Origin of the sequence: Arthrobacter sp. GAS37 (assembly GCF_044908325.1) — a bacterium.
GTDB lineage: Bacteria > Actinomycetota > Actinomycetes > Actinomycetales > Micrococcaceae > Arthrobacter > Arthrobacter ramosus.
The window spans coordinates 1-112588 of record NZ_JBIYDB010000009.1; the positions used below are offsets into that span (position 1 = coordinate 1).

A 112588-nucleotide genomic window follows, 5' to 3' on the forward strand; every position below is an offset into this window, starting at 1 on the left:
GTCAGCGACACCACCGTGTTCGCCGCTGCATGCGCCGGTGCGGCCAACCCCACCCCGGCCAGCAGGCCGGCAACAATCAGCGCCGTGCTGCCAAAAGCGGTCCAGCGTTTGCGAAAGTGTTTGCCGAATCGAATTCCAGTGACGTTGGGCCGTGTGCGGCCCTCGCGTGGTGGTACCAAAGTCCCTTGTTGCTCATCCGTGGTCCTCATGGTCAACTCCTCCCCAGCCTGGGTAATGCACCAGAAGCCGAGTGATCCTTCGTTGATTTCCAAGAAGGTGCCGCTCGAAAAGGGAGTCCGATCTGGGTTCCGGCGGGTGGCACCCGGTTGTGATTAGTTCACACACGCGTACTTTAGAGGCTACGACTAACAGGTAGCCGCAAAAACGAGTGGTCAACACTCGTTCCTTCTGACGCTCCGTTAGGTAGACGTCCCGATGTAGCTAGTTAGTTGCCGCTGGATCGTTTCCAAGGAACGTTCCGGGCGGCATCCAGGCGCCGAACACGGGGCCCGGATCCGGCCGCTTTGCGTGCCGCCCGTCGTCGGAGATTCGTTGCTTGAGACGTTGCAGGACCCATGGGAACAAGTGCTCGCGCGCCCAGAAAATGTCATCGGTCCTTGCTTCGCGCCAGCTGCGCCCGGGTAGGTCTTTCGGTGTCATCGCTTCCAAGGTGTGGGTGACGTTGAGAGTATCTAGCACCATGATGGCGATGGTGTGCTGGCCCAGGGGAGAGAAGTGCAGCCGGTCCGGATCCCACATTCGAGGGTGGGTGAGTTGGCGCAGGGCCCAGAGGTCGGCGATTACTGCATCGTGGCGCGCAGCGATGGTGCGCAGATTCTCGTTGAAGATGGCCACCCTGGCGCGGGTGTGTCCCAGCACGGGAGTAGCGCCCCAGTCCGGTCCGGCAAACAGCACAACTGTTGCGCCGGCAGCGGCCAGGAGTTGCACGCCGGCGTCCATCCGGACGGCGAGTTTGTCGGGATCGCTCCTGCGGAAGATCAGGTCATTACCCCCGGCATTGAGAGTGATCAGATCCGGTTGCAGGGCCAGTGCGGGGCCCACCTGCTCATCCAGGATCTGATGGAGCAACCGTCCACGGACCGCCAGATTTGCGTAAGCAAAGTCTTCGTGTCCGGCGCTCAGTTCTTCCGCGACCCGGTCCGCCCAACCCCGCAGGCCACCCGGGCTGCGGGGCTCCGGATCTCCTACCCCTTCGGTAAACGAATCACCCAGGGCCACATAACGGCCCCACGGGTGCAGGCGGGCGCCGGAAACAACGGGGCCACCCTGCGCCGGACTATCGGCGCTGGGAGCGTTCATCCATCCATACTGCTCCTAGCAGGCCGAACGCGCCACGGCGGCCTCTTCCTCGCTCGCCCGATGCGCATCCTAGAGTTATCCTGTGAGCTTCGAATTGCCCTCGCTGATCGATCCTGAACTGTGGTCACTCGTCGATGAATCCCGCGCTCTCTACGCCGAGCGCCCGGCTGGCCGTGGTCCGGGCAGTCGGGAAGAGCTGCTCGCATTCCGAGCGAGAGCGGTGGCACCTGCGGAGTGCGATCCACGGCCAATCGCAGAACTGGCAAGCGCACTTGGCCGAAGCGTTCCGGTGCGGATCCACGTGCCGGTTAGCATGCCGGTGGCGGGCGTCTTCCTGGAAATCCACGGCGGCGGCTTCTACATGGGCTCGGCCGCCGGAAGCGATGTTCGCAACAGGCGGCTTGCGGATGCGCTGGGTGTTGCAGTGGTCAGCGTGGATTATCGACTCGCTCCGGAGCACCCGTGGCCTTCCGCGCCCGACGACTGCGAGGCAGCAGCGCTGTGGCTGGTGGAGCATGCCGAACGCCGTTTTGGCACAGCCAAACTCGCTATCGGTGGCTTCTCTGCCGGTGCGACGCTGGCGGTGTCTACGCTTGTGCGGTTGCGCGACCGCGGGGTCACGGCATTCAGCGGCGGCGTGCTGCAGTTCGGCACCTATGACCTCGCCGCGAAGACGCAGGCCGGACGCCTGATCGCCGACGAGTATTTTCTCGACGCCTATGCGGGGACCACCCCGGATCGCGCCCACCCCGACCTCTCACCGCTCTTCGCCGACCTCGCTGGCCTACCGCCGATCCTGATCGTGATCGGCGGCGACGACATCCTCCTGGAAGACAATCTCGCCATGGCCACACGGCTGTCGGCCGCCGGTGTCGAGGTCGATCTGCGAATCTATCCCGCCTCCCCTCACGGGTTCACCGGGCACGCGACGCCGATGGCACGAGCCGCTCTCGAACACATCGACGCATGGCTTCGGGTTCAGCTAGCCCTACACAAAAGAAGCCCCTGACGCGCGGAAGCGCAGTCAGGGGCTCTTTCGAAGGTGACGTTTACTCGGAGCGCTGGCCGTCGTTCGAGTAGTCCCCGGCGCTGCCGCTGAACATCAGGCCCTTGGGCTGGATGGAGGTAAGTTCCTTGATCGGGGCGAGAGCTCCCGTGCCCAGGTCGAGGTTTGCCAGGTAGGCGGGGCCGGCGTCGGGTACCACGGTGGAGACGGCTTCGCCGGCCTTGAACGGGCCAGTGATGGAGAAGACCTTGTTGTCCTTCGGGTCCGTGACCAGGAGGGTCTGGTTGGAGTCGGCCGCGAACACGGTGTCATCCAAGGGCTGGGCAACCGAAAGCACCTGGAGAGCTTGCTTGCCGGTGCCCGGGTTGGAAGCGAAGATCAACTGCCGGTCCGCCTGCGCGTCAAGCATGAAGGAGTTCTTGAACCGCGGAGCGGCCGCCGGAACCTGGGTGTTGGAGTCCGGGTCGGTGAGGCCAAGCGTGGTTGCCTTTCCAGCCTGGGGACCATTGGCTGCGGTAGCCGTAGCACTGTCGCCGAAGAGAGGCGTCAGTTTGGCGGTGGTGCCTTCCAATGCGACGGAATAGGCGGCGGGACCCGAAGTATCAACCGGCGCTGAGGCGCTGACGAGGATCTTGCGGTTCACGACAGATACCGCGTCGGTTCCACCACCGTGGGTGAGGCCCGAATATGTGTACGTGGTCAGCGGCTTCGCCTGGTCAGGGCTGAGGGTTGAGAAGCTCGAGTTGCCGTCCTCGTTGGCGGTGAGGAGGAGACGGTGGTGTTCCGGATCGGCCGTAAGCCCATCGACCTTGCCTGTGACTTGCCAGGACTTGCCCGGCTTTCCGTCGAGGCTGAACTGCTGAACGGTGCTGGCGGTGGCGCCGTTTGCAGAGGCCTCGCCCAAGGGCCCAACGCCATTCTGGAACGAGACGTACACGGAGTCGCCCATCCGCGTGATGTCGTCAGGTGCTGACTCGGTGCCGACCGGGGAGAAGGTCTTCACGGAGAATCCGGCGGCGGGGGCGTGTGCTTCGCCCTCGTCAGCGGCAGATGCCGGCAGGGCAACGGAGGCAAGAGTGGAGGCAGCGACTGCGGCGCCCACCAATACCATCGAGGTCCGCTTGAGCTTGTTGGGTGTAACAGGCATTGAAAATCGTCCTTAGATTGGGGAAACGATGTCCCTGACAAGCTATGGGGGCGGGCTGGGAGTGAACCGTGCAAAGGGCAAACACCGGGGGACCCGGAGGTTAACGGCAACTGTTTCCGCTTGTGCGGAGGACTGTCATTCCTGTAAGTTACTCACCAGTAACTTACCCGAAGGAGTGCCATGTCCAAGGCAGCAATCGACCTCGAGAATCTCCCGTACGCCGACGGCGACTTCTATGGCTTTGAGCAATTGCTCACGGGCAAGGAACAGGACCGGATTGCTGAAATCCGGGCTTTCCTTTCCCGTGAGGTCAAGCCGATTGCCGTCGATTGCTGGAACCGTGGCGAGTTCCCCATGGACCTGATCCCCAAACTGGCCGAGATTGACCTGGTCAGCCCGGTAAGGCGGCAAGGCTATTCCAACCTTTTCGCTGGCCTCGTCCACGCAGAGGCAACCCGCGCCGATGCCTCGATTGCCACATTCATGGGCGTTCACGATGGCCTGTTCACTGGCTCCATCGAGGCGCTGGCATCTCAAGAGCAACAGGACGCCTGGCTGCCGGACATTTACTCCCTCAGGAAAATCGGCGCCTTCGGACTGACCGAGCCATTAGGCGGTTCGGACGTCGCCGGCGGCACCCGTACCACTGCGCGGCGCGACGGCGGCAACTGGATCCTCAACGGGGCCAAGCGCTGGATCGGCAACGCCACCTTCTCGGACTGGGTTGTGGTCTTCGCCCGCGACCTCGGCGACAATCAGGTCAAGGGTTTCCTGGTGGACACGAGCCTCCCCGGATTCAAGGCCAGCAAGATCGAGAACAAGATCTCGCTGCGGACCGTCCAGAATGCCGATATCACCCTCGAGAACGTGGTGGTCCCGGACTTCTTCAAACTGGCCAATGCCAACAGCTTCAGGGACACCAACAAGGTCCTCAAAGTCACCCGGCTTTCGGTCGCGTGGCAGGCTGTGGGCCAGCAGCTTGCGGCGTTCGACGTCGCCCGCCGCTACGCGGTTGAAAGGATGCAGTTCGGGAGGCCCCTGGCATCTTTCCAATTGGTCCAGCAACAACTCGTGCAGATCCTGGGCAACACCGTCAGCTCCATGGGCATGATGGTCCGACTCGCGCAGCTTGAGGATGCCGGTGCGGCCAAGGACGAGCAATCCGCGCTGGCGAAAGCCTTCACCACGGCCCGCATGCGCGAAAGCGTTGCCCTGGGCCGGGGCATCCTGGGCGGCAACGGCATTGTCACGGACTACGAGATGGCCAAGATCTTCGCCGACGCCGAGGCGATCTACTCCTACGAAGGCACCCACGAAATCAACACCCTTGTCACGGGGCGGGCCATCACGGGGATTTCCGCCATCGTCTAGCGCCAGCAAATCGTCCAGAGGCAGCAACACGGACGGCCGGAGATCCGTGACGAAGGCAAGCGGGTTGACGTAGTCCTCCCCATGCCGCACTCCCCAGTGAAGGCACGGTGATTCCGCGCAGTGGCCGATTCTGACCACTCCGATGGCTTGGCCCTTATTCACAGTGGCCCCCTCTGCGAGTTCGCTGTCCACGGGCTCAAAGCTGCTCCGTAGCCCGCCCCCGTGGTCGATGGTGATCACGGGACGGTCCACCACGACGCCCACGAAGCTCACGATGCCGTCTGCGGGGGCGGCGACCGTCACGCCGTCGTCGGCTGCTTGTAAATCCACGCCACGGTGCCCGCTCAACCACGGCTTGTCCGGAGGGTCGAAGCCGCGCACGACGGCGGGCTTGGGGGAGAGTGGCCACGCCCAGCCCGGGCGGGTGCCGGGCGGTGTGCTCGCGCCCGGCGGTGGCGATGCAACGGCAGGCGCCGCGCCCAAGGTAACCAGCAAAAGAACGTAGGCCGGAAGATGTGCGGTTCTCATGGAACAAGCCTTCGTTGGCGCCGCAGGGTCCGAAAGCCGCCAGTTCGGCTATGTGGAAAACAGTGCGGGAATCCTGCCGAAGGATGGAGGCTGAATCCGGGGCTTTTGCGGTCATAAGGCTGGAGGCGCTGTAGTACACTTGGTGGAGCAGTTTGCTGTGCCCTCAAGCTTGTTCAGAAGCGCTTCTCATTCAGTTGCGCGGGGGTCCCAGGCTGACTACGCGTATCCAACCCTCCAATCGCGAATCCTCGCGGATTCAGTGCTGCGGAGGATTGTGCCTCTTGCGGTCCGGCGAGTCATTGGCCGGATGAGAAGTGCAATGGATGCCAGGAGCCAAGGCCCGTTCGGGTCCGGCTAATTAACCGTCAACTATTGGCAGGGTAAGAGCGGCCCGTGTGGCTCTCTCATGAATGACCTGCCGGAAGGAGCGTCGGCATGCCCGTCGTAACTATGCGCCAGCTGCTTGACAGCGGCGTCCACTTTGGACACCAGACCCGTCGTTGGAACCCGAAGATGAAGCGATTCATCTTCACGGAGCGCAACGGCATCTACATCATTGACCTTCAGCAGTCGCTGTCCTACATCGACCGCGCTTTCGAGTTCGTCAAGGCTACTGTCGCCCACGGCGGCACCGTCCTGTTCGTCGGCACCAAGAAGCAGGCTCAGGAAGCAATTTCCGAGCAGGCTACCCGTGTTGGCCAGCCGTACGTCAACCAGCGTTGGTTGGGCGGTATGCTCACCAACTTCCAGACCGTTGCCAAGCGCATCCAGCGTATGAAGGAACTCGAAGAGATCAACTTCGAGGACGTCGCAGGCTCGGGTTACACCAAGAAGGAGCTCCTGCTCCTCAAGCGTGAACTCACCAAGCTGGAAACCAACCTCGGTGGTATCCGCAACCTGACCAAGGCTCCTTCCGTTCTGTGGGTTGTTGACACGAAGAAGGAACACCTGGCTGTTGACGAAGCCAAGAAGCTGAACATCCCGGTTGTTGCCATCCTGGACACCAACTGCGACCCCGACGAAGTTGACTTCCCGATCCCGGGCAACGACGACGCCATCCGCTCCGTAAACCTGCTGACCCGAGTGGTTGCCGACGCCGTTGCTGAGGGCCTCATCGCCCGTAACCAGCGCGCAACCGGTGCTGCAGAGGCCCCGGAAGAACCGCTGGCTGAGTGGGAGCGCGAGCTCCTCGAAGGCAGCAAGGCCGAAGCTGCTGAAGCTCCGGCCGCCGAGGCTGTCGAAGCTCCGGCGGCGGAAGCTGTCGAAGCCCCGGCCGCCGAGGCCACCGAAGCTGCTGCTGGCGAAGCCGAAGCAGACAAGTAAATCCGGACCTTTCCTGCACCAATTTCGGTGCGGGGAGCTACTGACAGGATGGCGGCCCACCAGGTGGGCTGCCGTCCTGTCAGTCCGTAAACACATAAATTTCTAGACAGAGGGGTTCACATGGCGAACTACACTGCTGCTGACATCAAGGCCCTGCGCGAGCGCACCGGCGCCGGCATGATGGACGTCAAGAAGGCTCTTGACGAGGCCAACGGCGACGCCGAGAAGGCCATCGAGATCATCCGCATCAAGGGCCTCAAGGGCGCTACCAAGCGTGAAGGCCGCTCCACCGCTGAAGGCCTGGTTGCAGCCAAGGTCACCGGCGGCGTTGGCGTAATGATCGAGGTCAACTGCGAGACCGACTTCGTCGCCAAGGCTGACAAGTTCATCCAGCTGGCCGACAAGGTCCTGGCCGTCGCCGTCGAGTCCGGCGCTGTCGACCTCGAGACCCTGCTGGCCATCGACGTCGACGGCAAGCCCCTTTCCGAGGTTGTCGTCGAAGAAGGCGCCGTTCTCGGCGAAAAGGTTGTTGTCCGCCGTATTGCCCGCATTGAAGGCGGCACGGTTGACGCTTACCTTCACAAGACCTCCAAGGACCTCCCGGCCCAGGTCGGCGTCCTGTTCGCCGTTGAGGGCGAGGGCGACGCCGCTGCTACCGCAGCCCACGACGTTGCCGTCCACGTTGCAGCAATGGCCCCGAACTACCTGAGCCGCGAAGACGTCCCGGCCGAACTGGTCGAGTCCGAGCGCCGCATCGCCGAAGAGACCGCCAAGGCCGAAGGCAAGCCGGAAGCCGCTCTCACCAAGATCGTTGAAGGCCGCGTGACGGGCTTCTACAAGGGCGAAGTTCTCTTGGACCAGGCATTCGCCAAGGACTCCAAGAAGACCGTTGCACAGGTCCTCGAAGAGGCCGGCGTCAAGGCAACTGCCGTTGCCCGTTTCCGCGTCGGAAACTAGTTAGACATACAAAAGGGGTGGTCACTTCGGTGGCCGCCCCTTTTGCATGCAACGGCAGGCCCGCACCGAGTGCATCCACAGCCGGCAGCTTTCTGCCCGGCCCCCAGCAAGATAATCTAGCCAGAGTCCACAAACGGGAAGGCACCATGGAAACCGAGAACACTGCACTCCATCCGGAGAAGACCCGTCGTCGTGTACTGCTGAAGCTGTCCGGCGAGGTCATCGGCGGCGGAAAGCTTGGAGTGGACCCGGAAACCGTCCGCGCCATCGCCAAGCAAATCGCCGCCGCCGTTTCCGAGGTCGAGGTGGCAATCGTCGTCGGCGGCGGTAACTTCTTCCGCGGCGCCGAACTTTCGCAGAGCGGCATGGACCGCTCCCGCGCCGACTACATGGGAATGCTCGGCACTGTCATGAACTGCCTGGCCCTGCAGGATTTCCTGGAGCAGGCGGGCGTCGAGACCCGCGTTCAGAGCGCCATCACCATGGGACAGGTAGCCGAGGCCTACATTCCGCGCCGTGCCATCCGCCACATGGAGAAGGGCCGCGTCGTCATCTTCGGTGCGGGCGCAGGCCTTCCGTACTTCTCCACAGACACCGTGGCCGCCCAGCGTGCACTCGAAGTGCATGCCGACGTCGTCCTCATGGCAAAGAGCGGTGTGGACGGTGTGTACACCGCGGATCCCAAGAAGGACCCCACGGCTGAGAAGCTCGAAAAGCTCAGCTACGACGAGGCCCTGCGCCGTGACATCCGCGTCATGGACCAGACCGCCATGACCATGTGCAAGGACAACAATTTGTCCATGGTTGTCTTCGGCATGGAAGGCGAAGGGAACGTCACCCGGGCCATCCTCGGCGAAAAGCTTGGCACCTTGGTCACCCCCTAGCAAGGGCTAGGATATTTCTAGGACTCTTCCGCCCGCAGGGGCGGAAATTTATTGTGCATTGCGGCCCGTGGACCGGGGCGCGACTATTTCTGAGGAGAAACCGTGATCGAAGAAACCTTGCTCGAAGCCGTGGAAAAGATGGACAAGGCGGTCGAGGTAGCCAAGGAGGATTTCGCGTCGATCCGTACCGGTCGGGCGAACCCCGGACTCTACAACAAGGTGATCGTGGAATACTACGGCACCCCCACACCGCTGCAGCAGCTGGCTTCCTTCGCTATTCCGGACGCCAGGACCATCCTGATCACGCCCTTTGACAAGACCTCAATGCGCGATATCGAAAGGGCCTTGAGCGACTCCGAGGTCGGCGCCAATCCGTCCAACGACGGCAACGTCATCCGCATCACCATCCCGGAGCTCACCCAGGAACGCCGCAAGGAATACGTCAAGATCGTCAAGGGCAAGGGTGAGGACGCAAAGGTTTCCATCCGAAGCATCCGGCGCAAGGCCAAGGACGCCCTGGACAAGCTCGTCAAGGACGGCGAAGCCGGCGAAGACGAGGGTGCCCGTGGCGAAAAGGAACTCGACGCTATCACCAAGGCACACGTCGACGGTATCGACGAGCTCCTCAAGCGCAAGGAAGCCGAGCTGCTCGAGGTCTGATGAGCGAGGCTGAGCCGGCGCCCGCGCAGGGAATTCCCATACGCGCCAGACGCCAACGAGGCAACCCAACGCCCAAGGCCGGCCGGAATCTTCCGGCCGCCATCGGCGTCGGGCTCGCCATGCTCTTTGCCGTTCTCGGCGGGCTGCTGTTCCTGCCCCTGGGGTTCGTTCTCCTGACCACCGCGTTTGCAGTCCTCGGCGTGTGGGAAATTTTCCGTGCGCTCGAAGCCCAGGGCACCAGGATGCCGATCATCCCCGTGCTGACCGGTACCGTGGCGATGCCGCTGGCGGCTTACTTCGGTGGCACCGAAAGCCTGCTCTTCGCGATGGTGCTGAGCAGCACGGCCGTCCTGCTCTGGCGTTCCCTTGAAAGCGCTGCCGGAGCTCCGCGCAGCGTCTTCTCCGGAATCTTCACGCTTGCCTGGGTGCCTTTCCTGATCAGCTTTGCCATCCTGCCTCTCCATACAGGCGGGGGAGCGACGACGGCGGGTCCCTGGCCCGCCGGGCAGGTTCCGGCGGGTGCCTGGCAGATTGCCGTGATGTTGCTGCTGGTAGTGTCCAACGATACTTTCGGGTACCTCGTCGGGGCGCTGTTCGGCAAGCATCCGATGGCTCCCAAGATCAGCCCCAAAAAGACCTGGGAAGGGTTCGCTGGCTCGGTGGCAGGTGCCATGGTCATCGGGATCCTCGCCAGCATCTTCGTCCTGGGCAGGCCGTGGTGGGTCGGCGTGGTGCTTGCCGTGGGCATGGTGGCCGCGGCTACCGCCGGTGACCTCGCGGAGTCCATGGTCAAACGGGAACTTGGCGTCAAAGACATGAGCAGCATCCTGCCCGGACACGGCGGGGTCATGGACCGCCTCGACTCGATCGTCTTCGCGGCACCGGCAGCATATATTCTTTTCGCGCTGTTGAGCGGCGCCTGACAACCACCCAGAAGGAAAGCAGTGGCAGTGGACATTCGTCGCCAGATCCCCGCAGCATTTGAGCGCGTGGCGCACAGCAAGTACGGCTACAACGCAAAGCAAGTGGACCAGTTTTTCCAGCGCGCCCGGTTGTCGTTTGAAAACAGAGCCGAGGCAGCGGAGAAAATCGGCAGCAGCGATGTGCGCGCGGTTTCGTTTGATCCTGTCAAAGGCGGCTACGACGCCACCGCTGTGGACGCCGCATTGGACCGCCTCGAAGATGCCTTCGCCCGGCGTGAACGCGACGAGCTGATAGCGGCCGAAGGCGAGGAAGCCTGGTTGCTGAAGATCGGCAAACTCTCCGGAGTGTTGCGCGGCCGTTTGCACCGGCCTGATGGCGAACGTTTCCGCCGGCCCGACAAGAAGCATGCGCGCAGCTACAACATCGCCGAGGTCGATGCTTTGTGCGTCTCCCTGATCGGTTACTTGGAGAACGACAAACCGCTGAGCGTCGACAACGTCCGCCGAGCCGCTTTCTCCGAGGCCCGCGGGCGCGACGGCTACGAAGAGGCGCAGGTTGATGCCTTCCTCGACCGGGTTGTCGAGCTCATGGCGGCGATCGACTAGCAAAACCCAGGCGGACGCCCGGCGCCCTCGGCGCCCGCGCGCCTTCAGCGCCCTGAGCTGAGCCTCAGCGGAGCTGGCGCTCCGTGGCCACCGGTCGTTCCGGGACATGAAGCCTGGTCATCAGCCGGGCCACGGTCCCGGGGACCCGGTGTTTCGTAGCCCTCGAGACGAGTACCATCACGGCAAACGCGGCCGGCACCGTCCACGCCGCGGGCTGGGCAATCCATCCGGGTGCGGCTGAACCGATGATCGTGCTTGATACCAGCGCACCCCCGCACAGGACGGCTCCGGTCAGCATGCCGGCAATGGCCCCTGCGTCGCTCAGGCCACGCCACCAAATGCCCAGCACCAGGACCGGACATATGGTGGACGCTGTGAAAGCGAACACCAGCCCTACACTGCCGGCCAAGGCCATCGAATCCGTGGTGAATGCAAAAGCCAGGGGGACTACGGCGGCCAGGAGGGTGGCCACCCGGAATCCGTGCACGCTCCCGCCAAGGAGGTCCTGGCTGATGACGCCGGCCAGCGAGACGACCAATCCCGACGTCGTCGAGAGGAATGCCGCAAACGCACCGGCAACCACCAATGCCGACAGAAGATCGCCGGGCACCCCGCCCAGCAGCTTTCCAGGCAGCAGCAGGACCAGGGCGTCGGGCCGTCCGTTGCGTGCAAGCTCAGGTGCGAAGACCCGACCGAGCAGGCCGGACGCCGTCGGGAACAAATAGAAGACCGATAACAGGCCCAGCACGATAAGGGTGGTCCGGCGTGCAGATTGGCCGTCCGGGTTGGTGTAGAAGCGGACAAGGACGTGGGGGAGTCCCAGTGTTCCGAAAAGCAGCGCCACCAGGAGCGAGACAGTCTGGTAGAGCCCGGCTGCGGGGAGGCCGGTGGGATTGCTGGATGCCTCCGCCAGGACGGGTGATCCGCCGCCCGTCTGGTTTAGCAGCAGGAACACCACAGGCACGGCCAAGGCCGTGAGCTTGAGCCAGTATTGGAAAGCCTGGACGAAGGTGATGGAACGCATGCCACCAGCCACTACCGTCACGCAGACCACGGCGACGACGGCGATGGAACCCACCCAGGAAGGCAATCCCGTGCTGATCCGGATGGTGAGCCCGGCGCCCTGAAGCTGCGGCACGATGTAGAGCCATCCGACAGCAACGACGACAAGGCTCGTGACGCGGCGGACGGCTTTCGACTCGAGCCTGGCCTCCGTGAAATCCGGAATCGTGTAGGCGCCCGATCGGCGCAAGGGGGCGGCCACGAACAGCAACAGCATCAGGTAACCTGCCGTGTAGCCCACCGGGAACCACAGAGCGTCCGTTCCGGTCAGCAGGATCAGCCCCGCGACGCCCAGGAAACTCGCCGCCGACAGGTATTCGCCGCCGATCGCCGAGGCATTCCACCATGGCCGGACAGTGCGGGATGCCACGTAAAAGTCGCCGGTGGTGCGCGAAATGCGCAGGCCGTAGAAGCCGATCGCCGCCGTCGCGAGCGCCACACCCAGAAAAGCGGCGAGCCCGACGGCGGGATTCACTTCTCCTCCACAAGATCGCGATAGCGGGCTTCGTTCCTTGCCGCGGAGCGGTTGTACAGCCAGGCGCTCAGGCCGATCACCGGATAAAGTGCCGCTCCAAGAATGATCCAATTGACCGGGATGCCCAGAATCCGCATTTGCGCGAGCTGGGGGACCAGCGCCACCATGGAGCCGTAGGCGGCCAAGACCAGCAGGAATCCGGAAGCCACAACCACAGCCAGGCGCAACTGCGAACGGATGAGTGACCGGACGAAGACCTGCCCGACGTCCGAGTCCTCGGCAGCTTCGCGCGAATGGTATGGACGCTTGGGGGCTATCCGGGCAGCTGACTGCGGGGCCGTGACCCTGACCCGGGTCATCCTTGTGGCCGGATCCGGGTGGCCTCGAGCTTGTCCCGCACGGCCGGAAGGTGCCTGCGGCTGATCGGCAGTTCGGCTCCGGCCACCGTGACACTTGGCCGTGCCGCAGCGAGTTTCATATGCCCCACGTGATTGAGGGACATCAGATAGGAACGGTGGATGCGGATGAATCCGGCTCCCGCCCACTGCTGTTCGAGGTCGCTCAGGGGTACCCGGATCAAGTAGCTCGCCTCTGCGGTGTGCAGCCGGGCGTAATCTCCCTGGGCCTGGACGTAGCTGACGTCGTCCCTCCGGATCATCCGGGTCGTCCCGCCTTGGTCAACCGTGATCATCTCGGGCATCTTGCTCCCGTCCTTGATGAGCTCGCTGATGCGGCCGATGGACCGCGCCAGGCGCTCGGCACGCACCGGTTTGAGCAGATAGTCGACGGCGGCCAGTTCGAACGCCTCGAGCGCACAGTCCTCGTCGGCGGTAACGAAGACGACGGCGGGAGGGCGGGGGCTGCGCGAGATGGCACGGGCGATGTCCAAGCCGGAAAGCGCGGGCATGTGGATGTCCAGGAAGACAGCGTCCACGGATTCCGTTTCGAGGGCGCTGAGGGCTTCGGCGCCCGAGACTGCGCGGTGGATGGTACCGATGCGCTCGTCCCGGCCCAGCAGGAAGGCGAGCTCTTCAACGGCGGGGAGCTCGTCGTCGGCGACGAGTACGTTGATCATGGTTATAGATTAGCCTCAGGCATCATGGCTCGGCTGGGACTTTGGCACGCGGATGGTGATCAAGGTTCCCTCGCCCGGCGCGGTCTCGATCACGAGGCCGTGTTCGTCCCCGTAGACCTGCCGAAGTCGGGCATCGACGTTTCGCAGTCCAACATGGTCGCCGTCGGCGTGCCCCGCCAGGACCGAGCGCAGGTGTTCCGGATCAATGCCCACGCCGTCGTCCTCGATGGTGACCTCGGCGAACGCCCCGGAGTCGTTGGCGCAGATGGTGATGTGCCCGGGTCCTTCCTTCGCTTCAAGCCCATGGCGAACGGCGTTTTCCACGAGCGGCTGCAGGCTCAGGAAAGGAATCACAGTGCTCAGGACTTCGGGCGCGATCCTGAGGCTCACTTGTACCCGGTCACCGAAGCGCGCCTTCTCCAACAGCAAGTAGCGGTCGATGCTCCGAAGTTCCTCCGCCAAGGTAGTGAAATCGCCGTGGCGGCGGAAGGAATACCGGGTGAAATCCGCGAACTCGACCACCAACTCCCTCGCCCTGGCGGGGTCAGTGTTGATGAACGAGGCAATGGCGTTGAGGGAGTTGTAGATGAAGTGGGGACTGATCTGTGCGCGCAGGGCCCGGACTTCGGCCTCCATGAGCAAGGTGCGGGAAGCGTCAAGTTCGGCCAATTCCACTTGCACGGCCACCCAGTCGGCCAGCTCGTTTGTCGCGCGGACCAACCCGGCACCGGTTTGCGGGGCGAAGGCCGCGACGGCTCCCACCACGCGGTTTCCGGCCCTGATCGGCGCGACGACGGCGTTCAGTACGTGTGAAGCCGGGACAACCACGGTCCGTCCGTCGGAGAGAACTCCCGAGGCGAGCTCCATAAGGACGACTTTGAGTTCTTCCGCTGCGCCGTCCCACGCCAGGACGGACTCGGTGTCCGTGATCGCCAGGGCGTCGCAGCCAAGCAGGGAACGCAATTGCCTGCTCGCCTTGGCCGCTCCCGCCGCGTGGAGCCCGGTCCGCAGGTGCTGTCCCGCGCGCGACGCCGCGTGCAGGGTCTGGTAAGTGGCCCTCTCGGCGTCGGTTCCCAGCTCGCGGAAGGAACGGATCACCTTGAGGCCCACCCCGACGACCACCGCCACGGCGAGGACGATGACCGCAATGGCGGCGGCGGTGACGAGCGGGGAATCCGGCATGGAGCAAGACTAGCGAACCCGCCGTTCGGCGCAGCAACGTGTCCGCTGGGCGACGCCTATGCCGGTGAATCTGGAAGTGGCGCAGCTGCCCGGCGGATAGTGATTCCAGTCACGTCGGCCGGGAGTGTGTGGTCGGTGTAGACATCCACAACCAGGAGGAAGCCATGGGTAACGAGGCCCAGACACCGGACGCAGCGGCGTCCGTTGATTTCCAGGAAGTCCAGCAAACGGGGCAGTTTCAGGAGCTCCGCAAGCGCCACCGCAGTTTTGTCTTTCCAATGGCCATCGCATTCCTGCTTTGGTACTTCGCTTACGTCCTGCTGGCTGACTACGCGGTGGGCTTCATGTCCACCAAGCTGTGGGGCAACATCAACGTCGGCCTGGTCCTGGGCCTGCTGCAGTTCGTCTCAACTTTCGGAATTACGGCCTGGTACGTTCACTACTCCAACCGGAGACTGGACCCGATTGCCACGGAAATCCGGAATGAGATCGAGGGCCATGAGTTCGACAAGGGCAGCGCAATGCGGGGGGCAGCGAAATGAGCGCCATGGTCCCGATGGTCAACGTTGCCGCCCTTAAGGACACCACGCTGTTGAACATGGGCATCTTCGCCCTGTTCGTCCTGGTCACCATGGTGATCGTTTTCCGGGCCAGCCGGAACAACAAAACGGCTGCCGACTACTATGCCGCCGGGCGCTCGTTCACCGGTTCGCAGAACGGCACCGCCATCGCCGGAGACTACCTCTCCGCGGCCTCCTTCCTCGGGATCACCGGGGCGATCGCCGTCAACGGCTACGACGGCTTCCTGTACTCCATCGGGTTCCTCGTGGCGTGGCTTGTCGCGTTGCTGCTTGTCGCCGAACTAATGCGCAACACGGGCAAGTTCACCATGGCCGATGTGCTTTCGTTCCGGCTGCGCCAGCGCCCGGTGCGGATCGCCGCGGCCCTGACCACTTTGGCCGTCTGCTTTTTCTACCTGCTGGCGCAGATGGCCGGCGCCGGAAGCCTCATTTCCTTGCTCCTGGGCATCAGCGACTGGGGCGGACAAGCCCTGGTGATCGTCGTCGTCGGCGCCCTCATGATCATGTACGTGCTGATCGGAGGAATGAAGGGCACCACCTGGGTCCAGATCATCAAAGCCGTGCTGCTCATCTGCGGTGCGGCAGTCATGACGCTCTGGGTGCTGTCCATCTACGGCTTCAACCTGTCGAACCTGTTGGGTGCTGCCGCAGACTCTGCCAAGAACCCCAACGTGCTGAACCCCGGCCTGCAGTACGGCAAGACCGAGACCTCCAAGCTGGACTTCCTGTCCCTCGGCTTGGCACTCGTCCTCGGCACGGCCGCCCTGCCACACGTGCTGATGCGCTTCTACACTGTGCCCACGGCCAAGGAAGCCCGCAAATCGGTGGTCTGGTCCATCTGGCTGATCGGGTTGTTCTACCTGTTTACCCTGGTCCTCGGCTACGGCGCGGCAGCCCTCGTTGGAGCCGACACCATCAAGTCGGCCCCCGGCGGGGTGAACTCCGCTGCGCCGCTCCTGGCGTTCCACCTGGGCGGGCCGTTGCTGCTGGGCTTCATCTCGGCCGTCGCGTTCGCCACCATCCTTGCGGTGGTGGCCGGCTTGACCATCACGGCAGCGGCGTCGTTCGCCCACGATATCTATGCGAACGTCATCTCCAAGGGCAAGGCCGGCGCCGGAACCGAGGTCAAGGTGGCCCGGCGGACTGTGGTGGTCATCGGGGTCCTTGCGATCATTGGCGGTATTTTCGCCAATGGCCAGAACGTAGCGTTCCTCGTCGCCCTCGCCTTCGCCGTGGCGGCGTCAGCGAATTTGCCGACTATCCTCTACTCCCTGTTCTGGAAGAAGTTCACCACCCAGGGCGCCATCTGGAGCATGTACGGCGGACTGTCGGCGGCCATCATCCTCATTGCCTTGTCGCCGGTTGTTTCCGGTGCCAAGACGTCAATGATCCCGGGTGCCAACTTCGCCGTCTTCCCGTTGAGCAACCCGGGAATCGTGTCCATTCCGCTCGCCTTCCTGCTTGGCTGGCTCGGAACCGTCGTGGACAAGCGGCGCGAGGACACGGCGAAGCAGGCCGAGATGGAAGTCCGTTCCCTGACCGGCGTAGGAGCCGAGAAAGCGGTGAACCACTAGGACTACCGGTCCAACACAGCGATCCCTCCCGCACTCAGTGTGGGAGGGATCGCTGTTGCCGCTTGGCAGAGAGGTCTTAGTGGTTGTGGCCGCCCGGCAGCGAGTGCTCTCCATGCGGGACGGCGTGCGCTCCGGCCACCGAGGCGGCGAGCCCCGGCGTCGTAATTGCTGCGACCACCACGGCGGCGGCGAAGGCAGCGACCAAAAGCGCACCGGCCCGCGGGGGACCCGAGGTGGCTCCGCCGTCGTCGTCGAGGTACCTGCGGGAGAGCCAGGCAGAGGATCCCAGGGCCATCAGGACCAGGAAAAGAGCCGCCAGATGCCCGCCGTCGAGCACTCTTTGGGCCATGCCGCCAACCAGGAATCCAACGTGGACAAGCACGGCCGCGAGGAGGCCTATGGTTGTTGGCTTGCGGAACGGGAGCCGCCCGCGTTGCAGGCTGGCAATCGAGCTGGCGAGCAGGGCGAGGCCCCAGGCCGCGAAGACGCCGCCCGCCCACATAAGGGCTCCACGGCCCGAAATGTCGCTCGATGCGATGGAAAGCTCCACGAGGCCGGCCCCCATTCCCGCGAAACACGAAAACAGGGTGAGGGAGGCCCCAATGGTGGGTCCCACGGACGTCGCTGCTTGAGCTGACACGGACGGCTCCTTCCGGGTTTCGAGGTCTTCTAGACGTGGGCCCTGGCGGTGGTGGCCGGAACCTTGTCCTGCGAGAGACCGACGCCGAGAAGCACCACTGCGCTGGCCAGGTGCAGGACGTTGTCTGCGCCGTTAAGGGCAATGATGTTCAGAGCGGAGCCCACGAGGAACAGCCCGAGGATGCCGACAAGCAAGTAGACGGCGCCGACTGTGGTGTTGACGGTCTTGGACAGCACAGTGCTGTTCATGCCCGAGTAGAGCAGGGCAGCGCCGATGGCGAGGTGGATGATGTTGTGCAAGGGGTTTACCGCAAAGATGATCAGATTGGCACCCTCGGTGGCGAAGAATCCAATTCCCGAGGTGACGAAGAATCCAACGACACCCACGAGCAGGTAGACGGCTCCAAAGATGGTGGCGATCAGGCGGTTGGGCGAAGTGCGCATGGTCCAAACCTTCCGGTATGGCCGGTTTTGTATCCGGCCTGTGTTCGAAACCCCGGACGGGGCTCTCAACCAGATATTCGGACCACCCGGGGCTATGGATGGGTGGATGGGACGAATTTTTTCGACGCTAGCCCTGCGGCCGGAGACGGATGGCGTCCATCTTCAAATCATTGCCTTCGAAGCTGTACGCGAGATCAAGGATTTTGCCTTGGCACTGCAAGGTTCCAACAACGTCGGCCGTGTTGGTGCCGTTGACTGAACTGACGTTCACGGAGTCGTAGTGGGGCTTGCAGGTGCTGTCCAGTCCGAGTCCCTCGACGCCGGCAACGAACTCATCTTTCGACAAGTTTTGGGTGAGGGAAGGGTGCATGTACTGGTCGTAGGCTTGCGAGCTTTGGCCATTCACGATCAGGCGGGTGAAATCGTCGGAGATGGTCCGGGCCCTGTTCGTCGCACTTCCCAGTACGTTGACCAGCACGACGACCCCCACGATGATCAGCACGAGGGCCGCGCCCACCGCTCCAAGAATGATCCAGAGGAGCTTTCGGTTCTTCGCGGGCGGCAGGACAGGCATTCCGTAGGGGCCGGGGTACTGCCCGGGGGCCGGAGCCGGAAATTGACCCGGCGGGGCGTATTGGCCTGGCGGGGCGTAGGGGGCGGGATACTGGCCCGGTGGACCGTAAGGCGGCGTGCTGCCGTATTGCGATGCTCCGACTCCCGACGCCGGCGGGACGGCTTGGGGGTCCTGGTCCGGCTGTGGCGGTACTTGCGGGGTGCTCACGGTGGTTCCCCTTCCCGGCGGCCAGTCCTGCGTCGCCAACACCGGACGGGAGCCGCCAGCCGGCCCCCAAGGCGTCCACCTGCATCAAATCGCACATTCCAGTGAGGAGCAAGGGCATCCGCCGGAGCGGGCTCAGCCGGTTCGGAGCGCCGTCTTGGTATTGCGGTTCAACAACGGCTGCACGCGGAAGGGAATCAATTCGCCCATCGACATGGCGGTGTCCGTTCGTTCCACTCCGTCACACGCAAGGATCTTGCCGTTGATCCGGAACAAATCCTCGGCGTCGAGCGCCACTACGCGCAGCAGCAGGTCAGCTGAACCGGTCAGGCCGTACCCCTCCAGGATTTCCGGGATTTCGGCGAGGTCCAAGGCAAGCTGTCCAAGCTTTTGCTGCTGCACATGCACCGAGATGAACGCCATGAGGGGGTAGCCGAGGGCGGCAGGGTTGATGCGCCGTTCGAAGGAGAGAAACGCATGTTTCTTTTCCAATTGGGCCATCCGCGCCTGAACCGTATTCCGCGATAGTCCCAGCTTCTGCGCCAGGGCCACAACCGTGCCGCGGGGGTCCTTAGCCATGGCCGAAAGCAGGCGTGTGTCGGTGCCATCTAAAGCTTGCATAATGCGCAACGTTAGCACGGTGACAACCGTCCAGATAGGGCAGAATGCGCAGAATTTTCAACGGTGGTTGTACCCAATGAGCATTGTGAGTAGGGTCACAATTAATCCAGGCGACGACGCCCGGATGCTGGCCCGCGGCTGGATCACAAGTCCTTCCAAAGGCCTGCGATCACAAGCTGAAAGGTGCGATCAACTGTGTTGACGGACGAACCCGGCCAGGACGCCTACAAGGCTTCGAATCCCGGAATCAGTGCAACAAGCCCGCGTCGGACCGGCGGGGATCTGGTCCAACTGATTTCCCCGGAAGGGGAACGCATCAGCCACCCGGAGTTCGATCTCTGGGTCAGCGATGTCACGGACGAGCAGTTGTGCTCGCTGTACGAGGACATGATGGTCATCCGCCGCATCGACGCCGAGGCAACCGCCTTGCAGCGTCAGGGCGAGCTGGCCTTGTGGCCGCCACTGCTAGGCCAGGAAGCATCGCAGATCGGTTCGGGCCGGGCCCTCCGGGACGACGACTTTGTCTTCCCCAGCTACCGTGACAACGGCGTCGCCTACTGCCGCGGTGTGGAGCCAACAGACTTGGTCCGTGCCTGGCGCGGTAACGCTTCGGCCGGATGGGACCCGTACCGCCACAACATTGCCACCCAGCAGATCATCATCGGTTCGCAATCGCTGCACGCAACCGGCTACGCGATGGGCATCCAGCACGACGGAGCAGACTCCGTCGCGGTTGCCTACTTCGGCGATGGCGCCACGAGCGAAGGCGATGTCAACGAGGCAATGGTCTTTGCGGCGAGCTTCCAAGTGCCCGTGGTCTTCATCTGCCAGAACAACCACTGGGCCATCTCCGAACCCGTCCGGATTCAGTCCCATATCCAGATCGCCGACCGTGCTTCGGGCTTCGGAATCCCCAGCATGCGGGTCGACGGGAACGACGTCCTGGCTGTCCTAGCGGTCACCCGGATTGCACTGGACCGGGCCCGCAAGGGCGGCGGACCTACGTTCATCGAAGCGGTGACCTATCGCATGGGCCCGCACACGACGGCGGATGATCCCACCCGTTACCGCGACGCCAACGAGCTTGAGGACTGGGCGGCCAAGGACCCGATTACCCGGCTCAAGGCGCTGCTTCGCACCAAGGGCCTCCTGACGGAAGAGCTCGAAGCCAAGACCCAGGCCAATGCGGACGAGGTGGCACGAAACCTGCGGGCAGGCGTCATTAATATGCCCGATCCCGCGCCGCTCGACCTCTTCAAGCACGTTTACAGCACGCCCAACTCCTGGATCGAACGCCAGAAGGACCACTACTCCCGCTATCTGGAAAGCTTCAGCGGATCAACCCAGGAAGGGGCACTCTGATGAGCAAGCTGACCTTCGCCCGCGCCATCAACGCCGGCCTGCGCAAGTCCCTCGAAAACGATCCCAAAGTTATCCTTATGGGTGAGGACATCGGGGCGCTCGGTGGCGTTTTCCGGGTCACCGACGGTCTCCAGAAAGACTTCGGCAAACATCGCGTGGTTGACACCCCCTTGGCCGAATCCGCAATCATCGGCACCGCCGTCGGATTGGCCTACCGCGGCTACCGGCCGGTCTGCGAAATCCAATTCGATGGCTTCATCTACCCGGCCTTCGACCAGATCGTCAGCCAGGTAGCCAAGATGCACTACCGGACACAGGGCCGCGTCAAGATGCCCATCACCATCCGGGTTCCCTTCGGCGGTGGAATCGGTTCACCCGAGCACCACTCCGAGTCCCCGGAAGCCTACTTCACCCACACCTCGGGCCTCCGCGTCATCAGTGTCTCCAACCCGCAGGATGCGTACACCATGATCCAGCAGGCCATCGCCTCGGACGATCCGGTGCTGTACTTCGAGCCCAAGCGCCGCTACCACGACAAGGGTGAAGTGGATGAGACCGCGGATCTTTCCACGGCGCTGTCCATGGAGAAGGCCAGGGTGGTCACACCGGGCAGCGACGTCACCTTGGTGACATACGGCCCGCTCGTGAAAACCGCGAACGACGCGGCCATGGCCGCCGCCGACGAAGGAGTCTCCGTAGAGGTTATCGACCTGCGCTCGCTGGCTCCGATCGACTTCCAGGCAGTGGAGGCGTCCGTCCGCAAGACCGGCAGGCTCGTCATCACCCACGAGGCTGCGCAGTCCGGCGGGCTCGGCGCCGAAATCGCCGCCAGCATCACAGAGCGCTGCTTCAACTACCTTGAATCGGCGCCGGTCCGGATCACGGGATTCGACATCCCGTACCCGTACTCAAAGCTCGAGATGCACCACCTGCCGGATCTCGACAGGATTCTTGACGGCGTGGACCGGGCACTCGGCCGCGGCAACTCCCTGAGCGGGCTGGAAGGATGAGCGCCACCATGATCAAGGAATTCAGGCTGCCCGACCTCGGAGAAGGACTCACTGAGTCGGAAATTCTCAGTTGGAAGGTCGCGGTGGGGGACACCGTGACCTTGAACCAGGTCATTGCCGAGGTCGAGACGGCCAAGGCCGTGGTTGAGTTGCCTTCGCCCTTTGCGGGAACCGTCGCCGCCTTGCACGAACAGGCCGGTTCCGTTGTCGAGGTCGGCAAGCCGATCGTTTCCTTTGAAGTCGACGACGCCGGAGCCCCACCTTCCGCTGTTGCCGGTTCCGGTGAGGCCGCCTCCACGGAAAGCCCGGCGGAGACCGCGGCTAAGCGTGAGCCGAACCTCGTAGGCTATGGCGCCGTCGTCGAACAATCCGGACGCCCGGCCCGACGCCAGCGGATGTTTGACGGGGGCGCCGCCGAACGCGAGCGCGTCCGGGAACCCATTCCCGCCGTCGAACCCGTTCCCGTCGTTGAACAGCCCGCACCGCCCGCGGTTCCAAACGAGCCCGCGGCGGAACAGGAGCGTCCGCGGTCCACGCCTCCGGTCCGCAAGTTTGCGAGGGATCTCGGAATTGACCTTGAGCTGGTCAAGGGAACCGGGCCGGCAGGCTTGATCACCCGTGCGGATGTCCAGGACTTCGCGGCGGGGTCCCAGCCGCAGCTCGCCGTTCCCGAGGTCACCCCGGCCGCCGCGTCCGCCGTCGGGGTTTCCGCCGAACGCGAGACGCGCACCCCTATTAAGGGAGTCCGCAAGTTCACCGCCGCTGCCATGGTGCAAAGTGCTTTCACGGCGCCGCATGTGACGGAGTTCCTGACCGTTGACGTCACGCCCACCATGGAACTGCTGGCGCGGCTCAAGGCCAGTCGCGAGTTTGCCGGGTACAAGCTCACGCCGTTGACCATCGCGGCGAAGGCAGTGTTGATTGCCTTGCGCAGGAACCCGACCCTGAACTCCCGCTGGGATGAAGGCGCACAGGAGATCGTGCAGTTCAACTACGTAAACCTGGGTATCGCCGCCGCCACGCCGCGGGGACTGACTGTTCCCAACATCAAAGACGCGGACAAGATGACGCTGCTGGAACTGTCCACGGCTTTGTCCGCACTCACGGACACGGCACGTTCAGGCAAGACCTCCCCGGCCGATCTGACGGGCGGGACCATTTCCATCACGAACATCGGCGTGTTCGGGATCGACGCCGGAACCCCCATCTTGAACCCGGGCGAGGCTGCCATCGTGGCGCTGGGATCAGTGCGCAAAGCTCCGTGGGTGCACAACGACGAACTCGCGGTGCGCCAGGTGATGTCACTGAGCCTGTCCTTCGACCACCGGCTGGTGGACGGCGAACAAGGCTCGAAATTCCTGGCCGATTTGGGCGCGATCCTGTCCGATCCTGCAACCGTCATGACGATGATCTAGCAGGCCCAACTGACTCGCAATTGTTGTCGTTTTGAAGGCTCATAACGACAACAACTGCGAGTCAGTTGGGTTCTCGGCGGCAGGAACCTAGCGCACCGTCAAGGCTGCGAGGGCCATGCGCTCGAGGATCGGTCGGGCACTTTTGACCGCAATGCGCCGCCCGTGGTGCCGGACCGAGTGGGGAGTCGAGTTGATGAGGCCGAAGGCTGCGTGGGCGCGGACCCGGAGCTCGGCAGGATCCGTCTCGGGATGCAATTCGCCGAGCACTCCCACCCACAGTTCCACGTAGTTGCGCTGCAGGGTGCGGACTTCGGCCTGGTCGGAGTCGCTGAGGTTGCTGAAGTCGCGGTCCTGGACCCGGATGACATCGGGATTGCTGAGGGCGAAGTCCACGTGGAACTCCACCAGTCCGCGCAACGCAGCCTCGGCGTCGGGGGCCTCGGACGCCACGGTGCGGCCGCCGTCCAGCAGATTCCGGCTCACACTCAACAGCAGCTCTGCCAACACGGCCTGTTTTCCCGGGAAATGCCGGTACACCGCAGGGCCGCTGACTCCTGCCGCGGCCCCCAGGTCCTCAAGGGAAACGCGGTTGAAACCGTCAGCGGCGAATAACCCGGCTGCGGCGGTCAGGAGGGCCTTGCGCCGTGTTTCCTTGGCTTGGCTTCTTTGGGTCGGGCTGTCTTGCTTGGGGCTCCGCGGCGTTGGGCCGTCCTGCTGGGAGCTCCGCTGGAAGGTGACCACAATTCCTCCTTTTGCACGCGTCCAATTCAGCGCCGATACGGGGCGGGCCCAGTGCCGGGGTGATGGACAACACAGTTAATAGAGACTAACCTAAATTCCAGTTATGCGGTACTAACTGAGATGGCCATTGGCCGGGATGGGACACAGTCGATGGAGACACTCGCCAGCCAGCTGGACACCAGCAGCGATCAGTTCGCGGCCAACGAGGAAGCGCAGCTGTCACTGGTGCACGAGCTGAAGAAGCGCCTTGCCGTGGCCGCCCTCGGTGGCCCCGAGAAGTCACGTGAGCGGCATATCTCCCGGGGAAAGTTATTGCCGCGCGAGCGCATCAACTATTTGCTGGACGAGGGAAGCCCGTTCCTGGAGATCGCCCCGCTGGCGGCCAACGGGATGTACAACGATGACTCGCCGGGCGCCGGCGTGATTGCGGGGATCGGCTTGGTCCATGGCCGCCAAGTGATGGTGGTTTCCAACGACGCGACGGTCAAGGGCGGGACGTATTACCCGATGACGGTGAAGAAGCACCTCCGGGCCCAGGAAATCGCGCTCGAAAACAAACTGCCGTGCGTCTACCTCGTGGATTCGGGGGGAGCGTTCCTGCCCAAGCAGGACGAGGTGTTCCCGGACAAGGAACACTTTGGCCGGATCTTCTTCAACCAGGCGAAGATGTCCGCGGCGAAGATCCCGCAGATCGCCTCGGTCATGGGATCCTGCACGGCCGGTGGTGCCTACGTTCCCGCCATGAGCGACGAAACCGTGATTGTCCGCAACCAAGGCACCATTTTCCTCGGCGGCCCGCCCCTCGTGAAGGCCGCCATCGGTGAAATCGTCACCGCAGAGGAACTCGGCGGCGGAGACGTCCACTCACGGATTTCCGGTGTGACGGACCACCTCGCCGAAAACGACGAGCACGCCCTGCAGATCGTCCGCGACATCGTCGCCACCCTGCCCAAGCCCGCAGCCCCCGCGTGGGAGGTGGACACCGCCGTCGAGCCCGTGGTGGACCCGGGCGAAATCTATGGTGCCGTTCCGACGGACGTCAACGCGCAATACGACGTTCATGAAGTCATCGCCCGGCTGGTGGACGGCTCGAGGTTCCACGAGTTCAAGAAGAATTACGGCACCACCCTGGTGACGGGATTCGCGAAGCTGCACGGCCACCCCGTGGGCATCGTCGCCAACAACGGGGTGCTGTTCAGCGAATCCGCCCTCAAGGGCGCGCACTTTATCGAGCTGTGCGACCAGCGCGGGATCCCGCTGGTCTTCCTGCAGAACCTCTCCGGCTTCATGGTGGGCAAGGACTACGAGCACGGCGGCATCGCCAAGAACGGCGCCAAGATGGTCACCGCCGTCGCCACCGCCCGGGTGCCCAAGCTCACCGTGGTGATCGGCGGGTCCTTCGGTGCCGGAAACTACTCCATGTGCGGCCGGGCCTACTCCCCGCGGTTCCTGTGGATGTGGCCGGCCAGCAGGATTTCGGTGATGGGCGGGAACCAGGCCTCCAGCGTGCTTGCCACCGTCAAACGGGAGCAATACGAGGCCCGCGGCGAGGAATGGCCCGCCGAGGACGAGGAAGCCTTCAAGGACCCCATCAAGCAGCAGTACGAGGACCAGGGCAGCCCCTACTACTCCACCGCACGGCTCTGGGACGACGGCATCATCGACCCCGCAGACACCCGGCGCGTCCTGGGCATGGCCCTGGACACCGTCTCCCGCCAACCCCTGCCGGAAACCTCCTTCGGCCTCTTCCGGATGTGACCCCATGACAATCAACTCCTTCGACACCGTCCTCGTCGCCAACCGCGGCGAGATCGCCTGCCGCGTCATCCGCACCCTCAAGGCCATGGGCATCCGTTCGGTGGCGGTCTATTCAGACGCCGACGCCGGGGCCCGCCACGTGCGCGAAGCAGACACTGCCGTCCGGATCGGCACAGCCGCTGCGGCGGACAGCTACCTGCGGATAGACGCGATCATCGAGGCTTGCCTGCAAAGCGGCGCCCAGGCCGTCCACCCGGGTTACGGATTCCTCGCCGAGAACGTGGAGTTCGCCAAGGCCCTGGACGCGGCCGGCATCGCCTTCATCGGCCCCGGCATTGACGCCATCGAGATCATGGGCGACAAGATCCGTTCCAAGAACCACGTCATGTCCTACGGAGTCCCGTGCGTTCCGGGCATCGCCGAACCAGGCTTGAGCGACGAGGCCCTGATCGAGGCGGCGCCCGGCGTCGGCTTCCCACTGCTTATCAAGCCCTCGGCCGGGGGCGGCGGCAAAGGCATGCACATCGTGGAGCGGCTGGGGGATATGGCAGCCACGCTGCTGACGGCCCGGCGCGTGGCGGCGAGCGCCTTCGGGGACGACACCCTGTTCCTCGAGCGGCTCATCCAGTCGCCCCGGCACATCGAGGTCCAGGTCCTCGCCGACAACCACGGCAACGTCATCCACCTCGGCGAGCGCGAATGCTCGCTCCAGCGCCGCCACCAAAAGGTGATCGAGGAAGCACCGTCCCCCTTGCTCGAGTCGCTCGCTAACGGCGCCGAGGTCCGGGCACGGATCGGTGAGGCCGCCTGCCAGGCTGCCCGAAGCGTCAAGTACAGCGGTGCGGGCACGGTCGAGTTCCTCGTCTCGGACCAGGATCCGGAGCACTTCTTCTTCATGGAGATGAACACCCGTCTCCAGGTGGAGCACCCTGTCACGGAAATGGTGACGGGCGTCGATCTTGTCGAATGGCAAGTGCGCATCGCCGCAGGTGAGGTCCTTACGGTGGCGCAGGCCGACGTCGTGCTTGACGGCCACTCGGTGGAAGGGCGCGTCTATGCGGAGGTGCCCGAACGCGGTTTCATGCCCTCCATCGGCGAGATCGTGACGCTCAGGGAACGAGCCAGCAACGATCCGCACGTCCGCGTTGACTCCGCCATGCTGCCGGGACTGTCCGTCACCGGCGACTACGATCCCATGCTCGCAAAGGTCATTGCCTGGGGCCCGGACCGCAAAGCGGCGCTGGACACCCTTGACCACGCACTGGGGGACTACACGCTGCTGGGTGTGCACACGAACGTTGAGTACCTGCAGCTCCTGATCAACGATGACGACGTCCGTGCCGGCCGACTCGACACAGGCCTGATCGAGCGCAAGCTTGAGGGGATGGAATTCCGCCAAGTGACCGACGTCGAGCTGATCGCCGCAGCCCTGCTTAACCGCTCGGAACTGCTCAACCGCTCAGAACCGGCTCCGGCCGGGACGGCAGCACCCTGGAACACCGCTGATGGCTGGCGCGTCGGCGCCGCCGCGCCCTGGAAGACCACCGTCGGACGTCCCGACGCCGGCCTGGCCACAGTGGGGCTGACGGTGAACGGGTCGAGCTTTGCGGCTCGCGTGGATAACGGCGTCGAGCACTCTGCCGCCATGCGGCCGGGGTCCGCCGGGCATGCCGTGCTGGTGCTCGACGGCGTCGAGCACCATTTCGCGCACGGCTCACCATCTCCCGGGGGTGAGGCGCGCGAACTTTGGCTCGGCAGCGACGGCTGGTCCTGCCGGCTGGAGATCCTGGACCGCGAGGCCCGGCTCCAACGCATCCTCGCGGGCATCCAGCGCGAAGAAGGCGCAGCGGACCCCGAAGTCCGGTCTCCCATGCCGGGAACCGTCGTGTCCGTTTCGGTACACAACGGCGATCACGTGGAAGCAGGCCAGGTTCTCCTCGCCGTGGAGGCAATGAAGATGGAACACCAACTGGTGGCCTCCGTGTCCGGCACCGTACACCTCAGCAGCAAAACCGGGGACCTCGTCAAGGCTGACCAAGTCCTCGCCACCATCCACGTGGTGGCCGAACCCAACCCTGAAGTCACAGCGCAACCGACTGAAAACCAGAAAGACGAGGAAGTCTAGCCATGGCAAGTTTTGAACTCACCGAGGAATACCAGGACCTGAGCGACTCCGTCCGGGAATTCGCCGACGAGGTAGTGGCCCCGGTATCCACCAAACACGACGAGGAACACAGCTTCCCGTACGAGGTGGTCAAGCAGATGGGCGAGATGGGCCTTTTCGGCTTGCCGTTCCCTGAAGAGTTCGGCGGCATGGGCGGCGACTACTTCGCCCTCGCCCTCGCGCTGGAACAGCTGGGCAGGGTTGACCAGTCGGTGGCCATCACCCTCGAAGCAGGCGTCTCGCTCGGCGCCATGCCGGTGTACCGCTTCGGCACCCAGGCGCAAAAGGAACACTGGCTGCCCCAGCTGACCTCGGCCGAAGCGCTCGCAGGCTTCGGCCTGACCGAGCCGGAAGCCGGCTCGGACGCCGGAGGCACGAAAACGAACGCACACCTTGAGGACGGCCGCTGGGTCATCAACGGCAACAAGGAGTTCATCACCAACTCCGGGACCGACATCACCCGACTCGTCACCGTCACCGCCGTCACCGGGCAGCACGAACGCAAGGACGGGAGCATCAAGAAGGAAATCTCCACCATCCTGGTTCCCACCGACACGCCCGGTTTCACCGCGGAAAAGGCCTACAACAAGGTTGGCTGGAACGCTTCCGACACCCACCCGCTAACACTGAACAACGTCCGGGTACCCGAAGAGAACCTGCTCGGCGTCCAGGGCCGGGGTTACGCCAACTTCCTGTCGATCCTGGACGAAGGCCGCATCGCCATCGCCGCACTCGCCACCGGTGCAGCCCAGGGCTGCGTCGACTTGTCCGTGAAATACGCCAAGGAACGCGTGGCCTTCGGGCAGAACATCGGGAAGTACCAGGCCATCCAGTTCAAGATCGCCCGCATGCAGGCACGGGCCCACACTGCGCGACTGGCCTACTACGATGCTGCGGCGAGGATGCTGGCCGGCAAGCCGTTCAAGACCGAAGCGGCCATCGCTAAGATGGTCGCAGGCGAGGCAGCCATGGACAACGCACGGGACGCCACCCAGGTGTTCGGTGGCTATGGCTTCATCAACGAATTCACGGTGGCACGCCACTACCGCGACTCCAAGATCCTCGAAGTCGGGGAAGGCACCACCGAGGTCCAGTTGATGCTCATCGCCCGCGAGCTGGGCCTTTAACCGCCAGGGAAGGTAAACGATGATCGACAAAGTTGTTGCCAGCGCCGCGGAAGCGGTGAAGGACATCCACGACGGCGCATCTCTCGCCGTCGGCGGGTTCGGCTTGTGCGGTATCCCGGTGGCGCTGATCGACGCGCTCCACGATCAAGGCACCAAGGACCTTGAAACAGTCAGCAACAACTGCGGCGTGGACGACTGGGGCCTGGGCATCCTGCTGAGGGACGGGCGTATCCGCCGGACCATCAGTTCCTATGTCGGTGAGAACAAGGAGTTCGCGCGGCAGTACCTTGCCGGTGAACTCGAGGTGGTCCTCACCCCGCAAGGCACCCTGGCCGAGAAACTGCGCGCCGGCGGCGCCGGCATCCCCGCGTTCTTCACGGCGGCTGGCGTCGGGACACAGGTCTCGGAAGGCGGCCTTCCCCAAAAGTACGACGGCGACGGCACCGTGGCGATCGCGTCCTCACCCAAGGAAGTGCGCACCTTCAACGGGGCCGACTATGTCCTGGAGGAATCCCTGACACCCGATTTCGGACTGGTCCACGCCTGGAAGGGCGACCGCCACGGGAACCTCGTCTTCCATGCGACGGCCATGAACTTCAATCCGCTATGTGCCATGGCGGCCCGGATCACCATCGCCGAGGTCGAAGAGCTTGTGGAACCCGGCGAACTCGATCCGCAACATATCCACACTCCGGGCATCTTCGTCCAGCGGGTCGTACTTGCACCGGTCACCGAGAAGCGCATCGAAAAGCGGACCGTCGCGTTGACCCCGGCGTCGCGTTGACCCAGCAGACAGGAGCGTAGCCATGGAATCGAACATCACCCAGGATGTGCCGCCGCGTCCCGAGGCCGTCAGGCACGAGTACCGCCGCGCCGGCGCCGAACACCACGAGGGCAAAGGCTGGACGCGGAACGAACTCGCCGCCCGCGTAGCCCGCGAACTCACCAACGGGCAATACGTCAACCTCGGGATCGGCATGCCCACCCTGATTCCCAACTACATCCCCGAGGGGGTCGAGGTGATCCTGCATTCCGAGAACGGGATCCTGGGCGTCGGCCCCTACCCGGCCGAGGACGCCGTGGACCCCGATTTGATCAACGCCGGCAAAGAAACGGTCACCGTCAACGCGGGCGCCGCGTTCTTTGACTCAGCTACGTCGTTCGGCATGATCCGCGGCGGACATGTGGACGTCGCCGTGCTTGGTGCGATGGAGGTCGCAGCCAATGGCGACCTGGCCAATTGGATGATTCCGGGCAAGATGGTCAAGGGCATGGGCGGCGCCATGGACCTGGTCTTCGGCGCCAAGCGGGTGATCGTGATGATGGAGCACGTGGACCGCAACGGCAAGCCCAAGATCGTCAAGGAATGCTCGCTGCCCGTCACGGGGAAAGGCTGCGTGGACCGGATCATCACCGACCTCGCCGTGATCGACGTCGTCTCCGAAAGCGGGGTCTCGAGGCTCGTCCTGCGCGAGTTGGCACCGAACGTCTCCGCCGAGGACGTGGCGGCCGCGACCGGCGTCGAGCTTTTCGAAGAAGACCAGGAGCTGACTGTATGACCAAGGTGCCCGAACCCGGGGTCCGTGAACCCCGCGTTATCGAGCAGCGGGGGCTGTACTTCGAGGAACTCGAGGAAGACGTTGTCTACGCCCACAGGCCCGGGCGGACCGTCACCGAAACGGACAACGTGCTGTTCACGACGCTGACCATGAACACCCAAGCCCTGCACCTGGACGCTGCCTGGAGCGCCAAGCAGCCCTTCGGGCAGAGGCTCATGAATTCGATGTTCACCTTGTCCACCATGGTGGGACAGTCCGTCACGCAACTGACCCAGGGCACCATCATCGCCCAGCTGGGCCTCACGGACGTCTCTTTCCCGCACCCGCTCTACCACGGTGACACCCTCTACACGGAGACTGTCATCACCGGGAAACGGGAGTCGTCGTCACGTCCCGGGCAGGGCGTGGTGACCATGCAGCACACCGGCCGCAACCAGGACGGCACGGTTGTGGCGCTCGCCACGCGGGCCTGCCTCATGTGGATCCGGACCGCGCATCTGGAGGCGCAACAGGGGACAATCAATACATGACCTTCACCATGGGCCCCGCTTTGCTTTTCTGCCCCGCCGACCGCCCGGAACGGTTCCAAAAGGCCGCCGAGCGTTCCGACGCCGTCATCGTAGACCTCGAGGACGCCGTCGCGCCCGCGGACAAGAAGCGGGCCCGGGGCGCCATCCTCGCCCAGCTCGGCTCCGGCGGGGAGACCGCCGAACTCGACCCCAGCCGCACGATTGTGCGGGTGAATCCGGTGGGTACCCCGGACTTTGAGAAGGACCTGCACTGCCTCGCGCACACCCCTTACCGCACCGTCATGCTGGCCAAGGCCGAGACCGCCGAACAGTTGAAAGCACTCGAGGGCTACCACGTCATCGCCCTGTGTGAGACGGCCAAGGGGATCGTCAACGCGGGTGAGATCGCCCAGGCTCCCAACGTCGTCGGGCTCATGTGGGGCGCCGAGGATCTGATCGCCTCCATGGGCGGCACCTCCAGCCGCAGGGACGACGGCGGCTACCGCGCCGTCGCAACGCAGTCCCGGTCCACGGTGCTGCTGGCGGCCAAAGCCGCAGGCAAGGAGGCCATCGACTCGGTCTACGTCGACATCCCCGACCTTGCCGGGCTGGCCGTGGAATCCGCCGACGCAGTGGCCAGCGGATTCGGTGCCAAGGCCTGCATCCACCCGAACCAGGTTGCCGTTGTCCGCGAAGCCTACGCACCGTCGCCCGAGGCCGTCGCAGGGGCCCGGGAACTGCTTGACGCCGCGGCCGCGGCCGGAACCGGAGTGTTCCAGCACAAGGGCAAAATGGTGGACGGTCCTATCCTCAAACACGCAGAATCCACGCTTCGCAGGGCGCGGCTTTCCTGAAGGGTTGCTCAGGCCGGGCCTATCGACCGCGCCGTCGTCTATTGACCGCGCCGTCGTGACTTCGGCAGGGACAACGGGGCGATGACCTCGTAGAGCTCCATGCGGATCCAGCGCTGACCAGATTCGCGGAACTCGGCCCTCGTGGCGAAGCGGTACAGGAAGCTGCGCGCGCGCACCCAACGCGGCGGTGCGCCGTCGAATGGGTCCTGGCGCAACAAGCGCAAGGTGGGCTGGTCGGCGTCGAGCAGTTTGCCCAAGAACGCGTAGAACCATTCCTCATGCACCGTGCGCAAGGGCAGGAACCACATCAGCCAGTCGAGGCGCAGGTGGTACGGAGCCCACTGCCGGGGTAGCCTACGGACGTCGCCGGGCTTGCCCTTGAAGCCGTATTCGCGCCAATCGGCCTCATCGACGGGAACGTCGGCCTGGGTGCCTTCCACCACGATTTCCACCCGGTGCCGAGTCACCGTGCCGAACGCACCATAGGTGTTGACCAACTGCCATCGGTTGAAGCTGGCGTTCATGAGCTGTTCCCGCGAAAGCAGGTTGCGGATGGGCCAATAGCTGAGCACCAAGAGGAGCACCGTCACTGCGAGTACGACGGCGAGCCACCACACCGAGGTCTGCGGAACTGCCGCGGCCGTGTTGGTCCGTTGCGGTATGAAAGGCAGCACAGCGTGGGCGACGGGGTCACTCACCGCAGCGAAGGCAAGCACGATCGCGGACCAATTGAGCCACGCGAAGTTTCCGCTCCCCACAAGCCAAAGCTGCGTGAAGACGACAAATCCGGCGGCAATGGTGGCCAGCGGCTGTGGGGCGAACAGGAAGAAGGGCACCACCAACTGGGCGAAGTGGTTTCCGAGCACCTCCATGCGGTGCATCGGTTTGGGAAGGAGATGCGCCTGGCGGCTCAACGGTCCAGGCATAGGCTGCGTCTCATGGTGGTAGTACAGGGCGGTTAAATCACGCCACTCGCTTCCGCCATGGATCTTGATCATGCCCGCGCCGAATTCCAGCCTGAACAACAGCCACACGAGCAGGACGAGGATGGTCTTTGGCGGGGGAACCTGTTCCGAACCAAGGAAGCCGACAGTGAAGCCCATTTCCAGCAGCAGCATCTCCCAGCCAAAGCCGTAGAAGGTCTGGCCGACGTTGACGATCGACATGTAGAGCAACCACAAAGCCAGGAACGCGGCCAGGGGAAGCCACGGCGGGCCCAGTTGCGGCAACCCGCCTACGAGCGACAAGGAAACGGCAAGTCCGGCGGCGCACACGGCCCGGAGCAAGGTGTCAGAATACTTCCAGCGGAACAGGCTGGGCCTGCGCAGGATCCTGTGGCCGTCCACATACCTCGGGACAGGCAGGAGCCCGTGTTCACCAAGGAGTGCGGGGAACTGGTTGAGGCTGGACAGGAACGCGATGAAATAGAGCGCGGCCGTGCCGCGCTGGAGCACCTGCCGGGCGAATTCATAGTCCGGCGCCTCGAACCACGAGACCCAGTCCACAAACCAACGCTACGCCTGGGGTGCGGGATACTTAAGCAATGCAGCCGCGCAAGATCATCCTCCTCGGGTCCACTGGTTCCATCGGCACACAAGCGATTGAGGTCGTCGACGCCGCTCCCCATCTCTTCGAAGTCGTGGCGCTGAGCGCGGGCGGCGGGAATCTGGAACTCATCGCGCAGCAGGCCGTCCACACCAAGGCCCAGGCAGTCGGCATCGCCTACGGCGACGCCCACGAACTCCAGAAACTCATCAGCGCGGCCGCCTCCGCCGCCGGACTCCGGAACTACGATCCGGCGATCATCACAGGGCCGGATGCGTCCACCAAAATTGCCGCGATCGAAGCGGACGTCGTGCTCAACGGCATCACGGGGTCGATCGGTCTGGCCCCCACGCTGGCAGCCCTCGAGTCCGGCGCCATCCTGGCCTTGGCGAACAAGGAATCCCTGATCGTCGGCGGTGCACTGGTGAAGGCCGCGGCAGCCGTTGACCAGATCGTGCCCGTGGACTCCGAACACTCGGCCATCGCCCAATGCCTGCGCGCGGGGACCGACAAAGAGGTCGAGAAACTCATCCTGACAGCGTCCGGCGGACCTTTCCGGGGCCGCAGCCGCGAGCAACTCCGCGACGTCACCCCGGCCGAGGCACTTGCCCACCCCACGTGGGACATGGGCCTCATGGTCACCACCAACTCGGCCAGCCTGGTCAACAAAGGCCTCGAGGTCATCGAAGCGCATCTGCTGTTCGACGTCCCCCTGGACAGGATCGACGTCGTGGTGCACCCGCAATCGGTGGTGCACTCCATGGTGGAGTTCGTGGACGGCTCCATCATTGCCCAGGCCTCTCCACCGGACATGCGGCTCCCCATCGCGCTTGGACTCGGGTGGCCGGACCGCGTGCCCCGCGCCGCCAAGGCCTGCGACTGGAGCCAGGCCACCAGTTGGACGTTCGAGCCCCTTGACTCGGTAGCCTTCCCGGCCGTGGAGCTGGCCAAGGACGCCGCGAAGCAGGGGAGCACCTTTCCGGCCGTCTTCAACGCGGCCAACGAGGAAGCGGTGGAAGCCTTCCACGCTGGCAGGATCCGCTTTACCGACATCGTGGACACGGTGGAGTCCGTCCTCAGCGAACATTCAGGATCCTTGGAGCTGACGGTGGACTCCGTGTTGGATGCTGAGAGGTGGGCACGCACGCGCACCCACGATCGTTTAGCCAACAGCACCCTTTAGGAAGCAGTACTTAAGGCATGAATCCCGTCATTCTGTTCATTCTCGGAGTCGTCTTCGTGGCGATCGGCGTGGCCGTCTCCATTGCGCTGCACGAGGTGGGGCACTTGCTTCCCGCCAAGCTGTTCAAAGTGCGCGTCACGAAATACATGATCGGTTTCGGCCCTACTCTTTGGTCCACGCGGAAAGGCGAGACTGAATACGGCGTCAAGGCTATCCCGCTGGGCGGCTACGTCGCCATGATCGGCATGTACCCGCCCAACAAGGAAGATGGCAGCGTCAGGCCGTCCAGCACCGGCATGTTCCAGACCCTCGCCACCGAGGCCCGGTCCGCTGCGCATGAGGAAGTGGGCCCCGCCGACGAGAACAGGGTCTTCTATAGGCTCCCGGTCTGGAAAAAGGTCATCATCATGCTGGGTGGACCGGCCATGAACCTGCTCATCGGCTTGGTTCTGACCGCGGTGCTACTCATGGGCTTTGGAGTGTCCACGGCCACCACCACGATTGCCGAGGTGTCCAAGTGCCAGGTCAAGGCCGGCGAGACCGTCGATCCGAACTCGCCGAACTGCCAGCTGACCCCGGCCGCAGTGGCTAAGCTCCAGCCCAACGACGTTGTCACCAGCTTTGACGGCAAGCCGGTGACGAGCTGGGCCGAAATGAGCGGCTGGATCCGGGCGTCCGCCGGCAAAGCCGTCCAAATCACCGTGGACCGCGGCGGCAAGAGCGTCACCACGCAAGTGACCCCCGTGCTGTCTGCACGCCCCGTCATTGGAGGCAACGGCCTGCAGGCCAAGGGCGCGGACGGCAAGCCGTTGTACGAGGAAGTCGGGTTCCTCGGCATCGGCGCGCAGACCGCCATGGTGCCCCAACCGGCGTCGAGCGTTCTTCCGATGGCTGGCGAGAACATCAAGCAAATCGCGGGAGTCATCCTCAACCTGCCCGCCAGGGTGGTCGGCGTCGCGCAAGCGGCTTTCGGCTCCGAACCGCGCGATCCCAACGGCCCCATCAGCGTGGTGGGCGTCGGCCGGGTGGCCGGTGAAGTGGCTGCCATGGATCAGGTTCCGCTGCAATCGCGCGTCAGCGCCCTCGTGGGGCTCCTCGCCGGATTGAACTTCGCCCTCGCCGTCTTCAACCTGGTTCCGCTCTTGCCGCTCGACGGCGGACACGTGGCGGGCGCGCTCTACGAGGGAGCCAGGCGTCGAATCGCCAAGCTGTTCGGCAAACCGGATCCAGGCGCCTTCGACATCGCCAAGCTCTTGCCGCTCACCTACGTCGTGGCGAGTGTCCTCATGGCCATGAGCGCATTGCTGATCTACGCCGACATCGTCAAGCCCGTCAACCTCTTCGGCTGATCCGGAATGGGCTTGAACTCTCGGTGGACGCCCCGGAATGGGCTTGGGGGATAGGCTATCCATATGACTGTTTTCGCTGTTGAGTACGTGTACGACGCCGAGTCCGCCGAGGTGCGCGACGCGAACCGCCCTGCCCACCGTGCCTGGCTCGCCAGCCTCGCCGAGCAGGGAACCCTGCTGGCGAGCGGCCCTTACACCGACGGCGCGGGTGCGCTGCTGCTGCTCGAGGCCGCCGACGAGTCCGAGCTGAACGCCACGCTGAAGGAGGATCCGTTCGCCGCCGTCCGAGGGATTGCAGGCATCCGGACGTCGGAGTGGAACCCCATTATCGGAATGCTCTCCGCCCACGCTTCCTAGCAGCATGACCGGCCGGGGTCCTGACCCCGGCCCTACGATCCACCCATTTCAACCCAAGGAGTCCACGTGACCTCGGTCAGCCTGGGAATGCCGTCAGCCCCGCCCCCCGTTCTCGCTCCCCGCCGCAAGACCCGCCAGATCAAGGTGGGTTCGGTCGGCGTCGGCTCCGATTCACCCATCAGCGTGCAATCGATGACCACCACGCCCACCACGGACATCAACGCCACGCTGCAGCAGATCGCGGAGCTGACGGCATCCGGCTGTGACATCGTGCGTGTCGCTTGCCCTTCCGCGGATGACGCCGAGGCATTGCCGATCATCGCCCGTAAGTCCCAGATTCCCGTGATCGCGGACATCCACTTCCAGCCGAAGTACGTCTTCGCCGCGATCGAGGCCGGTTGCGCCGCGGTGCGCGTCAATCCGGGCAACATCCGCAAGTTCGACGACCAGGTGAAGGAAATCGCCAAGGCCGCCAAGGACCGCGGCACTTCCATCCGGATCGGCGTCAACGCTGGATCCCTGGAGCCCGGCATCCTGAAGAAGTACGGCAAGGCCACCCCCGAAGCGCTCGTCGAGTCGGCCGTGTGGGAAGCTTCGTTGTTCGAGGAACACGGCTTCCACGATTTCAAGATCTCCGTCAAGCACAACGACCCCGTCATCATGGTGGCGGCCTACGAGATGCTTGCCGAAAAGGGCGACTGGCCCCTGCACCTTGGCGTGACCGAGGCCGGACCCGCATTCCAGGGCACCATCAAGTCCGCTACGGCCTTCGGTGCGCTGCTGTCCCGGGGTATCGGTGACACCATCCGCGTGTCCCTTTCCGCGCCGCCTGTTGAGGAAATCAAGGTCGGCAACCAGATCCTGCAGTCCCTCAACCTGCGCCCCCGCAAGCTCGAAATCGTCTCCTGCCCTTCATGCGGACGCGCCCAGGTGGACGTCTACACGCTCGCCGAGCAGGTCACGGCCGGGCTTGAAGGAATGGAGATTCCGCTGCGCGTTGCCGTCATGGGTTGCGTGGTGAACGGCCCGGGTGAGGCACGTGAAGCCGATCTCGGTGTGGCCTCCGGAAACGGCAAGGGCCAGATCTTCGTGAAGGGCGAAGTCATTAAGACTGTCCCGGAGAGCCAGATTGTTGAGACACTGATCGAAGAGGCCATGCGTATCGCTGAAGAGATGGGGGAGGCCGATGGCGAAGATGCTGTCAAGGGTAGCCCCGTGGTTAGCGTCTCGTAACGAGACAGCTGCCGATGGGATTTCCGTCCGGGTGCTCGGCGCTGCCGACACCCGGGCCCTTCGCGTGCTCGCGATGGAAGATCCGGTAGCGAACGTCTTTATTCTGGCGCACCTCGATTCGTCGGGGAGCGCCGCACCTACTTCCGGTGGGGCGAGCGTCTTTGGAGTGTTCGACGGCGACGCCCTGGTAGGTGCCTGCTGGGCCGGTGCCAACCTGGTTCCGGTGCAGCTGGACCCCGAACTGGCTTCCCGCGTGGCTGCGGCTGCTCACCGGGCGGGCCGTCGCTACGCATCGATCTTCGGGCCCGCGGAGACCGTGCTGGCGCTCCATTCCCGCTTGGAGCAACTGGGGCATTTCGCCCACGAGGTACGTGCCGATCAGCCGCTTCTGGCCATATCGGGGCCACCCGCCGTCGAAGCCAATACGCAGCTCGGCTTCGGAAACATCGCGGACTTCGATCGGATCCTGCCCGCCTGCGCAGCGATGTTCGAAGAGGAAGTGGGTTATTCGCCCTTTCTCGGGAGCGAGGACTTCTACAGCCGCAGGGTCGCCGGACTGATCCGGCAAGGCCATTCCTTGGTGCACATCGACGCCGGCGGGACCGTGAAGTTCAAAGCCGAACTCGGGGCGGTCACGGCGCAGGCCACCCAGGTGCAGGGCGTCTGGATGAACCCGGAGTTCCGAGGCCAAGGACTCAGCGCCGGGTACATGGCGGGAGTGGTTGTCCTCGCCCAGCAGTTCGCGCCGATCACGAGCCTCTACGTCAACGAATACAACACCAGGGCACGCGCCACCTACGAGCGGGTCGGTTTCCAACGCCTCGGAACCTTCGCCACGGTGCTGTACTGAACTGACCAGCCCAACTAGACGATATGAGGGGTTGCAGGTCCTTCCCGTCCGGTTCGGCCATTTTCGCCGGGGCGGTCCCGCAGCGCCGGCTGGTGTGATCCGTTGGATCCCGCGAGGAGGGCGGCGCTGTGGGGCCTGAATCCCCGGCGGTGATGTCCTATATCCCGGACGGGAAGGGAACGGCCGAGAGGGATGGTGGGGCCGGGGCCTTCTGTTTCACAGGGCCGTGGGTTGCCATTGGAGGTTCCCTTGGCCTGACGGCTCCTCGGGGGTGCAATGGTAGTGCCACATGTGAGGTTTGGGAGGTCCCGGCTATGTTTGAGCATACTTTCATTGGTCTGGATGTTCACGCGGTCAACGTGGTGGGACATGCGCTGAACCCGGCCACTGGTGAAGTCAGCGCCCACACGATGCCCGCTGACCCGGCCATCGTGCTGGAGTGGATCCGCCGGTTCGCCCCGGACGTCACGGCCGTCTACGAATCAGGACCCACCGGGTTCGTCCTGGCCCGTTACCTGCGCGCCGCGGGCATCAACTGCGTGGTCGCGGCGTCCTCGAAGCTGCTGCGCGCTCCCGGGGACCGGGTGAAAACCGACCGGCGCGACGCCCGGGTGCTGGCCGAGATGCTCGCGGTCGGCTCGGTCACCGAGGTGCGGATCCCGGACCCGGACGAAGAGGCCCTGCGGGACCTGTCCCGGCTACGCTCCGGCACGGCCAAGGACCTCGCCCACGCCCGCCAGCACGTGAACGCCATCCTGCTGCGCCACGGCATCCGCTACCCCAAGGACACCCGCTGGACGAAGGAACACACCCGGTGGTTGCACCGCCAGAGCTTTGAGGAACCGGCGCTGCAGTTCACCTACGAAGCTGATCTCGAGCAGGCCGAACTGCTCGCCGTGCATATGGCACGGATCGACAAGCACGTCGCCGCCACGGCCGCGGCGTGCCGTTACGCCCCGGTGATCGACGCGCTGATGTGCCTGCGCGGCATCCAGATGACCACCGCGTTCGGGCTGGCCGTGGAAATCGGGGACTGGACGCGCTTCACCGGCTCCACGATCGGCTCCTACCTCGGGCTGGTGCCCAGTGAAGACTCCTCCGGCCAGTCCCGGCACCAGGGCCCGATCACCAAGGCCGGGAACACCTACGCCCGCAAACTCCTCATCGAAGCCGCGTGGCAGCACCGGCGCCCCTACGTCCGGCCCGGGGAACGGCTGTTGCGCCAGTTCGATGTCGTCGCCCCGGCAACCCGGATCCGCGCCATGGAAGGAAACCACCGGCTGCATCGCAAGTGGGAACACTTCGATGAACGGCACAAACTGTCGGTCAAGGCCAACACCGCGATCGCCCGTGAACTCGCCGGCTGGTGCTGGTCGCTGGCCGCCCCGCTCCAGCAAGGAGAACGCATGAACCCGGCCTGACCCCGGACGTGCCCCCGGCGTGGTGGACGTGCGATGGCAGCATCCGGAGCTAACCCGCGAGTGAGCTATGAGCAGACGAGACCGAATGCGTCGACGCTCGATACTAGACACCGATACGCTCCAGCCGAACACATCGTCATGCGGTAAACAACCCGCGAATATCAGCCTGACACTGCAGTCGAGAAAGACCCGCCAACACCTTCACGACGACCAGCCGGCACGCGATGAGCGGCCCCAGGAACCAACAACCAGGAGCCGCTCATCCATGCCTCTTGACAACCAGACCCACATATCAGCTCGCAGTAGATGTCGTTTTGACGCCTGATAACGACAACAAATGCGAGTCAGTTGGGAGGCGCGAGCTCGCCCGTGAGGTAGTGCTGGACGTTCGGTGCCACGAGCCGGACTACCTCGTCCTGGGAGGCTGAAGCCAGGGGTTCGAGCCGGACCACGTAGCGCATCAGCATGAGCCCCACCATTTGCGTGGCAACCAGGTTGCCGCGCATTTTCGCTTCCTCAAGGGAGCCTGGAAGACCCGCCGTGACCCTGGAGAGGATGGTCCTCGCCACCATCTCGCGCAGCAAGGCAGTCTTGGCCTTGGAACCGATCGTTCCCCTGACGAACGCGACAAGCCCGTGTTGGGCCGGGCTCTCCCACAAGCGCAACACGGCGCGGACGATTGCTTCCGAGCGTTGCGACGGATCCAACGATTCGACGCCGGCAAGGACCTCGTCGGGATCCGCCGGGAGTTCGATGCTCTGGGCGAAGAGTTCGTCCTTACCCTTGAAGAAGTGGTGGACCATGGCCGGGTCCACTTCGGCTTCGCGGGCCACTTGCCGCAGGCTCGTGCCGTCGAAACCGTGCTCGGCGAAGAGCCGGCGCGCTGTGGCCAAGATCAGTTCCCGGGAGTCGCTCCCGCCGCTGCGGCGTCCCCGCCGCAGGGGAGGCAAGGCGCCGCTCATGAGGTCCGCCGTCGGAGGGTGAACGAGGCCAGGACCAAAACTCCCACCACGATCGCCGCCATGACCCCGGCATCCTGCCACATAGCCTGCGTCGCCTCGGTGTTGTCGGCGATCTGTTGGAGCGCATCGACCGAAAACGTCAGCGGCAGCACATTGGAAATGCTCTCCAGGAGGCTGTTCATGTGGTCCCGGGCCACGAAGAGTCCGCACAACAGGATCTGCGGTATCACCACTACCGGCATGAACTGCACCGCTTGGAACTCGGTCCGCGCAAAGGCTGAGCACAAGAGGCCAAGGGCGACACCCAGTACTGCGTTGATGACGGCGATCATCACGACGTAACCAGGGCCACCCTTGATATCCAGATTGAAGATCCAGTAGGCCACGGCCGTGGCTACAAGCGATTGCAGGGCCGCCATGATCGAAAACGCCAACGCGTAGCCGAACAGGAGATCCGCTTTGTGGATGGGCGTCGTCAGGAGCCGCTCCAGCGTCCCCGAAGTCCTTTCGCGCAACATCGTGATCGACGTGACCAGGAACATCACCACAAACGGGAAAATGGCCAGCATCATGAGTCCCACACGGTCAAAGGTCCGGGGGAATCCGGGAGGCAGGGTTTCGTTCTCGAAGAGATAGTAGACGCCCGTGAGCAGCAGGGATGGAACCACCATGATGAGCGCGACGCTGCGGTGGTCGTGCCGCAGTTGTTCCAAAACCCGTCTGGTGGTGGCAAACATCATCCTTGGATTCATGACGCCACCTGGCTTTCATTGGCACCCCGGCGGTTCGAAGTAACGCTCGTTTCCTGGATGATGTGCAGGAAGGCCTGTTCCAGATCGTTGCTGTGTCCCCGCTCGCTGAGTTCCGCCGGACTGAGCTGCGCCAGCAGCAGGCCGTCGCGGAGCAGGAGCAACGAGGAACAGTGCGAGGCCTCTTCCATGACGTGGCTGGACACCAGCAAGGTGGTGCCCGATTCGGCCATGGCGGCGAACCGTTCCCACAGCTCGGCACGCAGTACCGGATCCAAGCCAACGGTCGGTTCGTCGAGGACCAGCAGCTTCGGATGCGAGACGAGCGCGCAGGCCAGCGAGACCCGGCTGAATTCACCGCCGGAAAGGTCTGCCGTCTTCCGCCGCGCCAGTGATTCGAGCCCGACGGCGGCAATCGCCTCCGCGGTGTCGGCCGCCGAGACGCCGTGCATGGCTCCGAAATACCTGACGTTCGCCTCGACACTCAGGTCCGTGTAGACGCTCGGTGCCTGGGTGACGTATCCGACGTCGTGCCGCAATGACGGCGTACCGGCAGGACGGTCCAATACTTCCACGCTGCCGGCTGTAAGTCGCTGGACTCCTACGATGCAGCGCATGAGGGTTGTCTTGCCGCTCCCGGAGGGTCCAAGCAAGCCCGTGATGCGCCCGGGCTCCATGGCGAAGTCCAAGCCGCGCAGGATCTTCTTGTGCCCGCGCGTGACATGCAGGCCCTCCGCTGTGACCGCCGGGGGCGCAGGGGACATGCCTGGTGCGGGACTTTCCGCTGGGCTGTGGGACATCGCGGCCTCCGATTTTATTCATCAGGTGATGAATAAAAGGTAAGTCCGATACACAGGCGCGTCAACTGTGAGCCTCGGGGACGGATCTGGCCCTTCGCTCTGCAACGCGGGGTCACTTACGGCCCATGTCGGACCTCCGGATGGGCGCTAAGTGACCCCGCGTTGTTCGTTGCTAGGGCTAGGGCCAGGGCGAACAAATATTGATAAGTCCAAGCCCTTGAAAAAAGTGTCCACCATCACATAAATTCAGAACCAGCCGTGTCGCTGGGGCGCGGGCGGTTTCAGAGAGGAAACACAAACCAAATGGCTGTAAGCGTTGATCTTTCGAAGGCATTCGACAAGTCCGATTAAACCTCCAGGACAACGCCCGCGGCCGACCGGCCGCTGAGCCACGCCATGGCAGGATGACCAGCCGACCAGCGGCCAGGGGCTTCCTCGCACCATGGCGTGGCTCATCTTCGTTTGGGGAGGCTTTGCTTTCCGGGGAACCAGAGGAGGAACCCCGGGGGACGGGCCCCGGCAGGTTCCTCGGCCACAAACCGGTAGATTGGTACCTAGTAGTTTTTGCCAGCTCTTGCCATAGAAACGGATTCTGACCCGTGGTCCTTCGCCTCTCCCAGCTGTTCCTGCGCACCTTGCGTGAAGATCCCGTCGACGCCGAAGTCGCAAGCCACAGACTCCTGGTCCGTGCGGGCTATATCCGCCGTGCCGCACCTGGCATCTACACGTGGCTGCCCTTGGGATTGAGCGTCCTCCGCAAGGTCGAGCAGATCATCCGCGAGGAAATGGCCGCCATCGGCGCCCAGGAAGTCCATTTCCCGGCACTGCTGCCCCGGGAACCCTACGAGGCCACCAACCGCTGGACCGAATACGGCGAGGGGCTGTTCCGCCTCCAGGACCGCAAGGGTGCCGATTACCTTCTTGCCCCCACGCACGAGGAAATGTTCACCCTCCTGGTCAAGGACCTGTACTCCTCGTACAAGGACCTGCCGCTGAGCCTGTACCAGATCCAGAACAAGTACCGCGACGAAGCACGCCCCCGCGCAGGCCTCCTCCGCGGCCGTGAATTCATCATGAAGGATTCCTACTCCTTCGACGTCGACGACGCCGGCCTGGACGCGAGCTACGCGGCCCACCGCGCCGCGTACCTGAAAATCTTCGAGCGCCTTGGCCTCGAGGTCATCCCCGTAGCCGCCACGGCAGGCGCCATGGGCGGATCCAAGAGCGAGGAATTCCTGCACCCCACCGAGATCGGCGAGGACACCTTCGTGCGCTCGGCAGGCGGCTACGCGGCCAACGTCGAAGCCGTGACCACCGTGGCCCCGGCCGAGATCGACTTCAGCAACGCGCCTCCCGCACGCGTCCTGGACACCCCGGACACGCCCACGATCGAAACCCTCGTGACGGCTGCCAACCAGCTCGCTCCCCGCAGCGATTCCGACGGCGGCGCCTGGACTGCCGCCGACACCCTCAAGAATGTGGTCCTCGCCGTCACGCTGCCCACCGGCGAGCGCCAGATCGTGGTCATCGGCGTGCCCGGTGACCGCTCGGTGGACCTCAAGCGCGTCGAAGCCAACATCGGGTCATTCCTGCCCATTGCCGGGGAGATCGGCTTGGAAGCGGCCAACGAGGATGACCTCAAGAAGATCCCGGAACTCGTCAAGGGCTACATCGGCCCCGGACTGGTCCTCGGCGAAGCCGTTCTTGGGCTCGAAGGCACGTCCAAATTGCTCTTCCTCGTTGACCCCCGCGTTGTCTCGGGTACCAGCTGGGTCACTGGGGCGAACGAAGACGGCAAGCACGTCTTCGGTCTCGTAGCCGGGCGCGACTTCGCCTGGGATGGCGTCATTGAATGCACCGAAGTCCGCGCGGGAGACGAAGCCCCGGATGGCTCCGGTCCCCTGGAGACTGCGCGCGGCATCGAAATGGGCCACATCTTCCAGCTCGGCCGCAAGTATGCCGAGGCCCTCGACTTGAAGGTCCTTGACCAGAACGGCAAGCAGGTTGTGGTCACCATGGGCTCGTACGGTGTCGGCGTGACACGCGCCGTGGCCGCCCTGGCCGAGGCCAACAACGACGACCGTGGCTTGATCTGGCCGCGCTCCGTGGCCCCCGCGGACGTCCACGTGGTCGCCGTCGGACGCGGCGAGGAAATTTTCGCGGCGGCCGAGAAGCTCTCCGCCGAACTCGAGGCCGCCGGCCTCGACGTGATTTACGACGACCGCCCCAAGGTTTCCCCGGGCGTGAAGTTCGGTGACGCCGAGCTCGTGGGCGTCCCCACCATCGTGGCGGTCGGCCGTGGCTTGGTAGACGGTGTTGTTGAGATCAAGGACCGTCGCACTGGTGAGGCCGAAAACGTGGCAGTCGAGAAGGCTGCCGACTACGTGGTCAACGCCGTACGACAGAAGTGATCTCCGGCTTCGAGTCGGTCCAGCTCGCCACGATCATCATGATCGTGGTGGCTGGATTCGCAGCCGGTTGGATAGACGCTGTGGTGGGCGGCGGGGGATTGATCCAGCTCCCTGCCTTGCTCCTGGTTCCGGGGATCACCCCGGTCCAGGCGCTGGCCACCAACAAGATGGGCTCCATCTTCGGGACAACAACCAGCGCCGTCACGTATTACCGCCGGGTTGGCCCTGACCTCAAGACGGCCGTTCCCATGGCGGTGATTGCCCTCGCGGGCAGTTTCGGCGGAGCCGTCCTGGCCGCCAACCTTCCCGCCAGCGTCTTCAAACCCATCATCGTGGTGGCGCTGATCGCCGTCGCGCTCTTCACCGCGCTGCGGCCCAATGCGGGCGAGTTGACCGCCCTGCGTCACGATGGCCACACGCACTACGTCGTGGCCTGCGCCATAGGCGCCGTGATCGGGTTCTACGACGGTTTGATAGGTCCCGGAACAGGCTCGTTCCTGGTGATCGCCCTGGTCTCCGCCATGGGCTATGCCTTCCTTGAGGCCAGCGCCAAGGCGAAGATCGTCAACATGGCCACGAACGCCGGTGCCCTGTTCTTCTTCCTGCCGCATGGATCGTTGTTGTGGGGCGTCGGCGCTGTGCTCGGCTTGTCCAACATGGCCGGTGGTTACCTGGGTGCCCGGACCGCCGTGAAACAGGGCAGCGGCTTTGTGCGGATTGTGTTCCTGATCGTGGTCGGCGCGTTGATCATTAAACTCGGCGTGGACGTCTGGAACGACTACTTCGCCAAGTAGCGTTCCGGTTGCCGCCAGCGATGGCCGGAGGGATCCCGCGGGCGTAGCATGCACTCATGTGGGTCGATTCCGGCGACTATGAGCAGGCACTCGAACGTGCATGGGAGCACACCCGCGAGTGGTTGAGGGCCTTGCCTGGGCGGCCGGTACGGCCAAGCAAAACCGCTGATGACATCACGGCGGTCTTCGGCGGACCCTTGCCGGCCAGCGGACTGGATCCGGCCGCAGTCATTGATTTCCTCGCCGAACACGCCGAGCCCGGGCTGATGGCCATGCAATCGGGGCGCTTCTTCGGTTGGGTCATCGGCGGTACGGTGCCGGCAGGCATGGCCGCGGACTGGATGGTTTCCGCATGGGACCAGAACTCCGGGCTTCGTTTCGCCACACCCGCCACTGCCGGGATCGAAGAGGCGGCCGGGCGGTGGCTCCTTGAGCTGCTCGGCCTTCCTGAAGGCTCCGACGTCGGATTCGCGACCGGCGCCAGCATGGCCAACTTCACGGCCCTCGCGGCGGCCCGATGGCGCCAGCTGGCCGGCGTCGGCTGGGATGTCAACGCCGAAGGACTCCAAGGAGCGCCGAAACTGCGCGTCCTCGTCGGAGCCGAGCGGCACGAAAGCCTGGACATGGCACTCCGCTTCCTGGGCTTCGGGGCACCCGAAGTTGTCGCAGCGGACCATCAAGGCAGGATCGATCCAGCCGCGTTGCGGGCCGCGTTGGAAGCCGGTTCCGGTCCGGCAATCGTGTGTCTCCAGGCCGGGAACCTGCATTCCGGAGCCTTTGATCCTTTCCTCGAGGCGATTCCGGCTGCGAAGGATCACGGCGCGTGGGTCCACGTTGACGGGGCTTTCGGCCTATGGGCGGCGGCCGTGCCGGGACTGCGGCATCTGGTCGAGGGCGTCGAGTTGGCCGATTCGTGGGGAACCGATGCCCACAAGACCCTCAACGTGCCGTACGACGCCGGAATCGTGGTGGTACGTGACGTCGCTGCCCTGCGGTCCGCCATCGGAATGCACGCCGAATACCTGATGCAGGATGACCACGGCCCCGGCGACCCTATGGAGAAAGTGCCTGAGTTGTCCCGCCGTGCCAGGGGAGTGCCGGTGTGGGCGGCCTTGCGCTCCTTGGGTGGCGACGGCGTGCGGCAGCTTGTCGCCGGACGTGCGGAGTGTGCCGCGGAACTGGCCCGACGGCTCGCCGAAGTGCCCGGCGTGGAAGTCCTCAACGATGTGGTGTTCACGCAGTTGTCCCTGGCCTTCGGCTCAGACGAGAGGACCCGTGCGGTGACGGACTTCATCATGGCCGACGGGAGGGTCTGGATGTCCGGTTCCCGCTGGCAGGGCAGGGATATCCTGCGTGTTTCGGTGACCAACTGGTCAACGGATTCGGCAGACTTGGATATCGCGGTGCAGGCTATCAAAGATGCGCTGAAGGCCACCGGCTAACCCGGGCGTCTGGACGACTCGGCGCCCCGGAGCTAATTCGAGGCGGCCAGTCCCGGTTCGGGCAGGTCGTGTGCGGCGGGCAGCCCGTCGAGGGGCCGTCCTGCGAGGGTGCTGGCCACCCATAAGGAGCGTGCCAGATCGCCCTCATGCCGTGGTTTTCCGGCGTACCACAGGGCGTTTTCGACCTCGCGGACCAGGCTCCATTCCCGGGCCGCTTCGCCGTCCAGGCCGGCCGCGCTGCTGAAGTCCGCGCAGCGCTCCAGGAGGCCAACTTCCGGAGCCGTCGTGGAGAGGTCGCGGATACGGTTCCACAAGATCGGGGCGACGGCGAATTCCGCCTCCCCGATTTTCGGTTGCGGGTCGATCGCCACGTAGGCGCGTTTGCCCGTGGACGCAGCGCCAATGCGGGCGCCACGGAGGGCGCCATTGAGATGGGGGAGGATGTTCATGAAATGCAGGTCGCAATGCACCAGGACGTCCCTGCCCGCCCGTCGTCCAACAGCACCCCGGGTCTGGCACACCTCCAACGCGGCTTCGAGGAGCCAGCGGGGGAAGGGCTGGCCAAGTTGCTCCCAGTCCGCAGGCAACTCATCGCTCCAGCGCTCGGCACGGGCCGCTATGTGTTCGAACTCTTTCCATTCGGGCCGCTCGTCCGGCTCGATACTGAGTTCCCTCACGAGCGATCCCCAGACGTCGCGGGCTTCGTCCATCGGGGCACTCTGCAGCCAGCTGACGGCGTCGAGCCGCTCCAGGAGCATCGCGCACGAGGCCGCATCGGCGTCGAGCAGCTTTACGGCCCCGATACCGCCCCAGAGGGCCAGCGCATGCCGTTCAACGAGGGCCTCCTCGTGGGGGAACGCTATCTTGAGCACCGAACGGGCGCCGTTGTAGAGGACCGGAATGACGATGCCGCCGTGGCCGTTCCATGGTTCCGCGCCGGGTTCCAGGTCAACGGACAGCTGCCAGCGTTCCAGGGCGGCATTGATCAGCCCGGGCAGCCCTGAGAGCCACGCCCGCCCCTCCGTTGTGCGGGAGTAGCGTGCCTGGAGGTCGCCAGGGATGGAAACGAAGGTAGTCATCACTGTCAGCCTACCCAAGCCGGTCCAGGAGCGGTTCAGACCACTCCGGAGGAGCCCAGGAGGCTTCCGATGAAGAACGTCGCGGCAAGCGCAAGGGCTCCGCCGATGACGACGCGCACGGCGGCGCGGGTCTTCGAGCTGCCGCCGATCCACGCTCCTATGGCTCCGGTGATTGCGAGCGCAAGCAGCACGGAAATAAAAGTCAGCGGTACACGCAGCCCCGGGGGCGGGAGCAGAATCGCGAGCATGGGCAGCACCGCGCCGAGGGTGAAGGCAATGGCGGATGCGAAGGCCGCATGCCACGGGCTGACGATGTCGTCCTCGTCGATGTTCAACTCGGCGGAAAGGTGTGCGGCCAAGGCGTCGTGCTCGGTCAACTCCGCGGCCACTTTCCGCGCGGTTTCAGGCCGCAGGCCCTTGGCCTCGTAGATCGCAGTCAATTCCGCCAGCTCTTCTTCGGGTTCCTCGGCAAGCTCCCGGCGTTCCTTCTCGATGAGCGCCTTTTGGCTGTCGCTTTGGCTGCTGACGGATACATACTCGCCGAGTGCCATGGACACCGCGCCACCCACGAGTCCGGCCGCTCCAGCAGTGAGGATGGCGCCGGTGTTCGTCGTGGCGCCGGCGACGCCCACCACAATGGCGGCAACGGAGACGATTCCGTCGTTGGCGCCAAGGACGCCTGCCCGTAGCCAGTTGAGCCGGTGGGCGAGGTCGTTGGCGTGTGGTTCGTTCTCGTGCAGGGCTGCAGTTTCGATGGAAGCCATGGTACAAGCCAAGCACTTCGAAACTGCTGCCGCCAGCAAAGAAAGGCTTTCCTATGGAGCCGGAGTGCCGGTCGGCAGCGGGGGCAGCGCCGTGTTGTCGATCGAAAGTCCGGCGAAGGGGCCAACCGGAGTTCCCCAGGCCTGGCTGCGTTTGGCTGCGTCGACAAGCCCGACGATGGCCCATTGGCGCGTCTCGCCGTCCGACAACGCCACGAGGTCGGCATAGGCAGTCATCGAGCTGGCCTCCATGCTTCCCAACGCGAGCCCGGGTTTGGCGGCGAAAGTGGCAGGCAGGCGATAGCCGGCTTCCCGCGGAGGTGTGGCGATGCAATGCAGCCGGCCCTGGGCCTCCGCTCCCCGGAGCAGCTCCTGATGGCGCGCCAACCAGGTGGCTGCCGTTGCCGACGCCTTCGCGTCCAGCTTGGTCAGGGCCACTTGGTAGGCATAGACCGCCTCCTGTTCGGAGCTGACGACGGCGGCAAGGGCTGCGGGCAGATCGGCCTTGGTGGGCGCCGTTCCGGGTGTCGGTGCAGTCGACGTGCCCGCCGAGGCAGGGCAGCTCGGCGGCGGTGTCGGCGCGGTACTCGCCCCGGCCGGGGTTGCCGGTAGCGGCAAGCCCCACGTTGAGGCCAGCCGCGATGACTCAAGCAGCTGGGCGGTCCCGACGGCGGCAAGCAGCCGTGCCATGCCGCCGTCGGCGTTCGCGGCGTCCGCCAAGCGACGGGAAGCGCTCGAGGCGAGCGCGGAGACAAAGCCGGCCCGCGCTGGGCGGTCCTGGGTCGCACGGGGGCTTGGGGAAGCCGTGGGGGTATTCGATGCCGAAGAGTTCGAAGGGGGGAGCAGCGCCTGCGCCTGGCTTGTCAGCAACATCACAGTGTCCGTGCTCTCCAAGAGCAATGCGCTGCCCAGGAGCGTCTCGGTCGAAGAGAGCGCTTCGGAACGGGCAGTTTCGGAAAACGGCACCGCTTGGGGCCTTCCGGCGTCCCGCGGGACAAGCACGGCGCCGACTCCGAGGACGAGGACTGCGAGGAAAGCCAGCAGGAGCGCCCTCATCCAGCCTTGGCTCCGTGGTTTCTCAACAGTCTCGTGCTTCACAACAGACTATGGTGTCACGCCCACGGACAACTTGCCTCCCCGCGGAGGGGCCCCGTGCACCACGCCGCCGTAAATATCGTTAAGCTAGTAGTCACAACATCATCTATCGGGAGGCGGCTGGCCAGTGAGTCATTCGGAAGCCACGACTTCAACAGACCAGGCTGGAACGGATCCGACAAGTCCAGCACAACACGAGGTCCGCAACCCCGAGGAGAGCAGGCTGAAGGCGCTTCTGGAGCCTGCCGTCCTGGCGAGCCGGCTGTATCTTGAGGATGTTGCCATCCAGGTTGCCGGTTCGCACCGGGTAGTCCACGTGGTCATCGACTTGCCCCAGGAGGAAACCGGCGGAGTCAGCCTGGACGTCATCGCGGAAATCTCCAGGGCCCTTTCTGACATCCTGGACAACGATCCCCGCACCGACGGCCGCCCCTACGACCTCGAGGTCTCCTCGCCCGGCGTCGGCCGGCCCCTCACGGAGCCCCGCCACTGGCACCGGGCCCGCGGACGCATGGTCAAGGTCAACGTGATCCAGGGAGAGAACCTGACGGGCCGTATCCAGTCCGTCGACGACGACGGCGTCACACTGGTTCCCGAGCAAGAGGTCAAGAAGGGCATGAAGTCCAAGCAGGGCGAACCCGTGAAGATTCCTTTCGACAGGATCCGCCAAGGAAAAGTCGAGATAGAGTTCAGCCACCTCAACGAGGCCGTGCTGGAAGACGAGTACAACAGACCTTCCGAGGAGGCCTAATGGATATTGACATGAGTGCGCTGAGACTCCTGGAGCGTGAGCGTGAAATCCCGCTGGACCTCCTGATTCCCACCATCGAGCAGGCGCTCCTGGTGGCTTACCACAAGACGCCGGGCGCTTTCGAAAAGGCCCGCGCGGAGCTGGACCGCAAGAGCGGGCACGTGACCATTTGGGCCACGGAAATCGACGACGACGGCGAAGCCATCGGCGAGTTCGAGGACACTCCTGCGGGATTCGGCCGCATTGCGGCGAGCACCGCACGGCAGATCATCCTGCAGCGCCTGCGCGACGTCGAGGACGACAACGTCCTCGGCGAATTCAAGGGCCGTGAAGGTGAACTCGTCGCCGGCCTGATCCAGCAGGGCAACAATCCGCACATGATCCAGGTGAACCTCGGTTCCGTGGAAGCCCTGCTGCCGCCGCCCGAGCAGGTGCCGGGGGAGAAGTACACCCACGGCAACCGCCTGCGTGCGTTTGTGGTGGACGTCCACCGCGGCGCCAAGGGACCCTCCATCACGCTGTCGCGTTCCCACCCGGGGCTCGTTCGGAAGCTTTTCGAGCTGGAGGTCCCGGAGATCGCGGATCGTTCCGTCGAGATCGTTGCACTGGCACGTGAAGCCGGACACCGGACCAAGATGGCCGTCAAAGCCAACACTCCCGGCATCAATGCCAAGGGTGCTTGCATTGGTGAAATGGGCTCCCGCGTCCGCGCTGTCATGACCGAACTCAACGACGAAAAGATCGACATCGTCGACTTCAGCGAAGACCCGGCGACCTTCATCGCCAACTCCCTGTCGCCGTCGCGCGTGAATTCCGTCACTATCACCGACGAAGCCACGCGCTCCGCCCGGGTGGTTGTTCCCGACTACCAACTCTCCCTCGCCATCGGCAAGGAAGGCCAGAACGCCCGCCTCGCAGCCAAGCTGACCGGCTGGCGGATCGACATCGTCTCGGACGCCACTCCGGCCAAGGGCAACTAAACACACCAAACGGCGCCCGGCCCCGGATCCTTGTACCTTGTGGATTCGGTGGCCGGGCCCTCGGGGGCTTAGAATAGATGGAACCGGGCCTATGCCCGGTATCCGCGCGCTTTGGCGTGCTCGCGACTTGTTGGACAATAATCCCGACAAGGCAAGGGCGGGCGCCGAGCAAAGCAGAACAGCAGAAGACAGGTAAAGACACTGAGGCAGGTTGATACACCCAGTGACTGAACTGCTTCACACCAGGCACCAGCCTGTGCGCACCTGCATCGGATGCCGGAAACAAGGCAAGCGGACCGAGTTGATCCGGCTTGTCGCCGAAGGCGGCGGGTCACCCGTCGTCCTGGTGGATGAACGACACCGGATGGCTGGCCGGGGTGCGTGGCTGCACCCCAGCACCACATGCCTGACGCTGGCAAGCAAACGGCGTGCTTTCGCAAGGGCCCTCGCGGGCGCAAGTGAAGTCACCGCCGTCGAAAGCTACCTGGCGGCAGTCATACCCCCTGCGGACACCCCGTGAAAGCAGGAAAACCGTCCAAACCTGAAAGCGGGTCAGAAAACTGATGGAAACCCGATGAGTTCCCAGCGATGAGTGCGCAACGATGACAACTTTGTTGCGCTCTGCACAGGGCCTATCCGCCGCGTTCGCGGCAGGGGCCCGCAGTAAGAATTAGACGGTTCGTGCCTGGCTCGGTGCGGACCGAGACAGGAGAAATGTGGCCAAGGTCCGCGTACATGAGCTCGCCAAAGAGCTCGGTATTACTTCCAAAGATGCAGTGACAAAACTGCAGGAACTGGGCGAATTCGTTCGCTCCGCCTCTTCGACAATTGAGGCACCGGTCGTGAAGAAGCTTCGCGACGCCTACCCGGGTGCCGGCGCTGCAAAGGCGGCTGCCCCGGCAGTTGCTCGCGTTGCAGCCCCCGGGGCACTTGCCGCACCCGCAGCATCCCGCCCGGCTCCGGGCCCCGCTGCGCCCAAGGCTCCGGTTCCCGCCCCCAAGGCTGAGACCCCCGCCCCGGCAGCGCCTGCGGCTCCCGCAGCTGCAGCAAGTCCTATTTCCGCAAAGCCGGGTGCCCGTCCGGCACCCAGGGCCGAAGCCCCTGCCCCGGCACGTCCGGGCAGCCAGGCACCGCGGCCCGGCGGCCCCCGTCCGGGCAACAACCCGTTCGCGACCTCGCAGGGCATGCCCCGCGGCCGTGGCGACGGCGAGCGTCCTCCCCGTCCGGGCAACAACCCCTTCGCAACATCGCAGGGCATGCCCCGTTCCGGTGGCCGCACCGACGGCGAACGTCCCGGCGGTCCGCGTCCCGCGGCCGGCGCAGGCGGTCCCCGCCCCGCAGCCGGTTCCGGTGGTCCGCGTCCGGGTGCTCCGCGCCCCGGTGCTCCCCGTCCGGGCGCTCCGCGTCCGGCAGGTGGCCCCGCAGGAAACCGTCCCAGCCCGGGCATGATGCCCAACCGCACCGAGCGTCCCGCTCCCGGTGGCGCAGGCCGTCCGGGTGGCGCTGGCCGTCCCGGTGGTGGCGGCCCCGGCCGTCCGGGTGGCGCTCCTGGCGCAGGCACCGGTGGCGGAGCTCCCGCCGGCGGTGGCTTCGGCAAGGGTGGCCGCGGACGCGGCGGTACCCAAGGTGCCTTCGGCAAGGGTGGCGCAGGACGCGGCAAGCAGCGCAAGTCGAAGCGTGCAAAGCGTCAGGAACTGGAGCAGATGAGTGCTCCGTCGCTGGGCGGCGTATCCGTACCCCGCGGCGACGGCAACACCGTAGTCCGGCTCCGTCGTGGCTCGTCCATTACGGACTTCGCCGACAAGATCGAGGCGAACCCCGCCGCACTGGTGACCGTGCTGTTCCACCTCGGTGAAATGGCAACGGCTACGCAGTCGCTGGACGAAGACACCTTCGGCCTGCTCGGTGTTGAACTCGGCTACAAGATCCAGGTAGTTTCGCCGGAAGACGAAGAGCGCGAGCTCCTCGACTCCTTCGACATCGACCTTGATGCCGAACTGGAAGCCGAAGGCGACGACGTCCTCGAACCGCGTCCCCCGGTTGTCACCGTCATGGGTCACGTCGACCACGGTAAGACCCGACTGCTCGACGCCATCCGGAAGACCAACGTGGTTGCCGGCGAACACGGCGGCATCACGCAGCACATCGGTGCCTACCAGATCAGCCACATCCACGAAGGCACTCCGCGCGACATCACCTTCATTGACACCCCCGGTCACGAGGCGTTCACCGCCATGCGTGCACGTGGTGCCAAGGTCACCGACATCGCCATCCTGGTTGTCGCAGCCGACGACGGCGTCATGCCGCAGACGGTGGAAGCACTCAACCACGCACAAGCGGCCAACGTGCCGATCGTCGTCGCGGTCAACAAGATCGACAAGGAAGGTGCGAACCCGGACAAGGTCAAGGGCCAGCTCACCGAGTACGGTCTGGTTCCCGAAGAATACGGTGGCGACACCATGTTCGTTGAGGTTTCTGCCCGCCAGAACATCAACATCGACGAACTGATCGACGCCGTCCTGCTGACCGCAGACGCCGCTTTGGACCTGCGCGCCAACCCGGACAAGGACGCTCGAGGCATTGCCATCGAAGCGAACCTGGACAAGGGCCGCGGTTCCGTGGCCACCGTCCTGGTCCAGTCCGGTACGCTGGCCGTTGGCGACACGATCGTGGCCGGTACCGCCCACGGCCGCGTCCGTGCCATGTTTGACGAAGACGGCAACGCCCTCGACGTCGCGCTTCCGTCCCGTCCGGTCCAGGTCCTGGGTCTGTCCAACGTACCGCGTGCAGGTGACACCTTCCTGGTGACCTCTGACGAGCGTACGGCCCGCCAGATCGCTGAAAAGCGTGAAGCAGCCGACCGCAACGCGGCACTGGCCAAGCGTCGCAAGCGCATCAGCCTGGAAGACTTCGACCAGGCAGTTGCGGCGGGCAAGATCGACACCCTCAACCTCATCCTCAAGGGTGACGTTTCCGGTGCCGTCGAAGCCCTCGAAGACGCACTGCTCAAGATCGACGTCGGCGACGAAGACGTTCAACTGCGCGTCATCCACCGCGGTGTGGGTGCCATCACGCAGAACGACGTCAACCTCGCCACGGTGGACAACGCCATCATCATCGGCTTCAACGTCAAGCCCGCCGAGCGCGTGGCCGACCTCGCCGATCGCGAAGGCGTGGACATGCGGTTCTACTCCGTCATCTACTCGGCAATTGATGACATCGAGCTGGCCCTCAAGGGCATGCTCAAGCCGGAGTACGAGGAAGTCCAGCTCGGTACCGCCGAGGTCCGCGAAGTCTTCCGTTCTTCCAAGTTCGGAAACATCGCCGGTTCCATCGTGCGCTCGGGCATCATCCGCCGTAACACGAAGGCACGCGTCAGCCGCGATGGCAAGGTCATCGGCGACAACCTCACCGTTGAGACGCTCAAGCGGTTCAAGGACGACGCCACCGAGGTCCGCACGGACTTCGAGTGTGGTATCGGTCTTGGCTCGTACAACGACATCAACGAGGGTGACATCATCGAGACCTTCGAGATGCGCGAAAAGCCGCGCGTCTAAGGACGAAAAATAGAGGGCGGGGCCGTTGGATTCTTCCGGCGGCCCCGGCCCTTTCCGCCGATATGGGGGCCCCGCCCCTTCGCTGGGTGGCTGACGTCTTGCGACGTCAGCCACCCAGCTCCGGCAGGCCCGATGCCACTCCCGGGCCCCCATATCGGCTCCAACGGCCTCCGAGGAACGCGGCGGCCGGTCGTAGACTCGCACTAGGCGCGTCGCGCATACAGAACTTAAGTACGCAAGTTGCTAACGCGCCGTCGTACGCGAAATTTAGGAGTAGAAATGGCTGATCCGGCACGCGCTGCCAAGTTGGCGCAGCGGATTAAGGTTGTTGTTGCTGAGGCACTGGGCCGGCGGATCAAGGATCCTCGGGTTGAGGGCATCACTATTACCGATGCCCGCGTCACCAACGATCTTCAGCACGCCACCGTGTACTACACCGTCTTCGGTGACGAAGCCGCTCACTCTGATGCTGTTCGGGCGTTGGAGAAGGCCAAGGGTGTTTTGCGGCAGGAAGTGGGCCGGAACATCACCGTGCGGCTGACTCCTACCTTGGAATTCGTTGCCGACCTCATTCCGGTCAACGCCTCGAACCTTGAGGAGCTGTTGCGCACCGCCAAGCAGCGCGACGCCGAGGTGGCCGCCCTGGCCGCCGGCGCCAAGCACGCAGGCGATGCGGACCCGTACAAGAGCGATTCCCCGCAGGATGCGGACATCGACGAAGACGACTTTGATGAAGAAGACATCGACCTCCGTGCCGATGAAGACATCGACGAAGACAGCGGCAAGTAGCCCAGCGCTTCCCGGGTGGGACCGGATCCGCAGTTCTTAGGACTGCCGGATCCGGTCCTTCTTGTTTAACCGTGAAAAGCAGGGCCAAATTGATGGGCCGTCGCTAAGATCGGAGCATGTCGGCGCACGATTCAGCTCAGAGTCCCGAAGACTACCTCGAACACGCCCTGCGGCTCGCGGTGCAGAACGTGGCCGACGGCGGCGGCCCTTTCGGCGCCGTCGTGGTCACCCCGGACGGACGGCTCCATGACGGCGTCAACCGGGTCACCCGCGACAACGACCCCACAGCGCACGCCGAAGTGGTAGCCATCCGGCGGGCTGCGTCTGAACTGGGAAGCTTTGATCTCAGCGGCTCGGTGCTCTACTCAAGCTGCGAACCATGCCCTTTGTGCCTCTCCGCCGCCCTGTGGGGCCGCGTAAGCCGGGTCTACTTTGCCGCGGATCGGCACGGGGCCGCAGCCGCAGGCTTCGACGATGCGGTGTTCTACGAATATTTCGACGGCAACAGGCCTGAACTGTTGCCCGTCCAACATAAGGAGGTCGCCGCATCGGAGGCTCCTTTCGATGCCTGGCGCGGGCACAAAAACCGGACCGCATACTGAAAGCGGCGGCCGCCAAGCAAAGCGCCGGGCCCTAAAGCGCCGCCCCTAAACGCGCTCCGGAAGCCGCCCGACGCCGTCGAGCAGTTGCTGCTGATCACCGCACAACGCGATCCTGATCCACCCCTCGCCGATGGAACCGAACGCGGTGCCCGGCGCCACCGCCACGCCGGAATCCCTGAGGAACCGACGCACCCAAGTACGCACGTTCCCTCCGCTCACATGGGAGACGTCCGCCCAGAGATAGAAAGCCCCCTGTGCGCCCAGGAAGGGAATGCCCTTTTCCGCAAGCACTGCCGAGGCGGCGTCGCGGTTGGAACGGTAATGCTCCCGCGCGGTGTCCACATAGTCCTGCGGGCCGGTCAGCGCCGCGACCGCAGCATACTGGGAAGGTGAAGCCACGCAGGAAACGATCGCTTCCATGACGTTGTTCATCCTCCGTTCGAGGCCCGGAGGGCAAACGAGCGCGCCGATCCGCAGTCCGGTCAGCCCATACGTTTTGGACAAGGTCAGGGACGTGAAGACCCGCGCCTCCCCGGGAACGGTGCTGTCGAAGCGGGCGGGACTCGTGTGCGGAACGTCGAAGGTGAAGGCTTCGTAGCATTCGTCCGAAATGATCCACAAATCGTGTTTGACGGCCAATTCCACGAGCTGGCGCGTCGTTTCCTCGCAGATCACCGCGCCCAGGGGATTGGACGGGGAATTAAGGACCAAAACCTTGGTCCGGGGCGTGATCAGTCCCTCGATGTCCTCGATGCGGGGTTGGAACTCGTGCTCGGGGTAGAGCGGATACCGCACCGGGACGGCGTGCAGCAAATGGCTCGTCATGGCAAAAGTGGGATAGCCGGGGTTGGGAATCAGGATCTCGTCTCCGGGGGAGAGGAGCAGGCTCATGGCGAAGTGTAGTCCCTGCTGGGCTCCGTCCACGACGTACACGCGCTCTGCCCCGACGTCCACCTTGTTGTGTGCCCGGAACCGATCGGCAAAGGCCTCACGCAGGGCCGGGATACCGGCATTGGGGGTGTAGTTGGTCTCGTCCCTGTCCAGGCACGCGATCCCCGCGTCCAGGATGTGGCGGGGCAGCGCGAAGCCGGGCTCGCCGATGCTGAGGACAATCGCCCCGGGGGTGCTCCACGCGGCCTCGGTGATCTCGCGGATCTGGTTCACGGGCACTTCGTCGACGTGTGCGGCAAGCTCAGGCATAGGAGCCATCTTAGCCGCGGTCCCGGACCGTACAGGGAAGCCGCGGGCCGCAGGATGCATGCCCCGGCGCGGATATACTGGGAGGCGTGCTTTCTGGACTGGTAATCGTTGACAAGCCGCAAGGATGGACCAGCCACGATGTGGTTGGACGGATGCGGCGACTGGCCGGTACCCGGAAAGTGGGCCATGCAGGGACCCTGGACCCCATGGCCACCGGGGTGCTTGTGATTGGTATCAACAAGGCCACGCGACTGTTGACGTACATCGTCGGCACCTCCAAGACGTACTCCGCCACCGTCCGGCTCGGCGAATCAACCATCACGGACGATGCCGAAGGCGACATCACCGAAAGCCGCAGCGCCGCCGGGGTCACCGAGGAAGCCATCCGCGCCGGCGTCGCGCAGCTCAGCGGCGAGATCCAGCAGGTTCCCAGCAGCGTCAGCGCCATCAAGGTCAACGGCGAACGGTCCTACGCGCGCGTGCGTTCGGGGCAAGAGGTCAAGCTCGCCGCCCGGCCCGTGACCATCCACCGTTTCGAGATCCACGCCATCCGGAGGGTCGACGACGGCAGGGTAGTAGACATCGACGTGACCGTCGAGTGCTCCTCGGGCACCTACATCCGCGCGCTGGCACGCGACCTTGGCGCGGCTCTCGGCGTCGGCGGCCATCTCACGGCGCTGCGCCGCACCCAAGTGGGGCCGTACACCCTGGAGCAGGCCCGCACCCTCGAACAGCTTGCCGAGGAACTGGAAGTCCTCGACATGTCCGCCGCGGCCCGCGCGCTCATGCCGAACCGGGAGTTGAGCGACGCCGAAGCCACCGAGATCTCCTTTGGCCGCAGGATCGCGGCGGGACCCGCTGCCGGCACAGCCGACGCGGCCACCGCCGAGAACCCGGCGGCCGCGTTTTCACCGTCAGGGGAACTCGTGGCGTTGTTGGCCGATGCGGGGAGTTTCGCCAAGCCCGTCCTGGTGTTCGCGCCTGACAACGAAAAGCAGGCACACTAGCCATGGACGGATACTTTTACGCCGTCCTGGTAGTGGGTTTGCTGTCCACCATCATTTGCGTCGTGGCGGGCATCATGAAGAAGGCCCCCAACGACGTCACCATACTGTCCGTTGCCGCCGTCGAACTCGTCTTGCTGGTCTATCTGGTGGGATCGATCATCCGTGTGGCGATGGGTGAAAAGATCGCGGGGGAGCCCTGGGAATTTTGGGGTTACATCATCACGGCGCTCATCCTCCCTGTCGTCGCGGTGTACTGGTCCATCCTGGAACGGACCCGTTGGAGCAATTTCGTCCTGGGCGCCGTGGGCGTCACCGCATTGGTCATGGCGGCCCGCATGAACCAGATCTGGTACTGACATTGGAAGAAGCACACGAAGTGACTGTTGAAACCACCGAGAAAAAGAACCGGGACACCCGCAATACCGGGCCCGGGAGGCTGCTGATTGCGGTCTACGCGGTTTTCGCGATCTCGGCCACGGCCCGTGCCGGCTATCAGATCCTGACCAAGTTCCCGGATGCTCCCTTGGCCCACATCCTTTCGGCCTTCGCCGCCGTGGTGTACATCGTGGCCACAGTCTCCCTTGCGAAGCCGGGCCGCACGTGGTTCAAGGTATCGCTGGCGGCCGTCCTCGTGGAGATGGTCGGAGTGGTGGTGGTTGGCGCCATCAGCCTTTTCGATCCTGTGGCTTTCCCGCACGACACCGTGTGGTCCTTGTTCGGACGCGGATACGGCTTTGTACCGTTGATCCTGCCGGTCCTGGGCCTGTTGTGGCTCTACCGTCGGCGCCCGGCACGGCTCCCGCACTAGAAATCGGGGCCCTGCCACCCGGGCATGCCAGCCCCGGGATAGCGGGTAACCTTAGAGAATTCCGGCGCCGGACCAGGCACCGGGCATAGCGAATACCAGCAGTAAAAGGCGAGGTTGATGGTCCACATCTGGAACGATCCCACCGAGGTCCCCGAGGATTTCGGTCCCAGCGTCGTTACCATCGGCAACTTTGACGGCGTCCACCGCGGACACCAGCAGGTGCTGACGCAGCTTCTGCGCACAGCAGGGCAGCATGGCGCGCGGTCCGTCGTCGTGACGTTCGATCCCCACCCGGCCCTGGTCCACCGGCCCGACTCCGCACCGGAGCTCCTCATGGGTCTGCAGGACAAACTCGATGCTTTGGCCGACACGGGCGTGGACGCCGTCCTCGTCATGAAATACAACCTCACGCTTGCGGCCATGACGCCCGAGGAATTCGTCGTCACCGTCCTGCTCGACGGGCTTCACGCGGCATACGTTGTTGTGGGCCACGATCTCCGTTTCGGGGTGGGAAATTCCGGCGACGTCGGCACTATGCAGGAATTGGGCAAGAAACTCGGATTCGGCGTCCACGTGGTCAATGAGTTCGGTGCGGAGGGCTTTCCAGTACACGACGACGGCGGCACGGACCGCCGCTGTTCCTCCACTTGGGTGCGCGAGGCTCTCGCCGAGGGCGACGTCGAGACCGCGGCCGCTGTCCTTGGCCGCCCGCACAGGATGCGCGGCGAAGTGGTCCACGGGGCGGCGCGTGGACGCGCCCTGGGCTTTCCCACGGCGAACCTGGACCACGGCGCCACGGGCTACGTACCCGCGGATGGAATCTACGCCGGCTGGCTCGTGGACGAATCCGGAACCCGCTGGCCCGCCGCGATTTCGGTGGGTTCCAACCCCACGTTCGACGGCGTGAGCCGCCAGGTGGAAGCCCACGTGATCGACCGCCCGGAGGAGGCAGTGGAGGACTTCAACCTCTACGGCCAGACCGTCGTGGTGGAATTCACGGCCCGGCTCCGAGGCATGGTGGCCTACCGCGGACCCGAGGCCCTGGTAGAGCAGATGCGGCTGGACGTCGTCCAGGCCCACGATCTCCTGCTGGACAAGTAGCCCCGCACCGTGAGCGTTGAGAAGAACACCCGGCCACTCGACGAAGGCATCGTCAAGGATTTCAGCTCACGCATGAGCTACGGCTCCTACCTGCAGCTGCCCTTGCTGCTCAGCGCCCAGCAACCTGTCAGCCAGCCCGAGCACCATGACGAGCTCTTGTTCATCATCCAACACCAAACCACCGAGCTTTGGCTGAAGCTGGTCCTGCACGAGCTCCGCAGCGCGGCCGCCTGGCTGCGCCAGGACGACCTCGGCTCCGCGCTCAAGGCCATCGCACGGGTCAAGCACATCCAGAAGACGCTCACCGAGCAATGGTCGGTGCTCGCCACGCTCACCCCCACCGAGTACTCCCAGTTGCGCGGCTTCCTGGGCAATGCCTCCGGGTTCCAGTCGAGCCAATACCGCGCTGTCGAGTTCATCCTCGGCAACAAGAACGCCAAGATGTTGCCGGTGTTCGAATCGGATCCGGAGTCCAGGACCATGCTGGAGGAGCTCCTGAACGCCCCGAGCATCTACGACGAATTCCTCGCTTACCTGGACCGGCACGGCTACGACGTTCCACGGTCCGTCCTGGACCGGGATGTGACCCATGCCCACGAGTTCGCCCCTGAGCTCTTGCCCCTCTTCAAGCACATCTACGAACACGCGGCAGACAACTGGCCGGCCTACGAAGCGTGCGAGGAACTGGTGGACCTGGAAGACAACTTCCAGTTGTGGCGCTTCCGGCACCTCCGTACGGTGCAGCGGACCATCGGCATGAAGACGGGAACCGGAGGTTCAAGCGGCGTTTCCTTCCTGAAGAAGGCGCTCGATTTGACGTTCTTCCCTGAGCTTTTCGCCGTCCGGACCGAGATCGGGCAGTGAGTGGCGCTCCTCTTTGAGGAGGGTCACACGGCAGCTTTCGACAAGATTGCCGGGCTGCCGGTAAACTGAGGGATGGATCCGGCTGCAGTCCGTGGCGGCTGGACCTGTTTTGTGTGCGGTCATCGGCACATCACAACCCGGCAGCGAGGCGCTGAATCGGGACGCACGGCACAACTCTAGGAGTTCACGTGGCACTTGAAGCCGCTGTTAAGCAGTCCATCATCGAGGCATACGCAACGTCCAAGGGCGACACTGGTTCGCCGGAGGTCCAGATTGCAGTCCTGACTCAGCGGATCAAGGATCTGACTGAGCACATGAAGGAGCACAAGCACGACTTCCACACCCAGCGCGGTCTGCTGGCTATGGTTGGTCGTCGCAAGCGCATGCTGGGCTACCTCAAGAAGACTGACATTGCCCGCTACCGTGCGCTCATCGAGCGCCTCGGCCTGCGCCGCTAGTTTGACTTCGGGCGGCCCGATCCTCCGCGGACCGGGCCGCCTTTTCTCCATAACTAAATCCAACACTTAACAGGAGTTCAACCGCATCGCGCATTCGCGGTCCTCGGTAGTGATCCCCGGGAACAGCCTTCTGTGATGAAGGCGCAGCCCGTGGGTCTCGATCGATGACCGGGTGTCGTACAGGCCAGGAACAGACGCTGGCCTGGGTCGATGCGGGAGGACTTCCGCTAAACAAGAAACGGAGGTGACTCTCAATGGAGGGTCCCGAAATCCAGTTCTCAGAAGCCATCATCGACAACGGTCGCTTCGGCAAGCGTGTTATCCGCTTCGAAACAGGTCGCCTCGCCAAGCAGGCAGCCGGCGCCGCGATGGTCTACATCGACGAAGACACCGCACTGCTGTCCGCAACCACCGCAGGCAAGTCCCCGCGTGAAGGCTTCGACTTCTTCCCGCTTACCGTCGACGTCGAAGAGCGCATGTACGCCGCCGGCCGCATCCCGGGCTCGTTCTTCCGCCGTGAAGGACGCCCGTCCACCGAAGCAATCCTGGCTTGCCGCCTCATGGACCGCCCGCTGCGCCCCGCGTTCGTCAAGGGCCTGCGCAACGAGGTCCAGATCGTCGTCACCGTCCTGGCGATCAACCCGGACGAGCTCTACGACGTGGTGGCCATCAACGCCTCGTCCATGTCCACCCAGCTCTCCGGACTCCCGTTCTCCGGTCCGATCGGTGGCGTCCGCGTCGCCCTCGTCGCCGACGAACAAGGCACCGAATGGGTTGCTTTCCCGAAGCACTCCCAGCTTGAGAACGCCGTCTTCAACATGGTTGTTGCCGGCCGCATCGCCGGCGACGACGTCGCCATCATGATGGTTGAAGCCGAAGCCACCGACAACTCCTGGAACCTCATCAAGGAACAGGGCGCCACCGCTCCCACCGAAGAGGTTGTTTCCGAGGGCCTCGAGGCCGCCAAGCCGTTCATCAAGGCCCTGTGTGAGGCCCAGGCTGACCTGGCCGCCCGCGCTGCCAAGCCGACGGTCGAGTTCCCGGTCTTCCTGGACTACCAGGAGGACGCCTACGCCGCTGTTGAAGCTGCCGCTGCTGAGAAGCTTGCTGCTGTCTTCCAGATCGCCGACAAGCAGGACCGCGACAACGCCTCCGACGAACTCAAGGACGAGGTCCTTGGTGCCCTCGCGGGCGAGTTCGAGGGCCGCGAGAAGGAACTGTCCGCAGCTTTCCGCTCCCTGACCAAGCAGGTTGTCCGCCAGCGCATCCTCAAGGACCAGATCCGCATCGACGGCCGTGGCCTGACGGACATCCGCCAGCTGACTGCCGAGGTAGAGGTCCTGCCGCGCGTTCACGGTTCCGCCATCTTCGAACGCGGCGAAACCCAGATCATGGGTGTCACCACGCTGAACATGCTCAAGATGGAACAGCAGATCGACTCGCTGTCTCCCGTCACGCGCAAGCGCTACATGCACAACTACAACTTCCCGCCGTACTCCACCGGCGAGACCGGCCGCGTCGGTTCCCCGAAGCGCCGCGAAATCGGCCATGGCGCACTCGCCGAGCGCGCCCTGGTTCCGGTGCTGCCGTCCCGCGAGGAGTTCCCGTACGCCATCCGCCAGGTGTCCGAGGCCCTCAGCTCCAACGGTTCGACGTCGATGGGTTCCGTCTGCGCCTCCACGCTGTCCCTGCTCAACGCAGGTGTGCCGCTGAAGGCCGCTGTTGCCGGTATCGCCATGGGCCTGGTTTCCGACCAGGTTGACGGCCAGACCCGCTACGCCGCCCTGACCGACATCCTCGGCGCCGAAGACGCTTTCGGCGACATGGACTTCAAGGTTGCCGGTACTTCCGAGTTCGTCACGGCCATCCAGCTCGACACCAAGCTCGACGGCATCCCGGCATCGGTCCTGGCTGCAGCCCTGAAGCAGGCCCGCGAAGCCCGCCTGCACATCCTGGACGTCATCAACGCCGCTATCGACACTCCGGACGAGCTCTCCGAGTTCGCACCGCGCGTGATCGCCGTCAACATCCCCGTTGACAAGATCGGTGAGGTCATTGGCCCCAAGGGCAAGATGATCAACCAGATCCAGGAAGACACCGGCGCCGACATCTCCATCGAGGACGACGGCACGGTCTACATCGGCGCTACCAACGGTCCGTCTGCAGAAGCAGCCCGCGCCGCGATCAACGCCATCGCCAACCCGCAGATCCCGGAAATCGGTGAGCGTTACCTGGGCACGGTCGTCAAGACCACCACCTTCGGTGCGTTCGTTTCCCTGACCCCGGGCAAGGACGGCCTGCTGCACATCTCCGAGCTGCGCAAGCTGGCCAGCGGCAAGCGCGTGGACAACGTCGACGACGTTGTCTCCGTGGGCCAGAAGATCCAGGTCGAGATCACCAAGATCGACGACCGCGGCAAGCTCTCCCTCTCCCCGGTTGTGGCCGAGGAAGAAGGCGCCGCCTCTGAAGAAGCTCCCGCCGAAGAGGCTGAAGTTTCCGCCGAGTAGCCTTAACCGGCAAACACGCGGCAGGACCGGTGGACATGTCCACCGGTCCTGCCCGGTTTAACAACGAATTCCCGTCCCGCGGGCGATGCGCCCGCTGGTACGATTGCAGCCAGATTTGGCACCCGTGATTTCCCGCAGAACTGAAAGGTCTTGATGACTGTCGTACCCCTCCCATTGGCGCAGACCGTGCCCGGCGGCGAATTGATCCATGGCGCCGAAGGTGGCTCCATTGTCCGGCGTTCAGTGCTTCCGGGAGGCGTCCGGGTACTCACTGAGGCCATGCCCGGGCAGCGTTCGGCAACCATCGGATTCTGGGTGGGAGTCGGCTCCCGGGACGAGGCAGACGGCCAGCACGGCTCCACCCACTTCCTCGAGCACCTCCTGTTCAAAGGCACCAGGAAGCGCACCGCCCTCGAGATCGCGTCTGCTTTCGACGAGGTCGGCGGTGAATCGAATGCGGCCACGGCGAAGGAAAGCACGTGCTACTTTGCTCGGGTACTGGACACGGACCTCCCCATGGCCATCGACGTCATTGCCGACATGATCACCGGCGCCGTGCTGGATCCTTCGGAACTTGAACAGGAACGCGACGTGATCCTTGAGGAAATCGCCATGGACAGCGATGACCCCACCGACGTCGCACATGAAAACTTCGTGGCCGCCGTACTCGGCGTGCATCCGCTGGGACGCCCGATCGGTGGCACCCCTGCCGCCATCAAGGCCGTGTCCCGCGATTCCGTGTGGGCACATTACCAGCGCTACTACCGGCCGGACGAAATCGTCATCACCGCGGCGGGCGGCCTGGACCACGACGTCGTTTGCCGGCTCGTGGTCGATGCCTTGCGGACTGCCGGGTGGGAGCTGAAGGACACCGCTGCCCCCGTTGAGCGCCGTTCCACCGAGCGGGCGGATATCACCGGTACCGCAGGGCTGCATGTGATCAAGCGTCCCGTGGAGCAAGCCAACATCATCATGGGTTGCCCCTCGATCGTGGCTACCGACGATCGGCGCTTCGTGATGAGCGTCCTGAACGCGGTCCTTGGCGGTGGCATGTCTTCGCGCCTCTTCCAGGAGATCCGCGAAAAGCGGGGCCTCGTCTATTCCACCTATTCCTTTGCCTCCGCCTACGCGGACGCAGGCTACTTCGGCATGTACGCCGGCTGCACGCCGTCGAAGGTCAAGCAGGTTCTGGAACTTCTGGGCGCCGAACTGGACAAGCTCGCCTCTGACGGAATCACGGACGAGGAACTGCGCAAGGCCGTGGGCCAATTGTGCGGCGGAATCGTCCTGGCCCTTGAAGACACCGGATCCCGGATGTCCCGCCTTGGCCGCGCCGAACTCGTCTCCGGCGAATTCCAGGACATCGACGAAACGCTGGCCCGCATCAAGGCCGTCACCGCCGAGCAGGTCCAGGAACTCGCCCGGGTTCTCGCCGAAGCCCCCCGCACCGTGACCGTCGTCGGGCCCTTCGAAGAAACAGAGACGTTCGGCCTCTGAACTCCGCACTCTCACAGGGACATGCCCCCCGTTGGAGCCTAGGAGTGGACATAACCCTCATATGTCCATTCCTGGTTTGGAAGAGGGGGCATGTCCGGCGGGGAACATTGCACCGCACAGGGGACATGTCCCCCGCTGGAGCCTAGGAGTGGACATAGCCCTCATATGTCCATTCCTGGTTTGGAAGAGGGGGCATGTCCGGCGTGGGGAAGGCTGGACGTGCCTGCTCGATCGGGAACATGATGGTGACGTATCCATCGTCTTGCGCAGGAGTCGCCATGAACGAGCCATTGAAGAGTCATGCACACACTGCGTTGGAGGCGTTCCTAGGGCATTGGCGGGGGAGTACCGAGCTCTCGGCGTCGCCGTGGGGACCGGCCCGGACCGCCGACGCCGAAGTGACTTTCTCGCGCGCGGCAGGAGGTTACGCCTTGGTTCAGAGCTACCGGCACATTGAGCCCGATGGCACCCATTTCGAGGGGCACGGTGTCTTTACCGTTGACCCGGACCACGGGGACACCTTGTGGTACTACGTGGACAGCATGGGCCGGCCACCCGAAGCTCCGGCCCGGGGGCATTGGCAGGACGGCACACTGCGGCTTGAGCGGCGCAGCCCTCGCGGGACCGCGAGGCACACTTTCAAGGTCGACGGCGGCGTGCTGACCCACATGGCGGAACTGAGGCTCGGGGATGCCCCGACGTTCAGCCCGTTCATGATCTCTGTCTGCAGGCGCGTCTAAGGCCCACATCCAGCAGGCACGGCATTCAGAGGATCCTGGCCTCCATCGACTCAACGATCCGCGCATCGGGCATGCCGTCGAGCGACGCCGGCCGTCCAGGTCCACTCCACACCTTTGTCCGCAAGGTGTCCAGCATTGATTCAGCTTGCTCCCGCTCGGCGAAATCAAGCTCGATCAAGACGCGCTGCGAATCGTCCACAGGCCGGAAGACCCTGTAGGAAACAACGCCGGAGCCTGCGCGATCTGCCGGATCCGAGTCGAACGACCGCTTCCATGCGCCGAAGTCGTTCACAGCGTGTTCGATCAGGAGGGTGTACATGGCTGTTCCTTTGCTGTTGCGCGGATAGGCACAGCGTAGGCTCCTTCGACCCGGGGAACCACTCTTCGCCGTGGCCGGCTTAGCCCCCGGCAAACGGCGGGAGGACGTCGACGACGTCGTCCGCGCCGAGAGCGGCCGAACGGTCGCGGACTGCTACCTCATTGCGCAGGAAGCTGCTGCGCGAAATGATCCGGGCCAGTGGCGGTGTTCCGGCCGGTGGTTCCGGACGTTCGACGGCGAGCACTGCCGCGATCAGTCCGTCCAGGCCGGTTCCTTCCGGAAGATCGTGGTGTTCCTCTTCGACTCCTGCCGCGGCGCGCGCGGCAGCGAAGTATCTTACGAGCAAATTCTTACCCTCCGATGGCGCTCATGCTACGGTCCGGCTGGACGAAGTCGGGTGCGCCGAGTCCGGTGTGGTCCATGCCGTGTGCCTTGGGCTTGATCCACATGGCGTCCTGCCAGCGTTGGGCGAGTTCCTCGTCGTCCGCTCCGGAGCGAAGTAGTCCCAATAGGTCGAATTCCTCGCGGGAGAACAAGCAGCTCATAATCTTGCCTTCGGCGGTAATCCTTGTGCGCCGGCAATCGGAACAGAACGGTTCGGTGACGGAGGCGATGATGCCGACGGTGCCCAGAAGCGGACCCGTGGCTTCGGCAGATGCCGGGTCCCGCCGTCGTACTTCAAACCGTTCCGCCGGTGCGCCGTCGCGTTCGCGCGGGTCCGGGGTCAGCGCGAAGTCGCGTGAAAGCAGTTCGCGGATCTCGGCTGCGGTGATCATATCCCGCCGGGTCCAACCGTGATCGGCGTCCAGCGGCATTTGCTCGATGAAGCGCAGTTCATAGCCGCGGTCCAAAGCCCAGGCCAGGAGCTCAGGCGACTCGGCGTCGTTGATTCCCCGCATGAGGACGGCATTGATCTTGACCGGACCCAGGCCTGCAGCCCAGGCGGCATCGACGCCGGCCAGCACCTTGCCCAGGAAGGGGCGCCTGGTCAGCTTCGTGAACGTTTCTTCGTGGAGGGAGTCGAGGGACACGTTGATGCGCGTAAGCCCGGCTTCCTTGAGCCCTGCCGCCTTCTTGTCGAGTCCGACGCCGTTGGTTGTCATGGAGATCGGCAGGTCGGGGTGCGCCTCGCGGAGGGCCGAGATGATGTCCACGAGGTCGGCACGCACCAAGGGCTCGCCTCCCGTGAGGCGAAGTTCGCGGACCCCGAGTTGTTCGACGCCGATCCGCACCAGCCGGACAATCTCGGCGGCGGTCATGACGGCCTGTTTGGACAACCATTCGAGGCCCTCGGCCGGCATGCAGTACGTGCAGCGCAGGTTGCACTTGTCGGTGAGGGACAAGCGCATATCGGTGGCCCGGCGTCCGTAACGGTCGAACAGACCCGGGGGAGTTCCGGCAGGGCGCGGCGGGGGCGCAGACACGCTGCTTCCCGTCCCGTCGCCCGCGGGGGGCAACGGCATGCCTAGCTGAACACTCATGGGTTCAGGCTACGCCAGGCAACGCCCGAGCGTGATATCGCCCACCGGTCATGTTCGTCGTCCGCTCCCGGGGAAGGCAACGCAAGACGTGACTTCTTACGGAATGCAAACGGTTGGCCCTGCGGCGCCCGGAACCCGTACCACGGGCACCACGCGAATCTATGCTGAAGGTGTGAACATGCAGCCCGGCCCGCACGCTGCCGAACTCGGCAATCGGCGCATTCTTCTGGTCGAAGACGAACAGACCATCGCCGACGTCGTCCGGGACTACCTGGTCCAGGCAGGTTTCCAGGTCGATCTCGCGGGCGACGGCTTCACGGCGCTGAGCCTCGCGGCCGCCAGACGGCCCGACCTTGTCATCCTGGACCGGATGCTGCCCGGACTGGACGGCGTGGAAGTGTGCCGCAGGCTGCGCCTCGCCATGAGCGTTCCCATCATCATGGTCACAGCCCTCGGCACGGAAGACGACCGGATCCTGGGCCTGGAAACCGGAGCGGACGACTACGTTACCAAGCCCTTCTCACCCCGCGAGCTGGTCCTCCGGGTGAAGTCCGTGTTGCGCCGGAGCATCCGGGAATTCAGCCCGGAACCTCCCGTGGAGCTCGCCGGCTTCGAATTGGATCCGGCCTCGCGCACAGTGCTCCAGGACGGCAAACCCCTGATGCTTACGGTGCGTGAGTTCGATCTGCTGGCGTTCCTGCTCCGTCGGCCCAACCAAGTGTTCAGCCGCGAGGATCTCATCAAGGCAGTATGGGGCTGGGACTTCGGGGATTTGTCCACCGTGACGGTCCACGTCCGGCGCTTGCGCGAAAAGATCGAGGACAATCCGACCACCCCGGTGCTGCTCAGGACGGTCTGGGGAGTCGGTTATCGATTTGACGCGAAGGAAGGTGGACATGCAGGCAGCTGAAATGTTCACGATCCTGGGCTGGATGCTGCTGTGGGCTGTCCTCATCGGCGCCTTGACCCTTGCCTTGCTGCGTTTCCTGCGCGGCGCGTCGATCCTGGTGCAGATTTGCCTCGTGGTGGTGGCCACCGTTGCTGTTCTCGTGGCAGGGATGGTGAGCGCCTTCAATGCGATGTTCATTTCCGCCGTGGACCTCGAAGTCATGTGGTACATCCTCGGGGTGGCCTCGGTCGTGGCGATCGCGATTTCCCTGGTCCTCGGGGCCGGGGTGTCCCGCAACGCTATCCGCCTTGTGGCGGCAACGCGACGCCTCGGCAGCGGAGAAGCCCTCGATGGCTCGTTCCTGCAACAATCAGCATCGCGGCGGGCCGGACCGGCAATGAACTCCGAGCTTGCCCAGCTCGCCCAGGAACTCGAAGCGAGCAGCATCAAACTCGAGGAATCCCGGCGACGGGAAGCCGCCGTCGAAACCGCCCGCCGCGAACTGGTCTCCTGGATCTCGCACGACCTCCGGACCCCCTTGGCCAGCATGCGGGCCATGGCCGAAGCGCTGGAAGACGGCATGGCCTCCGACGTCCCCGCGTACTACCGCAAGATCATCGCCCAGACGGACCAGATGGCGGTCATGGTCAACGACCTCCTGGAACTATCCAAAATCCAGGCCGGAACGCTCCGGCTGAGCGCTGAATCCCTGGACCTCTACGACCTCGTGAGCGACGCCATCGCCGATCTCGCGCCGCTCGCCGCCCAGCGCGGCATCCGGCTCGACGGCGGCGGCGACCGCGAGTGCATGGCCGTCGCGGACGGCCCCAGCCTGGGAAGGGCCGTCCGGAACGTGCTGCTCAACGCTATTATCTACAGCCGGCCCGACGGCGGGGTCCTGGTTCGCGTCGGACGCGACGGAAGCGACGCCGTCGTCGACGTCGTGGACAGCTGCGGCGGTATCGACGACGAGGATCTCGCCCACGTTTTCGAGACCGGTTGGCAAAAGGACCGTTCCCGGGGAGCGGGAATGCCCGTCGAAGGGGGTCCGCCGCGATACAGCGGGGCAGGCGTAGGGCTCAGCATGGTGGCAGGCATTGTGAAGGCGCATGGCGGCACTGTCATGGTGGCGAACACGGGCGAGGGCTGCCGTTTCACGCTCCGCCTTCCCTCGGGTGCACGGGCAACCCCATCCCGCACCGAAGTATTTCCGATACAGACAGTTCCCGCGGACACCATTCCGGCAGAGAGCCCCAAACAGGCAGGCACATCATGAGCAGGACCACTTCGAAGAAAGCCGGTACCAGGACGGCGGCCCGATGGGCGGCGGCGTGCGGCGTGGTGGCCATCGGACTCGGGGTGGCGGCCGGCGAGTTGCTGGCCGGGTTCCTGAGCCCGTCCGTCTCGCCCGTTACCGCGTTGGGGGGTGTGGTGATCGACGCCGTGCCGGGTTGGGCCAAGGAACTGGCCGTCAACCTTTTCGGCACCGCTGACAAACTTGCCTTGATCGTCAGCATCGCCCTGGTGACCTTGGTCCTCGCAGCGGTCGCCGGCCTCCTGGAGTATCGGCGAAAGGGAGCGGGGCTCGCGCTTGCCTTGCTCGCTGGAGCGGCGGGGCTGGCCGCCGTGCTGACCCGTGCCCAAGCCGCGCCCACGGCGGCAATTGCCCCCGTCGTGGCCACTGTAGTCACCATGCTTTTCCTCCGGCTCCTGATCCAGCGGCTCGAAACCTGGCGACCCGTGCCCGAAGCAGCCGACATGCCATTGGCCCGCCGAAGCTTTATGCAATTGCTGGGTGGAAGCGCGATCGCAGCGGCGGCGGCAGGGATCGTGACGACAGTGGTGCGCAGGGCAGGAACAGTGGCATCCGATTTCCGTCGCGGGGTGGCCCTTCCCGCCCCGGTGACTCTTCCGCAGAAGGTTCCCGACGGCGCTGCGCTCACCTTGGCGGGTCTGCAGCCGCTCGTCACGCCGAACCCCGACTTCTACCGGATCGACACTGCGCTGATCCCGCCAGCCGTGAATCCGCCGGACTGGACCCTCAAGGTGACCGGTTTGGTGGAGCGCGAAGTCCAGTTGGATTTCGCCACGCTGCTGAGCAAGCGGATGATCGAGCGCTACGTGACCATCGCTTGCGTGTCCAACGAAGTCGGCGGAGACCTGATCGGCAACGCCCTCTGGCTGGGCTGGCCGGTCCGCGAACTCCTCGCCATGGCCGGGCCCAAGCCCGGGGCGGACATGGTGTTGTCCCGCAGCACTGACGGCTGGACTGCCGGGACCCCCCTCGAAGCACTCACCGACAATCGCGACGCGATCCTCGCCGTCGGAATGAACGGCGAACCGTTGCCGCTGGAGCACGGCTTCCCCGTGCGGATGGTCGTCCCGGGCCTCTATGGATATGTTTCGGCCACCAAATGGCTGACGGAACTGAAGGTCACGCGTTTCGCTGACGACCAGGGCTACTGGGTTCCGCGCGGTTGGAGCGACCACGGTCCCATCAAGACGCAGTCCCGTATCGACGTGCCCCGGGACGGCCGCTCGGTCAAGGCCGGAACGGTCCAGTTCGGCGGTGTCGCCTGGGCTCAACACCGTGGCGTTTCCCGGGTGGAGTTGCGCGTCGACCGGGGCAATTGGCAGGAAGCCAAGCTCGCCCCGGGGATCTCCTCGGACACGTGGTACCAATGGCAGCTGGGCCTTGAGTTGGGCCCGGGGAACCATGAAGTCCAGGTCCGTGCTACCGATGCCACGGGTACGCCGCAGCCCGAAGCCCGAACCCCTGTGGCACCGGACGGCGCCACGGGGTTCCACACCATCCATGTCACCGCCAACTGACACTAGGCTGAGTAGGTCTGAGCGAAACAACCCGGGAGGAACCCTCGTGGCACGATCCGTCGCAGCCCACCGCCAAGCCGTCCAGGAGCTGCTGTCCGGCCTTGCGGACCACGAGAGCACCGAGAAGCTGCCGTTGATAGCGGCACTCGGCCGGGTACTTGCCGCCGACGTCTTGGCCCCGCTCAGCCTGCCGCCCTTCGCCAACTCCCAGATGGACGGTTTTGCCGTCCGCGCAGCGGACCTTGCGCCTCACGCAGGGAGCGACGTCGGTGCAGAGCTGACGGTGGTGGATCCCGTCCCGGCCGGCGCGGCTCCGGTCCGACTCATGCCCGGCACAGCGGCCCCGATCATGACCGGCGCCATGATGCCCGAGGGCGCCGACGCCGTCGTGCCTATCGAACAGGCGGTGCCTGATGTCTTCCCTGCGCCCGGGGTGGCAGCAACCGTCCGCCTTCCCACCACCGAGCCGGGGACGTTCGTCCGCGACGCCGGGAGCGACATTTCCGCGGGAACCGTTGCCTTGCGTGCTGGAACTGCCCTCGGTCCCGGGCAGCTGGGGCTGCTCGCCGCCTTGGGGATGACCGCCGTCGAGGTCCGCACGCCGGTGCGCGTGCTTCTGGTGACCACCGGCGATGAAGTCGTGGAACCCGGCACTTCCCTCCCGGAAGGCAAGATCTACGATTCCAACGGAACCCTGCTCGAAGCCGCCATGCTGCAGTCCGGCCTCCACGTCACGCGGACGGGAATCAGCGGCGACGATCCCGCCGATCTGCTGGCGCTCCTCCGCAGCCAGAGCGGAACCATTGATCTCATCGTCAGCACCGGGGGCGTCAGCAAGGGCGCCTACGAAGTGGTCCGGCAGGCGATGAAGGGCCAGCCGGTTGAATTCGTGTCGGTGGCCATGCAACCCGGCGGCCCCCAGGGGATCGGAACGTTCGACGGCCTACCCTTCCTGGGATTCCCAGGCAATCCGGTGAGCTGCCTCGTGTCCTTCGAAATGTTCCTTCGCCCGGCGCTCGCCGCCGTCGTGGGAAGCCCCGCCTTGCGTCCGAGCCTGCAGGCGCGCCTTGCGGAGTCTCTGACCTCGCCCGCCGGTAAGCACCAGGTCCGCCGGGGCACGCTTCTTCCGGGTGGCATGGTCAGGCTTGAAGGGGGCCCCGGCTCCCATCTCATCCATGCGCTCGCCAACTCGAACGCGCTGGTCCAGGTGCCTGCAGCCGTCACGGAACTCGACGCCGGGGCGGAAGTGGAAGTATGGATGTTGTGAATGACACTCCAGACCCCGCAGACGTCGTCGGCGGCCTTACGCATTTGCGCCAGGATGGCGGCGCCCTTACGCATTTGCGCCAGGATGGCGGCGCCCTTACGCATTTGCGCCAGGATGGCACAGCCCAAATGGTCGATGTCTCCGAAAAGGCCGTGACCACGCGGGAGGCCACCGCCACCGCCACCGTCCACAGCACGTCCGAGGTGCTCACCCTGCTCGGCGCCGGTGACCTCCCGAAAGGCGACGCCCTTGCGGTGGCGCGGGTTGCCGGCATCATGGCAGCCAAGAAGACGCCCGAACTCATCCCGCTGTGCCACCCGCTGCCGATTTCCAAGGTCACTGTGGACTTCGAACTCGGCCCCGACACCGTGGTTGTCCTGGCAACGGTGAAGACCAGGGGCGTCACGGGCGTGGAGATGGAAGCTTTGACTGCGGCCTCGGTGGCCGCCTTGAGCGTCTACGACATGATCAAGGCAGTGGATAAGCACGCCGTCATCAGCGGCATCCAGGTGTTGGCCAAGAGCGGCGGAAAGAGCGGCGACTGGGCCCTTCCCGCCTCGACCGGTGCATCCGGCGAAGGAGCGCCAGCATGAACGCGTGTGAACCCCGCCGTGGTCCGCGGAAGGCCGGCGTCGTCATCGCGTCCAACCGTGCCGCGGCAGGAATCTACGAGGACAAGAGCGGCCCCGTGATCCTGGACTGGTTGGTCGAACACGGCTACGAGACCTTCCCCGTCATGGTGGTCCCGGATGGCGAGCCGGTCGGTGCTGCCATCCGTGCGCTGCTGACCCTGGAACCCGCCGTCGTCATTACCAGCGGCGGTACCGGGCTGAGCCCCGATGACCGCACTCCCGAGGTCACCCTGCCTTTGCTGGATCGCGAAATACCAGGGCTCATGGAAGGCATCCGGCGCGCCGGAGCCGCCAAGACCCCCATGGCGATGCTGAGCCGAGGCCATGCCGGTACAGCCGGGAAGACGTTCATTGTGAACCTGCCGGGTTCGCCGAAGGGCGTGATGGACGGCCTTGCCGTCCTTGATCCCGTCATCGCCCACCTTTGCGATCAATTGGAGGGAAGTCATGACCACTGAAACCGACTTCGAAGTCATCAGCGCGATCCTCAGCGCAGTCCCGATTTCCGTGGACCAGGCCATAGCAGCGGTGGAATCGGACACCGCGGGAGCGGTAGTGAGCTTCAGCGGTGTGGTCCGGAACCACGACGGCGGCAAGCCTGTCGACAGGCTCAGCTACAGCGCCCATCCCACTGCGCACCAGGTCATGGCCGACGTCGTCGCGAAGCTCGTGGCGGAGCACTCCGGGGAGGCTGCCCGGCCTGTCCGTCTCTGGGCAGCACACCGGATCGGCATGCTTGAGGTGGGCGAACCTGCGCTCGTCTGCGCGGTTGCCGCTGCACACCGCGGACAAGCCTTCGCAGTGTGCTCGGAGCTTGTGGACAGGATCAAAGCCCAAGTGCCCGTCTGGAAGGAACAGTTCTTCAGCGACGGCACGGTCGAGTGGGTCGGGGCCGGGGAGTAGGTCGCTTCCCGTCGAAATCGCCGGAACGGTGCCGGTTCGCCGGAGCGTTCGGGCGAACCGGCGCAGTTCCGGCGACCCCACGTTGGGGCAGCCACCATCCCGGCAGGGCAATCCCGGTGCGCCCCGCCCGGTAGGGTTAAGGGCATGACCGAACAACTTGCTGTCGCCGTTCTGGGCGCCCAGGGCCGCATGGGTATCGAAGCCGTCAAAGCGGTGGAGGCAGCCCCCGATATGAAGCTCGTCGCGGCGCTCGGACGCGGCGATTCCCTTGATAGCCTGCTCGACGCCGGCGCCAAGTATGTCGTCGACCTGACCGTTCCGGACAGCACCGAAGCGAACGTCCGCTTCGCCGTCGAACACGGCATGCATGCTGTTGTCGGGACCACCGGTTGGGATGCCGCGCGGCTCGCGGCGTTGCGCGGCTTGCTTGCGGCTAATCCGGAGGCAGGCGTTCTTATCGCCCCCAACTTCGCCCTCGGCTCCGTCCTCGCCTCGGCCTTTGCCGCCAAGGCGTCCAAGTATTTCGAATCGGTGGAAATCATCGAGCTGCACCACCCGAACAAGGTGGACGCTCCTTCGGGCACGGCCGTCCGCACGGCCCAGCTCATTGCCGCCGCCCGCGAAGAAGCCGGCGTCCCTGCAAGCCCGGACGCCACGAACACCGCCCTTGACGGTGCCCGCGGTTGCGATGTAGACGGTGTCCGCGTCCACAGCGTCCGCTTGCGTGGACTCGTGGCACATCAGGAAGTGCTCCTCGGCGGGCCGGGGGAGCAACTGACCATCCGCCACGATTCCTTCGACCGGGCATCCTTCATGCCCGGCGTGTTGCTGGGACTGCGCAATGTGGCGTCCCACCCCGGGCTGACAGTCGGCCTGGACGGCTATCTGGATCTGGGGCTGTAGGCGCATGGGCTCGCTCTGGAACGCATTCAAGGAGAACCGCACCAAGATCTGGGTGGGTGCCGTCACCCTGTTGTTGGTTCTCTACCTCGTGGTCACCTTCGAACGCTCGATCCTGCTGCTCAGTGACGCGAACCTGGTAGCCAAGGGAATCGGCGCTGCCTATCTGGTGCTTCCCCTCATCGGGGCATGGGCGCTGATCCGCGAGCTTGTGTTCGGTGCACGCACGGAGAAGATGGCGAAGGTGCTCGAAGCCGAAGGCGGGCTGCCTGTGGACAACTTGCCCCGCACGCCGGGAGGCCGCATCGTGCGTGCCGCCGCGGACGCCGAGTTTGAGAAGTACCGCGTGGAGGCCGAGGCCGCCCCCGAGGACTGGCGTTCCTGGTTCCGGCTCAGCTGCGCCTACGATGCCGCCGGCGACCGCAAGCGCGCGAGGGAAGCCATGCGCGATGCCATGCGCCTCTTCCGCGCTGAGCCCACCGCAGCGGAGCGGTAGCGGCTGTCGCCTCGAAGGAGGCACCTTGTATTCGAATATATGTTCGAATACCATGGCTCCATGAACGATCCTTCGAAGCGGCCGAACGGCTATCCCCAAGGCCTGGATGGGCCCATGAAGGCGATGAGCCCGGGCGTCGTCGATTTCCTCTTCCGGCAGCTTGTGGCGGGGGAGCCGCCTGAAGATGTGCAGTGGCGGCGCGAGGGAACCGTTCTGGGCGAACAGCAGCCGGGCGCCGAACTCGCCAGGCGGCTCGAGGAGACTGACCTCGAATCGTTGACCCCCGTTGAATTGTTCGACTATGTGCGGGCAGCCCAGCGGCTCGGGGCGTGGGCGGACCGCTTGCGGGAGTCTGCGGTTGCCCTGTATTGCTCGCCGGAGGCGCCAGCGAAGCCCGGGCACCATAGCGACGCTTCGGCCTGAGGCCATGCTCCCATTTCGCTGAATTTGACGACAATCACGCGGGCCCCATTCTCCTAACCCGCAGCTGACAGGGTAACGTTTTTCATATGTCTGACTCTCGTGCGAACGTTCCTGCTCTCGGTACCCTTCTGACCGCCATGGTCACCCCGTTCACCAAGGACGGCGAAGTTGACTACAAGCAGGCAGCGGAACTGGCAGTCAAGCTTGTTGACGACGGCTGCGATGGCTTGGTCGTCACCGGAACAACCGGGGAGACGTCTACGCTCACCGATGAGGAAAACCTCGGCATGTTCCGCGCCGTGAAGGAAGCCGTAGGCGGTCGCGCGGCAATCATCGCGGGAACGGGAACCAATGACACCGCGCACTCGGTGCACCTCTCCCAGGAAGCCGCGAAGCTCGGCGTCGACGGACTCCTGATCGTCACCCCGTACTACAACAAGCCGAGCCAGGCCGGAGTCCGGGCCCACTTCGAGGCCATTGCGTCCGCCACCGAGCTCCCTGTCATGCTCTATGACATTCCCGGACGCTCCTCCATTCAGATCACGCCGGAGACCATGATCGGCCTTGCCTCCCACCCCAACATCGTTGCAGTCAAGGACGCCAAAGCCGATTTTGCCGCGGCCACCCGGGTCATGGCGGAAACCGATCTTCTTTTCTACTCGGGGGACGACGGCCTGACCCTCCAGTGGATGGCCATGGGTGCGGTGGGCCTGATTGGCGTCACCACCCACGTTGTCACCCGCCGTTTCCGTGAGCTCATCGAGGCCATCAACTCGAACGACCTTGGCACGGCACGCAAGATCAACTTCGAACTCGAGCCCGTGATCCGTGCAACCATGACCCGGGTCCAAGGCGCCGTCGCCGCCAAACAAATTCTTAAATGGCAGGGAGTCCTGCCCAACTCGGTTGTCCGTTTGCCCCTCGTGGAGCCGGACGCCGCCGAGATCGCAATCATCCGCGAGGACTTGGCGGAAGCTGGAATGGACTTCACTGTCTAGAACGATTCCGCCGGAAAGTAGCGCATTATGACCCAAACCGCCCTTCCCGGACTTGTCACCCCGCCCAAACTTCCGCAGGGAACGCTCCGGATTGTGCCCCTTGGCGGGCTGGGGGAGATCGGTCGCAACATGGCCGTTTTCGAAATCAACGGCAAGCTGCTGGTAGTTGACTGCGGCGTGCTCTTCCCCGAAGAGACCCAGCCGGGTGTTGACTTGATCCTGCCCGATTTCTCGTACATCGAGGACAGGCTGGACGACGTAGTTGCCATCGTCCTGACGCACGGCCACGAAGACCACATCGGCGCTGTGCCGTACCTTCTGCGCCTGCGTCCGGACCTGCCGTTGGTCGGCTCCCAGTTGACGCTTGCCCTCGTTGAGGCCAAGCTCCAGGAACACCGGATCAAACCGTACACGCTCACGGTCGCCGAAGGACAGGTGGAGCAGTTCGGCCCCTTCGAATGCGAATTCGTTGCCGTCAACCACTCCATTCCGGACGCCTTGGCCGTGTTCATCCGCACCGCCGGCGGTAACGTGCTGCACACAGGCGACTTCAAGATGGACCAGTTGCCCCTCGACGGCCGCATCACGGACCTGCGCCACTTCGCCCGCCTGGGCGAAGAAGGGGTGGACCTGTTCATGGCCGACTCGACCAACGCGGATGTCCCCGGCTTCACCACGGCGGAAAAGGAGATCGGTCCCACCCTGGACCGCTTGTTCGGCCAGGCCAAGAAGCGCATCATCGTTGCGTCCTTCTCCTCGCACGTGCACCGCGTCCAGCAGGTGCTTGACGCCGCCGCCAAGCATGGCCGCAATGTCGCCTTCGTGGGCCGTTCCATGGTGCGCAACATGGCTATCGCCGCGAAACTGGGCTACCTTGACGTCCCGCCGGGAATCCTCGTGGACATCAAGAACATCGAGAACCTTCCGGACCACCGCGTAGTCCTGATGTCTACGGGCTCCCAAGGCGAGCCCATGGCAGCGCTGTCCCGCATGGCCAACGGAGACCACCGCGTGGTGGTCGGCCAGGGCGATACCGTCATTCTGGCCTCGAGCCTCATCCCGGGCAACGAGAACGCGGTCTACCGGATCATCAACGGGCTGCTCAAGCTCGGTGCCGACGTCGTCCACAAGGGCAACGCCAAAGTGCACGTCTCCGGCCACGCTGCGGCCGGCGAACTGCTCTACTGCTACAACATCCTCAAGCCCCTGAACGCGATGCCTGTGCACGGCGAAACCCGGCACCTCATCGCCAATGGCAACCTGGCGGAAGAGTCCGGAGTGCCCTCGGACCGCGTCATCCTCAGCGACAACGGCACAGTCATTGACGTCAGGGACCACAAAGCCAACGTGGTGGGCCAGGTGGAAGTGGGCTTCGTCTATGTGGACGGCTCCAGCGTGGGTGAAATCACCGACGCCGACCTCAAGGACCGCAGGATCCTCGGCGACGAGGGCTTCATCTCCGTTATCACCGTGATCAACCGGACCACCGGCAAGATCGTCTCGGGCCCCGAAATCCACGCCCGCGGCGTGGCCGAAGACGATTCCGTCTTTGACGAGATCATCCCCAAGATCAACGCGGCCCTTGAAGACGCAGTGCTCCACCACGCGGACCACACCACCCACCAGCTCCAGCAAGTGGTGCGTCGTGTGATCGGCACGTGGGTCAACCGCAAGCTTCGCCGGCGCCCCATGATCATCCCGTTGGTCTTGGAGGCCTAATCCTGGAGGCCTAGCCCTGCAGGCGGTTCCGGCACAGGCGTCGGTGTCAGGCTCCGAACGGCCCGGTTCAAGCGAACCGGGCCGTTCGTGTTTCAGGACCGGCTCGCTGTGAAACCAGGTCCGCAGATTGTTCAACAGGGGCAACATGGTTCCTCCGCGCCCCTGAAATCCGCGGGTTTCCGGACGGATTGGGGTAGCGTGGCCAATATGGCGACTCGTACTACCTCCGCGCCTAGAGGCAGCTCCAATAGCAAATCCGGCGGCTCGGGCAGCGGCCGGACCCCGGCCAAGACCGGCAGGAGCGGCACAGGCACGGCCCGCGGCAAGCAGGCCGCCGTCGTCGAACCCCAACAGCCGTGGGTCCTGCGCGCGCTTGCCGGTGTCTGGCTGGGAATCGGGCACGTGGTGGGTGCAGGCGTCCGCCGGATCGGTCGCGACGTCAGCGACCTTGATCCCGCAGACCGCCGGGACGGCGCCGCGCTTTTCAACCTGGCGCTCGGTGTCTTCATAGCAACCTTCGCCTGGTGGGGCTTCAAAGGCTGGTTCCCGGACGTTGTCTACAGCATCGTGAACGGAACCTTCGGCTGGGTATCCCTGCTTCTTCCGCTCATACTTTTCGTCTGCGCTTTCCGGCTCTTCCGGCAGCCGTGGGACAGCCGCGGCAACAACCGCGTGGGCATCGGCTTCCTGATCATGACGTTCGCCGGCACCGGCTTGGCCCACATCATCGGGGGCCAGCCGACCGTCGCCGATGGCTTCGAGGGCCTCCGGCGCGCGGGCGGGATGCTCGGCTTCCTCGCAGCCTCGCCTCTTGCCGCCATCCACCCCGCAGTCCCCGTCATCATCTACGGCGCCCTGGCGTTCGTCTCCCTCCTGATTGTCACGGCCACGCCGTTCGGCGCCATTCCCCGGCGTATCCGTGGCGCCTACGAGCACCTCATGGGCGTCGACCTGGTGGATGCCGACGCGCAACGCGGCGATTCCCACGACCGCAGCTACCTCTACGAAAACGAGGCGGCCGTTGAACCGAAGAAGAAGCGCCGCAAGCGCTTCTTCGGCAAGGATCACGACGACGGCACGCTTGAGGGCTACGTCGGCGACGAGGCCTTCGAGCACGCAATCGTCGACGATGATGCCCCTCCCGCAAAGGGCGGGCCGGCCGTACCGCCCGGGGTGCGCAGGCCGACCCAGGCCGAAATCGCCGTCGAGAAGATCAAAGCCGCCCAGGGACTTGGAAGTCCGAAGGCGGTTGCGGACAACGCGACCGAAGCGATCCCCCTGGTGGCGCCGACCGCGGCACTTTCGCCGGCTGTGCCGCCTGTCATCGTGCCTTCGGCGCCCGTCGGTCCGCCCCCGCCCCCGACGCCGATCCCGCAGCGCACCGAGCAACTTTCGCTCGCCGGGGACGTCACCTACACGCTGCCGTCCTCGGACAACCTGACTCCGGGTTCCATCCCGAAGGAGCGCACGGAAGCGAACGACGCCGTCGTGGCTGCCCTGACGGACACCTTGCAGCAGTTCAACGTGGACGCCACTGTCACCGGCTTCAGCCGGGGCCCTACCGTGACCCGCTACGAGATCGAACTTGCTTCCGGCACCAAAGTGGAGCGCGTCACGGCCTTGTCCAAGAACATCTCCTACGCCGTGGCATCGAGTGATGTCCGTATCCTCAGTCCGATCCCGGGCAAGTCGGCCATCGGCATCGAGATCCCCAACACCGACCGCGAGACAGTTTCCCTTGGCGATGTCCTGCGCAGCCAGAACGCCAGGCGGACAGACCACCCCATGGTGATGGGCGTCGGCAAGGACGTCGAGGGCGGCTACGTCGTCGCGAACCTCGCCAAGATGCCTCACTTGCTCGTGGCGGGTGCTACGGGTGCCGGTAAGTCGTCGTTCGTGAACTCCATGATCACCTCGATCCTGATGCGCGCCACACCCGATGAGGTCCGCATGGTCATGGTGGACCCCAAACGCGTCGAACTGACCGCGTACGAGGGTGTTCCGCACCTCATCACGCCCATCATCACCAACCCCAAGAAAGCCGCCGAGGCGCTTCAGTGGGTGGTCCGTGAAATGGACGCCCGCTACGACGACCTCGCCAACTACGGCTTCAAGCACATCGACGACTTCAACAAGGCCGTCCGCGCCGGCAAGGTTGTTCCGCCGGTTGACTCCAAGCGCATCATCAAGCCGTACCCTTATTTGCTGGTGATCGTGGACGAACTCGCCGACCTCATGATGGTTGCCCCGCGCGATGTCGAAGACTCGATTGTCCGCATCACCCAGCTCGCCCGTGCTGCCGGCATCCACCTGGTCCTGGCCACCCAGCGTCCGTCCGTCGACGTCGTCACCGGCCTGATCAAGGCGAACGTCCCTTCGCGGATGGCTTTCGCCACTTCCTCTGTCACCGACTCCCGTGTGGTCCTGGACCAACCGGGAGCGGAAAAACTCATTGGCCAGGGTGACGCGCTCTTCCTGCCGATGGGTGCCTCCAAGGCGATGCGCGTGCAGGGTGCCTGGGTCACGGAGTCCGAAATCCACCGCGTCGTGGAGCACGTCAAGGGCCAACTCAAGGCCGTCTACCGTGACGACGTGGCGCCCGAGGCGCAGAAGAAGCAGATCGACGACGACATCGGAGACGATCTCGAGGTTCTGCTTCAGGCCACCGAGCTCGTGGTCACCACCCAATTCGGCTCCACGTCGATGCTGCAGCGCAAGCTCCGCGTCGGCTTCGCCAAGGCCGGCCGCCTCATGGATCTGCTGGAATCGCGTGGCGTCGTGGGTCCGTCCGAGGGTTCCAAGGCCCGCGATGTCCTGGTCAAGCCGGACGACCTCGCTCCCGTGCTGGCAGCCATGAAGGGCCAGGAGGCTCCGGCTACGCCTGACGCGCACACGGCCGCCCTGAGTGAGAACGCGAACGCGAACATCGCCGTCGGCGGCTATGCAGAGGACCTCGTGGCCACCGATCTCGAACGCCGCAAGCAGGCCACGGAATACCACGACGGAGCAGACGGCATCGATGACGAGGACGAGGGCGGCGAAGACGCCTGGTCATTGACCGGACGGTAGCCTAGAGGGGTGACTACATCCGACGGCAGCAAAGCCGGTTCCAGCAGCTCCGATATCTGGAACCTGCCCAACATCCTGACGATGCTTCGAATTGTCCTGGTCCCGTTCTTCGTTTGGTTCCTTCTGGAGGACAACAGCCAGCACGGCATCTGGCGCTGGGCCGCCGTAGTGGCCTTCGCCGTGGCGATCTATACAGACAAGCTCGACGGCGACATCGCCCGGAGCCGCAACCTCGTCACCAACTTCGGCAAGATCGCGGACCCCATTGCCGACAAGTTGCTTATCGGATCGGCCCTCGTTCTCCTGTCGGCGCTGGGGGAGCTGCCGTGGTGGATCACCATCCTCATCCTCGTGCGCGAATGGGGCATCACCGCCTTGCGTTTCTTTGTCATCCGCTATGGCGTGATGCCCGCCTCGCGAGGCGGCAAGCTCAAGACCGCCGTCCAGACTGTCGCGATCTTCCTCTACATCCTGCCGCTGAATTCTTTCGCGCCGTGGCTCGTTAGCGTGGCCTTCTGGGTCATGATCGTCGCCCTCGTCATCACGGTGTGGACGGGCGTCGAATACGTGATCGAAGCCGCAAAGCTTCGCTCGGCAGGCAAGCGCGCATGAGCCCTACCGCTGATGAGGTGGCCGCTTCCGCTGTCGCCCTCGCCATCGAGCGGGGCGTCACAGTGGCCACCGCGGAATCCCTGACAGCCGGGATGGTTGCCGCCACCCTCGCTGATACTCCAGGGGCGTCAGGCATGCTCCAAGGCGGGGTGGTCGCCTATCAGAATGCGGTCAAGGCCGGAATCCTGGGGGTGTCCCAGGAGCTGCTTTCCGCCGTCGGATCCGTCGACGCCGAGGTGGCGGCGGCTATGGCCGACGGCGCCAGGCGCGCGTGCGGGGCCGACGTCGGGATCTCCACTACGGGGGTTGCGGGGCCATTGCCGCACGACGGGAAGCCGGTTGGCACCGTCTTCATTGGCGTCGCCACGCAGGGCGGAGCCGCGGCGCATGCTTACTCCTTTCGGGGAGATCGGCCAAGTATCCGTGCGCAGGCAACGGCGGCCGCACTGGAGCGCTTGTTGGAGTGCCTTGTCCGTGCCGACCTACTGCACGTAAAGTAGCCGGGAACAAAAACAGCGGCCCAATAGTTGTTACATTGTGTCGCCCCGGAATGGCCGGGGCGCCTAGGATGTAAAACAACCGGTGCACCGAAAGGTGAACCGGACTCACGAGGGAGCAAGGCGATACAGATGGTTAAGCAGCCCGTATCCATAAACGGCGTTGTCCGCTGGAAGGATGTGGGCTTGGCCGAGAAGGCACCGAGCGAACAGAAGGAGCGCAAAATGGTTGTACTGCGTCACGAAATTGGTGATGTCCTGCGCGATGTCCGCCAGCGCCAGGGCCGTACGCTCCGCGAAGTCTCGCACAGCGCCCGCGTTTCCCTTGGCTACCTGAGCGAAGTTGAGCGCGGCCAGAAGGAAGCATCCTCAGAGCTGCTGTCCTCGATCTGCTCGGCCCTGGACGTTCCGTTGTCCGGCATGCTCCGCGAGGTCAGTGACCGGGTTGCCGTCGCCGAAGGCGTCGCTGTTCCGGACACCGTCCCGCAGGAATTCGCGCAGCGCTACGGCCGCGATCTCGACCGCGAGCTCAGCGCCGAACTGAACGACGATTTCACCCAGGGCATGCTCTCCGGAGCCCGCTAGACGGACCTGACTCCGGTACGCAGTTGCAGGAGTGCGATCCAGCACGTCGCTGACGGGATCCGTTGCGCCGAAACATCGACGCCTACTTGAAGTAAAGAAGGAGGGCCTCCATCTGGAGGCCCTCCTTCTTTGGTCTTTTGTGGCTGGCGCGGTCAGTCCTTGCCGATTCCTTCGCCGTAGGCAGCGTTGAGCCGTTCAATGTAGTCAGCCAGCGTCTGGATTTCTTCCAGCGGCCACTCACCCAGGCGTTCCCGGAAAACCTGCCGGCGTGCGTCCTGGACCTGGTGCATCTTTTCTTCGCCCTTGGGGGTGAGCCGGATCGATTGTGCGCGGCCATCCTGGGGGTCGGCTTCTTTGTAGACCATGCCGATGCTCTCGAGGAACGCGATCTGGCGGCTCACCGACGGCTTCCCGACGCCGATGCACGAGGCGAGCTCCGTCAGGCGAATGGGGCCCTCTTTCCGGATGATCGTCAGCAGTCCGTAAGCGGCTGGCTCCATGTCGGGATGGACCTGCCGGGATAACTGGTGGGACAGCGATCGGGCGCGTCGCCAGAACATGCTCAGCTGGTGTTCCACCTGCTGGAGGGCGGCGTCGACGTTGTCGCCTGCCTCCACCATCTCTGGTGCGTCGTCGGGAGTGTTGCTCATGACAACCATTCTAGAGTCCGCTCCCGTGAGAGACTCTATTGGTGCGGATCAGTGACTTCTGGCGGCTGATGGACGATGAATTCGGGGCTGGCTACTCCCGGGTCCTCAGCAGTTCCCTTGTATTGGCCGGCGTCGGCGGCCGTACGGCAAACGACGCCTTGGTAGCGGGCTACAGCCCCCGCGACGTCTGGCTTGCCTTGTGCGACGTCCAGGACGTTCCGCCGGAGCGACGGCTCGGCAGGGACGTCAAGCCCGCCGACAAGGGATCCGGGACGTTCTGAGTTCCGGTTCCTGGCGGACACGCCCGCAAATTTGTTCGAATATCTGTTCGGATGAGGCTATGCTCCTTTCAGAGGAAAATTGATCCTGGCGGGCCGCTTTTCGCATCATTCGAATCCTGTGGTTTTCCACATAGATGAAGTCGCACACAAAATTTTCAGCGGCTCGTACTAGCGTCGGATGAGACACGAAAGCGGCCGTTCAGGCCAGTCCACAGCGAGAAAGCATCAGAGGTGTGAACCATGGCGGCAAATCAGGATCGTGAGAAGGCGCTCGAGGCAGCGCTTGCCCAGATCGACAAGCAATTCGGCAAGGGCTCGGTCATGCGCCTTGGGGACGAAGTCCGGGCGCCGATCGAGGTCATTCCGACCGGCTCCATCGCCTTGGATGTCGCTCTTGGCATTGGCGGGTTGCCTCGTGGCCGTGTCGTCGAAATCTACGGTCCGGAATCCTCAGGTAAGACCACCGTCGCGCTTCACGCGGTGGCCAACGCCCAGCGCCAGGGCGGCATCGCGGCCTTCATCGACGCCGAGCACGCCCTCGACCCCGAGTACGCGGCGAAACTGGGCGTCGATACCGACGCGCTACTGGTTTCGCAGCCGGATACCGGTGAGCAGGCGCTCGAGATCATGGACATGCTGATCGGCTCAGGTTCCTTGGACGTCATCGTGATCGACTCCGTCGCCGCTTTGGTTCCCCGCGCTGAAATCGAAGGCGAAATGGGCGATTCCCACGTCGGCCTCCAGGCCCGTCTTATGAGCCAGGCCCTGCGTAAGATCACCGGCCGACTGAGCCAGACCAAGACGACCGCTATCTTCATCAACCAGCTCCGTGAGAAGATCGGCGTTTTCTTCGGTTCCCCGGAAACCACCACCGGTGGTAAGGCCCTCAAGTTCTACGCGTCCATCCGCATCGACGTCCGACGCATCCAGACGCTGAAGGAAGGCGCGGATTCGGTGGGTAACCGCACCAAGGCCAAGATCGTCAAGAACAAGATGGCTCCGCCATTCAAGATCGCGGAGTTCGACATTATCTACGGGCAGGGCATTTCCCGTGAGGGCGGCATCATCGACATGGGCGTTGAGCACGGCATCATCAAGAAGTCGGGTTCATGGTTCACCTATGACGGTGACCAGCTGGGTCAGGGCATGGAGAACTCCCGCCGCTTCCTGCGCGACAACCCGGAGTTGGCCGCGGACCTCGAGCGGCTGATCAAGGAAAAGCTTGGCGTCGGAGTAGTCAAGCCTGCCGAAGCCGAGAAATCTCCGAAGCTGAAGGCCGTTGACGGCTAAGCGCCAGGGCCACTCCCGGTCCTGGGGTCCGTCTGCGGATTCGTCCGTGGCAGCAGACCCTGAAGCCAATCCCGAAGCAGTTGCCCGGGCCATTGTGCTCCGTCAACTGACCAATTCGCCCAAAAGCCGGCTTCAGCTTGCGCGCAAACTGGCTAAGCGGAACGTGCCGGAAGACGTAGCCGAAGCCGTGTTGGACCGCTTCGAGGAAGTCCGGCTCATTGATGACGCCGATTTCGCCGAAATGTGGGTCCGCAGCCGTGCGCAGTCGAGGAAACTCGCCCGGGGTGCCCTGAGGCGCGAATTGGCGGACAAAGGCATCGAGGCTGAAACGGCGGAGAAAGCCCTCGCGCAAGTGAGCGATGACGACGAGCGGAACGCGGCCAGGGACCTGGTCGCGCGCCGTTTGAGGGCCGTAAGCGAGCTATCCGACAGGACCGAGAGCGACAAGCAAACCCGGCGGCTCGCATCGATGCTTGCCCGCAAGGGCTACCAACCATCGGCGGCGTTCCGGATTGTTGGCGAGGTCCTGGACGAAGCCTTGGCGGGGGAGCCGGTGTCCCACAATGCCGGGGCGCACGGTGGTCCTGAAGCCGACGACATCGGCTAGGCGGCGTCGCCCGGGAAACTGAGAGCTGCCTGTGAGTATTGTCCCGGGCGGCGGGGTTAGGTGGCTTCTTGGTGGCGGTCGGCTAGGGTTCTGGACTAGTGTTCCGAGTCGGGAAGCAGGTCAGATCCAATGAATCCGTTGTCGTTACGGCTTTCGGCAATCATTGTGCCCTTGCTTGTCGCTTCGCTTCTCCAAGCAGGCCCGGCTTCCGCAGACGACGATGCCCCGCCGTCGGGTTACCCGAGCTGGACCGAGGTACAGCAGGCCCAGGGGAACGAAGCTGCCGCAAGTGCCGAAGTGGACCGCATCAACCAGTTATTGGCCGGCCTTCAACAGAAGTCCGGCCAGCTTGGCGCGGCAGCCATCAAGGCGGGAACTGAGTACGCGAAGGCCCATGACGCCCTGCAGCATCAGCAGGCGGTGACCCAGAAACTGGCTGAGGCGTCCCAACAGGCCAAGGCAAAGGCGGATTCATTGAAGAAGGCCACTTCGTCCCTGGTTGTCAAGGCATACGAGTCGGGCGGCTTCGATCCAGGGCCCTGGTCCCTCGCGAATGCCGCCATCGCACCAGACAACATTCAAAATTTCGCCTTGCTGAACAGGGTTCTCGATCGCACCGCGAAGCTGCACGATGATGCGCTGAGCGCCTCCCAGGCATCCGCCGCGGCAACCGCCCAGGAACAAGCTGCCCGGGATGTCTTGGCCCAGTTGGACAGCGACGCCGCGGCAAAGGCCCAGGCCGCGGAGGCTGCCAGGCGCGCCGCCGAAGACAGCGTTGCCGCCACGGACGGCCAGCGCAAGACCATGGTCGCCCAGCTCGCGTCCTTGACGTCCACGTCTGCCGCTGTTGCGCAGAAATACCAGGACGGCCAAGTGGCGCTTGCCGCTTATCAGGCTGCCCAGGAAGCCAAGAGGGAGGCGGCTCAGCGCAAGGCGGAAGCCGACGCCGCCGCGGCGGCAGCCAACAGGCAAGCCCAGCAAGCCCAACAACCCGTCCAGCCGCCCATCAGCAGCGGAGGCGGCGGCGGCGGCTTCGGAGGCGGGGGAGGCAGTGGCGGAGGCAACGTCGTCAACGACCCCGCAGGTGCACGGCAATATGCGTCCTCCCGGCTCGGCGCCTACGGCTGGGGCCAGGACCAAATGCAGTGCTTGTCCCTGCTGTGGACCCAGGAATCAAGTTGGATGACAGATGCCACCAATCCCAGCAGCGGTGCTTACGGAGTTGCGCAGGCATTGCCGCCCGACAAGTACTATTCGGCAGGCAGCGACTGGCTCAGCAACTACCGGACCCAGATCGATTGGGGCCTCGGCTATATCCGCGACCGTTACGGTTCCCCCTGCAACGCGTGGCAGCATGAGATGGGCTTCAACTGGTACTAGTCCGAGGGGCTACCCTAGATTGGTGAGTTCCCCTTCCGCAGCACCAGCACCAGCCCCCGTCCAGCAGCCCATTCCGGCCCCTGTCAGCGAGCCCGCACCCGAGCACGGGGTGAAGCGCACCTACCAGGTCCGGACCTTCGGTTGCCAAATGAATGTCCATGACTCCGAGCGCATGGCAGGGCTCCTGGAGGATGCAGGATACGTGCCCTTCGACGGCGGTGTCGCCGACGTCGTGGTCTTCAACACCTGCGCCGTCCGTGAGAACGCCGACAACAAGCTTTACGGCAACCTCGGGGAACTCAAGCAAGTCAAGGCCGCCCATCCGGGCATGCAGATCGCCGTAGGCGGATGCCTGGCGCAGAAGGACCGCGAAACCATCGTGCGCAAGGCTCCGTGGGTGGATGCCGTGTTCGGCACCCACAATGTGGGGGCGCTGCCTGCGTTGCTGGACAGGGCCCGCCACAACAACGAGGCACAGCTCGAAATCCTGGAATCGCTGGACGTCTTTCCCTCCACCTTGCCGACCAAGCGTGACTCCGTGTACTCGGGCTGGGTTTCCATCTCCGTCGGGTGCAACAACACCTGCACCTTCTGCATCGTGCCTTCGCTCCGCGGGAAAGAGAAGGACCGCCGTCCAGGCGAGATCCTGGCCGAAATCCAGGCGTTGGTGGACGACGGCGCTGTCGAGGTCACCCTGCTCGGCCAGAACGTGAACTCCTACGGCGTGGAATTCGGGGACCGACTGGCTTTCTCCAAACTGCTCCGCGCCTGCGGTGACATCGAGGGCCTCGAGCGTGTCCGCTTCACGAGCCCGCACCCGGCCGCCTTCACCGACGACGTCATCGACGCGATGGCCGAGACCGCCAACGTCATGCCGCAGTTGCACATGCCACTCCAGTCCGGTTCGGACAAGGTCCTCAAGGACATGCGCCGCTCCTACCGCTCCACCAAGTTCCTGGGCATCCTGGACAAGGTCCGTGACAAGATTCCCCACGCTGCGATCACCACCGACATCATCGTGGGCTTCCCCGGCGAGACGGAAGAGGACTTCCAAGCTACGCTCGACGTCGTCGAGAAGTCACGCTTCGCCTCAGCCTTCACCTTCCAGTACTCCAAGCGCCCAGGCACCCCGGCCGCGGACCTTCCGGAACAACTGCCCAAGGCCGTTGTCCAGGAACGCTACGAGCGGCTGACCGCCCTCCAGGACCGCATCGCTGCCGAGGAGAACGCGAAACAGCTCGGACGCCGGGTCGAACTCCTCGTCACAGCCCAGTCCGGCCGCAAGGCCGAGGAAACGCATCGTTTATCCGGCCGCTCCCAGGACCAGCGGCTGGTCCACTTCTCCGTGCCCGAAGGCGCAGAGAGCCCACGGCCCGGCGACTTCGTCACCGTGACGATCACCGGGGCTGCTGCCTTCCACCTCGTCTCCGATCCGGTGACGACGGCGGACTACAGCTTGAGGCGCTCCCGTGCCGGCGACGCTTGGGACCGCTCGCAGGCCGACTCCTGTGGCGCTCCGGCACCGAGTGCCGCGGGCGCCGGCATCGGTTCTTCAGGGTCGAAGGGCGTCTCCCTCGGCATGCCGTCGCTCCCCGTGCGACGCGGCTAGTCCGACATGACAGCAGTACCGGCCGGATCAGTTGATCCGAATCCGCCCGTGATCGCCGTCGTCGGACCCACCGGTTCCGGTAAGTCCGATCTCGCCGTCCACCTCGCCCTCGCGATCGACGGCGAGGTCATCAACGCCGATGCCATGCAGTTCTACCGTGGAATGGATATCGGCACGGCCAAGATCAGCGTCCCTGAACGCAGGGGAGTGCCCCACCACCTCCTGGACACGATGGATGTCACCGAGGAAGCGAGCGTCTCCGTTTTCCAGGCCGACTGCCGGGCCGCCATCCGTGATATTCACAACCGCGGCAAGCGTGCCATCCTGGTGGGTGGCTCCGGCCTTTACGTCCGAGCCGCGTTGGATGTCCTGGAATTTCCGGGCACGGACCCCGGCGTACGGCAACGGCTGGAGCAGGAGCACGAAACATCCGGTCTTCCAGGCCTCCAGGAACGCCTGCAACACGTCGACCCCGTTTCTGCCGGAAGGCTCGGTGACGCCCGCCGCGTCATCCGCGCGCTGGAAGTCTTCGAGCTCACGGGGCGTCCGTTCAGCTCCTTCATGCCGAAGCGCGAATACTTCCAGCCGGCCGTGCAGATAGGGCTCGACGTCGACCGCGGAGTACTACGCGAACGTTTGGCCGCGCGAGTCCTGGGGATGGTCGACGCGGGACTTCTTGAGGAGGTCGAGCGGCTGGACGCCGCCGGACTGCGACAAGGCAAGACGGCATCACGGGCGCTGGGATACGCCCAGTTCCTGAGGGTCCTCGACGGCGAGTCCGATACGGCCACCGCGGCCGAAGAAACCGTCGTGGCCACCCGGCAATTCGCGCGGCGCCAGCTCACCTGGTTCCGGGCCGACCCCCGGATCCATTGGCTCGACTGGCAGGATCCGGATTTGGTGGCCAAAGCCGCAGAAATCTGCGTGAGCCCGGCGTCGGTGATTTAGGCGCAACCCCCAGTGCAGGTAGCCTTGAGCCATGGATGAAACCCTTGCATTTTCCGCCCCGCAGCCTGCCGCTGCCGGCGGTGCCGTACCCGCGTCCGGTCTTCACGGGCTGGCCTTCTCCAAGGGGCACGGTACAGGCAACGACTTCGTCCTCATTGCGGACCCCGAAGACGCGCACCAGATCTCCCCTGAGCAGGTCGCAGCGCTTTGTGACCGCCACTTGGGCATCGGCGGAGACGGGCTCATCCGAGCAGTCCCTTCGCGATTCCTGCCCGAAGGCCTCCAGCTGCTCGAAGCTGACTCCGATGCCGAGTGGTTCATGGACTACCGCAATGGCGACGGCTCATTGTCCGAGATGTGCGGCAACGGCGTCCGCGTCTTCGTCCAATTCCTGATCGAGCAGGGCCTTGTCACCCTCAACGCAGGTGAATCCCTGACCATCGGGACGCGCGGCGGCATCAAGAAGATTGTCCGGACCGCTGAGGGCTATGCGGTGGACATGGGTCCGTGGGAGTTCATTTTCCCCAAGGATGCCACCAGCAAGGCCATGGACTCCCTCGTCAGCGCCGACGGTCTTGAAGTCGCCCGGCCTGCCCTCTCTGTCAGCATGGGCAACCCGCACACTGTAGTGGCATTGGCCGAACTGTCAGAGCTCAAATCCACCCAGCTCTTCAGGGCACCCATCGTCGATCCCAAGCCGGCCAACGGCACCAACGTCGAATTCGTGGTTCCCGCGGAGCCCCTTGTTCACGATGGCATAGGCAACATCACCATGCGGGTCCACGAACGCGGCGTCGGTGAGACCCAATCGTGCGGCACCGGTGCCTGCGCGGCCGCCGTCGCCATCCGGCACTGGGCCGGGGAAGGCGCTCCCGACACGTGGCGCGTCAAGGTGCCGGGCGGCGTCGTCGGCGTGCGCTTCTTCCCGGGAGAAAGCGGTCGCGAACACGTGGAACTCAGCGGCCCCGCAGTGATTGTCGCTAGCGGGACGCTTTCCTGATTCGCAGCACGCGGAAGGATTTCGACGTATTTTCCCGGGATACCGAGAAGGAACCGTCGAGGGCATCGGCCAGCCAGCGCTGAAGCGAGTCCGCTCCAAGGTTTTTCTGCACCACAAGCCAGGCGTTCCCACCGGGAGCGAGCCGCGGCAGCCACCTGAGCAGCAGGTTGTGGAGTTCATCCTTGCCGATGCGGATGGGCGGGTTTGACCAGATGGTGTCGAACATCACGGCAGGGTCGACGTCGTCGGGCAGGCTCGCTGTGACATTCCCGAGCTCCAGCAGGGCGGCATTCTCGTTGGTCAAGGTGACGCAGCGCTCGTTGACATCAACGGCGTGGACGCGCGCGTGCGGAGCCATGAGCCCCATCGTCAACGCAATGGGACCCCAGCCGCAGCCGATGTCCAGCAGATTTCCCTGCGGGGCCGGCGGTGGAACCTCGGAGAGCAGGATCGCTGTTCCCTTGTCGATCCCGTCAGGGCTGAAGATGCCGCCCGATGTCTGGAGCCGGCGGGTCGCGCCGGCCAGTTCCACCGTGAGGGGCTTGCGGGTGAACGGCCCCGCGGGCTGTGCGCTGAAATAGTGAGCAGACTCCATAGCTTGCCAGATTAGTGGCCAGCAGCGGGCAAGGGAAACCGCGCACTGCTCCATGCCGGTTCAACCCGGGCTTGACGGGGTCTGATAGTCTGATCCGCATGTTCTTGATCTTTGAGTAGCCGGCACCGCCCGCGACGCAGGCCTGCTTCATTTGCAGCGCCATTCCGCCTTGGCAGGTCCGTTCCAGACGCCGCTTTTTTGGCGACTGGACACTCAGCAGATCGTCCCCTTCCCCTCCTGGGATCTGTGCACGCAATCCGCGCAGTCCGTCCGGGTGGAGGTCCGAGGCCATCGGCAGAGCCTTGCCAGGCATCAGCCCTGCGCGAATTCCGCGCCACAAGAGACGAATCGGCACTATTCTGGAAATGCCGAACCCCTAAAGGAGACCATGACCACGCAGAAGAACACCGGACCCGATTCCGACGCCCAGGACATGAGTCCTGAAGAAATCCAGGCTGTCATCGACCGGATTCTCTCCAAGGACGCACCTGCCATAGTCCAGGACCGCGACGAACCCCGGGGCGTGTTTGGCAAGGCCCAGGCGATTTCCCGCCTGGACGAAGAACACAGCATCTACGACGGCGATCAAGAGGATCTGGCCGAGCGCCGGGCCTTGGGCCGTACAGCGGGCCTGTCCACGGAACTTGAAGATGTCACCGAGGTCGAATACCGGCAGCTGCGCCTTGAGCGCGTCGTGCTGGCAGGCCTCTGGACCGAAGGCACCCTGGCCGACGCCGAGAATTCCCTGAGGGAACTTGCCGCCCTGGCCGAAACGGCCGGCTCGGAAGTCCTGGACGGGATCGTCCAGCGCCGCATGAAGCCGGACCCCGGCACGTTCCTTGGCTCAGGCAAAGCCATAGAGCTCAAGGACATCGTGATGGCCAGCGGCGCGGACACCGTGGTGGTCGACGCCGAACTGGCACCGTCCCAGCGGCGCGGCCTTGAAGACATCGTCAAGGTCAAGGTGGTGGACCGCACCACGTTGATCCTCGACATCTTCGCGCAGCATGCCAAAAGCCGCGAGGGCAAAGCCCAGGTTGAGCTGGCACAGCTGGAATACCTGTTGCCGCGCCTGCGTGGCTGGGGCGATTCCATGTCCCGCCAGGCCGGTGGCCAGGTGGGTGGTGCCGGCGCAGGCATGGGTTCCCGCGGTCCTGGTGAAACCAAGATCGAACTGGACCGCCGTCGAATCCGCACACGCATGGCCAAACTGCGGCGTGAAATCGCCGCGATGAAGCCATCGCGCGAGACCAAGCGGGCCAACCGCCGTCGTAATGCCGTTCCTTCGGTCGCCATCGCCGGTTACACGAACGCCGGAAAGTCGTCACTGCTCAACCGCCTGACGGATGCCGGTGTCCTCGTGGAAAACGCGTTGTTCGCCACCCTGGATCCCACGGTCCGCAAGGCCCAGACCCCTGACGGGATCGGCTACACGCTCTCGGACACCGTCGGTTTCGTGCGTTCGATGCCCACCCAGCTCGTGGAGGCTTTCCGCTCCACGCTGGAAGAGGTGGCCGACGCCGATCTGATCCTCCATGTCGTGGACGTTTCGCATCCCGACCCGGAAGGCCAGATCGCGGCCGTCCGCACGGTATTCAGCGAAGTGGATGCCCGGAAGATCCCGGAAATCATTGTCCTGAACAAGGCGGACGTCGCGGATCCGTTTGTCGTGGAGCGGCTCAAGCAAAAAGAGCCCCGCCACGTCGTCGTGTCCACCCGCACAGGACAGGGCATTGCCGAACTCCTTGGAGCCATCAGCGAGGCCATTCCGCGTCCCGGCGTGCGCCTTGAGGTTCTGATTCCGTACAACCGGGGCGAGCTCATCAACAAACTGCACAACACCGACGCCGAAATCCTCAGCCTCGAGCATGAGGAGGAAGGCACCCGCGTGGTGGCCATGGTCCATGAGAACCTGGCAGCCGAGTTGGAGTCGTTCGTCAGCAATGGTTGATCCAGAGGCGGGGGAGCGCGGCGAGACCGTGGGGGAACGGACCGCCCTCGAACTCCTGGACAAAGCCGTTGCCGGTATGGGCGGCCAAAACCGCACGGGCCAACACCAGATGGCCAGGCAGGTGGCGCGGGCGATCGAGACCGGCGAACACCTCCTGGTCCAGGCGGGCACAGGCACGGGCAAGTCCCTCGCGTACTTGATTCCGCTGATTGCGCACGCGATGGAAAGCAACAAGCCTACGCTCGTGTCCACGGCCACCCTCGCCCTGCAGACCCAGATCGTGGGCCGGGATTTGCCCCGGCTCCTGGAAACCATCAATCCGGAGCTGGAGCGCCCGGTCAGCATCGCCCTGGTCAAGGGCCGGGCCAACTATGTCTGCCGGCACAAGCTGGAGGGCGGGTTCCCCAGCGAGGAGCCTGCTGAGGGGCAGTTGTTCTCCCTCGGCGAGGACACGAGCGTTCCGCATCTCGCCGCAGCCATCGGCGGCCCGGCCTCGCAGCTTGGCAAGGAAGTCCTGCGGCTGCGTGAGTGGGCCGGGAAGACCGCAACGGGGGACCGGGATGAACTTATGCCGGGCGTGACGGACCGGGCCTGGCGCCAGGTATCCGTCACGTCGATGGAGTGCCTCGGGGCTCAGAAGTGTCCCATGGCGGAGGAGTGCTTCAGCGAGCTGGCCCGCCACCGTGCCGCGGAGTCCGACGTCGTGGTCACCAATCACGCGATGCTCGCAGTCAGCGCCTTCGAAGGCCTGGCCGTGTTGCCCGAATACGACGTCGTCGTGGTGGACGAGGCCCACGAGCTCCAGGACCGGGTGACCGGGGCTGTGTCCGGGCAGCTGTCCGTGGCGATGATCCATGCCGCGGCCTCCAGCGCCCGCAAACACACGGCCATCACCGTGGACGCGCTGAACGCCGTCGCGGACCGCTTGGAACTCGCGATCATCGGTGCGCCGTCCGGCCTCCTGCCCAACGGGCTCAATGATGAGCAACTTGATTGCGTGGACCAGCTCCGGGAAGCCTGCCGTGCAGCGCTTTCCGATTCGAAGGGAGATTCGTCCAACGCGGTCGACGGCGGACGCCAGCTCGCGCGCTCACGGCTGATGTTGATCCTCGAGCTGTGCGAACGGCTCCTCGCGGCGCGGGAAAACCGGGAAGTCGTGTGGTTTTCCCGGAACAGTACTTTTGATCCGCAGCAGGGCTACACGGCGCCCGACGAGGATTCGCCCGCGCTCATCAATATCGCGCCGCTCAGCGTTGCCGGACGCCTCCGGGAAGGGCTCTTCGCAGGCCATACCGTGGTGTTGACCTCCGCCACCTTGGCAATCGGCTCTGCATTCGAGGCCACAGCCGGAGGGCTGGGCCTGACCGGACAAGGCGCCCCCAGCTGGACAGGCGTGGATGTAGGCTCGCCCTTCGACTACCCGAAGCAGGGCATGCTGTACGTCGCCAAGCACCTGCCCAAGCCGGGGCGCGGCACCTCGCCCGAAGCGCTTGACGAACTTGAAGAGCTCATCAAGGCCTCGCACGGCGGAGCCTTGTGCCTCTTTTCTTCCCGACGTGCGGCGGAGGACGCGGCGGAAGCGATGCGATCACGCCTGGACGTGGACATCCTGTGCCAAGGCGAATCGACCATGGCCGCGTTGGTGAGGCAGTTTGCCGAGGAGGAGGACACATGCCTGTTCGGAACCATGTCCCTCTGGCAGGGCGTTGACGTTCCAGGCGGTTCATGCCGGCTGGTAGTGATTGACCGGATACCGTTCCCTCGTCCGGACGATCCCCTGATGACGGCACGGTCCCGCGCGGTGGCGCAGGCCGGCGGCAACGGTTTCATGGCAGTTTCGGCAACGCACGCGGCCATCCGGCTGGCCCAAGGGGCCGGCCGCCTCATCCGCTCAACCGGGGACAAGGGCGTCGTGGCAGTCCTGGATTCACGGCTTTCGACCGAGCGCTATGGCAACTTCCTCCGGGCAGCGTTGCCGCCCTTCTGGCCCACCACGGACCGTTCAGTGGTGCGGGGTGCGCTCGAACGGCTTTACGCCGAGTCGGCCAAGGCTTAGATCGGCCGCACCAGCAAGCAGCGGCCTGAGGCCCGCGAAAACCGGCGTTTGTTTCCGATCCCGGAGCCTGTTGCCCCGGAGCTGGAAACAAGCCCCGGTCCTGGGCCCAGTTCCCCGCTACCGCGAACTAAAGTGAACGCAGGACCGAGACGACTTTGCCCATGATGGTGGCATGGTCGCCCAGGATGGGCTCGTACTGCGTGTTCTGGGGGAGCAGCCACGTATGGCCGTCGCGCTGCCGGAAGGTCTTGACGGTGGCTTCATCGTCCAGGAGTGCGGCCACGATGTCGCCGTTGAGGGCGTCGTTTTGACGCCGTACCACCACCCAGTCTCCATCGCAGATAGCTGCGTCGATCATGGAATCGCCGGCGACCCTGAGCATGAAGAGCTCGCCATGGCCTACCAACTGGCGGGGCAGCGGCAGGACGTCTTCGACGGTCTGGTCCGCCAGGATGGGTCCGCCGGCGGCAATGCGCCCGACGAGGGGAACCATGGCCGTGTCACTGGCACTCGCGAGTTCCGTGACGGCCATGCCGCCGGCGCTGCGGAGTTTCGCCGGCGCTTCAACGCCGGGTATGACGGAGCCGCCGTCCAGGGTCAAGGGCATGAGGACTTCCATCGCACGCGGGCGCTTGGGATCGCGACGAAGATAGCCGAGCTTCTCGAGCTGTGACAACTGGTGCGTGACGCTGGACAAGCTGGCCAAACCAACCGTGTCCCCGATTTCGCGCATCGACGGCGGATAGCCGTGATCGTTCACTGAACGTTGGATGGTCTCCAGGATTTTCTTCTGGCGGACGGTCAGGCTCTTGGGGGCCTTCTGCGGCTGCTGGCTCCGCGCTGAGCCCGACCCGCTGCCAGTGGCTTTCGCTGCCATGTTCGCCAACGCCCTTCCGTTCCGCCCGTTCGGCCCTGAGGCGCTTGCCGGGACTGTCGGCCTGAAATGTCAGACCCTCCTGTTGCACTGGTTCAGTGCTCGTTCCTTCACTCAAACGTAGGGCAGGCACAGGCGTTTTTCAAACATTTGTTCTAGCGAGTCTCGACATCGTTCGTTGATAAGTGCTAAAAATGTCATAGCAAGGTTCGAATATGTGTTCTATAAAAGTGATGCAGGATCCGGGTGTTCGTTCGAATCGTTCGAACAGAACAACGAACAACCGTCCTGCAAGCACTGACTGAAGGCAAGAATTGGCAGCCGCAACCAGAGATTCCGGAACGCGGCATTGTTCAGAAGGGCTCCTCTCATGTCCGCAATCACCATCACCCACAGGTCCGGCCGCAGTACGGCACCGGGCCGGCTTCGCCTGACCCGCCGGGGCCGCGTGGTCTTCTTCGGCGTCCCTGGAATGCTCTTGGTCGCAGTGCTGCTCAGCCTGGCGGGATTCCTGAATTCGCCGGCCAAGGCTGCTGATTCCGCCGCCGAGCTGCAGCCCACCTCCAGTACGAGCGTCACGGTGCAAGTGGGCCAGTCCTTGTGGGGGATTGCGGGCATTGCCGCGCCTTCCCGGGATCCGCGCGACGTCGTTGCCGAGATTATCCAGCTGAACAACCTTCAGGACGGCCACATCGTGCCGGGCCAGCAACTGTTCATTCCTGCCACCTGACAGCAACGTTGGCCGGGCTGACAGTTCGCCTGGACGGGCGCCGGGCCGTCACAGTTTCAGTGCATCCACCGTGGCGCCTTAAACTGTCATGGTGAGTGACCAGCTTGAGCGACTTGACCGACTTCCCCTCCGGACCAACCTCCGCGGCCTGAGCCCGTATGGCGCGCCGCAGCTTGATGTTCCGATTTTGCTCAACGTCAACGAAAACACGCATGGCGTACCAGCCGATGTCCAGGCAGCCATCACCGAAGCGGTAGCGGCAGCCGCCGTCGGACTGAACCGCTATCCCGACCGCGAATTCACCGAACTGCGCGAGGCCCTTGCGGAATACCTCGGCCACGACCTTGCGGCCGAGAACATCTGGGCTGCCAACGGCTCCAACGAAGTACTGCAGCAGATCCTCCAGGTTTTCGGTGGCCCCGGCCGGACCGCGCTCGGTTTCCCGCCCACGTACTCCATGTACCCTCTGCTTGCCAGCGGAACCGACACGGCATACATAGCTGGAGTTCGCGCTGAAGACTATGGACTCGATGCAGCCTCGGCCGCCGCGCAGGTCCGCGAACTCAAGCCGAATGTCGTGTTCCTCTGCTCCCCGAACAACCCCACCGGCACGGGGCTTGGGCTGGACGTCGTCGAAGCCGTTTACGAGGCCGGCGAGGCGAGCCAGACAGTCGTGATCGTGGACGAGGCCTACCACGAGTTCGCCCACGACAACACGCCAAGTGCGTTGACGCTCCTCCCTGGCCGGGAGCGCCTTATTGTCTCCCGGACCATGAGCAAGGCATTCGCCCTGGCCGGTGCACGCATCGGCTACATGGCAGCTGCACCCGAGGTCGCCGATGCGATCCGCTTGGTCCGCCTTCCGTATCACCTGTCCGCCATCACCCAGGCAACCGCGCTGGCTGCCCTCCGGCACCGCGAAGCCCTCATGGCCGACGTCGAGGACATCAAGATCCAACGCGACCGCATTGTCAGCGAGTTGACCCGCATGGGCTTCAAGCCCGCCGCCTCGGATTCGAACTATGTGTTCTTCGGCGGAATCGAAAACCCCCACGCCCTGTGGCAAGGCCTCCTGGAGCGCGGTGTCCTGATCCGCGACGTCGGCATACCGGGCCACCTCCGTGTCACCGCCGGTACAGAGCCGGAGACCACGGCCTTCCTTGAGGCGCTTGAAGCCTTGCTGGACGGCCAGGTCTCCGCACCGGCCTAGACTTGAACAAGTCCCACCACACCTTCCTCCTAAGGATCATCAATGAGCGAAAACGGCGCCAGCACGGCGGCCGCCCGGACAGCACGCATGGAACGCACCACCAGTGAGTCCTCCGTCCTGGTTGAAATCAACCTCGACGGCACGGGAGTCTCGGATATCAGTACCTCGGTGCCGTTCTATGACCACATGCTGACGGCGCTCTGCAAGCATTCGCTCATCGACATGACCGTCAAGGCGACCGGAGACACCCACATCGACGCCCACCACACCGTGGAGGATGTTGCTATCACCTTCGGTGAGGTCCTCCGCACCGCCTTGGGTAACAAAGCCGGCATCCGCCGCTTCGGCGAGGCCACGGTCCCTCTGGATGAAGCGCTGGCCCACGCCGTCGTCGACGTCTCCGGACGCCCTTACCTGGTCCACAGCGGTGAGCCCGCCGGCCAGGAATACCACCTGATCGGTGGACACTTCACCGGTTCGCTGACCCGCCACGTCTTTGAGGCCATCACCCTGCACGCCGGCATCTGCCTTCACATGAATGTCCTGGCCGGTCGGGATCCGCACCACATCGTGGAAGCCCAGTTCAAGGCGTTCGCCCGTGCGCTCCGTTCCGCCGTCGAGTCCGACCCCCGCGTCGAAGGCATTCCGTCCACCAAGGGCGCCTTGTGAGTAGGCACATCCTCAAGGATGGCGCTGTCGTGGATCCGAAGGCCGCCAGCCGCACTGCCTCGCCTGAGGGAAAACCGACCGTAACGGTCCTTGACTACGGCTCGGGCAATGTCCGCTCGGCGGTCCGGGCGCTTGAGCGTGCCGGAGCGGCAGTCACGTTGAGCGCCAAGCCCGAAGATGTCCTGAACGCTGACGGGCTCCTGGTCCCCGGCGTCGGCGCCTTCGAAACGGTGATGCGCGAACTCAAGGCAGTAGACGCCATCCGGATGATCGGCCGCCGTGTCGCCGGGGGCCGGCCCGTCCTGGGCATCTGCGTCGGGCTCCAGGTGTTGTTCGAGGCCGGAGTGGAGCACGGTACCGAGGCCGAAGGCATGGGCGAGTGGCCCGGGAAGGTGGAACTCCTCCCTGCGCCCGTTGTCCCGCACATGGGCTGGAACACCGTGGACGTGCCCGAAGGCTCAAAGCTGTTCGCCGGCGTCGAGCACGAACGCTTCTATTTCGTTCACTCGTACGGCGTGCAGAAGTGGGAATTCGACGTCGTCCAGCCCCGCATGGCTCCGCCGAAGGTGACCTGGTCCGAGCATGGCGCCCCCTTCATCGCCGCCGTGGAAAACGGTCCGTTGTGCGCCACGCAGTTCCACCCCGAGAAGTCGGGCGACGCCGGAGCGCGGCTCCTGCGAAACTGGGTCGATGGCTTGCGCCCGCAGGCAAAAACCCAGCCGCAGGCGGCCGGGGCCGGAGGCGCTGCCTAATATGTGGTCTGTTATCTTCATGGGCGCGGCCGGGCTGTTGGTTGGCGGCGGAATCTCCTTCCACCAGCAGAAACGCCCCGCCTGGGTCTCTATTTCGTTCTACGTCCTGGCCGGCCTGGCATTGCTGGCGGCCTACCTCTTCACCCTGCCTTCCAAATGAGTGCACCTGCCAAATGACTGCGCCTGCCAAATACCTGCCGGGCAACTGACGCCCCTCCCCACAAGACCGAGGACTTCAATGACCACCGCCTCCGAACTGCCCGTCCTGGAACTCCTGCCCGCCGTCGACATCGTGGACGGCCAGGCCGTCCGACTCCTTCAAGGAGAAGCCGGCTCCGAGACCAGCTACGGCACCCCGCTGGAAGCAGCACTGAACTGGCAGAACGCCGGAGCCGAGTGGGTGCATATGGTGGACCTGGACGCAGCTTTCGGCCGCGGCAACAATGCCGACCTCATCAGCGAGGTCGTCTCGCAGCTGAACGTCAAGGTGGAGCTGTCCGGCGGACTGCGCGACGACGAATCCCTCGAGCGTGCACTTGAGCTCGGCGTCGCCCGCGTGAACCTCGGAACCGCCGCGTTGGAGAACCCCGAATGGACCCGTCGGGCCATCGACCGCTTTGGTGACAAGATCGCCGTCGGGCTCGACGTCCGTGGCACAACGCTCGCGGGCCGGGGCTGGACCAAGGAGGGCGGGGATCTCTGGGAGGTGCTGGCCCGCCTTGAGGAGGCCGGTTGCGCCCGCTACGTGGTCACCGACGTCACGAAGGACGGAACGTTGCAGGGTCCCAACGTCGAGCTGTTGCGCCAGATGGTGGAAAAGACGGGCAAGCCTGTCGTTGCGTCGGGCGGCATCTCGAGCCTCGAGGACCTGCGTGTCCTGCGGGAGCTCGTACCGCTCGGGGTCGAAGGAGCGATCGTCGGCAAGGCGCTGTACGCCGGTGCCTTCACGCTTCCGGAAGCCCTGGACGTCGCCGGCCGCCGCTGATGTCGCAGGATCCACGGTCCCCGGCTGACAAGGCTTCGATTCCGGCACCCCGGCAGTTGCCCGGGCACATTGCTGCAGCCCTGGCGGGTGCCGGGGGAGCAGGCGATTCTGCCGGCCGGCCCTGGGCGGGCCGCAACCTGGGCGGAGACGCCGCCAAGATCCACAATTTCGAGGACGACGACGGAACGGCCGACGCCGGGTACCTCGCCGCCGTCGCGGCCCTGCTCGCCGGTACCGGCAGCGAGGCCGGCGTAGTGGCTTCGTTGGCAACGGCCAGGGTCTTTGTCCCGGTGGTGGCCCAGCTCGCTGAGGAAGCCGAAGGCGTGGACGGCCTGCATGCCGACAAGCAGGCCGACATGGCGCTCGTGACACTGAAAGCGCCGGATGGCCGCACGGCTATGCCCGTGTTCACCTCGGCTGCCGCCCTCGAAGCGTGGCACCCACAGGCTCGTCCCGTCGCGGTTTATGCGGCCCGGGCGGCGTTGTCTGCCGTGTCGGAGGGAGCCCAGCTGCTTGTCTTGGATCCCGGTTCGGATGTCACCTTCGTCGTGCGCCGGCCTGCCATGTGGTCACTGGCGCAGCAGCGCGACTGGACGCCGTCGTACCTTGATGATGAACTGGAGTCTGCTCTCAATTCCTTGGCTGGGACGTACCCGGCCGTGCGCAGCCTGGAGATGCGGCCAGGATCGGGTATGGCTTCGCGCACGGCTGATGGATCGGCCATGGCCGGCGGGGGACCCGGGCCCGAATTGCGCGTGGTTCTGTACCTCGAAGACGGTCTGGATGCCGCCGCGGTGCAGGATCTCGTCTCCGGGCTGAACGGACGTTGGGCGCAGAACGAATTGTTCGCCGAGCGGGTTGACTCGATCGAAGTCAGCTTGCAGCGGGCGGCACAGTAGCCGAAGGCACAGGGGGAACGTCCTTGTCCTGCCCTCGGCAGAACAGAGGATGTATCTCGTGAATTTCTCTCTCTACCGGGAGATGCTTTCCATCACGTCCGTGCGGCGTCTCCTGCTGGTGGGCATGGTGGCCCGCATACCGCACTCTGCGGCGGGGGTTCTGCTCACCCTGCACATCGTGCTGACCCTGGGCAAGGGATACGCTGCCGCAGGTGCTGCCGCCGCGGTATTCACCATCGGCATCGCGATTGGCGCTCCGTGGCGAGGGCGGCGCGTGGACACTGTCGGCCTGCGCAAGGCGCTTATTCCGTCGGTGGTGTCTGAGCTGGTGATTTGGTCCGTGGTGCCGCACGTCAGCTACGAATGGATCCTTCCGCTCGTCTTCGTCGGGGGCCTGTTAACGCTGCCGATCTTCAGCGTCATCCGGCAGTCCCTCGGTGTGCTGGTTGACGGCGAGCAGCGGCGTTCGGCCTATGCCTTGGACTCCATTGGCACCGAAGTGGTCTTCATGATCGGCCCCGCGGTGGGCGCGGTCGTGGCTACCAGCGGGTTCACGGTCCTCGGCCTGACCATCGTGGGTGTGTGCACCTCGGCCGCCGGGCTCTTCCTGCTGTGGTTCAACCCGCCCACCCGGAGCGAGAGCGTCCTGGATGCCGGCCAGACGGCTGACCGGGATGCCGATGAGCTTCATGCGGCCGAAGCTGCGGTGGTGGCGTCGGCGCCGGCCCATCTCCAGGAAGCCGCTGCAGAGATGGCTCCGACGGTCTCGCAACCTTCCGGGCTGCGGGGAAAGATGGCCAGGAACTTCACGTGGTTCACTGCGGCGGTCGCCGCCGTGTTCGCCGTCGCCGCAGGATCCGGCATGGTACTGAGCGGTACCGACGTCGGAATCGTCGCGGTGTTGCAACGCGGCGGGCACGAGAGCGAGATCGGAATTGTTTTCTTCTTCTGGTGTGCCTCTTCGGTAGTCGGCGGGCTCATCTACGGCGCCATGCACCGGCCCGTCTCACCCATCCTGCTCCTGCTGGGCATGGCGGCCTTGACCATCCCGATGGGCTTCGCCGGGGACACCTGGACCCTTGCTTTGTTGTCCCTGCTTCCCGGCCTGCTCTGCGCGCCGGTGTTGTCCGCGGCTTCGGAAAAGGTCGCCGACATCGTGGATGAGGACCGGCGCGGCGAGGCAATGGGCTGGTATGGCTCGGCTCTCACGGCGGGCGTGGCCTTCGGTTCGCCGGTCGCGGGGCTCTTTATCGACGGCGTGGGGCCGTGGGCCGGCTTCGTCGCCATCGGGACGGCGGGAGTGGTGCTGTGCCTTGCCGGGCTGTTCCTTCAGCTGCGTCGGCGCAGGATCATGACCACCACCCGGGCGGGCGCGGAGGATCCCGCCAACTGAGTTGCGCCTAAGCGGCCAGGATACGACGACGGCGGGCCGGCCAAGGAGGCCAGCCCGCCGTCGCGGTCGTACGGGTTAGTCCGTGTCAGTTGACCGGGCCGGTGAATTTTTCGCCCGGGCCCTTGCCCGGTTCGTCGGGGATCAGGGAAGCTTCGCGGAACGCGAGTTGCAGGGAGCGGAGGCCATCGCGCAACGGGCCAGCGTGCTGCGAACCGATTTCCGGTGCTGCGGCGGTGACCAGACCGGCCAAAGCGGTGATCAGTTTGCGCGCTTCGTCCAGGTCCTTGAGCTCCCCGGCTTGGGGGTCGTCGGCCAAGCCCACCTTGACGGCCGCTGCGCTCATGAGGTGAACGGCGCCGGTGGTGATGACCTCAACAGCCGGAACTTCCGAAATGTCGCGGATCTGCTGGCCTACTCCGGCGTCGGTGCCGGTGGGCTCGTGGTCGAGGGAATTGCTGTCAGAAGTGCTCATGCTGGTAAGCTTGTCACAGACCGACTGGAAGTTGCCATTTCCCATGGCACACGCAGCGCTCGGCCACCCATCGTTAATGTGCGGTTGGTTGCCGATTTCTGTAGAATTGATTTTCAGTTTGCAAGCGGAGTTCTCTCCCACCCGCGTCAGCCGTTTCCCTTCGGGGATGTAAGTTGCCGGGTACCTGGTCGGACACCGTTCAAGGTCAGCCTTGAATGGTGCGAACGCTCCATTGAGGGGCCGTCTCCGATCTTCGAGGCCTTCGATTGCGCCAGCAATTGGGGGCCTTCTCTATTTGCCGGTGGAATACTCATCACAACAACAGGAGCTTTGACATTAGCGAGCCAAGAATCAATGAGCGTATCCGCGTCCCCGAGGTGCGTTTGGTCGGCCCTGCCGGCGAGCAGGTTGGAATCGTCCGTATTGAGGACGCCCTGCGTCTGGCTGCCGAGGCTGACCTGGATCTCGTTGAAGTTGCACCGCAGGCGAAGCCTCCGGTGTGCAAGCTGATGGACTTCGGCAAGTACAAGTACGAAGCCGCTGTCAAAGCCCGTGAGGCCCGCAAGAACCAGACCAACACGGTTCTCAAGGAAATCCGCTTCCGCCTGAAGATCGACACCCACGACTACGAGACCAAGCGCGGCCACGCGCTTCGCTTCCTGGGCGCCGGTGACAAGGTGAAGGCCATGATCCAGTTCCGTGGACGTGAGCAGCAGCGTCCTGAAATGGGCATCCGCCTGTTGCAGCGCTTCGCTGAGGACGTTGCCGAAGTTGGCGTGATTGAGTCCAGCCCGCGCATCGATGGCCGCAACATGGTCATGGTGATTGGTCCGTTGAAGAACAAGGCTGAGGCCAAGGCCGAGGCCCGCCGCGCGGCGCAGCGGGCAGAAGCCAAAGCCCAGAATGAAGCCAAGGCTGCAGGCCGGATTGACGTCTCAGGCGAGGATGCTCCCTTGACCCAGTCACTCGCGGACTTGCTCCCGGCGGAACTCTTGACCCAGGCTGGGGAAACCCAGACCGAGGAAACCCAGGCCGAGGAAACCGCTCCCGACGCCGTTGAGGCGGAGGCTGCTGAAGTCGAAGAGACTCCGGCCGCTGAGGAAGCGGTTGCCGAAGAAGCCCCTGTGGTTGAAGCAGCCCCCGTAGTTGAAGCAGCCCCGGTTGTCGAAAAGGCTCCCGTGGTTGAAGCAGCCCCGGTTGTCGAAAAGGCTCCCGTGGTTGAGGCAGCTCCGGTGGCCGCTCCGGTTGCCGCACCGGCACCAGTGAAGGCACCGGCACCGGCAAAGGCTCCTCAGCAGGCAGCTTCGAAGCCTGTTGTACCGGCTGCCCCCAAGCCTGCTGCCACGCCAGTACCGAAACCGATGGCGAAGCCCGCGGTTCCGAAGCCCCCTGCTCGACCGGCAGCCCCCAAGGCCGCTCCGAAGCCAGCGGCACGCAAGACCAACTAGTCACGCCGCCGGAGGCATCCCCTCCGCCCGGCACGAAAGCAGCAGCCGCCCCCTATGGGGTAGCTGCACGAAAGAACTGCAGACCCAATCTGCGGACACGTAAGGAGATCGGTTCCCATGCCGAAGATGAAGACCCACAGTGGTGCTAAGAAGCGCTTCAAGCTGACCGGTACCGGCAAGCTGAAGCGTCAGCAGGCCAACCGCCGCCACTACCTGGAGCACAAGTCCTCCACCCTGACCCGTCGCCTTGCCGGCGACAAGATCGTCTTCAAGGGCGATGCCAAGGTCATCAAGAAGATGCTCGGCGTCTAAGTTCCAAGTTTTCTGGTTGCTGCCATCCGGTAGCTGCCGACTACACCAAAGCCTTCTCAGGCCGGCCGGGTTTCCGGCAGTAGCAGCTTGGGATAAGAATTTTGAAGGAGTACGCACGTGGCACGTGTGAAGCGGGCGGTAAACGCCCACAAGAAGCGTCGGGTTGTCCTTGAACGGGCCAAGGGTTACCGCGGTCAGCGGTCTCGCCTGTACCGCAAGGCAAAAGAGCAGCTGCTGCACTCGTTTGTGTACAGCTACGGCGACCGCCGCAAGAAGAAGGGTGACTTCCGTCGCCTCTGGATCCAGCGCATCAACGCTGCATCCCGCGCCAACGGCCTGACCTACAACCGTCTGATCCAGGGCCTGAAGGCCGCTGAGGTCGAGGTTGACCGCCGCATGCTGGCAGAGCTGGCCGTTTCCGACGCCAACGCTTTCGCCGCGCTGGTCAAGGTTGCCAAGGATTCCCTGCCTGCCGACACCTCCGCTCCGGCCGTCAAGGCCGAAGCCGCTCCGAAGGCTGCCGCCAAGACTTCTGCGGCTACCAAGGCTGCTCCGGCAGTCAAGGCCTCCGTTTCCGAGGAAGAGCCCGCTGCCAAGGCCCCCAAGGCCAAGGCTGCGAAGAAGCCAGCCGCTGAAGCTGCTGAGTAGCACTCGTAGCCTCAGTTCATGGGACAGTGGCAACTGCCACTAAAGTTCTGTATATGAACGAAACCGGGCGCCCGCAAGAACTTCCGATGTCCAACCCCCGAGCCGATCGGGTCAGGGATGTCGCGAAGCTTGCAGGGCGCCCGGCCCGTTTAAAGCGCGGTCGGTTCCTCGCGGAAGGCCCCCAGGCCGTCCGCGAGGCGCTCGTCCTGCACCGGGAGCGGGCCGCGGCGGGGGAGCCCGGCGTCGTACACGAAGTCTTCGCGAGCGAAAGCTGCCTGGACCGGCTCCCTGAACTGGCCGAGCTCGCCGACGGCGTTGCCTTGCGGCTCGCGAATGACGATGTCCTGGCCGCCATGGCGGACACCGTCAATCCCCAGGGGATTGTGGCCGTCTGCGGTTTTGTGGACGTCAGCCTTGAATCAGTGCTCGACGCCGGACCGCGGCTGATCGCCGTCATGTGCCAAGTGCGGGATCCCGGCAACGCCGGAACGGTACTTCGGGCCGCTGATGCGGCCGGGGCGGATGCAGTGGTCTTGACGGCCTCCAGCGTTGATATTTACAACCCGAAGGCTGTGAGGTCCACGGCTGGTTCGCTTTTCCACCTGCCGGTTGTCCTGGGTGCGGACGTCGAGGAGCTCGTGGCCCTCTGCAAGGAGCGCGGCATCGGGATCCTCGCCGCGGACGGTTACGGCACCCTCAACCTGGACAAACTTCAGGACGAGAACGCGGCACGCCGCCTGGGCGCGTCGGCAGCGCCTTCCGCCTACGCACTCGAAGCCCCGACGGCCTGGCTGTTCGGCAACGAGGCGCAAGGACTTTCAGACTCGGAGCTGGCCCTTGCCGACCATCGTGTCGCAGTGCCCGTCTACGGTTCGGCGGAAAGCCTGAACCTCGGCACAGCTGCCACCGTCTGCCTTTACGCCAGCGCACGCTCCCAGCACGCCTCCTGACAATTTCTCGGCAGGTACGGTATTGCTTGCAGGGGCGCGACCCCGCGGTCCGTTCCTGCCGATTCACTCACATCCCCTGAACCGAAGAAGAGGTGGAGCTTTCGTGGCTGCAAATGGCGGTACCAAGGCAATCGTGGCGGCATTGAGTGCCAACCTGGCGATCGCTGTGCTCAAGTTTGTCGCATTCGTCCTGACGATGTCGTCGTCGATGTTGGCCGAGGCAATCCACTCGGTAGCCGACTCCGGCAACCAGTTGCTGCTGCTGCTTGGCGGGAAGCGGGCGCAGCGCGCCGCAAGCCCCGAACACCCGTTTGGCTATGGCCGTGAACGCTACATCTACGCCTTCATTGTCTCGATCGTGCTGTTCAGCGTTGGCGGCCTCTTCGCGCTGTTCGAATCCTGGGAGAAATTCCAGCACCCCCACGCCATTGAAGGCGATTTCTGGTGGGTCCCGCTGGCCGTGCTGCTCGGTGCGATTGTGGCGGAATCCTTCTCTTTCCGCACCGCAATCCACGAATCCAATCCCTTGCGCGGCAAACAAAGCTGGATCAAGTTCATCCGCAACGCCAAGCAGCCGGAACTGCCCGTGATCCTCCTGGAGGATTTCGGAGCTCTCCTGGGCCTCGTTTTCGCGCTGTTCGGCGTGAGCCTGACCCTCATCACGGGCAACGGCTTGTGGGACGCCGCGGGCACAGGGATGATCGGCCTGCTTCTTGTGGGAATCGCCGTCGTGCTCGCGGTCGAAACCAAGTCCTTGCTACTCGGCGAATCAGCCACCAAAGAGGACAACGCGCGGATCACGGAAGCAATTGAGTCCGATGGCACGCGCATCATCCACCTCAAGACCATGCACCTGGGCCCGGAGGAGTTGCTTGTCGCTGCGAAGATCAGCGTGGGCGCGGCAGATACCGGTCAGGCGATCGCCAAAGCGATCGACGCCGCCGAACTCAGGATCCGCACTGCAGTACCGATCGCCCGGGTCATCTACCTGGAGCCCGACGTCGAGCGGGTCCAGGTCTAAGCAGCCCCGCGACAAGAGAGCGGCGGGGGGCGCGTTATCCGCCAGCACTATGCCGCCAGCGGCCGCTTGCGCTCCAACCAGCCACTGATGCCCGCGACGCCGAGCCCAAGGATGGCCAGGACAGCGCCGACGAGGGCAGGGGCGACGTATCCCCAGCCCCAAGCGATGACCACGCCGCCGAGGAACGCGCCGAGGGCGTTGGCGATGTTGAGGGCGGAGTGGTTGAGCGAAGAAGCCAAGGATGGGGCGTCCGGCGAAGCGTCCAGGAGGCGCGTCTGCAACGGCGGGATAAGCATGGAGCCGATACCGCCGACGATGAAGACCATGATGAATGCCGACCACGCCCAGTGGGCGGCGACCGCGTAGGCCACCAGCGCCAAGGCGATGAGGGGAAGGACCCGGTAGATGGTTCCCATGACGGACTTGTCGGCGATGCGGCCGCCGAGGATATTGCCTGCCACCATGCCGAGTCCGTAGAGGGCGACTACGAGGGGTATCAGCGACTGTGGGATGCCGGCCACGGACGTCATGGTGTGGGAGATGTACGTGTAGGTCGCGAAGAAGCCGCCAAAACCGATGATTCCGATCAGCAATGCCAGCCACACCTGAATGCGCTTGAGGGCACCAAGTTCCCGGCGGATGCTCGCCTCCGGGTGGGCAGGCTCAAAGGGGACAAACTTCCACAGCAACACGCTGGTGGCCAGGCCGATGACTCCCACCACCACGAAGAGCAGGCGCCACCCGAAAGTCTGGCCGAGCCAGGTAGCCGCAGGAACACCGATGACGTTGGCGATGGTAAGGCCGCCCATGACCATCGAAATTGCCCAACCGCGCTTGGTGGGAGCAACCAGGCTCGCCGCAATGACAGCGGCGATCCCGAAGAAGGCGCCATGCGGCAGTCCCGAGGCAAACCTCGTGATCAACATGGTTCCGTAGTCCGGTGCAATGAAGGACGTCAGGTTCGCTATGGAGAGGAACAGCATGAGTCCCAAGGCAAGTTGCTTGCGGGGGAGCCGGGCGCCCAGCGCCGCGAAGATCGGCGCACCCACTACGACGCCCAAGGCGTAGGCGGAAATGAGGTTCCCGGCCTCGGGAGTGCTGATGTTGAGTCCCTGCTCGATCTCCTTGAGCAAGCCCATCATGGTGAACTCCGTGGTTCCGATGGCGAATCCACCCATGGCAAGGGCGAAGATCGCCAGCGACACGTGACGGCTTCCGGTCTTTTGGGAGGTCTTGCTGACAGCGGTAGTGGTCATCGTCCTGTTTCTTGGGGGGCGAGCGGGATGTCACTCGAAGGGAATAAAGCCGACTTTTAAGCTTAGTGCGAGTCTCCGGCGAATGTGCCTGAATGTGACAACTTCCATAGGCAGGGGTGATGACCTGACGGCCAATAGACTGTTGCGGTGACTGGACTGATAAGCGTGGCGGGCGCCGCCGTCGTCGATTCCCTTGAAAACCCGAAGCGGCTGCTGGCCGCAAGACGCAGCGCCCCGCCGCAATTCGCGGGAATGTGGGAGTTTCCGGGCGGCAAGCTGGAGGCGGGGGAGTCCTTCGAAGACGCGCTGCACCGCGAACTGCTCGAGGAACTCGGGATCACTGTCCGGCTTGGGGCCGAAGTGGAACCGGACGCAGGCGCCGGTTGGCCCCTGAACGAGCGGGCCGTCATGAGGGTATGGTTCGCCGAACTGCTTGACGGCGAACCGCGTCCGCTCCAGGACCACGATGAACTCCGATGGGTTCCGCTTGGCAATGGAGAGGAGGCGTTCACCTTGCCGTGGATTCCTGCTGACCTGCCGATTGTCCGCGCACTGCTGGAACGGGTGGCCTCCGGCCTGCTCGGCTAGAAAAGAGTGGACTGACCAGTTGTTGGAAAGGAAGTCGGTGGAAGGGAAGCCGATGTCTCCTTGCCCGCGGTCGCGTTCCTGTGGCTGAAACCGCTGCTCCCGGAAAAGCCGTGACGGGCCTTGAAGTAGTTGATGCGGCCGGTTAACCATGTCCTGTATTCCTTCGAGGCGTACGAGCCTTGGCCGTAGAGACGCTGGTACTTGCCGACAAGGCGGGGGTGGTGTGCCGCCAGCCATTGCATGAACCATTCCCGCGTGCCCGGCTTCAGGTACAACGCCCCGGCAGTCACCCCAGTGGCGCCGGCTCCGGACAGGGCGGTAAAGAGCGACTCCAGGGCGTCATCGCTGTCCGTCAGCCACGGCAGGATGGGCATGGCCATGACACCACAAGGCAGCCCGGCCTCGCGCAGCCGGCGGATGAGCTTGAGCCTGGCGCGCGGTGCGGGCGTGCCCGGTTCCACCGCCGAGGCCAGGGCTTCGTCAGTCATGGCCAGCGAGATTCCCAGATCCACGGGCACTTGGCTGGAGGCGTGCTTGAGGAGGGGGATGTCGCGGCCCAGGAGGGTTCCCTTGGTGAGGATGGAGAACGGAGTACCGGAATCGGCCAGGGCCCGGACGATCCCCGGCATCAGCTGGTAGCGGCCCTCTGCCCGCTGGTAGGGATCCGTATTGGTGCCAAGGGCCACATGATGGTGGCCCCACGACGGTTTGGACAGTTCCTTACGCAGGACCTCTGCCGCGTTGATCTTCACTATCACTTGGGAATCGAAATCGTGTCCGGCGTCGAACTCCAGATAGGTGTGGCTCTTGCGGGCGAAGCAATAGACACAGGCGTGGCTGCATCCGCGGTAGGGGTTGACCGTCCATTCAAAAGGCATCTGGGAACCGGACGCCACCTTGTTGAGCACCGATTTGGCGGTGACCTCATGAAAGGTGACTCCGGAGAATTCGGGAGTTGAGACGGAACGCACAAGCCCGGCCAGCGGCAGCAGTGCGTCCGAAGCTGGGGCGGCTCCGGACAGAACGCTGTTGCTGTTGTCTCCGGGTGCCGGACCACGTTGTGGTGAAAGTGCTTGTGCGTCCCATCTCATGGCCTCCATTCGAATATATGTTCTAACACTTGTCAAGGCCTGTGAAAGAAGGCCTGTGAAAGAAGACCTGTGAAAGATCGAGCGGGGAACCCGGAAGCCGGGTCCGCTGTTGCTAGGGTGGGTTCATGATTCTGCTGACGGGATTCGAACCTTTTGGCGGCGATTCCAGCAATCCCTCGTGGGCTGCAGTCCTCGAAGCGCAGGAAATTTTGCGCGCCGAAGGGCATGAAGTGGAAACGCTCGAACTACCGTGCATTTTCGGGGAATCCGCTGCGGTCCTGCGCGAGGCCATGGGGAGGGTGCGCCCGGAGTTGGTCGTCTGCGTCGGGCTCGCCGGCGGCCGGGACCGGCTCTCCCTGGAGCGCGTGGCCATTAACTGCGATGACGCCAGAATCCCGGACAACGCCGGAAACAGGCCCATCGACGAACCGGTGGTGCCGGGAGGGCCCGCGGCGTACTTCAGCACACTGCCGGTGAAGTCCGCGCTGCGAGCGCTGCAGATCGCCGGAATCCGCGCCGAAGTCTCGCAGACCGCCGGGACGTACGTATGCAACCATGTGTTCTATGCCCTGATGCATGAGCTCTCCAGAGCTGTTGCGCGGCGCGCGCGAGGTGGCTTCATCCACGTTCCCTATGACAAGGCGCACCTGCCGCAGGGTAGTGCCGCGCCCGGCATGGCGACGCAGGACATGGGCCGGGGGATCGCCGTCGTCGTTCGCACTGCGCTTGAGACTCCGGTGGACGCGAAGCTGTC

General features: G+C 64.5%; 113 protein-coding genes and 1 pseudogene (1 of these 114 cut by a window edge). 84 read left to right on the forward strand and 30 right to left on the reverse strand.

Going from position 1 to position 112588, the window contains the following annotated elements; genetic code table 11:
* Both ABH924_RS09755 and ABH924_RS09760 read right to left on the reverse strand, forming a co-directional pair.
* A partial coding sequence (locus tag ABH924_RS09755; RefSeq protein ID WP_404498385.1) for a hypothetical protein occupies nucleotides 1–272 on the reverse strand: 272 nt, incomplete at its 3' end.
* A 169-nt stretch (nucleotides 273–441) separates the two neighbouring features.
* The gene (locus ABH924_RS09760) at nucleotides 442–1320 is read right to left on the reverse strand and encodes an SGNH/GDSL hydrolase family protein (RefSeq protein WP_404498387.1); all 879 of its coding nucleotides are present in this window, start codon (nucleotides 1318–1320) and stop codon (nucleotides 442–444) included.
* Nucleotides 1321–1402: 82 nt separating this feature from the next.
* Here ABH924_RS09760 and ABH924_RS09765 point away from each other — a divergent pair, with 82 nt between their 5' ends.
* On the forward strand, nucleotides 1403–2329 hold the full coding sequence (locus tag ABH924_RS09765) for an alpha/beta hydrolase (protein WP_404498389.1): 927 nt from the start codon (nucleotides 1403–1405) through the stop codon (nucleotides 2327–2329).
* 40 nt (nucleotides 2330–2369) lie between these two features.
* On the opposite strand, the gene ABH924_RS09770 is transcribed toward ABH924_RS09765, so the two are convergent.
* On the reverse strand, nucleotides 2370–3473 hold the full coding sequence (locus tag ABH924_RS09770; protein ID WP_404498391.1) for a hypothetical protein: 1104 nt from the start codon (nucleotides 3471–3473) through the stop codon (nucleotides 2370–2372).
* 180 nt (nucleotides 3474–3653) lie between these two features.
* Between ABH924_RS09770 and ABH924_RS09775 the strand changes: the two genes are divergently transcribed.
* The gene (locus ABH924_RS09775) at nucleotides 3654–4844 is read left to right on the forward strand and encodes an acyl-CoA dehydrogenase family protein (protein WP_404498393.1); all 1191 of its coding nucleotides are present in this window, start codon (nucleotides 3654–3656) and stop codon (nucleotides 4842–4844) included.
* A 72-nt stretch (nucleotides 4845–4916) separates the two neighbouring features.
* On the opposite strand, the pseudogene ABH924_RS09780 reads toward ABH924_RS09775, so the two are convergent.
* Nucleotides 4917–5372, reverse strand: a pseudogene (locus ABH924_RS09780) (M23 family metallopeptidase); the annotation flags it as partial.
* Between the two features lie 435 nt (nucleotides 5373–5807).
* On the opposite strand from ABH924_RS09780, the gene rpsB reads away from it, so the two are divergent.
* The 6 genes from rpsB to ABH924_RS09810 all read left to right on the forward strand — a co-directional run bounded on the left by rpsB (nucleotide 5808) and on the right by ABH924_RS09810 (nucleotide 10725).
* Nucleotides 5808–6695 (forward strand): 30S ribosomal protein S2, encoded by an 888-nt coding sequence (rpsB, locus tag ABH924_RS09785; RefSeq protein ID WP_234753055.1) that lies wholly within the window; start codon nucleotides 5808–5810, stop codon nucleotides 6693–6695.
* Nucleotides 6696–6815: 120 nt separating this feature from the next.
* A complete protein-coding gene (gene tsf / locus ABH924_RS09790) occupies nucleotides 6816–7652 on the forward strand; it encodes a translation elongation factor Ts (protein ID WP_404498395.1) in 837 nt (278 codons plus the stop codon).
* Nucleotides 7653–7798: 146 nt separating this feature from the next.
* Entirely contained in the window at nucleotides 7799–8536 is a 738-nt protein-coding gene (gene pyrH, locus ABH924_RS09795) for a UMP kinase (RefSeq protein ID WP_234753057.1), read from the forward strand.
* Nucleotides 8537–8638: 102 nt separating this feature from the next.
* The gene (gene frr, locus ABH924_RS09800; RefSeq protein WP_234753058.1) at nucleotides 8639–9196 is read left to right on the forward strand and encodes a ribosome recycling factor; all 558 of its coding nucleotides are present in this window, start codon (nucleotides 8639–8641) and stop codon (nucleotides 9194–9196) included.
* Complete coding sequence (locus tag ABH924_RS09805; protein ID WP_234753059.1) at nucleotides 9196–10119, forward strand: phosphatidate cytidylyltransferase; 924 nt, start codon at nucleotides 9196–9198, stop codon at nucleotides 10117–10119. The genes frr and ABH924_RS09805 overlap by 1 nt, the downstream gene beginning before the upstream one ends.
* Before the next feature lie 21 nt (nucleotides 10120–10140).
* Complete coding sequence (locus tag ABH924_RS09810) at nucleotides 10141–10725, forward strand: DivIVA domain-containing protein (RefSeq protein WP_404498398.1); 585 nt, start codon at nucleotides 10141–10143, stop codon at nucleotides 10723–10725.
* A 64-nt stretch (nucleotides 10726–10789) separates the two neighbouring features.
* On the opposite strand, the gene ABH924_RS09815 is transcribed toward ABH924_RS09810, so the two are convergent.
* From ABH924_RS09815 to ABH924_RS09830, 4 genes are read right to left on the reverse strand one after another with little or no spacing between them, the layout of a single operon-like run.
* Nucleotides 10790–12262 (reverse strand): cation acetate symporter, encoded by a 1473-nt coding sequence (locus ABH924_RS09815; RefSeq protein WP_404498400.1) that lies wholly within the window; start codon nucleotides 12260–12262, stop codon nucleotides 10790–10792.
* Nucleotides 12259–12621 carry a hypothetical protein gene (locus tag ABH924_RS09820; RefSeq protein ID WP_234753064.1) on the reverse strand — a complete coding sequence of 121 codons (363 nt, stop codon included), beginning with the start codon at nucleotides 12619–12621 and terminating at the stop codon, nucleotides 12259–12261. The genes ABH924_RS09815 and ABH924_RS09820 overlap by 4 nt, the downstream gene beginning before the upstream one ends.
* Nucleotides 12618–13337: a LytR/AlgR family response regulator transcription factor gene (locus tag ABH924_RS09825; protein WP_404498402.1), complete on the reverse strand. Its 720-nt coding sequence runs from the start codon at nucleotides 13335–13337 to the stop codon at nucleotides 12618–12620. The genes ABH924_RS09820 and ABH924_RS09825 overlap by 4 nt, the downstream gene beginning before the upstream one ends.
* Nucleotides 13338–13352: 15 nt before the next feature.
* Complete coding sequence (locus tag ABH924_RS09830; protein WP_404498404.1) at nucleotides 13353–14519, reverse strand: histidine kinase; 1167 nt, start codon at nucleotides 14517–14519, stop codon at nucleotides 13353–13355.
* Nucleotides 14520–14683: 164 nt separating this feature from the next.
* Between ABH924_RS09830 and ABH924_RS09835 the strand changes: the two genes are divergently transcribed.
* Complete coding sequence (locus tag ABH924_RS09835) at nucleotides 14684–15061, forward strand: DUF485 domain-containing protein (RefSeq protein WP_404498406.1); 378 nt, start codon at nucleotides 14684–14686, stop codon at nucleotides 15059–15061.
* The gene (locus tag ABH924_RS09840; protein ID WP_404498408.1) at nucleotides 15058–16674 is read left to right on the forward strand and encodes a cation acetate symporter; all 1617 of its coding nucleotides are present in this window, start codon (nucleotides 15058–15060) and stop codon (nucleotides 16672–16674) included. The genes ABH924_RS09835 and ABH924_RS09840 overlap by 4 nt, the downstream gene beginning before the upstream one ends.
* A gap of 76 nt (nucleotides 16675–16750) precedes the next feature.
* Here the strand turns inward: ABH924_RS09840 and ABH924_RS09845 are convergent, their stop codons facing one another.
* The 4 genes from ABH924_RS09845 to ABH924_RS09860 all read right to left on the reverse strand — a co-directional run bounded on the left by ABH924_RS09845 (nucleotide 16751) and on the right by ABH924_RS09860 (nucleotide 19156).
* Nucleotides 16751–17314 (reverse strand): hypothetical protein, encoded by a 564-nt coding sequence (locus tag ABH924_RS09845; RefSeq protein ID WP_404498410.1) that lies wholly within the window; start codon nucleotides 17312–17314, stop codon nucleotides 16751–16753.
* A gap of 29 nt (nucleotides 17315–17343) precedes the next feature.
* Nucleotides 17344–17757 (reverse strand): DUF4383 domain-containing protein, encoded by a 414-nt coding sequence (locus tag ABH924_RS09850; RefSeq protein WP_234753070.1) that lies wholly within the window; start codon nucleotides 17755–17757, stop codon nucleotides 17344–17346.
* A gap of 127 nt (nucleotides 17758–17884) precedes the next feature.
* Complete coding sequence (locus ABH924_RS09855; RefSeq protein WP_404498412.1) at nucleotides 17885–18538, reverse strand: hypothetical protein; 654 nt, start codon at nucleotides 18536–18538, stop codon at nucleotides 17885–17887.
* Between the two features lie 132 nt (nucleotides 18539–18670).
* On the reverse strand, nucleotides 18671–19156 hold the full coding sequence (locus ABH924_RS09860; RefSeq protein WP_234753072.1) for an Lrp/AsnC family transcriptional regulator: 486 nt from the start codon (nucleotides 19154–19156) through the stop codon (nucleotides 18671–18673).
* Nucleotides 19157–19351: 195 nt separating this feature from the next.
* Between ABH924_RS09860 and pdhA the strand changes: the two genes are divergently transcribed.
* The 3 genes from pdhA to ABH924_RS09875 are packed head-to-tail and all read left to right on the forward strand — an operon-like array spanning nucleotide 19352 to nucleotide 22943.
* Complete coding sequence (pdhA, locus tag ABH924_RS09865; protein WP_404498414.1) at nucleotides 19352–20518, forward strand: pyruvate dehydrogenase (acetyl-transferring) E1 component subunit alpha; 1167 nt, start codon at nucleotides 19352–19354, stop codon at nucleotides 20516–20518.
* Nucleotides 20518–21528, forward strand: a complete 1011-nt coding sequence (locus ABH924_RS09870; RefSeq protein ID WP_234753073.1) for an alpha-ketoacid dehydrogenase subunit beta — start codon at nucleotides 20518–20520, stop codon at nucleotides 21526–21528. The genes pdhA and ABH924_RS09870 overlap by 1 nt, the downstream gene beginning before the upstream one ends.
* Nucleotides 21525–22943, forward strand: a complete 1419-nt coding sequence (locus ABH924_RS09875) for a dihydrolipoamide acetyltransferase family protein (protein WP_404498417.1) — start codon at nucleotides 21525–21527, stop codon at nucleotides 22941–22943. The genes ABH924_RS09870 and ABH924_RS09875 overlap by 4 nt, the downstream gene beginning before the upstream one ends.
* Nucleotides 22944–23030: 87 nt before the next feature.
* Here ABH924_RS09875 and ABH924_RS09880 read toward each other — a convergent pair whose 3' ends face one another.
* Entirely contained in the window at nucleotides 23031–23684 is a 654-nt protein-coding gene (locus ABH924_RS09880) for a TetR/AcrR family transcriptional regulator (RefSeq protein WP_404498419.1), read from the reverse strand.
* Between the two features lie 150 nt (nucleotides 23685–23834).
* On the opposite strand from ABH924_RS09880, the gene ABH924_RS09885 reads away from it, so the two are divergent.
* The 7 genes from ABH924_RS09885 to ABH924_RS09915 are packed head-to-tail and all read left to right on the forward strand — an operon-like array spanning nucleotide 23835 to nucleotide 31655.
* Nucleotides 23835–25442 carry a carboxyl transferase domain-containing protein gene (locus tag ABH924_RS09885; RefSeq protein WP_404498421.1) on the forward strand — a complete coding sequence of 536 codons (1608 nt, stop codon included), beginning with the start codon at nucleotides 23835–23837 and terminating at the stop codon, nucleotides 25440–25442.
* A 4-nt stretch (nucleotides 25443–25446) separates the two neighbouring features.
* Nucleotides 25447–27567 (forward strand): acetyl/propionyl/methylcrotonyl-CoA carboxylase subunit alpha, encoded by a 2121-nt coding sequence (locus ABH924_RS09890; RefSeq protein ID WP_404498423.1) that lies wholly within the window; start codon nucleotides 25447–25449, stop codon nucleotides 27565–27567.
* A gap of 2 nt (nucleotides 27568–27569) precedes the next feature.
* A complete protein-coding gene (locus ABH924_RS09895; RefSeq protein ID WP_404498425.1) occupies nucleotides 27570–28733 on the forward strand; it encodes an acyl-CoA dehydrogenase family protein in 1164 nt (387 codons plus the stop codon).
* Between the two features lie 19 nt (nucleotides 28734–28752).
* Nucleotides 28753–29517, forward strand: coding sequence for a CoA transferase subunit A (locus tag ABH924_RS09900; RefSeq protein WP_404498427.1), 765 nt, complete (start codon nucleotides 28753–28755; stop codon nucleotides 29515–29517).
* Between the two features lie 22 nt (nucleotides 29518–29539).
* Entirely contained in the window at nucleotides 29540–30292 is a 753-nt protein-coding gene (locus tag ABH924_RS09905; RefSeq protein ID WP_404498429.1) for a CoA transferase subunit B, read from the forward strand.
* Complete coding sequence (locus tag ABH924_RS09910; protein ID WP_404498431.1) at nucleotides 30289–30822, forward strand: MaoC family dehydratase; 534 nt, start codon at nucleotides 30289–30291, stop codon at nucleotides 30820–30822. The genes ABH924_RS09905 and ABH924_RS09910 overlap by 4 nt, the downstream gene beginning before the upstream one ends.
* Nucleotides 30819–31655 (forward strand): HpcH/HpaI aldolase/citrate lyase family protein, encoded by an 837-nt coding sequence (locus tag ABH924_RS09915; protein WP_404498433.1) that lies wholly within the window; start codon nucleotides 30819–30821, stop codon nucleotides 31653–31655. The genes ABH924_RS09910 and ABH924_RS09915 overlap by 4 nt, the downstream gene beginning before the upstream one ends.
* Nucleotides 31656–31693: 38 nt before the next feature.
* Here ABH924_RS09915 and ABH924_RS09920 read toward each other — a convergent pair whose 3' ends face one another.
* A complete protein-coding gene (locus ABH924_RS09920) occupies nucleotides 31694–33160 on the reverse strand; it encodes a lipase maturation factor family protein (protein ID WP_404498435.1) in 1467 nt (488 codons plus the stop codon).
* A 38-nt stretch (nucleotides 33161–33198) separates the two neighbouring features.
* Here ABH924_RS09920 and dxr point away from each other — a divergent pair, with 38 nt between their 5' ends.
* The 6 genes from dxr to ABH924_RS09950 all read left to right on the forward strand — a co-directional run bounded on the left by dxr (nucleotide 33199) and on the right by ABH924_RS09950 (nucleotide 39593).
* Nucleotides 33199–34383: a 1-deoxy-D-xylulose-5-phosphate reductoisomerase gene (gene dxr, locus ABH924_RS09925; protein ID WP_404498437.1), complete on the forward strand. Its 1185-nt coding sequence runs from the start codon at nucleotides 33199–33201 to the stop codon at nucleotides 34381–34383.
* A 17-nt stretch (nucleotides 34384–34400) separates the two neighbouring features.
* On the forward strand, nucleotides 34401–35732 hold the full coding sequence (locus tag ABH924_RS09930) for an RIP metalloprotease (protein ID WP_234753084.1): 1332 nt from the start codon (nucleotides 34401–34403) through the stop codon (nucleotides 35730–35732).
* 63 nt (nucleotides 35733–35795) lie between these two features.
* The gene (locus tag ABH924_RS09935) at nucleotides 35796–36089 is read left to right on the forward strand and encodes a YciI family protein (protein ID WP_234753085.1); all 294 of its coding nucleotides are present in this window, start codon (nucleotides 35796–35798) and stop codon (nucleotides 36087–36089) included.
* Between the two features lie 66 nt (nucleotides 36090–36155).
* Nucleotides 36156–37322: a flavodoxin-dependent (E)-4-hydroxy-3-methylbut-2-enyl-diphosphate synthase gene (gene ispG, locus ABH924_RS09940; RefSeq protein WP_404498440.1), complete on the forward strand. Its 1167-nt coding sequence runs from the start codon at nucleotides 36156–36158 to the stop codon at nucleotides 37320–37322.
* Nucleotides 37285–38172, forward strand: coding sequence for a GNAT family N-acetyltransferase (locus tag ABH924_RS09945; RefSeq protein WP_404498589.1), 888 nt, complete (start codon nucleotides 37285–37287; stop codon nucleotides 38170–38172). The genes ispG and ABH924_RS09945 overlap by 38 nt, the downstream gene beginning before the upstream one ends.
* A gap of 314 nt (nucleotides 38173–38486) precedes the next feature.
* Nucleotides 38487–39593, forward strand: a complete 1107-nt coding sequence (locus tag ABH924_RS09950) for an IS110 family transposase (RefSeq protein WP_404498442.1) — start codon at nucleotides 38487–38489, stop codon at nucleotides 39591–39593.
* Nucleotides 39594–39937: 344 nt separating this feature from the next.
* Here the strand turns inward: ABH924_RS09950 and ABH924_RS09955 are convergent, their stop codons facing one another.
* From ABH924_RS09955 to ABH924_RS09965, 3 genes are read right to left on the reverse strand one after another with little or no spacing between them, the layout of a single operon-like run.
* Nucleotides 39938–40555 (reverse strand): TetR family transcriptional regulator, encoded by a 618-nt coding sequence (locus ABH924_RS09955; RefSeq protein ID WP_404498444.1) that lies wholly within the window; start codon nucleotides 40553–40555, stop codon nucleotides 39938–39940.
* Nucleotides 40552–41295 carry an ABC transporter permease gene (locus ABH924_RS09960; RefSeq protein ID WP_404498591.1) on the reverse strand — a complete coding sequence of 248 codons (744 nt, stop codon included), beginning with the start codon at nucleotides 41293–41295 and terminating at the stop codon, nucleotides 40552–40554. Before ABH924_RS09960 ends, ABH924_RS09955 begins: the two co-directional genes overlap by 4 nt.
* An 8-nt stretch (nucleotides 41296–41303) precedes the next feature.
* Entirely contained in the window at nucleotides 41304–42104 is an 801-nt protein-coding gene (locus tag ABH924_RS09965) for an ABC transporter ATP-binding protein (protein ID WP_404498446.1), read from the reverse strand.
* A gap of 599 nt (nucleotides 42105–42703) precedes the next feature.
* Between ABH924_RS09965 and ABH924_RS09970 the strand changes: the two genes are divergently transcribed.
* From ABH924_RS09970 to ABH924_RS09980, 3 genes are read left to right on the forward strand one after another with little or no spacing between them, the layout of a single operon-like run.
* A complete protein-coding gene (locus tag ABH924_RS09970) occupies nucleotides 42704–44515 on the forward strand; it encodes a proline--tRNA ligase (RefSeq protein ID WP_404498448.1) in 1812 nt (603 codons plus the stop codon).
* On the forward strand, nucleotides 44512–45309 hold the full coding sequence (locus tag ABH924_RS09975; protein WP_404498450.1) for a sulfite exporter TauE/SafE family protein: 798 nt from the start codon (nucleotides 44512–44514) through the stop codon (nucleotides 45307–45309). Before ABH924_RS09970 ends, ABH924_RS09975 begins: the two co-directional genes overlap by 4 nt.
* 56 nt (nucleotides 45310–45365) lie before the next feature.
* The gene (locus ABH924_RS09980; RefSeq protein WP_404498452.1) at nucleotides 45366–46751 is read left to right on the forward strand and encodes a pyridoxal phosphate-dependent decarboxylase family protein; all 1386 of its coding nucleotides are present in this window, start codon (nucleotides 45366–45368) and stop codon (nucleotides 46749–46751) included.
* A 32-nt stretch (nucleotides 46752–46783) separates the two neighbouring features.
* Here the strand turns inward: ABH924_RS09980 and ABH924_RS09985 are convergent, their stop codons facing one another.
* From ABH924_RS09985 to ABH924_RS09995, 3 genes are read right to left on the reverse strand one after another with little or no spacing between them, the layout of a single operon-like run.
* Nucleotides 46784–47830, reverse strand: a complete 1047-nt coding sequence (locus ABH924_RS09985; protein ID WP_404498454.1) for an aminoglycoside phosphotransferase family protein — start codon at nucleotides 47828–47830, stop codon at nucleotides 46784–46786.
* Between the two features lie 35 nt (nucleotides 47831–47865).
* The gene (locus ABH924_RS09990) at nucleotides 47866–48594 is read right to left on the reverse strand and encodes a VIT family protein (RefSeq protein ID WP_234753091.1); all 729 of its coding nucleotides are present in this window, start codon (nucleotides 48592–48594) and stop codon (nucleotides 47866–47868) included.
* A 51-nt stretch (nucleotides 48595–48645) separates the two neighbouring features.
* Complete coding sequence (locus tag ABH924_RS09995) at nucleotides 48646–49647, reverse strand: DUF4439 domain-containing protein (protein WP_404498456.1); 1002 nt, start codon at nucleotides 49645–49647, stop codon at nucleotides 48646–48648.
* Between the two features lie 166 nt (nucleotides 49648–49813).
* On the opposite strand from ABH924_RS09995, the gene rimP reads away from it, so the two are divergent.
* The 6 genes from rimP to ABH924_RS10025 all read left to right on the forward strand — a co-directional run bounded on the left by rimP (nucleotide 49814) and on the right by ABH924_RS10025 (nucleotide 56365).
* Nucleotides 49814–50437 (forward strand): ribosome maturation factor RimP, encoded by a 624-nt coding sequence (rimP, locus tag ABH924_RS10000; protein ID WP_404498458.1) that lies wholly within the window; start codon nucleotides 49814–49816, stop codon nucleotides 50435–50437.
* Nucleotides 50437–51417, forward strand: coding sequence for a transcription termination factor NusA (gene nusA / locus ABH924_RS10005; RefSeq protein WP_078105700.1), 981 nt, complete (start codon nucleotides 50437–50439; stop codon nucleotides 51415–51417). The genes rimP and nusA overlap by 1 nt, the downstream gene beginning before the upstream one ends.
* Nucleotides 51418–51640: 223 nt before the next feature.
* Nucleotides 51641–51937: a YlxR family protein gene (locus ABH924_RS10010; protein WP_404498461.1), complete on the forward strand. Its 297-nt coding sequence runs from the start codon at nucleotides 51641–51643 to the stop codon at nucleotides 51935–51937.
* Between the two features lie 196 nt (nucleotides 51938–52133).
* Nucleotides 52134–54974 carry a translation initiation factor IF-2 gene (gene infB / locus ABH924_RS10015; protein ID WP_404498463.1) on the forward strand — a complete coding sequence of 947 codons (2841 nt, stop codon included), beginning with the start codon at nucleotides 52134–52136 and terminating at the stop codon, nucleotides 54972–54974.
* A 279-nt stretch (nucleotides 54975–55253) separates the two neighbouring features.
* Entirely contained in the window at nucleotides 55254–55763 is a 510-nt protein-coding gene (rbfA, locus tag ABH924_RS10020; protein ID WP_234753096.1) for a 30S ribosome-binding factor RbfA, read from the forward strand.
* Between the two features lie 116 nt (nucleotides 55764–55879).
* Nucleotides 55880–56365: a nucleoside deaminase gene (locus tag ABH924_RS10025; RefSeq protein WP_404498465.1), complete on the forward strand. Its 486-nt coding sequence runs from the start codon at nucleotides 55880–55882 to the stop codon at nucleotides 56363–56365.
* 45 nt (nucleotides 56366–56410) lie between these two features.
* Here ABH924_RS10025 and ABH924_RS10030 read toward each other — a convergent pair whose 3' ends face one another.
* On the reverse strand, nucleotides 56411–57565 hold the full coding sequence (locus ABH924_RS10030; protein ID WP_404498467.1) for a pyridoxal phosphate-dependent aminotransferase: 1155 nt from the start codon (nucleotides 57563–57565) through the stop codon (nucleotides 56411–56413).
* 86 nt (nucleotides 57566–57651) lie between these two features.
* On the opposite strand from ABH924_RS10030, the gene truB reads away from it, so the two are divergent.
* From truB to ABH924_RS10075, 9 genes are all read left to right on the forward strand, one after another.
* Nucleotides 57652–58572: a tRNA pseudouridine(55) synthase TruB gene (gene truB / locus ABH924_RS10035; protein ID WP_404498469.1), complete on the forward strand. Its 921-nt coding sequence runs from the start codon at nucleotides 57652–57654 to the stop codon at nucleotides 58570–58572.
* 2 nt (nucleotides 58573–58574) lie between these two features.
* Nucleotides 58575–58928, forward strand: coding sequence for a hypothetical protein (locus ABH924_RS10040; RefSeq protein WP_404498471.1), 354 nt, complete (start codon nucleotides 58575–58577; stop codon nucleotides 58926–58928).
* Nucleotides 58929–58930: 2 nt separating this feature from the next.
* Nucleotides 58931–59380, forward strand: coding sequence for a hypothetical protein (locus ABH924_RS10045; protein ID WP_372460967.1), 450 nt, complete (start codon nucleotides 58931–58933; stop codon nucleotides 59378–59380).
* A 117-nt stretch (nucleotides 59381–59497) separates the two neighbouring features.
* Nucleotides 59498–60481 (forward strand): bifunctional riboflavin kinase/FAD synthetase, encoded by a 984-nt coding sequence (locus ABH924_RS10050; protein ID WP_404498473.1) that lies wholly within the window; start codon nucleotides 59498–59500, stop codon nucleotides 60479–60481.
* Nucleotides 60482–60490: 9 nt separating this feature from the next.
* Entirely contained in the window at nucleotides 60491–61345 is an 855-nt protein-coding gene (gene kynA / locus ABH924_RS10055; RefSeq protein WP_404498475.1) for a tryptophan 2,3-dioxygenase, read from the forward strand.
* 188 nt (nucleotides 61346–61533) lie between these two features.
* Nucleotides 61534–61803 (forward strand): 30S ribosomal protein S15, encoded by a 270-nt coding sequence (rpsO, locus tag ABH924_RS10060; protein WP_028266602.1) that lies wholly within the window; start codon nucleotides 61534–61536, stop codon nucleotides 61801–61803.
* A gap of 254 nt (nucleotides 61804–62057) precedes the next feature.
* Nucleotides 62058–64310, forward strand: a complete 2253-nt coding sequence (locus tag ABH924_RS10065; protein ID WP_404498477.1) for a polyribonucleotide nucleotidyltransferase — start codon at nucleotides 62058–62060, stop codon at nucleotides 64308–64310.
* A 153-nt stretch (nucleotides 64311–64463) separates the two neighbouring features.
* On the forward strand, nucleotides 64464–65807 hold the full coding sequence (locus ABH924_RS10070) for a M16 family metallopeptidase (protein WP_404498479.1): 1344 nt from the start codon (nucleotides 64464–64466) through the stop codon (nucleotides 65805–65807).
* Nucleotides 65808–66085: 278 nt separating this feature from the next.
* Entirely contained in the window at nucleotides 66086–66547 is a 462-nt protein-coding gene (locus tag ABH924_RS10075) for a DUF1579 family protein (protein ID WP_234753106.1), read from the forward strand.
* 25 nt (nucleotides 66548–66572) lie between these two features.
* Here ABH924_RS10075 and ABH924_RS10080 read toward each other — a convergent pair whose 3' ends face one another.
* The 3 genes from ABH924_RS10080 to moaA form a co-directional block, all read right to left on the reverse strand.
* Nucleotides 66573–66866, reverse strand: a complete 294-nt coding sequence (locus ABH924_RS10080; protein ID WP_404498482.1) for a hypothetical protein — start codon at nucleotides 66864–66866, stop codon at nucleotides 66573–66575.
* Nucleotides 66867–66945: 79 nt separating this feature from the next.
* Nucleotides 66946–67212 carry a MoaD/ThiS family protein gene (locus tag ABH924_RS10085; protein WP_234753108.1) on the reverse strand — a complete coding sequence of 89 codons (267 nt, stop codon included), beginning with the start codon at nucleotides 67210–67212 and terminating at the stop codon, nucleotides 66946–66948.
* A gap of 4 nt (nucleotides 67213–67216) precedes the next feature.
* Nucleotides 67217–68347, reverse strand: coding sequence for a GTP 3',8-cyclase MoaA (moaA, locus tag ABH924_RS10090; protein ID WP_404498484.1), 1131 nt, complete (start codon nucleotides 68345–68347; stop codon nucleotides 67217–67219).
* Between the two features lie 178 nt (nucleotides 68348–68525).
* Between moaA and ABH924_RS10095 the strand changes: the two genes are divergently transcribed.
* The 16 genes from ABH924_RS10095 to ABH924_RS10170 all read left to right on the forward strand — a co-directional run bounded on the left by ABH924_RS10095 (nucleotide 68526) and on the right by ABH924_RS10170 (nucleotide 84169).
* Nucleotides 68526–69257, forward strand: a complete 732-nt coding sequence (locus ABH924_RS10095; protein ID WP_404498593.1) for a response regulator transcription factor — start codon at nucleotides 68526–68528, stop codon at nucleotides 69255–69257.
* Nucleotides 69244–70512 carry a sensor histidine kinase gene (locus ABH924_RS10100; protein WP_404498486.1) on the forward strand — a complete coding sequence of 423 codons (1269 nt, stop codon included), beginning with the start codon at nucleotides 69244–69246 and terminating at the stop codon, nucleotides 70510–70512. Before ABH924_RS10095 ends, ABH924_RS10100 begins: the two co-directional genes overlap by 14 nt.
* Nucleotides 70509–72068 (forward strand): molybdopterin-dependent oxidoreductase, encoded by a 1560-nt coding sequence (locus ABH924_RS10105; protein WP_404498488.1) that lies wholly within the window; start codon nucleotides 70509–70511, stop codon nucleotides 72066–72068. The genes ABH924_RS10100 and ABH924_RS10105 overlap by 4 nt, the downstream gene beginning before the upstream one ends.
* A 46-nt stretch (nucleotides 72069–72114) precedes the next feature.
* Nucleotides 72115–73335, forward strand: coding sequence for a gephyrin-like molybdotransferase Glp (gene glp / locus ABH924_RS10110; RefSeq protein WP_404498490.1), 1221 nt, complete (start codon nucleotides 72115–72117; stop codon nucleotides 73333–73335).
* On the forward strand, nucleotides 73323–73928 hold the full coding sequence (gene moaC, locus ABH924_RS10115) for a cyclic pyranopterin monophosphate synthase MoaC (RefSeq protein WP_404498492.1): 606 nt from the start codon (nucleotides 73323–73325) through the stop codon (nucleotides 73926–73928). Before glp ends, moaC begins: the two co-directional genes overlap by 13 nt.
* On the forward strand, nucleotides 73925–74425 hold the full coding sequence (locus ABH924_RS10120) for a MogA/MoaB family molybdenum cofactor biosynthesis protein (RefSeq protein ID WP_404498494.1): 501 nt from the start codon (nucleotides 73925–73927) through the stop codon (nucleotides 74423–74425). Before moaC ends, ABH924_RS10120 begins: the two co-directional genes overlap by 4 nt.
* Nucleotides 74415–74870 carry a molybdenum cofactor biosynthesis protein MoaE gene (locus ABH924_RS10125; RefSeq protein WP_404498496.1) on the forward strand — a complete coding sequence of 152 codons (456 nt, stop codon included), beginning with the start codon at nucleotides 74415–74417 and terminating at the stop codon, nucleotides 74868–74870. The genes ABH924_RS10120 and ABH924_RS10125 overlap by 11 nt, the downstream gene beginning before the upstream one ends.
* A 144-nt stretch (nucleotides 74871–75014) precedes the next feature.
* Nucleotides 75015–75773, forward strand: coding sequence for a 4-hydroxy-tetrahydrodipicolinate reductase (gene dapB / locus ABH924_RS10130; RefSeq protein WP_404498498.1), 759 nt, complete (start codon nucleotides 75015–75017; stop codon nucleotides 75771–75773).
* A gap of 4 nt (nucleotides 75774–75777) precedes the next feature.
* Nucleotides 75778–76266 carry a hypothetical protein gene (locus tag ABH924_RS10135; RefSeq protein WP_404498500.1) on the forward strand — a complete coding sequence of 163 codons (489 nt, stop codon included), beginning with the start codon at nucleotides 75778–75780 and terminating at the stop codon, nucleotides 76264–76266.
* 60 nt (nucleotides 76267–76326) lie between these two features.
* On the forward strand, nucleotides 76327–76689 hold the full coding sequence (locus tag ABH924_RS10140; protein ID WP_404498502.1) for a hypothetical protein: 363 nt from the start codon (nucleotides 76327–76329) through the stop codon (nucleotides 76687–76689).
* Between the two features lie 86 nt (nucleotides 76690–76775).
* Entirely contained in the window at nucleotides 76776–77687 is a 912-nt protein-coding gene (gene dapA, locus ABH924_RS10145; RefSeq protein ID WP_404498504.1) for a 4-hydroxy-tetrahydrodipicolinate synthase, read from the forward strand.
* Nucleotides 77688–77714: 27 nt separating this feature from the next.
* A complete protein-coding gene (locus tag ABH924_RS10150) occupies nucleotides 77715–79406 on the forward strand; it encodes a ribonuclease J (protein WP_234753119.1) in 1692 nt (563 codons plus the stop codon).
* Nucleotides 79407–79613: 207 nt separating this feature from the next.
* Complete coding sequence (locus tag ABH924_RS10155; protein ID WP_404498507.1) at nucleotides 79614–82475, forward strand: DNA translocase FtsK; 2862 nt, start codon at nucleotides 79614–79616, stop codon at nucleotides 82473–82475.
* A 9-nt stretch (nucleotides 82476–82484) separates the two neighbouring features.
* Nucleotides 82485–83087, forward strand: coding sequence for a CDP-diacylglycerol--glycerol-3-phosphate 3-phosphatidyltransferase (pgsA, locus tag ABH924_RS10160; protein WP_234753121.1), 603 nt, complete (start codon nucleotides 82485–82487; stop codon nucleotides 83085–83087).
* On the forward strand, nucleotides 83084–83587 hold the full coding sequence (locus ABH924_RS10165; RefSeq protein WP_404498509.1) for a CinA family protein: 504 nt from the start codon (nucleotides 83084–83086) through the stop codon (nucleotides 83585–83587). The genes pgsA and ABH924_RS10165 overlap by 4 nt, the downstream gene beginning before the upstream one ends.
* A gap of 129 nt (nucleotides 83588–83716) precedes the next feature.
* Nucleotides 83717–84169 carry a helix-turn-helix domain-containing protein gene (locus ABH924_RS10170; RefSeq protein WP_059387810.1) on the forward strand — a complete coding sequence of 151 codons (453 nt, stop codon included), beginning with the start codon at nucleotides 83717–83719 and terminating at the stop codon, nucleotides 84167–84169.
* 152 nt (nucleotides 84170–84321) lie between these two features.
* Here the strand turns inward: ABH924_RS10170 and ABH924_RS10175 are convergent, their stop codons facing one another.
* The gene (locus ABH924_RS10175; RefSeq protein ID WP_078105745.1) at nucleotides 84322–84819 is read right to left on the reverse strand and encodes a MarR family winged helix-turn-helix transcriptional regulator; all 498 of its coding nucleotides are present in this window, start codon (nucleotides 84817–84819) and stop codon (nucleotides 84322–84324) included.
* Nucleotides 84820–84860: 41 nt separating this feature from the next.
* Between ABH924_RS10175 and ABH924_RS10180 the strand changes: the two genes are divergently transcribed.
* The 7 genes from ABH924_RS10180 (at nucleotide 84861) to dapF (ending at nucleotide 91934) form a co-directional block, all read left to right on the forward strand.
* A complete protein-coding gene (locus ABH924_RS10180; RefSeq protein ID WP_404498512.1) occupies nucleotides 84861–85100 on the forward strand; it encodes a DUF3046 domain-containing protein in 240 nt (79 codons plus the stop codon).
* 240 nt (nucleotides 85101–85340) lie between these two features.
* A complete protein-coding gene (gene recA / locus ABH924_RS10185; protein ID WP_234753124.1) occupies nucleotides 85341–86390 on the forward strand; it encodes a recombinase RecA in 1050 nt (349 codons plus the stop codon).
* Between the two features lie 46 nt (nucleotides 86391–86436).
* Entirely contained in the window at nucleotides 86437–86997 is a 561-nt protein-coding gene (locus ABH924_RS10190) for a regulatory protein RecX (protein WP_404498514.1), read from the forward strand.
* Between the two features lie 129 nt (nucleotides 86998–87126).
* Complete coding sequence (locus tag ABH924_RS10195) at nucleotides 87127–88377, forward strand: lytic transglycosylase domain-containing protein (RefSeq protein ID WP_404498516.1); 1251 nt, start codon at nucleotides 87127–87129, stop codon at nucleotides 88375–88377.
* Nucleotides 88352–89986 (forward strand): tRNA (N6-isopentenyl adenosine(37)-C2)-methylthiotransferase MiaB, encoded by a 1635-nt coding sequence (miaB, locus tag ABH924_RS10200; protein ID WP_404498518.1) that lies wholly within the window; start codon nucleotides 88352–88354, stop codon nucleotides 89984–89986. The genes ABH924_RS10195 and miaB overlap by 26 nt, the downstream gene beginning before the upstream one ends.
* 6 nt (nucleotides 89987–89992) lie before the next feature.
* A complete protein-coding gene (gene miaA / locus ABH924_RS10205) occupies nucleotides 89993–90934 on the forward strand; it encodes a tRNA (adenosine(37)-N6)-dimethylallyltransferase MiaA (RefSeq protein ID WP_404498520.1) in 942 nt (313 codons plus the stop codon).
* A gap of 31 nt (nucleotides 90935–90965) precedes the next feature.
* Complete coding sequence (dapF, locus tag ABH924_RS10210; RefSeq protein WP_404498522.1) at nucleotides 90966–91934, forward strand: diaminopimelate epimerase; 969 nt, start codon at nucleotides 90966–90968, stop codon at nucleotides 91932–91934.
* On the opposite strand, the gene ABH924_RS10215 is transcribed toward dapF, so the two are convergent.
* Entirely contained in the window at nucleotides 91915–92529 is a 615-nt protein-coding gene (locus tag ABH924_RS10215; RefSeq protein WP_404498524.1) for a class I SAM-dependent methyltransferase, read from the reverse strand. The genes dapF and ABH924_RS10215 overlap by 20 nt on opposite strands.
* Before the next feature lie 388 nt (nucleotides 92530–92917).
* On the opposite strand from ABH924_RS10215, the gene hflX reads away from it, so the two are divergent.
* Together hflX and ABH924_RS10225 are read left to right on the forward strand one after the other, a co-directional pair.
* Complete coding sequence (hflX, locus tag ABH924_RS10220; protein ID WP_404498526.1) at nucleotides 92918–94480, forward strand: GTPase HflX; 1563 nt, start codon at nucleotides 92918–92920, stop codon at nucleotides 94478–94480.
* Nucleotides 94473–96536: an ATP-dependent DNA helicase gene (locus ABH924_RS10225; RefSeq protein ID WP_404498528.1), complete on the forward strand. Its 2064-nt coding sequence runs from the start codon at nucleotides 94473–94475 to the stop codon at nucleotides 96534–96536. Before hflX ends, ABH924_RS10225 begins: the two co-directional genes overlap by 8 nt.
* 127 nt (nucleotides 96537–96663) lie before the next feature.
* Here the strand turns inward: ABH924_RS10225 and lexA are convergent, their stop codons facing one another.
* On the reverse strand, nucleotides 96664–97413 hold the full coding sequence (lexA, locus tag ABH924_RS10230; RefSeq protein WP_404498530.1) for a transcriptional repressor LexA: 750 nt from the start codon (nucleotides 97411–97413) through the stop codon (nucleotides 96664–96666).
* A gap of 367 nt (nucleotides 97414–97780) precedes the next feature.
* On the opposite strand from lexA, the gene ABH924_RS10235 reads away from it, so the two are divergent.
* From ABH924_RS10235 to ABH924_RS10270, 8 genes are all read left to right on the forward strand, one after another.
* Nucleotides 97781–98140 (forward strand): LysM peptidoglycan-binding domain-containing protein, encoded by a 360-nt coding sequence (locus ABH924_RS10235; RefSeq protein WP_404498532.1) that lies wholly within the window; start codon nucleotides 97781–97783, stop codon nucleotides 98138–98140.
* A gap of 91 nt (nucleotides 98141–98231) precedes the next feature.
* The gene (locus tag ABH924_RS10240) at nucleotides 98232–99350 is read left to right on the forward strand and encodes a histidinol-phosphate transaminase (protein WP_234753134.1); all 1119 of its coding nucleotides are present in this window, start codon (nucleotides 98232–98234) and stop codon (nucleotides 99348–99350) included.
* A 42-nt stretch (nucleotides 99351–99392) separates the two neighbouring features.
* A complete protein-coding gene (gene hisB, locus ABH924_RS10245; protein WP_404498535.1) occupies nucleotides 99393–100019 on the forward strand; it encodes an imidazoleglycerol-phosphate dehydratase HisB in 627 nt (208 codons plus the stop codon).
* Nucleotides 100016–100771: an imidazole glycerol phosphate synthase subunit HisH gene (hisH, locus tag ABH924_RS10250; RefSeq protein ID WP_404498537.1), complete on the forward strand. Its 756-nt coding sequence runs from the start codon at nucleotides 100016–100018 to the stop codon at nucleotides 100769–100771. Before hisB ends, hisH begins: the two co-directional genes overlap by 4 nt.
* 1 nt (nucleotide 100772) lies before the next feature.
* Nucleotides 100773–100931 (forward strand): hypothetical protein, encoded by a 159-nt coding sequence (locus ABH924_RS10255; RefSeq protein ID WP_234753137.1) that lies wholly within the window; start codon nucleotides 100773–100775, stop codon nucleotides 100929–100931.
* A gap of 78 nt (nucleotides 100932–101009) precedes the next feature.
* Entirely contained in the window at nucleotides 101010–101756 is a 747-nt protein-coding gene (priA, locus tag ABH924_RS10260; RefSeq protein ID WP_234753138.1) for a bifunctional 1-(5-phosphoribosyl)-5-((5-phosphoribosylamino)methylideneamino)imidazole-4-carboxamide isomerase/phosphoribosylanthranilate isomerase PriA, read from the forward strand.
* Entirely contained in the window at nucleotides 101756–102655 is a 900-nt protein-coding gene (locus tag ABH924_RS10265) for an SseB family protein (RefSeq protein ID WP_404498540.1), read from the forward strand. The genes priA and ABH924_RS10265 overlap by 1 nt, the downstream gene beginning before the upstream one ends.
* 58 nt (nucleotides 102656–102713) lie before the next feature.
* Entirely contained in the window at nucleotides 102714–104048 is a 1335-nt protein-coding gene (locus ABH924_RS10270) for an MFS transporter (protein ID WP_404498542.1), read from the forward strand.
* Nucleotides 104049–104133: 85 nt separating this feature from the next.
* Here the strand turns inward: ABH924_RS10270 and ABH924_RS10275 are convergent, their stop codons facing one another.
* A complete protein-coding gene (locus tag ABH924_RS10275) occupies nucleotides 104134–104520 on the reverse strand; it encodes a DUF1844 domain-containing protein (RefSeq protein WP_234753141.1) in 387 nt (128 codons plus the stop codon).
* A 377-nt stretch (nucleotides 104521–104897) separates the two neighbouring features.
* On the opposite strand from ABH924_RS10275, the gene infC reads away from it, so the two are divergent.
* The 5 genes from infC (at nucleotide 104898) to ABH924_RS10300 (ending at nucleotide 108899) form a co-directional block, all read left to right on the forward strand.
* The gene (infC, locus tag ABH924_RS10280; protein WP_404498544.1) at nucleotides 104898–105968 is read left to right on the forward strand and encodes a translation initiation factor IF-3; all 1071 of its coding nucleotides are present in this window, start codon (nucleotides 104898–104900) and stop codon (nucleotides 105966–105968) included.
* Between the two features lie 117 nt (nucleotides 105969–106085).
* Nucleotides 106086–106280: a 50S ribosomal protein L35 gene (rpmI, locus tag ABH924_RS10285; protein WP_059387794.1), complete on the forward strand. Its 195-nt coding sequence runs from the start codon at nucleotides 106086–106088 to the stop codon at nucleotides 106278–106280.
* A gap of 117 nt (nucleotides 106281–106397) precedes the next feature.
* A complete protein-coding gene (gene rplT, locus ABH924_RS10290) occupies nucleotides 106398–106928 on the forward strand; it encodes a 50S ribosomal protein L20 (protein WP_234753143.1) in 531 nt (176 codons plus the stop codon).
* Nucleotides 106929–106981: 53 nt separating this feature from the next.
* The gene (locus tag ABH924_RS10295) at nucleotides 106982–107878 is read left to right on the forward strand and encodes a TrmH family RNA methyltransferase (protein ID WP_404498547.1); all 897 of its coding nucleotides are present in this window, start codon (nucleotides 106982–106984) and stop codon (nucleotides 107876–107878) included.
* A 103-nt stretch (nucleotides 107879–107981) separates the two neighbouring features.
* Nucleotides 107982–108899, forward strand: coding sequence for a cation diffusion facilitator family transporter (locus tag ABH924_RS10300; RefSeq protein WP_404498549.1), 918 nt, complete (start codon nucleotides 107982–107984; stop codon nucleotides 108897–108899).
* 47 nt (nucleotides 108900–108946) lie between these two features.
* Here the strand turns inward: ABH924_RS10300 and ABH924_RS10305 are convergent, their stop codons facing one another.
* Nucleotides 108947–110155 carry an MFS transporter gene (locus tag ABH924_RS10305; RefSeq protein WP_234753146.1) on the reverse strand — a complete coding sequence of 403 codons (1209 nt, stop codon included), beginning with the start codon at nucleotides 110153–110155 and terminating at the stop codon, nucleotides 108947–108949.
* 147 nt (nucleotides 110156–110302) lie between these two features.
* On the opposite strand from ABH924_RS10305, the gene ABH924_RS10310 reads away from it, so the two are divergent.
* Nucleotides 110303–110743 carry a (deoxy)nucleoside triphosphate pyrophosphohydrolase gene (locus tag ABH924_RS10310; protein WP_404498552.1) on the forward strand — a complete coding sequence of 147 codons (441 nt, stop codon included), beginning with the start codon at nucleotides 110303–110305 and terminating at the stop codon, nucleotides 110741–110743.
* On the opposite strand, the gene ABH924_RS10315 is transcribed toward ABH924_RS10310, so the two are convergent.
* On the reverse strand, nucleotides 110740–111834 hold the full coding sequence (locus tag ABH924_RS10315) for an Rv2578c family radical SAM protein (RefSeq protein WP_234753148.1): 1095 nt from the start codon (nucleotides 111832–111834) through the stop codon (nucleotides 110740–110742). The two genes, ABH924_RS10310 and ABH924_RS10315, sit on opposite strands and share 4 nt — an antisense overlap.
* Before the next feature lie 125 nt (nucleotides 111835–111959).
* Here ABH924_RS10315 and pcp point away from each other — a divergent pair, with 125 nt between their 5' ends.
* Nucleotides 111960–112588, forward strand: partial view of a pyroglutamyl-peptidase I gene (gene pcp, locus ABH924_RS10320; protein ID WP_404498554.1) — the 5' portion only. 19 nt of this gene lie beyond the right edge of the window; only the first 629 of its 648 coding nucleotides appear in the window; its start codon is at nucleotides 111960–111962; the stop codon falls past the right edge of the window.

Bases quoted from the DNA above. Each gene is read 5' to 3' on its own strand.
- ABH924_RS10305 (WP_234753146.1), bottom strand. From the start codon at position 110,155: ATGACCACTACCGCTGTCAGCAAGACCTCCCAAAAGACCGGAAGCCGT.
- moaA (WP_404498484.1), bottom strand. From the start codon at position 68,347: ATGAGTGTTCAGCTAGGCATGCCGTTGCCCCCCGCGGGCGACGGGACG.
- ABH924_RS10030 (WP_404498467.1), bottom strand. From the start codon at position 57,565: ATGCCTGAGCTTGCCGCACACGTCGACGAAGTGCCCGTGAACCAGATC.
- ABH924_RS09860 (WP_234753072.1), bottom strand. From the start codon at position 19,156: ATGCAAGCTTTAGATGGCACCGACACACGCCTGCTTTCGGCCATGGCT.
- ABH924_RS09885 (WP_404498421.1), top strand. From the start codon at position 23,835: ATGGAGACACTCGCCAGCCAGCTGGACACCAGCAGCGATCAGTTCGCG.
- miaA (WP_404498520.1), top strand. From the start codon at position 89,993: ATGACAGCAGTACCGGCCGGATCAGTTGATCCGAATCCGCCCGTGATC.
- ABH924_RS09895 (WP_404498425.1), top strand. From the start codon at position 27,570: ATGGCAAGTTTTGAACTCACCGAGGAATACCAGGACCTGAGCGACTCC.
- ABH924_RS09850 (WP_234753070.1), bottom strand. From the start codon at position 17,757: ATGCGCACTTCGCCCAACCGCCTGATCGCCACCATCTTTGGAGCCGTC.
- ABH924_RS10265 (WP_404498540.1), top strand. From the start codon at position 101,756: ATGTCGCAGGATCCACGGTCCCCGGCTGACAAGGCTTCGATTCCGGCA.
- ABH924_RS10100 (WP_404498486.1), top strand. From the start codon at position 69,244: ATGCAGGCAGCTGAAATGTTCACGATCCTGGGCTGGATGCTGCTGTGG.
- ABH924_RS09935 (WP_234753085.1), top strand. From the start codon at position 35,796: ATGACTGTTTTCGCTGTTGAGTACGTGTACGACGCCGAGTCCGCCGAG.
- ABH924_RS10025 (WP_404498465.1), top strand. From the start codon at position 55,880: ATGTCGGCGCACGATTCAGCTCAGAGTCCCGAAGACTACCTCGAACAC.
- ABH924_RS09820 (WP_234753064.1), bottom strand. From the start codon at position 12,621: ATGACCCGGGTCAGGGTCACGGCCCCGCAGTCAGCTGCCCGGATAGCC.
- ABH924_RS09945 (WP_404498589.1), top strand. From the start codon at position 37,285: ATGCTGTCAAGGGTAGCCCCGTGGTTAGCGTCTCGTAACGAGACAGCT.
- ABH924_RS10150 (WP_234753119.1), top strand. From the start codon at position 77,715: ATGACCCAAACCGCCCTTCCCGGACTTGTCACCCCGCCCAAACTTCCG.
- hisB (WP_404498535.1), top strand. From the start codon at position 99,393: ATGAGCGAAAACGGCGCCAGCACGGCGGCCGCCCGGACAGCACGCATG.
- dapF (WP_404498522.1), top strand. From the start codon at position 90,966: ATGGATGAAACCCTTGCATTTTCCGCCCCGCAGCCTGCCGCTGCCGGC.
- ABH924_RS10195 (WP_404498516.1), top strand. From the start codon at position 87,127: ATGAATCCGTTGTCGTTACGGCTTTCGGCAATCATTGTGCCCTTGCTT.
- ABH924_RS10140 (WP_404498502.1), top strand. From the start codon at position 76,327: ATGAACGATCCTTCGAAGCGGCCGAACGGCTATCCCCAAGGCCTGGAT.
- ABH924_RS10105 (WP_404498488.1), top strand. From the start codon at position 70,509: ATGAGCAGGACCACTTCGAAGAAAGCCGGTACCAGGACGGCGGCCCGA.
- ABH924_RS09770 (WP_404498391.1), bottom strand. From the start codon at position 3,473: ATGCCTGTTACACCCAACAAGCTCAAGCGGACCTCGATGGTATTGGTG.
- ABH924_RS09905 (WP_404498429.1), top strand. From the start codon at position 29,540: ATGGAATCGAACATCACCCAGGATGTGCCGCCGCGTCCCGAGGCCGTC.
- moaC (WP_404498492.1), top strand. From the start codon at position 73,323: ATGGATGTTGTGAATGACACTCCAGACCCCGCAGACGTCGTCGGCGGC.
- ABH924_RS09955 (WP_404498444.1), bottom strand. From the start codon at position 40,555: ATGAGCGGCGCCTTGCCTCCCCTGCGGCGGGGACGCCGCAGCGGCGGG.
- ABH924_RS10315 (WP_234753148.1), bottom strand. From the start codon at position 111,834: ATGAGATGGGACGCACAAGCACTTTCACCACAACGTGGTCCGGCACCC.
- rpmI (WP_059387794.1), top strand. From the start codon at position 106,086: ATGCCGAAGATGAAGACCCACAGTGGTGCTAAGAAGCGCTTCAAGCTG.
- ABH924_RS09995 (WP_404498456.1), bottom strand. From the start codon at position 49,647: ATGAGGGCGCTCCTGCTGGCTTTCCTCGCAGTCCTCGTCCTCGGAGTC.
- dapA (WP_404498504.1), top strand. From the start codon at position 76,776: ATGTCTGACTCTCGTGCGAACGTTCCTGCTCTCGGTACCCTTCTGACC.
- ABH924_RS10175 (WP_078105745.1), bottom strand. From the start codon at position 84,819: ATGAGCAACACTCCCGACGACGCACCAGAGATGGTGGAGGCAGGCGAC.
- ABH924_RS10080 (WP_404498482.1), bottom strand. From the start codon at position 66,866: ATGTACACCCTCCTGATCGAACACGCTGTGAACGACTTCGGCGCATGG.
- ABH924_RS09900 (WP_404498427.1), top strand. From the start codon at position 28,753: ATGATCGACAAAGTTGTTGCCAGCGCCGCGGAAGCGGTGAAGGACATC.
- ABH924_RS10065 (WP_404498477.1), top strand. From the start codon at position 62,058: ATGGAGGGTCCCGAAATCCAGTTCTCAGAAGCCATCATCGACAACGGT.
- ABH924_RS10120 (WP_404498494.1), top strand. From the start codon at position 73,925: ATGAACGCGTGTGAACCCCGCCGTGGTCCGCGGAAGGCCGGCGTCGTC.
- ABH924_RS10275 (WP_234753141.1), bottom strand. From the start codon at position 104,520: ATGAGCACTTCTGACAGCAATTCCCTCGACCACGAGCCCACCGGCACC.
- ABH924_RS10095 (WP_404498593.1), top strand. From the start codon at position 68,526: ATGCAGCCCGGCCCGCACGCTGCCGAACTCGGCAATCGGCGCATTCTT.
- priA (WP_234753138.1), top strand. From the start codon at position 101,010: ATGACCACCGCCTCCGAACTGCCCGTCCTGGAACTCCTGCCCGCCGTC.
- ABH924_RS10070 (WP_404498479.1), top strand. From the start codon at position 64,464: ATGACTGTCGTACCCCTCCCATTGGCGCAGACCGTGCCCGGCGGCGAA.
- ABH924_RS10040 (WP_404498471.1), top strand. From the start codon at position 58,575: ATGGACGGATACTTTTACGCCGTCCTGGTAGTGGGTTTGCTGTCCACC.
- dxr (WP_404498437.1), top strand. From the start codon at position 33,199: ATGCAGCCGCGCAAGATCATCCTCCTCGGGTCCACTGGTTCCATCGGC.
- ABH924_RS09960 (WP_404498591.1), bottom strand. From the start codon at position 41,295: ATGATGTTTGCCACCACCAGACGGGTTTTGGAACAACTGCGGCACGAC.
- ABH924_RS09890 (WP_404498423.1), top strand. From the start codon at position 25,447: ATGACAATCAACTCCTTCGACACCGTCCTCGTCGCCAACCGCGGCGAG.
- ABH924_RS09840 (WP_404498408.1), top strand. From the start codon at position 15,058: ATGAGCGCCATGGTCCCGATGGTCAACGTTGCCGCCCTTAAGGACACC.
- ABH924_RS10075 (WP_234753106.1), top strand. From the start codon at position 66,086: ATGAACGAGCCATTGAAGAGTCATGCACACACTGCGTTGGAGGCGTTC.
- ABH924_RS09965 (WP_404498446.1), bottom strand. From the start codon at position 42,104: ATGTCCCACAGCCCAGCGGAAAGTCCCGCACCAGGCATGTCCCCTGCG.
- ABH924_RS09915 (WP_404498433.1), top strand. From the start codon at position 30,819: ATGACCTTCACCATGGGCCCCGCTTTGCTTTTCTGCCCCGCCGACCGC.
- tsf (WP_404498395.1), top strand. From the start codon at position 6,816: ATGGCGAACTACACTGCTGCTGACATCAAGGCCCTGCGCGAGCGCACC.
- ABH924_RS09825 (WP_404498402.1), bottom strand. From the start codon at position 13,337: ATGATCAACGTACTCGTCGCCGACGACGAGCTCCCCGCCGTTGAAGAG.
- ABH924_RS09835 (WP_404498406.1), top strand. From the start codon at position 14,684: ATGGGTAACGAGGCCCAGACACCGGACGCAGCGGCGTCCGTTGATTTC.
- rbfA (WP_234753096.1), top strand. From the start codon at position 55,254: ATGGCTGATCCGGCACGCGCTGCCAAGTTGGCGCAGCGGATTAAGGTT.
- ABH924_RS09985 (WP_404498454.1), bottom strand. From the start codon at position 47,830: ATGACTACCTTCGTTTCCATCCCTGGCGACCTCCAGGCACGCTACTCC.
- ABH924_RS10170 (WP_059387810.1), top strand. From the start codon at position 83,717: ATGGTTAAGCAGCCCGTATCCATAAACGGCGTTGTCCGCTGGAAGGAT.
- pyrH (WP_234753057.1), top strand. From the start codon at position 7,799: ATGGAAACCGAGAACACTGCACTCCATCCGGAGAAGACCCGTCGTCGT.
- ABH924_RS09830 (WP_404498404.1), bottom strand. From the start codon at position 14,519: ATGCCGGATTCCCCGCTCGTCACCGCCGCCGCCATTGCGGTCATCGTC.
- miaB (WP_404498518.1), top strand. From the start codon at position 88,352: ATGAGATGGGCTTCAACTGGTACTAGTCCGAGGGGCTACCCTAGATTG.
- ABH924_RS09990 (WP_234753091.1), bottom strand. From the start codon at position 48,594: ATGGCTTCCATCGAAACTGCAGCCCTGCACGAGAACGAACCACACGCC.
- ABH924_RS09980 (WP_404498452.1), top strand. From the start codon at position 45,366: ATGTGGGTCGATTCCGGCGACTATGAGCAGGCACTCGAACGTGCATGG.
- ABH924_RS09760 (WP_404498387.1), bottom strand. From the start codon at position 1,320: ATGAACGCTCCCAGCGCCGATAGTCCGGCGCAGGGTGGCCCCGTTGTT.
- ABH924_RS10215 (WP_404498524.1), bottom strand. From the start codon at position 92,529: ATGGAGTCTGCTCACTATTTCAGCGCACAGCCCGCGGGGCCGTTCACC.
- ABH924_RS10155 (WP_404498507.1), top strand. From the start codon at position 79,614: ATGGCGACTCGTACTACCTCCGCGCCTAGAGGCAGCTCCAATAGCAAA.
- nusA (WP_078105700.1), top strand. From the start codon at position 50,437: ATGGATATTGACATGAGTGCGCTGAGACTCCTGGAGCGTGAGCGTGAA.
- rpsB (WP_234753055.1), top strand. From the start codon at position 5,808: ATGCCCGTCGTAACTATGCGCCAGCTGCTTGACAGCGGCGTCCACTTT.
- ABH924_RS10255 (WP_234753137.1), top strand. From the start codon at position 100,773: ATGTGGTCTGTTATCTTCATGGGCGCGGCCGGGCTGTTGGTTGGCGGC.
- lexA (WP_404498530.1), bottom strand. From the start codon at position 97,413: ATGGCAGCGAAAGCCACTGGCAGCGGGTCGGGCTCAGCGCGGAGCCAG.
- ABH924_RS10050 (WP_404498473.1), top strand. From the start codon at position 59,498: ATGGTCCACATCTGGAACGATCCCACCGAGGTCCCCGAGGATTTCGGT.
- ABH924_RS09910 (WP_404498431.1), top strand. From the start codon at position 30,289: ATGACCAAGGTGCCCGAACCCGGGGTCCGTGAACCCCGCGTTATCGAG.
- ABH924_RS09875 (WP_404498417.1), top strand. From the start codon at position 21,525: ATGAGCGCCACCATGATCAAGGAATTCAGGCTGCCCGACCTCGGAGAA.
- ABH924_RS10235 (WP_404498532.1), top strand. From the start codon at position 97,781: ATGTCCGCAATCACCATCACCCACAGGTCCGGCCGCAGTACGGCACCG.
- hflX (WP_404498526.1), top strand. From the start codon at position 92,918: ATGACCACGCAGAAGAACACCGGACCCGATTCCGACGCCCAGGACATG.
- ABH924_RS09950 (WP_404498442.1), top strand. From the start codon at position 38,487: ATGTTTGAGCATACTTTCATTGGTCTGGATGTTCACGCGGTCAACGTG.
- ABH924_RS09805 (WP_234753059.1), top strand. From the start codon at position 9,196: ATGAGCGAGGCTGAGCCGGCGCCCGCGCAGGGAATTCCCATACGCGCC.
- ABH924_RS09870 (WP_234753073.1), top strand. From the start codon at position 20,518: ATGAGCAAGCTGACCTTCGCCCGCGCCATCAACGCCGGCCTGCGCAAG.
- ABH924_RS09775 (WP_404498393.1), top strand. From the start codon at position 3,654: ATGTCCAAGGCAGCAATCGACCTCGAGAATCTCCCGTACGCCGACGGC.
- ABH924_RS09930 (WP_234753084.1), top strand. From the start codon at position 34,401: ATGAATCCCGTCATTCTGTTCATTCTCGGAGTCGTCTTCGTGGCGATC.
- dapB (WP_404498498.1), top strand. From the start codon at position 75,015: ATGACCGAACAACTTGCTGTCGCCGTTCTGGGCGCCCAGGGCCGCATG.
- ABH924_RS10225 (WP_404498528.1), top strand. From the start codon at position 94,473: ATGGTTGATCCAGAGGCGGGGGAGCGCGGCGAGACCGTGGGGGAACGG.
- ABH924_RS10165 (WP_404498509.1), top strand. From the start codon at position 83,084: ATGAGCCCTACCGCTGATGAGGTGGCCGCTTCCGCTGTCGCCCTCGCC.
- recA (WP_234753124.1), top strand. From the start codon at position 85,341: ATGGCGGCAAATCAGGATCGTGAGAAGGCGCTCGAGGCAGCGCTTGCC.
- ABH924_RS10295 (WP_404498547.1), top strand. From the start codon at position 106,982: ATGAACGAAACCGGGCGCCCGCAAGAACTTCCGATGTCCAACCCCCGA.
- ABH924_RS10125 (WP_404498496.1), top strand. From the start codon at position 74,415: ATGACCACTGAAACCGACTTCGAAGTCATCAGCGCGATCCTCAGCGCA.
- ABH924_RS10135 (WP_404498500.1), top strand. From the start codon at position 75,778: ATGGGCTCGCTCTGGAACGCATTCAAGGAGAACCGCACCAAGATCTGG.